This is a genomic window from Streptomyces sp. NPDC000075, assembly GCF_040301925.1.
GTDB classification, from domain to species: domain Bacteria; phylum Actinomycetota; class Actinomycetes; order Streptomycetales; family Streptomycetaceae; genus Streptomyces; species Streptomyces polychromogenes.
In genome coordinates this window covers 56733-170505 of the sequence record NZ_JBEPFL010000015.1, presented here as the reverse complement: position 1 = coordinate 170505, position 113773 = coordinate 56733, and the positions used below count along the sequence as shown (strand labels likewise).

Sequence of the window (113773 nt, the reverse complement as noted above, 5' to 3'; positions counted from 1 at the left end):
CGGAGGCCTCCGAGGGGCGATAGCCTCACGGGCACAGATCAACGAACGTGCATGTGAGTGAGGTCCACCCGTGCCCCTGCCCTTCCTGACGGCCGACGGCGTCTTCGACGCACACGAGGACGAAGCCCTCCCCCATGCGGATCCCGAGCGCTGGCGGCGCCCCTACCGGCCCGGCCCCTGGCGGGTGGCCGGTGCGGCGCTGCTGCTGCTGGTCTCGGCCTTCATGCTGCTGGCCACCGTGATCATCGCCTTCGCGGGCACCTGGGCCGGCGCCGCCGGTGCGGGGGCCGCCTCGCTGCTCGTGGTCGGGGCCGCGCTGCGGATCCTGCGCGCGGGTGTGTGGGTGAGCCCGAGCGGGCTGCGCCACGTGGGGTTCTTCTCGACCCGTTCGCTCCCCTGGAGCGAGGTCGAGGGGGTCCGCACGGTCCAGCAGCCCGTGCGCTGGCTGGGGCTGCCGAGGACCGTGCAGGGGCAGGCGCTGACGGTGGCCGGGCGCGGCGGTGCGGGGCTTCCCGTGCTGCTGACCGACCACAGCGCCGACTTCCTGTCGCGCGGTGAGGCCTTCGACCGGGCGGCCGGTCAGGTCGAGGCGTGGGCCGAGGAGTACCGTGCCGTGCCCGCCTGACGGATGGTGAGCACGACGAGGGCCCGTACGGGGATCATCCTGTACGGGCCCTTCTCGTCGTCCGCGCCGTACGGCGGCTACGCGTGCGCGCGGTGCAGGGCGATGGCCCGCTGCATGGCCTTGCGGGCCCGCGGGGTGTCGCGGGCGTCGTGGTAGGCGACGGCGAGGCGGAACCAGGTGCGCCAGTCCCCCGGCGCGTCCTCGGTCTCGGCCTTGCGGCGCGCGAAGACCTCGTCGGCGGAGTCCCGCAGGATCCGGCCGTACCCGTCCCGCTCCAGTTCGTCGACGGGCAGGCCGCCCTCGGCCTCCAGTTCGGCGGCGAGCTGGTTGGCGCGGGTGACGAACCGGGTGTTCATCCAGAGGAACCAGATGCCGATGACCGGCAGGATCAGTACGGCGACACCGAAGGTGACGGTGAGCCAGGTGCCCTGCCCGATCAGCATCAGGCCCCGGCTGCCGACCAGGACGAAGTAGACGACCAGGACGGCGGCCGTGAGGAAGTAGGTGATCTTCGCGCGCATGGTGCTACTGCCTCATCAGCCGAGGTCGAGGAAGTGTTCCAGGCCGAAGGTGAGGCCCGGGGTCTGCGTCACGCGGCGCACGCCGAGCAGGATGCCCGGCATGAAGCTGCTGTGGTGCAGGGAGTCGTGACGGATGGTCAGGGTCTCGCCCTCGCCGCCGAGCAGCACCTCCTGGTGGGCCAGCAGGCCGCGCAGGCGGACGGCGTGCACCGGGACTCCGCCGACGTCGGCGCCGCGGGCGCCTTCGAGGCCGGTGGCGGTGGCGTCGGGCTGGGCGCCCAGGCCCGCTTCGGCGCGGGCGGCCGCGATGAGCTGGGCCGTACGGGTCGCGGTGCCGGAGGGCGCGTCGACCTTGTGGGGGTGGTGCAGCTCGACGACCTCGACGGACTCGAAGTAGCGGGCGGCCTGGGCGGCGAACTTCATGGTGAGGACGGCGCCGATGGAGAAGTTCGGGGCGATGAGCACCCCGGTCTCCGGGGAGCCGGCCAGCCAGCCGTTCAGCCGGCCGAGGCGGTCCTCGTTCCAGCCGGTGGTGCCGACGACGGCGTGGATGCCGTGGCCCACGAGGTAGTCGAGGTTGTCCATCACCGAGTCGGGGGTGGTCAGCTCGACGGCGACCTGGGCGCCGGCCGCGGCCAGCGTCTCCAGCTTGTCGCCCCGGCCGAGGGCCGCCACCAGTTCCATGTCGGCGGCGGCCTCGACGGCCTTGACGGCCTCGGAGCCGATGCGGCCCTGGGCGCCGAGGACTGCCACGCGCAGCTTGCTCATGCTTGTTTCCTTCACTCCGTACGGGACTAGGCGACCGCTTCGTCCAGGCGGGCCGCCTGCTTCTCCTTGAGCGGGCCGACCACCGCGAGCGAGGGCCGCTGTGCCAGTACATCGCGGGCGACCGCGCGGACGTCGTCCGGGGTCACCTCGGAGATGTGGGCCAGCATGTCGTCGACGGACATCTGGTCGCCCCAGCACAGCTCGCTCTTGCCGATGCGGTTCATGATCGCTCCGGTGTCCTCCAGGCCGAGGACGGTCGAGCCGGAGAGCTGGCCGACGGCGCGCCGGATCTCCTCGTCGCCGAGCCCCTCGGAGGCGACCTTGTCGAGCTCGTCGCGGCAGATCCGCAGCACGTCGTGGACCTGGCTGGGCCGGCAGCCGGCGTAGACCCCGAAGAGGCCGGTGTCGGCGAAGCCGGAGGTGTACGAGTACACGCTGTAGGCCAGGCCGCGCTTCTCGCGGACCTCCTGGAAGAGCCGGGAGGACATGCCTCCGCCGAGGGCGGTGTTCAGTACGCCGAGGGCCCAGCGGCGGTCGTCGGTGCGGGCCAGGCCCGGCATGCCGAGGACCACGTGGGCCTGCTCGGTCTTGCGGTTCACCAGGTCGACGCGGCCGGCGGTGCGCACGCGCTTGCTGCCGGTGCGCGGTCCGAGGGGGATCGCGTCGGTGTCGCGCAGGGCGCCGGCCTTCTCGAAGGCGGCGCGGACCTGGCGTACGACCTTGGCGTGGTCGACGTTGCCGGCGGCGGCGACGACCAGGCGGGTGGGGTCGTAGTGCTTCTTCCAGAAGCGGCGGATCCGGTCGGCGCCGAGGGCGTTGATGGTGTCGACGGTGCCGAGGACGGGGCGGCCGAGCGGCGAGTCCCCGTACATGGTCTGGGCGAAGAGGTCGTGGACCATGTCGCCCGGGTCGTCCTCGGTCATCGCGATCTCTTCGAGGATGACGCCGCGCTCGGCGTCGACGTCCTCCTCGCGGATCAGCGAGCCGGTGAGCATGTCGCAGACCACGTCGATGGCCAGTGGCAGGTCGGTGTCGAGCACCCGCGCGTAGTAGCAGGTGTACTCCTTCGCCGTGAAGGCGTTCATCTCGCCGCCGACCGCGTCGATCGCGGAGGAGATGTCGAGGGCGGTGCGCTTGGCGGTGCCCTTGAAGAGGAGGTGCTCGAGGTAGTGGGTGGCGCCGTTCAGGGAGGGCGTCTCGTCGCGGGAGCCGACGTTGGCCCAGATGCCGAAGGTGGCGGAGCGCACGGACGGCAGCGTCTCGGTGACCACGCGCAGTCCGCCGGGGAGGACGGTGCGGCGGACGGTGCCGATGCCGTTCTCGCCCTTGAGGAGGGTTTGGGTACGGGCGACGGCCCGCCCCTCCGAAGAGGGGCGGGCCGTCACACGGGAACTACGCGACGTCACTTGTCGGAGTCGTCCTTGTCAGCCTCGGCGGCGTCCTCGCCCTCGATCACGGGGACCAGGGAGAGCTTGCCGCGCTGGTCGATCTCGGCGATCTCGACCTGCACCTTGGTGCCGACCGCGAGCACGTCCTCGACGTTCTCCACGCGCTTGCCACCGGCGAGCTTGCGGATCTGCGAGATGTGCAGCAGGCCGTCCTTGCCGGGCATGAGGGAGACGAAGGCACCGAAGGTGGTGGTCTTGACGACCGTACCCAGGTAGCGCTCGCCGACCTCCGGCATGGTCGGGTTGGCGATCGCGTTGATCGTGGAGCGGGCGGCCTCGGCGGCCGGGCCGTCGGCGGCACCGATGTAGATGGTGCCGTCGTCCTCGATCGTGATCTCGGCGCCGGTGTCCTCCTGGATCTGGTTGATCATCTTGCCCTTGGGGCCGATGACCTCACCGATCTTGTCCACCGGGATCTTGACGGTGATGATCCGCGGGGCGTTCGGGGACATCTCGTCCGGCGTGTCGATCGCTTCCATCATCACGTCGAGGATGTGGAGACGGGCGTCGCGGGCCTGGGTGAGGGCCGCGGCCAGGACGGAGGCCGGGATGCCGTCCAGCTTGGTGTCGAGCTGGAGGGCGGTGACGAACTCCTTGGTGCCGGCGACCTTGAAGTCCATGTCGCCGAAGGCGTCCTCCGCACCGAGGATGTCGGTGAGGGCGACGTAGTGGGTCTTGCCGTCGATCTCCTGGGAGATCAGGCCCATGGCGATACCGGCGACGGGGGCCTTGAGGGGCACACCGGCGTTCAGCAGCGACATGGTGGAGGCGCAGACCGAGCCCATGGACGTCGAACCGTTGGAGCCGAGGGCCTCGGACACCTGGCGGATCGCGTAGGGGAACTCCTCGCGGGTCGGCAGGACCGGCACGATCGCGCGCTCGGCGAGCGCGCCGTGGCCGATCTCGCGGCGCTTCGGGGAGCCGACGCGGCCGGTCTCGCCGACGGAGTACGGCGGGAAGTTGTAGTTGTGCATGTAGCGCTTGCGGGTCACCGGGGAGAGGGTGTCCAGCTGCTGCTCCATGCGGAGCATGTTGAGGGTGGTGACGCCCAGGATCTGGGTCTCGCCACGCTCGAACAGCGCCGAGCCGTGCACGCGCGGGATGGCCTCGACCTCGGCGGCCAGCGTGCGGATGTCGGTCAGGCCACGGCCGTCGATGCGGACCTTGTCCTTGATGACGCGCTCGCGCACCAGGGCCTTGGTCAGGCTGCGGTAGGCGGCGGAGATCTCCTTCTCGCGGCCCTCGAAGGCCGGGAGGAGCTTCTCGGCGGCGATGTCCTTGACGCGGTCCAGCTCGGCCTCGCGGTCCTGCTTGCCCGCGATGGTCAGCGCCTGGGAGAGCTCGCCCTTGACGGCGGCCGCGAGGGCCTCGTACACGTCGTCCTGGTAGTCCAGGAAGACCGGGAACTCGCCCTCGGGCTTGGCGGCCTTGGCGGCCAGGTCGGCCTGGGCCTTGCACAGGACCTTGATGAAGGGCTTCGAGGCCTCGAGGCCGGCGGCCACGATCTCCTCGGTGGGCGCCTCGGCGCCGCCCTTGACCAGGGCGATGGTCTGCTCGGTGGCCTCGGCCTCGACCATCATGATCGCGACGTCGCCGTCCTCCAGGACGCGGCCCGCGACGACCATGTCGAAGACGGCGTCCTCGAGCTCGGTGTGCGTCGGGAAGGCCACCCACTGGCCGCGGATCAGCGCGACGCGGACGCCGCCGATCGGGCCGGAGAAGGGCAGGCCGGCCAGCTGCGTGGACGCGGACGCGGCGTTGATCGCGATGACGTCGTACAGGTGGTCCGGGTTGAGCGCCATGACGGTGGCGACGACCTGGATCTCGTTGCGCAGGCCCTTCTTGAAGGAGGGGCGCAGCGGGCGGTCGATCAGGCGGCAGGTGAGGATCGCGTCCTCGGAGGGGCGGCCCTCGCGGCGGAAGAAGGAGCCGGGGATCTTGCCCGCGGCGTACTGCCGCTCCTCGACGTCGACCGTCAGGGGGAAGAAGTCGAGCTGGTCCTTGGGCTTCTTCGACGCGGTGGTCGCGGAGAGCACCATCGTGTCGTCGTCCAGGTAGGCGACGGCGGAACCGGCGGCCTGGCGGGCGAGGCGGCCCGTCTCGAAGCGGATGGTGCGGGTGCCGAAGGAACCGTTGTCGATCACGGCCTCGGCGTAGTGGGTCTCGTTCTCCACTAGCGTTTTCTCCATTTTCGTCGTCTCCGTCCGCCACCCGTGTGGTGGAGGACGTCCGTCCGGCCACCCGTGTGGTGGGGGACGGTTGCGGAGAAGCGCTCCTGGCGTGCGGGCCGGTCTTCGATCGAAGCACCCGGCTCTCAGCCCCTTCCGTGGGGGCTTTCCGGATGCCACTACCGAGGACCGGCGGCGTAGGGAGGGCGCTCCTCCTCTTCAGTTGTGCGCTGTGACTCAGCCTACAAAGGGTCGGCCGGGTCGCGCACGTACGGCAAAGGGAGCGGCCCCATCTCTGTGGGAACCGCTCCCTTCACAGTGTGCTTACTTGGCGCCGGCCGCACCGCGGCGGATGCCGAGGCGCTCGACCAGCGTACGGAAGCGCTGGATGTCCTTCTTGGCCAGGTACTGCAGCAGGCGGCGGCGCTGGCCGACCAGGATCAGCAGACCACGACGGGAGTGGTGGTCGTGCTTGTGGGTCTTGAGGTGCTCGGTCAGGTCCGAGATGCGGCGGGAGAGCATCGCGACCTGGACCTCGGGAGAGCCGGTGTCGCCCTCCTTGGCACCGAATTCGGCGATGATCTGCTTCTTCGTAGCGGCGTCGAGCGGCACGCTTACTCCTCTTGTGGGTCTTCGTGGCCACCGAGTGCCCCAGGTCGAATTCTCTGGGGAGCTTCCGTGACTCGGGAGGCGGGGTCCGCTGAGCGCAGCCTCCAGAGGTTTCCGGGGGCGCGTACACAAACGGCCGTCACACAGCGTACCAGGCTGCCGGGTCGCGACGTCTCAGCTGGTGAGAGAGCGGGCGCGGCCGTATACGTCGAGCACGGCCAGGGCCAGGGGGACCGGGCAGAGCAGGACCGCGGCCTCGGTGAGGTCGAGCAGCCTTCCCCAGAAGGGTGACAGGCCCCTGTGGGGGATGACAAGCGAGATTCCCGCGCAGAGGGCCGCGCCGGCGGCGACGGCGGCCGAGAGCCCCAGCGTGCGCAGGCCCGGGCCGGCGGGGCCGGCGGCGGGGGTGTGCAGCGCCAGGCCCAGGACGAGCAGGGTGAGGGCGGCGAGGCCGGCGGTGAGGGCGCAGACCACCTGTGCGGTGTGGCGGAAGAGGCGGGCGCGCAGCAGTACGGCCAGGCCGGTGGCCAGGGCCAGCAGGCGTGCCCAGGTGTTCCCGGAGGCGCCGAGGACGGCGGCGGCGCCCACGGTGACGGCGGCGCAGCCCCCGGCCAGGCCGAGGAGCAGTTCGTGGGCGCGGCGGGCGCGGGCGGCGACGGCCCCGGTGTCGACGGCGGCGCCGCCCGGGTCCGGGTGGCGCTCGCCCGGCCGGTCACCGTACGGGGCGGTGTCGTCGCGGTCCGGGGTCCCGTCGGCGGGGTCCGTCGCGTGCGGCGGGTCGTAGCCGATGGGGAGGCGGGCGAGGCGGGCGGCGAGGGCGGGCAGGAAGGAGACGAGGCCGAGGGCGGCGGGGGCGCAGACGGCGGCGACGGCGGTGGCGGAGGCTCCGGTGGTGAGGGCGGTGAAGGCGGCGAGGGTCCCGGTGGCGGAGAGGAGGGCGGCCGCGACGAAGGGGGCGTCCCCGTCGGGGGTGAGCGCGGTCAGGGCGGCGGAGGCGACGAGGACGCAGGCGCAGCCGAGCAGGAACTGGAGGCGGCCGGGTCCCTGGCCGGGGGCGGGAGCCACGAGGGCGGCGCCGGCGATCAGCAGGTGCGGCAGTCCCCCGAGGCCGAGGGTGACGGCGGAGCCCCGGTCGCGGTGGACGCGGGCGCGGACCGCGGCGGCGGCGGTGAGCAGGAGGCCGACGGTCGCGGCGATGGTGCCGGGCAGGCCGTGAACGTCGTGGCGGACGGGGTCGGCGTACCAGAGGACGAGGCCGAGCAGGACGAGGAGCACGGCGCAGCCGGCCAGGCCGGCGCCGCGGAGCATGTCCTCGCTCCAGCGGCGGCGGTCGCGGGCGACGGCGCGGGCGACGGCGTCGCAGACGTCGTCGAACACGGCGGGCGGGAGGGACTCGGCGAAGGGGCGCAGGGCGAGCACCTCGCCGTCGAGGACCTGCTGGGCGGCGAGGGTGCGGGCGCCGTCGAGGACGGTGCCGCAGCGGCGGACGAGGTGGAAGCCGGCGGGGGCTCCGGCGGGCTGTCCCTGGCCGGTGAGGCGCAGCAGTCCGGGGTAGACGTCGGCGAGGGCGATGTCCTCCGGGAGGGCGACGTCGACGCGGGCGTCAGGGGCCACGACGGTGACCCTGCAGAAGCCGGTCGACTCGGCCGTGTTCACCTGTGTGACCCCCTGTTCGGCGCCCGTCTGGCTTCCGGTTCGCGGCCGCGCACGGGCGGGTGCGCGGGGTGCGGGCGTGGTGCGGGCGCCACCGTACCCGGGCGGCGGTGGGGCCGGCGGCCAGTAGGATCGCCGTCGCCGCCGGGCCCGGGAGGGCGGAAATCCCCTTCCAGTCCGGGGACTTGGGGCGTCGGTCGCGGCGTTCCCTCCGCCGTCAGGGAGTCGATGGGGTTGGTGCTCCGGTGAGCTTGATCGTCGTCAAGCGTCCGCCCCGGTCGCTGCCGCCCGGGGTTCCCTCGAACGAGGTGCGGCTGGAGGCGCCTCCGGTGCTGCCCCGGGGGCAGCAGGAGGGTCTGCTGATGCAGCTGCTGCCCGTGCTGGGTGTCGGCTCCTCGGTCGTCTTCTACTTCTCGTCGGGCTCGAATCCGTTCATGCGGGTCATGGGCGTGGTGATGCTGGTGTCCACGGCGGGCATGGTGGCGGGCCAGCTGGTGCGCCACCGGCGCGGGGCGCAGGGGCACATGGCCGACGCGCGGCGGGACTACCTCCGGTACCTGGCGCGGACCCGCCGTCAGGTGCGCGCGACGGCGCGGGCGCAGCGTGACGCGCAGTGGTACCTGCACCCGGATCCGGAGCAGCTGTGGTCGGTGGTGGCGGACGGGTCGCGGCTGTGGGAGCGGCGGGCCGGGGACGCGGACTTCGGGCAGGCCCGCCTGGGGCTGGGCGTGCAGCGGCTGGCGACCCCGCTGGTGGCGCCGGACACGGCGCCCGTGGACGAGCTGGAGCCGCTGACGGCGGGGGCGATGCGGCGGTTCCTGCGGGTGCACTCCTCGCTGGAGGGGCTGCCGGTGGCGGTGTCGGTGCGGGCGTTCTACCACCTGACGGTGTCCGGGGAGGCGGAGTCGGCGCGCGGGGCGGCGCGGGCGCTGGTGGCGCAGCTGGTGACGCTGCACTCCCCCGATGACCTGGTGGTCGGTGTGGTGGCGGGGCCGGGGGCGGTGGCCTCGTGGGACTGGGTGAAGTGGCTGCCGCACGCGCAGGTGCCGGGGCAGGTGGACGGCGCGGGGACGAAGCGGCTGTTCGGCGACGACCTCGGGGAGCTGGAGGGGCTGCTGGGGTCGCGGCTGGAGGGGCGGCCGCGGTTCGGCCGGGACGCGGCGCCGCTGCTGGACCGGCCGCACCTGATCGTGGTCCTCGACGGGGGCGCGGTGGCGCCGGACTCGGTGCTGGCGGGGCCCGAGGGGCTCCAGGGGGTGACGGTCGTGGAGGTGGTCGCGGGGGAGCTGGACGAGCGGCGCGGCGGGCTGTCGGTGGTGGTGCGGCCGGGGCGGCTGCGGCTGGAGTCGGCGGCGGGGACCGTGTACGAGGGGGTGCCGGACGTCCTGCCGCTGCCGGCGGCCGAGGCCCTGGCCCGGCAGCTGGCGCCGCTGCGGACGGGTGGCGGGGACGAGGACGAGCCGCTGCTGGCGAACCTGGACTTCACCGATCTGCTGGGCCTGGGCGACGCGGCCTCGGTCGACGTGAACCGCACCTGGCGGCCGCGGTCGGCCGGTGAGCGGCTGCGGGTGCCGATCGGGGTGGGTGAGGACGGGGCGCCGGTGATGCTGGACCTGAAGGAGGCCGCGCAGGAGGGCATGGGCCCGCACGGGCTGTGCGTGGGCGCGACGGGTTCGGGCAAGTCGGAGCTGCTGCGGACGCTGGTGCTGGGGCTGGCCGTGACGCACACGTCGCGGACGCTGAACTTCGTCCTGGCGGACTTCAAGGGCGGCGCCACCTTCACGGGCATGGGACGGCTGCCGCACGTGGCGGCGGTGATCACCAACCTGGCGGACGACCTGACGCTGGTCGACCGGATGGGCGACTCGATCCGGGGCGAGCTCCGGCGGCGCCAGGAGCTGCTGCGCGCGGCGGGCAACCACGCGAACGTCCACGACTACGAGAGGGCGCGCGCGGCCGGTGCCCCGCTGGAGCCGCTGGCCTCGCTGGTGCTGGTGATCGACGAGTTCAGCGAGCTGCTGTCCGCGAAGCCCGACTTCATCGACATGTTCATCCAGATCGGCCGGATCGGCCGCTCGCTGGGCGTGCACCTGCTGCTGGCCTCGCAGCGGCTGGAGGAGGGGCGGCTGCGGGGGCTGGAGACGTATCTGTCGTACCGGGTCGGGCTGCGGACCTTCTCGGCGGCGGAGTCGAGGACGGCGATCGGGGTTCCGGACGCCTACCACCTGCCGTCGGTGCCCGGTTCGGGCTATCTGAAGTCCGGGACGGACGAGATGACGCGGTTCAAGGCGGCGTACGTCTCGGGCCCCTACCGCCCGGGCGGGCGGGAGCCGTCGGCGGGGCCGTTCCCGCTGGAGCGGCGGCCGGCGCTGTTCACGGCGGCCACGGTGCCGGCGGTGTACGCGGGGGCGGACCCGGTCCGTCCGGCGGCGGGGCCGGAGCCGGGCGAGGACGCGCTCGCTGACTCGGTGCTGGACGTGATCGTGGCGCGGCTGGAGGGGCAGGGGGTGCCGGCGCACCAGGTGTGGCTGCCGCCGCTGGACCGGTCGCCCTCGCTGGACCGGCTGCTGCCTGCGGCGGAGGGCGGGGCGTATCCCGGGGGCCGGGCGCGGCAGGGCGCGCTGGTGGTGCCGCTGGGGCTGGTTGACAAGCCGTTCGAGCAGCGGCGCGAGGTGCTCCTGCGGGACTTCTCGGGGGCGGCGGGCCACCTGCTGGTGGTCGGCGGGCCGCAGTCCGGCAAGTCGGTGCTGGTGCGGACGCTGATCTCGGCGTTCGCGCTGACGCACACCCCGGCGGAGGTGCAGTTCTACGGGCTGGACTTCGGTGGCGGCGGCATGTCGGCGGTGGCCGGGCTGCCGCACGTCGGCGGGATCGCCTCGCGGCTGGATCCAGAGCGGGTGCGGCGTACGGTCGCGGAGGTGGCGGGGATCCTGGACCGCCGCGAGGAGTTCTTCCGGGCGAACGGCGTCGACTCGATGGCCTCCTACCGGCGCGCGCGGGCGGCGGGCGGGCTGCCGGGCGAGGCGTGGGGGGACGTCTTCCTGGTGGTCGACGGCTGGGGCGGGTTCCGCGGCGAGTACGAGGGCCTGGAGCAGGTGGTCACGGACATCGCCTCGCGCGGCCTGGGCTACGGGATCCACCTGGTGGTGACGGCGGCCCGTTACATGGAGGTGCGGGCCGCGCTCAAGGACCAGATCCCGGGGCGCCTGGAGCTGCGGCTCGGCGACGTCATGGACTCCGAGTTCGACCGCCGGGTCGCGGCGAACGTCCCGGCGGGGATGCCGGGGCGCGGCCAGGTGCCGGAGGAGCTGCACTTCCTGGGCGCGCTGCCGCGCGTCGACGGCGGGCACGGCACGGAGGACCTGGCGCGGGGTACGGCGGAGCTGGTGGCGTCGGTGCGGGCGGGCTGGACCGGTCCCCCGGCCCCGGCCGTACGGCTGCTGCCGAAGGTGCTGCACGCCGACCGGCTGCCCGGCGGCGGGGAGTTCCCGGACCGGGGCATCGCGATCGGCATCGACGAGACGGCGCTGGAGCCGGTGTTCGTGGACTTCGAGTCGGACCCCTTCTTCCTGGTGTTCGGGGAGGGCGAGTCGGGCAAGACGAACCTGTTGCGGCTGATCGCCCGGCGGATCGCCGAGCGCTACCCCCCGGACCGGGCGAAGCTGGTGGTCGGGGACTACCGGCGCGGCCTGCTGGGCGCGCTGCCGGAGGAGCACCTGTTGGAGTACGCGCCGGTGGCGGGCTCCCTGGAGACGCACATGGAGGCGCTGGCCGGGGTGTTCGCGCGGCGCCGGCCGCCCGCCGACGTCACGCCGCGGCAGCTGCGGGAGCGCAGCTGGTGGACGGGGCCGGAGGTGTTCGTGGTGATCGACGACTACGACCTGGTGGCCGCGGGCCGGGGCAACCCGCTGGCGCCGCTGGTGGAGTTCCTGCCGTTCGCCCGGGACGCCGGTGTCCGCTTCGTCGTCGCGCGGAGTACGGCGGGGGCCTCGCGGGCCCTGTACGAGCCGTTCATGCAGCGGATCAGGGAGCTGGGCGCGCAGGGCGTGGTGCTGTCGGGCGACCCGTCCGAGGGTGACCTGCTCGGCGCGGTCCGCCCCCGCCCGATGCCGCCGGGCCGCTGCTTCCACGTCTCCCGCAGGCGGGGCACCTCGCTGGTGCAGCTGGGCCGGATGCCGGGCTAGCGGGACGGCGGCGGCCGGAGGCCGGGGGTTCGTTTCCGGCGGAAACGGCCCCGGGCGGCCCGCTTGCGCAGATAATCGGCTGCGAAGACCGAGCAGCACCGCACGACCGACGGGAAGGGCCGCATCATGGGCACCCAGCAGGAGAAGGACGAGCTGTACGCGCTCGACATCAGCGGCGTCGAGTGGCAGGGGCCGCCCGGGACCAGCCCGGACGAGGAGCGCGTCGAGATCGCCAAGCTGCCCGAGGGTGCGGTGGCGATGCGGTCCTCCCTGGACCGTGACACGGTGCTGCGCTACACGGCGGCCGAGTGGGAGGCCTTCGTCCTCGGGGCCCGGGACGGGGAGTTCGACCTCACCTGAGGCGGCCGGAAGCGGCGTGAGGGGGCGTGCCCGGCAGTCGGGCGCGCCCCCTCCGGCCTCCGCGCGCGGGGGCCGGGCCGGTACGGGTCAGAAGGACTCGGTGAACATCCGGGAGGCCTTCCGGTCGGTGGCGCGGTAGTCGCCCTTTCCGCGTTCGATGAGCCGGGCGACGGCCTCCAGCCTCTTCTGCATGTGGCCGGCGCGGGCGTGGTACTTCTTCTGGAGGGCGAGGTACTCGTGGTGTGCCAGGCCGTCCCAGGTGTCGGTGACGACCTTCACGGCACTCTCCATCTCCTCCAGGTCCTTGAGGATGTTCCTGGAGACGACGCGGATGCGGTCCGCCATCTGCTGGACGCTGTCGTACCGGACCCGGGTGTGACCGTCGTGGCCGGGCATGTGCTTCTCCTTCGTTCGGGGGCGTGGGTCAGAGGCTGTCGAGGCCCGAGCGGACGCGGGTGCCGGCTCCGTCGTCGACCGAGCCGAACGCGGCGCGCACCTCCTCGTCCTGGGCGTTGGTGAGGTTCTTGGTCTGCGTCACGGCCTCGTGGAGCACTCCGAGCAGCCGGCGGATCTCGTCGTGGTCGAGGTTGAGGTCGGTCTGGGCCCTGGTGAAGCCGTCGGCGCCGGCACCGGTCCAGCCCGCGCCGACGGTGGCCAGGATGTCGGCCAGCTCCCGGGACTGGCTGGACACGGCGTCGGCCGTCTCGGAGATCTTGCGGGCCGCCTTGACGACGGGGTCGTCGGCGAGTCCGAAGTCGTCGGTCATCCCAAGCTCCTCGCTTCTCGGTTGCTGGTTTCGTGGTCGCGGGATCGCGGCCCTGATCGCGGTCGGCGCCGGCGGCCGGCCTCGCGGGCGACGGCGGCGGTCACGGCGATGACCGCGACCAGCAGGCCCGTGACGCCCAGGGCGTACGCGGCGATGCGCTCGTCGCGCTCGCGGGCGGTCCCGGTGCGCCGGAGCGGCACGGCCTGCGGGGCGGGCGCCGGGGGCGGGCCGGCGTCGGGTACGGGGGCCGTGGGCGTCTCGTGGTCGCGGGTGAGCGCCCGTACGGGGTCCACGACGCCCCAGCCCACCTGGTCGTCCCGGCCGTTGACGGAGCGCTGGGCGGTGTTCTGGATCTGCCAGACCACCTCCCGCACCGTCCACCGCGGGTGTGCGGCGCGCAGCAGGGCGGCGACGCCGGCGACGTAGGGGGCGGAGAAGCTGGTGCCGTCGTCGACGCACTGGCCGGAGCCGGGGACGGTGGAGACGATGTCGACGCCGGGGGCGGCGACGCCGACGAAGTCGCCGGGCTGGGAGAAGGCCGCCCGTTCGTCGTTGCGGTCGGATGCGGCGACGGCGAGGACGCCGGGGAAGGCGGCCGGGTAGGTACGGCGTCTGACGCCGTCGCGGCCGCCGTTGCCGGCGGAGGCGACGACCACGGCCCGGGTCACCGCCCGGCCGACGGCCCGGGCGAGCTCGGAGTCGGGGCTCTGGGGGGCGGTCGTGTCCTGGGAGATGTTGATGACCCCGGCACCCTGCTCGACGGCGTGGTCGACGGCCCGGGCGAGGACGGCGGGGTCGGCGGGGGCCCGTCCGTCGTTCTGCCGGATGGGGATGACGGTGGCCTCGGGGGCCAGGCCGACGAAGCCGGTGCCGGGCCGGGGGCGGGCCGCGATCAGCCCGGCGACCTTGGTGCCGTGGCCCACGGTGTCGTGGGTGCCGTCGCCGCCGGGGTCGAGGAAGTCCCGGCCGGCGGCGGTGTCGAGGGCGCCGGCCAGCTGGGGGTTGGCGCGGTCGACTCCGCTGTCGATGACCGCCACCCGGACGCCCGCGCCCCTGGTCCGCGCCCACAGGGCGTCGAAGGTGAGCCGCTGGAGGGGCCAGGGGCGCTCCGCGATCTGCCGGCGCATGGGGAAGGCGCACTCCCCCGCGCCGGCCGGGTCCGGCGCGTACGCGGACCGGGCGTGGACGTGGGCGGGGGCGGCGGGTGAGGTGAGGAGGGTGAGCGCGAGGACGGCCGCCGGCAGGGCGGCGGCTCGCGGGGGCCGGGGCACGGCCGGGGTCCTCATTCAGGAGCCCTGGGGCTGGCGGGCCGAGTCGGTGTCCAGGCGGGGCCCCTTGGAGAGGAACTCCGACCAGGCCGCGGGCACCGGCACGGGGACGATCCCGCCGTAGCCGAGCCGGACCTGGGCCTGACCGGGCTCGTACCGGCCGTCGCCGGATCCGCCCGGGGCCTGCGGGCCCGGGACCCCGGCGCCGGGCCGCCCCGCGCCGCCGTCGGCCGGTACGGCGTACCGCAGACCGGTGTCGGTGACCAGGAAGAGGGCGCCGCCGGCGCCGTCCGGGCGGCCGCGGACCTGCGTGTAGAGCAGGCCCGTGCCGGGGGTGACGTACGCGCCGGTGCCGCCGGCCGTGATGTCGACGGGGAAGCCGGGGCCGGCCCAGGTGCTCAGCGTCGGTTCGCCCCGGTCGTCGACGGAGCGCAGGACGCTGCACACGGTGTCGCGCCGCTCCCCCGCCGGTGCGGAGCCGGGGCCGGTCCCGACGCTGTTGACCGGGGTGCCCTGGGTGCGGGGCCAGCGGACGTCGTCCTTGAAGGCGGGGACGCCGGGGCCGGTGCGCAGGGCCTGGACGTCGACCTCGCGGGCCCGGCCGCGCATGCCGAGCGGGCCGGTCGCGGGGGCGGCGATCAGCAGCCGGGCGACGAACTCCGAGACCCCGGCGACCCGGTCGGGCAGGACGACGTAGTGCTGGGTGCCCGAGCCGGTCCGGGCGCTGAGCACCATGCCGACCCTGTTCCCGTCGGCGCCCAGGCCCGGCGCGCCGGCGGTGGCGCCGACGGTCCCGGGGAGCTGCGGGAAGCCGAGGTCGTCGCCGGGTGCGAGGGTGGCCAGCCACTCCTCGGTCACGGGCTGGGGGGTGGCTCCCGTTCCGACCAGGGCCGTGGTCAGGGTCCCGGAGTCGGGGCGGCCGTCCGGTAACCGGTACTTCGTACCGGCCGGGTCGACCAGGTAGCGCTCCCCGGCGCCGCCGGTGCTGCGGACGTACAGCACCTGGCCGCCCGTGGTGCGGTGCGCGCCGTCCAGCAGGCCCGCCTCGCGGTCGGCGAGGACGAAGGCCGCGGTCCGCACGCCGCGGCCGTCGCCGCCGGACCGCTGGCAGACGGCCCAGCGCTTGGCCTTCGCGGCGTCCCGCTCGGCGGGGAGCCGGTCGGGGGCGTACGGGATGCCGATGACGGGCCCGCGCGGGGGCTTGCCCGCGTCCAGTAACCCGTCGTCGATCCGGGACACCTCCGTGGAGTGGCGCGGGTCGAGGAGGAGGCGGGCGGAGGCCAGGTTCAGCACGGGGTGCAGCCGGGTCCGGGCCGTGCCGTCGACGTCGGTGGAGAGCACCACGTACCGGGTCGTCGACCGCTTCCCGACGATGACCATCGCCCCGGGGGTGTCCCAGCCCTTGGGCGCCTGCGGGCTGAACAGGCCCCACACGCCGGCGCCGGAGACCAGGAGGGCGCCGGCGACCAGCCCGGGCAGGACGGTGCGCAGCGGGCGGGGGGCGTCCTCCTCGGTGCCGGTGGCGGAGGGCCGGAGGAAGGCCGCCACCGTGCGCCGCTTCGCAAAGGTGTACGCATTGAGCTCGTCGCGCCGGGATGCCATGACCGCCTGCTCCTCCCCCTACGGCCCGGTCGGCGGGGCCTGGTCGTCGGACCGGGGCCCTACTATGCCTCGTGACGGAGGGTCAGCGGACACGGCCGTGTGCGCCCGGACTCGCAGGTCCCGTCCATGAGTTCGGGGAGGTGCGCCCGTGGGCGCGAGCGGGGCGGCGGAGCGGGCGGCGGAGGTCGCGCCCGCGCGCGGCGGGGTCGTCCTCCGTCCGGGGCCGGGCCCCGGCCGGTGCGGGCCGCTGCGATTGCAACAGCTGGTGCTCCTCCAGCTGGCCGCCGCCGTCGTGCTCGTGGCCCGGGCGGTGGACCCGCTGCTGCTCGTCCCTGCCGGGCCGTGCGCCGCGGCCCTGGTCGCACTCGCCCTGGTCCGGCACCGCCGGCGCTCGCTGCCCGAGTGGATCGGCGGGGCGCTCGCGCTGCGCGCCCGGCGGCGCGGGGCCGCGTCCCGTACCGTGCCGGCGGGTACCGCGCCGGGGCTGGCGCCGCTGGTCGAGGCCGATCCGGCACTGCGGACGACGGCCTTCGGGGGGCGTGAGCGGCGGCCGGTCGGACTGGTCGGCGACGGGACCTTCCTGACGGCGGTGGTGCGGGTGGACCTGGAGGCCACGGCGCTGCGGCCGGAGCGCACGGTGCGGCCGCTGCCGCTGTCCGCGGTGCGGGAGGTCCTGGAGGTGGACGGGATCCGGCTGGAGTCGGCGCAGGTGGTGCAGCACACCCAGCCCGCCCCGGCCCCGCACCTGCCGGCGCGCTCGCCCGCGCGGCTCAACTACGCGCCGCTCCAGGCGCGGACGGGTACTCCGGCGGTGCGGCTGACGTGGATCGCCCTCAAGCTCGACCCGGAGCTGTGCCCGGAGGCGGTCGCCGCGCGCGGCGGCGGGCTCGTGGGGGCGCAGCGCTGTGTGGTGCGGGCGGCGGACCAGCTGGCGAGCCGGCTGACCGGGGCCGGGTTCCGGGCCACGGTGCTGACGGAGCGGGAGCTGACGGGCGCGCTGGCGGTCTCGTCGTGCGCGAACCCGAGGGCGGTCGCCCGGGCGGACCGGCCGGCGGGCGGCGCGCGGCGCACGGAGGAGACGGCGCGGAGCTGGCGCTGCGACGACCGGCGGCACACCACGTACTGGATCGCCCGCTGGCCCCGGCTGGGCGGCGCCGGGCCCGCGCTGCCGCAGTTCGTGGCGCTGCTGACCTCGCTGCCCGCGCTGGCGACGAACTTCAGCCTGACGATGGCCCCGGCCGGGCGGCGGGGTGTGACGCTGACGGGCCACGTACGGGTGACGGGGCGCAGTGACGGGGAACTGGCGGCGGCCCGGCGGGAGCTGGAGCGGACGGCCCGGGGGGTGCGGGCCGAACTGGTCCGGCTGGACCGGGAGCAGGTGCCGGGGCTGCTGGCGTCGCTGCCGCTGGGAGGGGCGCGATGAGGATGAGGACGAGGGGGACGGGAGGTGTGCGGGGCGGGTTCGGGCTGATCGGGCCGCGCCGGGAGCGGCACGTGGTCGCGGCGGCGGAGCTGGACGCGCTGGCGCTGCCCGTCGGGGACGACGGGGTCGTCATCGGTGAGGACGCCGAGGGGCGGCCCGCGGTGCTGGGCGTGAACCGGCCCGTCCCGTACGAGGTCACGCTGATCGGCGGGCTGTGGACGGCCCAGGTGCTGGCCCTGCGGACGGCCGCCACCGGGGCGCGGGTGGCGGTGGAGACGGGCCGCCCCCAGGTGTGGGCCGGCCCGGCCCGGGCGGCCGGCGGCGGGCAGGAGTGCGTCACCCTGCACGAGGTGGGCCGGGTGCCGCCGCAGGGCGCTTCGGCGGGCGCACCGGTGCTGGTGGTCCGGGACTGCGGGATGAGCCCGCCGCGCGGGCGGGTGGCGGCGGGGCCGTGGCAGTCGGTCCTGACGCTGCTGCCGTACCTGAGCCCGGCGGCGCCCCGGCTGCTGCGGAACTCCTCGCTGGTGGGGGTGCAGCGGGTGTCCCCGCAGGAGGCGGACCAGGCGGGCGCGCTGCTGCGGCTGCCGAGGGCGACGGCGGAGGCGCTGCCGACGCTGGGGGACGGGGTGACGCTGTGGTGCACGCGGGGGGACGGGACGTTCGTGCTGACCCGGGGGACGGAGACGGAGACGGGGCTGCTGGGGGCGGCGCGGCGGGTCGACTGAGCGTGCGAGGCACGGGAGTTGGCCCGTCCCGCCGGGTGCGGTGCACCGGGCCCGGAATTCAGCCGTGGGTGTGGTGGGCCGGGTTGACGACGGCTCGCCGGCCGGGGAATCCGGGGCGCTCACCGGGGGTTCGGCAACCGAGTGACGGATGTGTTCGTCTGGGGAAGGGGCGGGGGATGCGGCGCCGGGTCCGTGACGGGCCGCCGGACCCCCGCGACGGAAGCTACGGGTGCGGCCCCGACGAGGTGTCGGCGGGCGCGCGGAGGGGGTTGCCGCCGGGTCGGCGGTGATGGTTGCTCAGGGCCCGGGGGGCCTGTAGGCAGGACGTGTGGGGGCGCGACCTCCGGGGCTTTCGGGCACGGGGCGCGATTAGGCTGAGCGCGGGCGCGGCGTCTTAGGTGGGCGCCTGACCGGGTGTTCGACAGACCAGGAGGATCAGTGAGCGGCGATCGGAACGAGAGGCGCGGCGGGACGTGGGATGTCCCGACGGACGATCAGTCCGACGCGGAGCCCGATGTGACGGGCGAGTTCACCATCGACTACACCCCGCCGGCCTGGTACACGCAGAGCCCGCCGCCCGCACCCGCGGCCGGCGTGCCGGGGCTGCCCGAGGGCAGCGGCTTCGAACCCCACCGCCCGGCGGAGGCGGTCGCCCCGCCGACGATGCCGATGGCTCCGCAGGAACCGGTCGCCGCCACACCGGCGGCACCCGCCGAACCGGCCTCCGCCGCCGCCGCTCCGGATGCGGTTCCCGGCGCTCCGGGGTCGGGGGCGGAGCCGGTCTCCGGCGCTCCGGATGCGGGGGCGGTTTCGGGCGCTCCGGTTGTGGCGGTGGAGGCGGCCTCCGCGTCACCCGCCCCGGGGGCGGAACCCACACCTGCCGCTCCGGTTCCGGCGGACGAGCCCGCCTCCGCGTGGCCGGTCCCGGCCGCCGAGCCGGCCTCCGCCCCTCCGGTCGCGACGGCCTCCGCTTCGCCGACCCCGAAGGCGGAGCCGACCGCTGCTCCCGTTGCGGCAGCCTTCGCAGCATCCGCCCCGGGGGCGGAACCCACCCCCGGCGCTCCGGTTCCGGCAGCCGAGCCGGTCTCCGCCGTGGCCGGGGTGTCGTTCCCGGTGCCCGCGCAGCCGGATGCCGGCGCGTCGTTCGCCGTACCCGCCGTGCCGCCGGTCTCCGTTTCGGCCGACGCCCTGCCGGTGGCCGCCGCCGAAGCGGCCGCGCCCGTATCGGGGTTCGCGGTCCCGCAGCCGCCCGGGGCTGCCGTCCCGGGGGTCCCGCTGCCGCCGGGTGCGCCCGTCACGGTCGACGCTCGATCGGGTGCGGCGCCCGCCGCCGTGGCCCCGGCCTTCCCGCCCGCCCTTCCGGCGCAGCCGCCGTTCGGCGACGGAGCGCCGGGCGTTCCGGCGGCCCCTCGCGTACCGACGCAGCCGGGGCCGGCCGACATGTCCGTCCCGGCGGCGCCGGCTCCCCCCGCGTTCCCGGCCGCCCAGGCGCCGTTCAGCGGTGACGCGCCCGAGGTCCCGGCACCGCCCGCCGAGCCGACCGTGGCTCCTGCGGTGCCCGTGAGCGGTGGCGCGCCCGCCCTGCCCGGCGGGCCCGTTACCGATGGCCCGGTGGCGGTCGCGGCATCGGGTGCCGAGGGCCTGCCCTCCGCCGGCAACCCGTACGCCACGCCCGCCGAGGGGCACCCGCCCGCGGCTCCGGCCGACGCCCCCGCGCCTTTCGCTTCTCCCGCTGCCGCAGGCGTGTTCGGCAGTGCTCCGGCCGCCTTCCCGGCGACGGGCGACGCTCCGTGGCCCACCCCGTCGGCGACGCCCGCCGACGCTCCGCTGTCTGCCCCCGAGGTCACCACGGGCGCGGTCGCCCAGGAGAACCCGGCCGGGGGCGGCGCTGCCGCCGCCCAGGACGGTGTGGCTGCCGCCCCTGCCCAGGGTGCCGTTCCGGCCTCGGCCCAGGGCGGTGTTCCAGTACCGGCCTCGGCCCCTGCCCAGGACGGGGTTCCGGCACCCGCCCCGGCTCAGGGAGCGGTGGCCGGCGGTGTCCCCGGGACGCCGCCGCCGTACGCGGGTTCCGCCGACGCTCCGGGTCAGGGACTGCCGCAGGACGCCGCGCTCCCGGCCCACTCCGAGGAGGCGGACGGCCGGACGGCCACACCGCCGGAAGGCGTCGCCGCGCCCGCCGGCCAGCAGCCGGCCGCCCCGGCGGACGCCCCCGTCGGGGGGCCCGGCACCGGACTGCCGCCGCTGCCGCCCGCCTTCCCCGCCGACCCGTCCCAGGGCTACGGATTCCCCCCGGCGGCCGCTCAGCAGCCCCCGGCCCCCCAGGGTTACGGCTTCCCGCCCGCCGCCGCCGAGCACACCCCTGCCCCGGACGCCCCGCAGGGCGCGTTCCCGCCCGCCGGCGCCGAGCAGGCCCAAACCCCGGAGGCGCCGCAGGGCTACGGATTCCCGCCCGCGGCCGCTCCGCAGCCCCCCGCCCCCGAAGCCCCGCAGGGCTACGGCTTCCCGCCCCAGCCGCCGCAGCCGCAGCCGCAGCCGCAGCCGCCCCAGGGCTCCGGGTTCCCGCCCGGTGCCGACCCGCAGGGGCCGGCCACCGGGGCGCCGCAGGGGTACGAGCAGGCGCAGCCGTGGGCCGCCGGGGCTTCGCAGGGGCCGTACCAGCAGCAGGGCGCGGGGGCTCCGCTCGGGTACACCGCCGCCGTCGAGCTGTCCTCCGACCGCCTGATCCGGGCCAAGCAGAAGCCCAAGCCCGGCCGCTCCGGCTTCCGCTTCGGCGGCAAGGCCGCCGAGGCCGACCGCCGCCGCAAGCTGGAACTGATCCGCACGCCGGTGCTGTCCTGCTACCGGATCGCCGTGATCAGCCTCAAGGGCGGCGTCGGCAAGACCACGACGACCACCGCCCTCGGCGCCACCCTCGCCACCGAGCGCCAGGACAAGATCCTGGCGATCGACGCGAACCCCGACGCCGGCACCCTCGGCCGCCGGGTCCGCCGCGAGACCGGGGCGACGATCCGGGACCTGGTCCAGGCGATCCCGTACCTGCACTCGTACATGGACATCCGGCGGTTCACCTCGCAGGCCCCCTCCGGCCTGGAGATCATCGCCAACGACGTGGACCCGGCGGTCTCGACGACCTTCAACGACGAGGACTACCGCCGCGTCATAGAGACGCTCGGCCGCCAGTACCCGATCATCCTCACCGACTCGGGCACCGGACTCCTCTACTCCGCCATGCGCGGGGTCCTGGACCTGGCCGATCAGCTGATCATCATCTCCACCCCGTCCGTGGACGGCGCGAGCAGCGCGAGCACCACGCTCGACTGGCTCTCCGCCAACGGTTACGCGGAGCTCGTCTCGCGCTCGATCACCGTCATCTCCGGGGTCCGCGAGACCGCCAAGATGATCAAGGTCGAGGACATCGTGCAGCACTTCGAGACCCGCTGCCGGGGTGTCGTCGTGGTGCCGTTCGACGAGCACCTCGCGGCCGGTGCCGAGGTCGACCTCGACCTGATGCGGCCCAGGACCCGGGAGGCGTACTTCAACCTCTCCGCCCTGGTCGCGGAGGACTTCGCGCGGGCGCAGCAGCAGGCGACGCAGGGGCAGTGGAGCACCCCGCAGCAGCCCCAGCCGCCCGGCCGGCCCCAGCAGCCCCAGCCCCAGCCCCAGCAGCCCCAGGGGCCGTACCAGCAGCCCTACCCGCAGCCCGGCCAGGCCTGGCAGCAGCCCCCGGCCCCCGCACCGGCACCGGCACCGGCCCAGCAGCCGCCCGGCCAGCCCCCGCGCGACCCGCGCCTCGGCTGAGGTACGCCGGAGGGCCCCTACCGTCCCGGGACGGTAGGGGCCCTCCGGCGTACAAGGCGACTAGCGGCGCGCTGCGTCGAAGGCGTCCGTCAGGCCCCGCGCCCGCTTCACGTCGTCCGCGATGGCCTCCAGCAGCCCGTCGAGCGAGTCGAACCTGGCCATCCCGCGCACGTACGCCAGGAACTCCACCGACACCTGCTTCCCGTACAGGTCCAGCCCGACGCGGTCGATCGCGTACGCCTCCACGGTCCGCTCGGTCGCGTCGAACTGCACGTTCGTCCCGACCGAGATCGCCGCCGGCATCCGCTCGCCGTCCGCCGTCAGCCAGCCCGCGTACACCCCGTCGGCCGGGATCGCGGTGTGCGGCGCCGTCTCGACGTTGGCCGTGGGGTAGCCGAGCTCGCGCCCGCGCTGCGCGCCGCGCACCACGACGCCCTCGATCCGGTGCGGGCGGCCCAGGATCTCGGCGGCGCCCTCCATGTCACCCTCGGCGACCAGCCTGCGCGCCAGCGTGGAGGAGAACGGCACGCCGCCGCCCGCCTCGCCGCGCTCGACCAGGTCCACGACCTCGACCTCGTAGTCGTAGGTGGAGCCGAGCTCGCGCAGGAAGTCGACGTTCCCGGCGGCCCGGTGGCCGAAGCGGAAGTTCGGGCCCTCGATGACGGCGCGCGCGTGCAGCTTGTCCACCAGCACCTTGACGATGAAGTCGGCCGGGGACAGCTGGGAGAACTCCGCCGTAAACGGCAGGATCAGCAGCGCGTCGACGCCGAGACCGGCCATCAGTTCGGCACGGCGGTCGTACGGGGCCAGGATCGGCGGGTGGCTGCCGGGCCGCACGACCTCGCTCGGGTGCGGGCTGAAGGTGACGACCACCGAGGGCACGCCCAGCGCGCGGGCCTTCGCCACGGCGCGTCCGATGATCAGCTGGTGTCCCCGGTGCACACCGTCGTAGGAGCCGATGGTGACGACGCTGCGTCCCCAGTCCTGGGGGATGTCCTCCAAGCCACGCCAGCGCTGCACTGTGACCGCTCCTCGCCCGAACCCTTGTAGTCCCTGTACCGGATTGCCGATTGCAGGTCTAAGACTGCCATGCCGGTGCCCCGGTCCCCGCATCGGTGTCCGGGTGCGGGCGGCGGCCCGCCCCGGCTCAGGTGACGTCGGAGGCGGACCGGCTGAGGGTCTCCACCGTCCGGCGGGCGCCCGGCCCGAGCAGCGCGGCCGCCTCCGCCCCGGCCTCGGCGAGCCAGCGGGCCACCAGCGCCCCGAAGACCGGGTCGGCCCGGACCAGCTCCACCGTGCGCTGTTCGAACACGGCCGGCCCGCCGGGGGTCCGCAGGAGCTGCCGCCCGGTGCGCCGCAGCAGCTCACGGGTACGGGCCTCGGGACGGGCGCGGGTCGCGGCGGCGAGGGCCGTCAGGAAGGCGCCGAGCACCCGGGGGTCGGGCTCCTCGCGCAGCAGTGCCTCGGCCAGGTCGGCCCGCAGCGCTGCCCCGGGCTCCTCCCCCGGCGCGGCCAGCACGCCGGCCAGCGCGGCCCGTACCTCCGGCGGGGCGCTCCGCAGCAGGCCCAGGACCAGCGGACGCAGTACGGGTGCGGCGGCCGGGCCCTGCTCCAGGCGCCGGTCGACGAAGGCCGCGGCGTGCGGGGCGTCCTCGGGGTGCCGCGCGAGGTGCTCCCGTACGAGGTCCCCGGCGCGGCGGGCCAGCGCGGGGGTGGTCAGCGCGGCCAGGGCGCGCAGCACCTCCCCGTCGGCGCGGGCGCGCAGGGCGTCGAACACCGCGTCCGGGTCGGGCAGTACGGGCAGGGCCGCGACCAGCGCGGAGGCGGGCAGCCGGGCGCCGCGCTCGGGGTCGCGGAAGCAGTCGAGGGCGTCGGCCAGGTGACGGGCCCGCGCCTGCGGGTCGCGCAGCAGGATCCCGAGGGCGCTGCCGTGCAGGGGGAGGTCACCGGGGCGGGCGAGGAGCGCCTCCGCGGCGTGGCGCAGCAGCTCCCGGTCGGCGGGGGTGCGGACGTGGGGGGCGGTGGCGAGCCCGTACGCGGCGGCGGCCACGCGCCGGCCGGGCCGCTCGTCGTGGGCCCAGCGGTCGACGGCGCGGGACAGCGCGGAGGGTTCGTCCTCGGCGAGGACGGCGAGCAGCTGGTCGGCGCGGGGGTGCGCGGCCTCGACGAGGGCCTCGGTGAGGTCGTCGGGGGCGAGGTGGCGGTGGGTGTGCAGCAGGGCCTGGGCGGCGGTGGCGACGGTGGCTCCGGGACGGCCGCGCAGCCGGCGTTCGTCGGTGAACCAGGCGCAGAGCAGGGGCAGGACGATCCTCGGGGCGCGGGCGAGGCGGCGTCCGGCGGCTTCGAGGTAGCGGTGGTCGGAGGGCAGCAGGCGGCGCAGCAGGTCGAGCCGGTCGGACTCGGGCAGTCGGAGCCGGTTCCAGAACCAGCCGCCGAAGTCCTCCGGGCCGGACCGTGCCACGTGCTCGGCGAGGGCGTGCAGGACGGGCAGGTGGGGGGTGGCGTCGGGGGCGCGCAGCAGGGTCGCGCGCAGCAGCCGGGCGGCCCACCAGAGGCGGTCGGGGTGGACGTCTCCCGGCGGGGCCTCGGCGAAGGCGTGGAGGGCGCCGACCAGCCGGGCCAGCGTCTCCCGGGTCTCGGCGTCCGGGAGCCGGCCCAGGGCTTCGAGGACGGGCCCGATGCGGTGGCGGGGCACGGGCGGGCCGGGGGCGGCGGGGCCGGAGTGCACGAGGGAGTCGAGGGCGGCGGTGACGTCGAGGTGGCAGGCCTGGAGCCAGTCGGAGAGCTCCTCGTGCGCGAAGCGGTAGCCGGGGCCGGCGGGGACGAGCAGGCCCTCGGTGAGGACGGCGGAGGCCCAGCCGGTGCGCCAGGGGAACAGCTCCTCGAAGGCGGCCCGGTCGAGCTGTCCCTGGCCGGGCCCCAGGCACCGCCGGGCGGCCTCGTGCACCCGCCCGCTCACCCGGGCGGCCAGCCGCCGCACCCCGGGGGCGTACAGGCCGTCGGGGGCGGGGCGCTCGCGGCCGGTGCCGGGCGGGCCCGCGCCGGGACCGGCGGTCCAGGAGCCGGACGTCCATCCCCCGGCGGTCCAGGCTTCCCCGGGTGGCGTGGCGGGGGTGGTGCGGTGGGGTGCGGCGGCCGGGCCGGGAGGCCTGCCGGGTGTCTCCCGTCGGGCGTCCGGAGCCGGGCCGGGAGCTGTGCCGGGAGGGGGGCCGGGAGGTGTGCCGGGTGGGGGCCGGTGGGGTTCGGGGTGGGGGGCGGTGGTGATGCGCAGGGCCACGCGGAGGGACAGGAGGTCCAGGTGGGCCGCGAAGATCTCGTCGCGCCCCGGGCGGCCCTCCGTGACCCCGGCCGCGCGGATGCCCGCGAGCAGGCCCAGGGTGAGGGGGTGGCGGGCGTCGGCCCCGCCCACGGCGTCCGGGGGGATGCCCAGACGGGCCCGGGCGGTGTCCGCCTCCTCCGGGGTGAGGTCGCCGACGGGCAGCGCGGGCGGCAGCCGCCGGGCGGGGCGTTCGGGGGTGTGCAGCAGCTCCGGCGGGTAGAGGGCGCCGGCCCGCTCCCAGTACTCCGGCCGGGCGGCGATCACCAGCCGGGCGCCGGTGCCGCACAGCCAGGCGGCGGTGGACACGGTCCAGGGCGCGAGGCGGTGCGCGAGGGCGGGCGGCATCTCCTCGGGGGAGTCCAGCACCACCAGCAGCGCCCGCCCGGCCGCGCCCGCCAGCCGGGCCACCCGCTCGGCCGTCCCCCGCTCCGCCGCCCCCGGTACGGACGCGGACGGCGCACCCACCCGCGCACCCGCCGCGACGATGCGGACCGCCTCCGCCAGCGCCCGCGTCACGGCGTCGGCCAGCGAGGCGTCGTCGGACCGCAGGTCGGCGCCGCGCAGCCAGAGGGTCGGCGCCGGGCGGGGGCCGCGGGCGCGGTCGGCGGCCAGGGCGGCGAGGGCGGTGGTGCGGCCGGTGCCGGGGTCGCCGACGAGGCCGAGGACGAGGTCCTGCCCGGAGGTGAAGGCGGTCAGTCCGGCGGCCAGGGCGGGACGGGCCACGGGCTCCGGCCGGGCGAAGGCGGCCGCGGAGGCGGCCGGAGGAACGGCCGGGAAGACGGCCGGGGGAAGGAGCGGGGGGAACGCCGCGCCGAGGGTGGTCGCGGTCAGCTCCAGCGCGCCGGCCAGGTTGAGGTCGGGGCCGTAACCCGGGACGGTGGCGCCGTTGCGCTCCAGCAGCGCCGCGAGGGGGCCGCCGGGTGCGGTGGCGGCGGCCGCGCGCAGGGGGACGGCGAAGCTGCCGGAGCGCCGCTCCGCCGTGAGAGCGGTGCCCAGGACCGCGAGCACCGCTCCCGTCTCCGCGTCGAGGACCGGCCCGCCGCAGGCCACCCCGCCGAGCCTGAGGGCGTCCCGGCCGTCCGTGCCGATCGCCAGCTCCACGGTGGCGGGCAGCACCCGCCGCAGGCCGGCCGCGGTGTAGCCCACCTCCGCGCCCGCTCCGAGCACCCGCGCCTGGCGCCAGCCCCGCGCGGGGAGGCGTACGTACGTTCCCGGAGGAATGGTCCCGCGCGCCGCCACCGGCAGCGGCCGCATCCCGAGCCCGTCGCTGGGCACCAGCGCGAGCCCGAGCTCCGGCAGGGCCGTCACCTCGGCGGCCTCGGTCCGCCAGGTCCGCCCCCCGGTCCCGTGCAGCACGACCCGCTCCAGGCCCGCGACGGCCTCGTGGCTGGTCAGCACCGTCCCGCGGTCGTCGGCCACGAAGCCGCTGCCCCGCGCGCCCCCGGCCGGATCGCGGATCGTCACGAGTTCCGCGGGCTCCGTGGGCGCCGTGGGCTCCGCCGGCTCCGCGGCTCCCCAGGGCGCGGCCCCGCAGCCCCTCGCACCACTTGTGACCTCGTCCGTCAACGCCGCACCACTCTCCCGCCACGGGACCCGTGGTCACGACGGTAGGCAAGTGAAGATCGGGGCGAAAAGCGCGCGGACCGAAAGCGCCCCCTTACGCTCCCTCCGTTCACTCCGAGCGCCTGCTCGGACGAGTGAACAACGGGCTCCGGGTGGATAGAGACCTATCCGAGGGGGGTCGTGGAGCGGTGAGCGGCGGTCCGTGCGCGCTCACCGCTCCACGTCGAAAAGATCCTCGCCGAGGGGCTCAGAAGAGCCTCGCCGAGGGGCTCAGACGAAGACCGCCAGGGACTTCGCCTTGCCGCCCTTGCTCTCGACGAGCCCGAGCAGCTGCCCCTGGGGCCCGTAGACGGCCACGGTCCGGCCGTCCTGGTACTCGTCCGGCATGTCGATCCGCACGCCGTTGGCGAGCAGCGAGGCCCGCCGGGCGTCCAGGTCCCAGCGCGCGAAAGCGGCCGCGGCCGCCTCGCCGATCGGCATGACGGTCAGCTCCTCCTGGAGCTGGTCCAGCGTGCGCGCCCGGTCGAGCTTGTACGGGCCCACCCGCGTGCGCCGCAGCGCCGTGAGGTGGCCGCCGACGCCCAGGTCGGCGCCCAGGTCGCGGGCGAGGGCGCGGATGTAGGTACCGCTGGAGCAGACCACGGAGACGACGAGGTCGACGACCTTGGTGCCGTCCTCGGCCTCCGCCTCGCGCATGTCGTACACCTGGAACGACGAGATCGTCACCGGACGGGCCGGGATCTCGAAGTCCTCGCCGTCGCGGGCGCGCTTGTAGGAGCGCACGCCCTTGATCTTGATGGCGCTGACCTTGGACGGCACCTGCATGATGTCGCCGGTCAGCTTGGCGATCCCCGCGTCCACGGCCTCCCGGGTGACCCCGGAGGCGTCCGCGGACGCGGTGATCTCGCCCTCGGCGTCATCCGTGAGGGTGTACTGCCCGAGGCGGATCGTCCCGAGGTACTCCTTCTCGGTCAGCGCGAGGTGGCCGAGGAGCTTGGTGGCCTTCTCTACGCCGAGGACGAGGACACCCGTCGCCATGGGGTCGAGGGTGCCGGCGTGGCCGACGCGGCGGGTCTTGGCGATCCCGCGCATCTTGGCGACCACGTCGTGCGAAGTGAAGCCGGACGGCTTGTCGACGATGACAAGGCCGTCCGGAGTCTTCCCTGCGTCGGTGCTCATTCCGCGGCTGCGTCCTCGTCGTCTTCTTCGCCCGGCTTCTTGTACGGGTCGGCCTCACCGGCGTACTGGGCGCCGGAGGAGACCTCGCGCACCTGGGCGTCGGAGGCGCGCGCCTTGTCGAGGAGGTCCTCGATGGTCTTGGCGTTCTCCGGGAGGGCGTCCGCGACGAAGGTCAGGGTGGGCGTGAACTTGGTCCCCGCCGCCCGGCCGACCGCGGAGCGCAGTACGCCCTTGGCGCTCTCCAGGCCCGCTGCCGCGCTGGCCCGGTCCTCGTCGTCGCCGTAGACCGTGTAGAAGACCGTGGCCTCCCGCAGGTCGCCGGTGACCCGGGTGTCGGTGATGGTCACGTGCGTGCCGAGGCGGGGGTCCTTGACTCCACGCTGCAGCTTCTGCGCCACCACCTCCCGGATGAGGTCCGCCAGCTTCTTCGCCCGCGCATTGTCGGCCACTGGTCCGTCTCCTTCTTCCTTGCAGACAAGCAATCAGTCTTCATCACCGTGGAACCGCCGTCTGACGGACAGCAGCTCCACTTCCGGACGCGCCGCGACCAGCCGCTCACAGCGGTCGAGTACGTCCGACACGAACCCCGCGTCCCCGCTCACCAGGGCGACCCCTATACGGGCCCTGCGGTGCAGGTCCTGGTCTCCCACCTCGGCCGCGCTCACGGAGAACTTGCGCTGGAGCTCGGCGACGATGGGCCGGACGACGGAGCGTTTCTCCTTCAGCGAATGGACGTCGCCGAGGAGCAGATCGAAGGACAGAGTCCCCACGTACATGCAGTTCCGGATATCCCGCCGGTGCGGGTTCGGTGGCCTGCCGGCCGTCGCTCGGCAGGGTCACCAGAACCGTACACGCAACGGCCGGGGCCGATCGACGGATATTCCGCCGACCGGCCCCGGTGTGCAGTTACGACACGGTGCGAACCGCCTCGCGCTTACGCGCGGGGCTTCTCGCGCATCTCGTACGTCGCGATGACGTCGTCGATCTTGATGTCGTTGAAGGAGCCGAGGTTGATACCGCCCTCGAAGCCTTCGCGGATCTCGGTGACGTCGTCCTTGAAGCGGCGCAGACCCGAGATGGTGAGGTTCTCGGCGATGACCTTGCCATCGCGCAGGAGCCGCGCCTTGGTGTTGCGCTTGACCTCGCCCGAGCGGACCAGGACACCGGCGATGTTGCCCAGCTTGGACGAGCGGAAGATCTCGCGGATCTCCGCCGTACCGAGCTCGACCTCTTCGTACTCCGGCTTGAGCAGACCCTTGAGGGCCGCCTCGATCTCCTCGATGGCCTGGTAGATCACCGAGTAGTACCGGACGTCGACGCCCTCGCGGTCCGCCATCTGCGCGGCACGGCCGACAGCGCGGACGTTGTAGCCGATGACGATGGCGTCGGAGCCCATCGCCAGCGAGATGTCGGACTCGGTGACCGCACCCACACCGCGGTGCAGGACGCGGATGTCAACCTCTTCGCCGACGTCGAGCTGGAGCAGCGAGGACTCGAGGGCCTCGACCGCACCGGACGAGTCGCCCTTGATGATGAGGTTGAGTTCCTGGACCAGACCGGCCTTGAGCACGGAGTCGAGGTCCTCGAGGGACACGCGACGGACGCGCTTGGCGAAGTTGGCGTTGCGCTCACGCGCAGCACGCTTCTCGGCGATCTGACGGGCGGTGCGGTCCTCGTCGACGACGAGGAAGTTGTCGCCGGCGCCGGGGACGTTGGTGAGACCCAGGACCAGGACGGGGGTCGACGGACCCGCTTCCTCGATGTTGTTGCCCTTGTCGTCGAGCATGGCGCGCACGCGGCCGTAGGCGTCGCCCACGACCATCGTGTCGCCGACGCGGAGGGTACCGCGCTGGACGAGGACGGTGGCGACGGCACCGCGGCCACGGTCGAGGTGGGACTCGATCGCAATACCCTGAGCGTCCTGCTCCGGGTTGGCACGCAGGTCGAGCGAGGCGTCGGCGGTGAGGACGACGGCCTCCAGCAGGGAGTCGATGTGCAGACCCTGCTTGGCGGAGATGTCGACGAACATCGTGTCGCCGCCGTACTCCTCGGCGACCAGACCGAACTCGGTGAGCTGACCGCGCACCTTGACCGGGTCGGCACCCTCGACGTCGATCTTGTTGACCGCGACGACGATCGGGACGCCGGCGGCCTTGGCGTGGTTCAGCGCCTCGATCGTCTGCGGCATGACGCCGTCGTTGGCCGCGACCACGAGGATCGCGATGTCGGTCGACTTCGCACCACGGGCACGCATGGCGGTGAACGCCTCGTGACCCGGGGTGTCGATGAAGGTGATCTTGCGGTCTTCACCGTTGACCTCGGTGCCCACCTGGTAGGCGCCGATGCCCTGGGTGATGCCACCGGCCTCGCCCGCGACGACGTTCGTCTTGCGGATGGCGTCGAGCAGGCGGGTCTTACCGTGGTCGACGTGACCCATGACGGTCACGACCGGCGGACGCGGCAGCAGGAACTCCTCGCCGCCCTCGTCCTCGCCGAACTCGATGTCGAAGCCCTCGAGCAGCTCGCGGTCCTCCTCCTCCGGGCTGACGATCTGAACCGTGTAGTTCATCTCGTCGGCGAGGAGCTGGAGGGTCTCGTCGGAGACGGACTGCGTGGCAGTGACCATCTCGCCGAGGTTCATCATGACCGCGACCAGCGACGCCGGGTTGGCGTTGATCTTCTCCGCGAAGTCGGTGAGGGACGCACCGCGCGACAGGCGAACGGTCTCGCCGTTGCCGCGGGGCAGCATCACGCCGCCCACGGACGGGGCCTGCATGGCCTCGTACTCCTGGCGCCTCTGACGCTTCGACTTGCGACCGCGACGGGCGGGCCCGCCGGGACGGCCGAACGCACCCTGCGTGCCACCACGGGCACCCGGGCCGCCGGGACGGCCACCGAAGCCGGGACGACCGCCGCCACCGGCGCCGGCCGGGCCGCCGCCGAAGCCGCCGCCACCCGGACGCGGGCCGCCGAAGCCGCCACCGGCCGGACGCGAGCCCGGACCGGCCGGACGGCCGGCGAAGCCGCCGCCGGGACGACCCGGACCGCCGGGACGGCCGGCGCCGCCCGGACCGGGACGGGGACCGCCGCCGGGACGGGGGCCGGGACCGCCGGCAGCGGGACGCTGCGGCATCATGCCGGGGTTCGGACGGTTGCCGCCGGGACCGGCCGGACGCGGAGCGCCGCCCTGGGGACGGGGCATGCCGCCCGGGGTCGGACGGGCGCCGCCGGGACCCTGCGGACGCGGGGCGCCGCCGGGGCCGGCCTGCGGACGCGGGGCACCCTGGCCGCCGGCGCCGGGGGCACCGGGACGCGGGGCGCCGGCCGGACGGGGCGCCTGCGGGCGCGCCATGCCGGTGGAGCCGCCGGACGTGAACGGGTTGTTGCCCGGACGGGGACCGGCCGGACGGGCGCCCTGCGGACGCGGGGCCGGAGCGCCGGGACGCGGGGCCTGGCCACCGGGGGTGGCGCCGGCCGGACGCGGGGCGCCGGGACGGGCACCCTGACCCGGGGCGGCCGGACGCTGCTGCGCCGGACGCGGGCCGGGGGACGCGGCGGGGCGCGCCGGAGCGGCCGGGGGCGCGGAGAACTCGGTCGCCACGGGAGCCGCCGGAGCGGGCTTCGGGGCGGCCGGAGCCTTGGGGCCGGGACGCGGGCCGGGAGCGGCCGGAGTCACCGGGGCGGGGGCCGCCGGAGCCTCGGCGGCGGCCGGCTTGGGGGCCGGTGCGCCGGGCTTGGGGGCAGGACGTGCCGCGGTCGCCGGGGAGGGCGCCGCGGGCTTGGCGGGCGCGGCCTTGCGGGGCGCGCCGGGCTTCGCAGCGGACTTGCCGGCGTTGCCGCCGGGCCCCTGCAGTGCGTCAGTCAACTTGCGTACAACCGGCGCCTCGATCGTCGAGGACGCCGAACGGACGAATTCACCGAGTTCTTGGAGCTTGGCCATGACGACCTTGCTCTCAACCCCGAACTCCTTGGCGAGTTCGTATACCCGGACCTTAGCCACTTCGCTCCTTTTAGGTCCGGGTTACGCCGGACCGTCGCTACTTCATGGGCGTACTCATCGCGTACTCATCGAGTGCTCATCGCAATCTCGACCTACTTCCAACTCGCGAGGTACCTGACCGCACGGGGTATCCGTGCCGTACTTCTTCTTACGGTGTCGCCACGGCCTGGACGGCCAGGGCATTGCGCAGTCCCTCCGTGTCGAGCGGTCCTGCGGACCGGAGGGCCCGGGGGAACGCTCTGCGGCGGACCGCCTGGTCGAGGCAGACCACGGCGGGATGCACGTACGCACCCCGGCCGGGCAGCGTACCGCGAGGATCAGGGACGCATGCGTCCCCGACCGCCACGATGCGCAGCAGATCGCTCTTGGCCGCTCGCTCCCGGCACCCCACACAGGTGCGTTCGGGGCATGCGCGGGCTTGCGTCCGGCCAGACACGCCTAAGTCTACCTCCCCGCACCGACCTCACCCCTTCAGGTGAAAAATCGAACGGATGTCGTTGTGATCCAGAAGGGTCCCCACGCACGGGGACCCCCTGTCTACCGGCCTCAAACGGTCGTCCGGTAGTGATTTATTCCCGCCGGTCAGGCGTCCGCGTCGGGCGCGGGCTCGGTGTCCGGCCGGATGTCGATGCGCCAGCCGGTGAGCCGCGCGGCGAGGCGGGCGTTCTGGCCCTCCTTGCCGATGGCCAGCGACAGCTGGTAGTCGGGGACGGTCACCCGCGCGGAGCGCGAGTCCCAGTCGACGACCTCGACCTTGCTCACCCGGGCGGGTGACAGCGCGTTCGCGACCATCTCCGCCGGGTCGTCCGACCAGTCGACGATGTCGATCTTCTCGCCGTGCAGTTCGGCCATGACGTTGCGCACGCGGCTGCCCATCGGGCCGATGCAGGCGCCCTTCGGGTTCAGGCCCGAACGGGTGGACCGGACCGCGATCTTGGTGCGGTGGCCGGCCTCGCGGGCGATCGCGGAGATCTCGACGCTGCCGTCGGCGATCTCCGGGACCTCCAGGGCGAAGAGCTTCTTCACCAGGTTCGGGTGGGTGCGCGACAGGGTCACGGACGGACCGCGGACGCCCTTCGCCACGCGCACGACGTACGCCTTCAGGCGGAGCCCGTGCGGGTACTCCTCACCGGGGACCTGCTCCTGCACCGGCAGGATGGCCTCCAGCTTGCCGATGTCGACCAGGACGTTCTTGGGGTCCTTGCCCTGCTGGACGACGCCGGTGATGACGTCGCCCTCGCGGCCGGCGAACTCGCCGAAGGTCAGGTCGTCCTCGGCGTCGCGCAGACGCTGGAGGATCACCTGCTTGGCGGTCGTCGCGGCGATACGGCCGAAGTCCGACGGGGTGTCGTCGAACTCCTTGGGCTCCTGCCCCTCCTCGAGATCGCGCGGGTCCTCGGTCGCCCACACGACCACGTGGCCGTTGGTGCGGTCCAGCACCACACGGGCGCGGCGGAAGCTGCCCTCGGTGCGGTGGTACGCGATGAGGAGGGCCGACTCGATCGCCTCGACGAGCAGGTCGAAGGAGATCTCCTTCTCCCGGACCAGACCCCGCAGGGCACTCATGTCGATGTCCACGGCTACGCCTCCTCTTCCTTCTTGTCCTTGCGGTTGAACTCGATCTCGACACGCGCCTTGGCGATGTCGGTGAACGCGATGCGGCGGGCGGTCGCCTTGCGGCCCTTCACACCCGGGACTTCGAGGTCCAGGCCCTCGTCGTCGACGTCGAGGATGCGGGCGATGAGTTCCCCGCCCTCGGCCAGCTGGAACTTCACGAGGCGGCCCGTGGCCCGGACGTAGTGGCGGTGCTCGCTGAGCGGGCGGTCCGCGCCCGGGGAGCTGACTTCGAGGACGTACTCGTCCTCGCCCATCACGTCGGAAGCGTCGAGCGCGTCGGAGGCCTCACGGCTCAGCTCGGCGCACGCGTCCAGTTCCACGCCTTCGTCGGAATCCACGACGATCCTCAGCATCCGGCGCCTGCCCGCCTTGGAAAGCTCGATCTCCTCGAGGTCCAGGCCCTTGGCGGCGACGAGCGGCTCCAGCAGTCCGCGCAGCCTGTCGCTCTGGGTGGTGCTCATCCGGGTGACTCCTCGGCCGCGTGTGCTGTTGTGGTTTTCCGTCGCGTGTCAGGTCAAAGGGTATCCGGTCGCGGAGGGTGTTGCCGTCCGCGCCGCCGGGCGGACCCCCGGGTACCGTGATCACACCTTGCCCCGCCATCACCCCGAGGACGTCACCGTGCCCTGGTCCTTGCCTTCGAGGCCCTCGCCCTCACGCAGGAGCGTGCTCACCGGAGCCGCCGCGGCGGCCGCCGGGTCCGTGCTGGTCACCGGGTGTTCCGGCGGAGGCGGGACGGCCGGCGCGGACAGCGGGATTTCACTCGAACGGCGGATGCGGGAGGGCGCCGTCCGTGACAGCGAGCGGCTGCTGGAACGTTACGACGCCACCGTGGCCGTCCATCCCGATCTGTCCGGCCGGCTCGCGCCGCTGCGCGCGGCCGTCGCCGCCCACACCGGGGCCCTCGCCCTCACCACCCCCAAGGCGAGCCCGGCGCCCTCCCGGGCGGCGGCGTCCCCGTCCGGCTCCCCGTCCCCGTCGCCCAGCGCGCCGGCGGCCGGGCGGGCGGAGGTCCCGGCGAAGCCCGCCGAGGCCCTGAGCGCCCTCGCGGACGCCGAGCGGAGCCTGTCCGAGGCCCGGACCATCGCCCTGGCCGGCGCCCCCGGCGAGCTGGCCCGGCTGCTGGCCTCGGTGGCCGCCTGCGGGGCCGTCCACGCCTACCTGCTGACCTCGAACCCGGGAGCCTCCTCGTGAACACCGCCGTGAAGCCCTCCCCCTCCCCCGGTGGCCGCGCCCTGGAGGCCGCCCAGGCGGCGCTGGCCGCCGAGCACGCGGCGACGTACGGGTACGGGGTCATCGGCGCCCGGATCGACCCCGCCCGGGCGACCGAGGCCCGGGAGGCGTACGGCCAGCACCTCTCGCGCCGCGACCGGCTCACCCGCACCGTGCGGGAGCTGGGCGGCGCGCCCCGGCCGTCGGAGGCGGCGTACGCCCTGCCGTTCGAGGTGCGGTCCGGGGACGACGCCGAGCGGCTGGCCGCCGACATCGAGGACCGGGTGGCGGGCGCGTACTCGGACCTGGTCCGGGCGGCGGACGGCCAGTTGCGCCGCGACGCGGCTGACGCGCTGAGCGCCGCGGCCGTGCGCGCGGCACGCTGGCGCGGGGTCGGCGTAGCCTTCCCTGGGCTCACCGAACGCTCGGACGGGGCCCGTACCGGCTGAAAGGGACCACGCACGCATGGCTTTCGAACCGCCGCAGCGGCTCGTACGGGCGCTCGGCGAGCCGCCGCGCACAGCGCAGGACACGCAGTGGCTGGAGCGGCTGCCCGAACTCGCCAAGGAGGCGCTGGAGCGGCGGGACGTGGTGTTCCAGCGGGCCCTGGCGCCCGGCGGCCGCAGCAGCCTGGTGATGCTGGTCCGCTACGCCGACGGCACCCCGGCCGCCCTGAAGCTGGCGCCCCCGGGGGCCCGGCCCGACCGTGAGCTGGCCGCGCTCGCCCACTGGGGCGGCTTCGGCGCGGTACGGGTGCTGGACTCGCGCCACCACGAGGACGACGGCGCCCTCCTGCTGGAGCGGCTGCAGGCGGACGTCTCGCTGCGCTCGCTCCCGGAGGCCAAGGCCCTGCTGGAGGCCTGCGGCACGCTGCGCCGCCTCTGGGTGCGCCCGCCGGCCGGCCATCCCTTCGAGACGGTGGCCGAGCGCACGGCCGCGCAGTCCGAGGCCCTTCACGCGGCGCCCCCGGAGGCCCGGGCCCTCGCGGACGCCGCCCTGGACCTCCTCCCGCAGCTGACCGCCCATCCGCCGGAGGAACTCCTGCTGCACGGGAACTTCCGCCAGGGCAAGGTGCTGGCGGGCGAGCGGGCGCCGTGGCTGACGGTGGGTCCGGACCCGCTGGTCGGCGAACGGGCCTACGACCTGGCCCGGCTGGTGCGTGACCGGCTGGAGGACCAGGTCGCCTCGTCGGCGGGGGCCTCGGGGGCGCGGCGGCGGGTGAACAAGCTCGCCGACTCGCTGGAGGTGGACCGGGAGCGGCTGCGCGGCTGGACGGTGTTCCGGGCCGTGGAGTCCGGGGTGCGCGCGCTGGCCGCGGGGCGGCGGCGGGATGCCGAGCTGCTGCTGGAGTTCGCGGCCTGGCTGTAGGGCATACCTTAGTAAAAGGTGCATGTCCGGCAGGGGGCCGTCATGGTCGAGGAGCTGCTGACAGCGGGAATCGCCGCCGCCGCGGGCGTCGCGGTCTACCTGGGCGCCGCCGCGCGGGTGGTGAAGCAGTACGAGCGCGGGGTCGTCTTCCGGTTCGGCCGGCTCCGGGAAGGGATCCGCCCGCCCGGCTTCACGATGATCCTCCCGGTGGCGGACCGCCTGCACAAGGTGAACCTCCAGATCGTCACCCTGCCGATTCCCGCGCAGGAGGGCATCACCCGGGACAACGTCACGGTCCGGGTGGACGCGGTCGTCTACTTCAAGGTGGTCGACCCGGCGAGTGCGATCATCGCGGTGGAGGACTACCGCTTCGCCGTCTCGCAGATGGCGCAGACCTCCCTCCGCTCGATCATCGGCAAGAGCGACCTGGACGACCTCCTGTCGAACCGCGAGAAGCTGAACCAGGGTCTCGAACTCATGATCGACAGCCCGGCGATGGGCTGGGGCGTCCAGATCGACCGCGTGGAGATCAAGGACGTCTCCCTGCCGGAGACGATGAAGCGCTCCATGGCACGCCAGGCGGAGGCGGACCGCGAACGCCGCGCCCGCGTGATCAACGCGGACGCGGAGCTCCAGGCCTCGCACAAACTGGCCGAGGCGGCGGCCGTCATGTCGGACCAGCCGGCGGCCCTCCAGCTGCGCCTGCTCCAGACGGTGATCGCGGTCGCGGCGGAGAAGAACTCCACCCTGGTCCTCCCCTTCCCGGTGGAACTCCTCCGCTTCCTGGAACGGGCGACCCCCTCCGGGGACCCCCCGCCCCACCCGGAGCCGCCCGGCGCGTCCGGGCCCGCCGGGCCACCGGAGCCGCCCGGTCCGCCCGAGGCGGCGCTCCCACCGGCCGGCCCGGCGCCCGGCTGAGGACCGAGGACCGTTACGCGGGGCCCGCTCCCCGCTCCTCCCCGGCGGCCGCCTACCGCAGCCGCCCCAGCGCCTCCTCCAGCGGCAGCTCCTGCCGTACCCCGGTCCGGCGGTCCTGGAGTTCGACGACGCCCTCGCCCGCCCGGCGTCCCGCGACCAGGATCCACGGCACGCCGATCAGCTCCGCGTCGGTGAGCTTCACCCCCGGCGAGACCCCGGCCCGGTCGTCCAGCAGGACCCGCTTCCCGGCAGCCGCGAGGGCCTGCGCCGCCTGCTCGGCCAGCGCCAGCGGCCCGGCCTTGCCCGCCGCCACCACGTGCACGTCGGCCGGGGCCACCTCCGCCGGCCAGCACAGCCCGCGCTCGTCCGCCGTCTGCTCGGCCAGCGCGGCCACCGCCCGCGAGACGCCGATGCCGTACGAGCCCATCGTGACCCGTACCGGCTTGCCCTGCGGGCCGAGCACGTCCAGCCCGAAGGCGTCGGCGTACTTCCGTCCCAGCTGGAAGATGTGCCCGATCTCGATGGCCCGGTCCAGCCGCAGCCCCGCACCGCACCGCGGGCAGGGGTCGCCGGGCTCCACGACGACCACGTCCAGGTACCGGTCCACCTCGAAGTCACGCCCGCACACCACGTTCCGCGCGTGCGTGTCGGCCTTGTTGGCCCCGGTCACCCAGGACGTCCCCGGCGCGACCCGGGGGTCGGCCAGGTAGGGGAACTTCTCCAGCCCCTGCGGGCCCACGTAGCCCCGTACCAGATCGGGCCGCCCCGCGAAGTCCTCCGCCGTCACCAGCTCGACCACCGCCGGGGCCAGGTGCTCCCCGAGCTTGCCGAGGTCGACCTCCCGGTCACCCGGCACGCCCACCGCCGTGATCTCCCCGTCGACCTTCACCAGGAGGTTCTTCAGCGTGGCGGAGGCGGGAACGCCGAGGTGGGCCGCGAGGGTCTCGATCGTGGGTGTGTCCGGGGTCGGGATCTCCTCCATCGCCGCGTGCGCGACGCCGGGCACGGCGGCCGGGACGAAGACGACCGCCTCCGTGTTCGCCGCGTAGTCACACTCCGGGCAGTCCACGAACGTGTCCTCGCCCGCCCCGGCCGGCGCCAGGAACTCCTCGGACGCCGAGCCGCCCATCGCGCCCGACACGGCCGACACGATCCGGTGGTCGAGGCCGAGCCGCTCGAAGATCCGTACGTACGCCTCGCGGTGGAGCCGGTAGGACTCCGCGAGCCCTTCCTCCGTGATGTCGAAGGAGTACGAGTCCTTCATCTGGAACTCGCGCCCGCGCAGCACCCCGGACCGGGGCCGGGCCTCGTCGCGGTACTTGGTCTGGATCTGGTAGAGCATCACGGGCAGGTCCTTGTAGGACGTGCACTGGTCCTTCACCACGAGGGTGAAGATCTCCTCGTGGGTGGGGCCGAGCAGGTAGTCCGCGCCCTTGCGGTCCCTGAGCCGGAACAGCAGGTCCCCGTACTCCGACCAGCGGCCGCTGACCTCGTACGGCTCCCGGGGCAGCAGCGCCGGCAGCAGCACCTCCTGCGCTCCGATGGCGTCCATCTCCTCGCGGACGACGCGGGAGACGGCGTCGAGGACCTTCTTGCCGAGCGGCAGCCAGGTCCACACCCCGGCGGAACTGCGCCGCACGTAGCCGGCGCGGACGAGCAGCCGGTGGCTGAGGGTCTCGGCGTCGGCCGGGTCCTCGCGGAGGGTCTTGGCCATGAGGCGGGACATGCGCTGCACGTGTTGCGTTGACATGCGGCGAGGCTATCGGGACGGCAACGGCCCGGGTACCGGATTCAGCCCCGCAGCAGCGGCAGCGGGGCGCCCATGACCGCGTACGGGAGGCTCGCGCTCGGGAAGTGGACCTTGCGGGCCAGGTCCCGGTAGCCGAGGGCGCCGTAGAGGCCTCGGGCCGGGCTGTCGGTGTCGATGGCGGAGAGGATCGAGCGCGGTTCGGCGGCGGTGTCGGTGATCCGGGTGATCAGGGCGCGGCCGACGCCCCGGCCCTGGAAGCCGGGGTGGACGTGCAGCTCGGTGATCACGAAGGAGTGGTCGAGCCAGTGCGCGGAGCCGTTGGCCCGCAGGTAGGGCTCGACGATGGTGGACCACCAGTGGGCCCGGTCGTTGGGCATCCCGTAGACGAACCCGGCGAGGGCCCCGTCGTCGGTGAAGGCGCCGAGCGCGCGGGCGCCCCGGCAGGTCATGTGGCGCTGGACGATGTAGCGCCGGATGCCGACCTCCTCCTCGCTGAGCCCGAAGGCCACGGCCTGCACCCGCAGGGCCTCGTCCACGCGGGCGGCGAGGTCGAGGGGCCCGATGCGCAGTCCAGCGGGGCGTGCGGGGTCGTCGCCCCCGGGGGTAGGCAGCATGCGGCCGACCTTACTGCGGGGTACACCCGCTCCGGTACGGCTTCCCGGACGAAACCGGCCGCTCCCGGCGGTGCGTTGCCACAGCCGCCGCCCGCACCGGCCCGCTCACCCCGCCACAGCGCACACCAGCCCCGCCCGGCCGGAACGCCCACCGGCTCAGAACAGCACGCTCATGAACGCCCCCACCTCGCGGAAGCCCACCCTGCGGTAGGCGGCGCGTGCGGCGGTGTTGAAGTCGTTGACGTAGAGGCTGACCACGGGGGCCACGTCGCGCAGGGCGAACTCCACCACGGCCGCCATGCCGGTCTCGGAGTGCCCCCGGCCGCGGAACTCGGGGGCCACCCAGACGCCCTGGATCTGGCAGGCCTGTGCGGTGGCGGCGCCGATCTCGGCCTTGAAGACGACCTTGCCGTCCTCGACGCGGGCGAAGGAGCGGCCGCTGCCGACCAGTTCGGCGACGCGGGCCTGGTAGAGCAGGCCGCCGTCCCCGGCGAGCGGGGAGATGCCGACCTCCTCGGTGAACATGGCCACGCAGGCGGGCATGATCAGGTCCATCTCGTCCTTGCGGACCCGGCGCACCAGCGGGTCGGGCGTGACCTCGGCGGAGGGCCGTTCGGTGGCCATGAGCGGCTGGTGGGCACGGACGTCGCGGGCGGGGCCCCAGCTGGGTTCGAGGAGCTTCCACAGCAGCCGGGTGGCCTCGGCCGGGCCGACGATGGAGGAACAGCGGCGGCCGGTGCGGCGGGCCCGGTCGGCGAAGCCCCGGACGGCGTCGGGGCCGGCGCAGACGGGGACCAGGTTGGCGCCCGCGTAGCACAGGGAGCGGAGTTCGCCGCCGGAGTACCAGCCCCACATCTCGCCGCCCAGGCGCCAGGGGTCGAGCCCGGCGACCTGGACCCGGGAGGTGACGAAGGCGTTCTCGACCGGCTCGCGTCCGAGGATGGCGAGCGCGGCGTCCAGATCACTGGGTTCAAGGACCCGGGTGGTGGTCTGAGTCAACACTGGGGCCTCACCGTGCAGGTCTGCTGATCTCCGCACTGTACCCGCCGGGGCGCGGCGATGCCGTCTCCCGCGGGTCACGAAAGGGCCCCGGCCCCGGGCCCCCACAGGGGGCACGGGGCCGGGGCCGTTGCCGCTCGGGCGGCCGGGTCTCAGACGCCGATGGCGACGCTGGGCTCGCCGGAGGCGACGCCGTCCTTCTCCATCTGCTCGGCGATCTTCAGCGCCTCTTCGATGAGGGTCTCCACGATCTTGGACTCGGGGACGGTCTTGATGACCTCGCCCTTGACGAAGATCTGGCCCTTGCCGTTGCCCGAGGCGACGCCGAGGTCGGCCTCGCGGGCCTCGCCGGGGCCGTTGACGACGCAGCCCATGACGGCGACGCGCAGCGGCACGGTCATGCCGTCCAGGCCCGCCGTGACCTCTTCGGCCAGCTTGTAGACGTCGACCTGGGCGCGGCCGCAGGAGGGGCAGGAGACGATCTCCAGGCGGCGGGGCTTGAGGTTCAGCGACTCCAGGATCTGGTTGCCGACCTTGACCTCCTCGACCGGCGGCGCGGAGAGGGAGACGCGGATGGTGTCACCGATGCCCTCGGAGAGCAGCGCGCCGAAGGCGACGGCGGACTTGATGGTGCCCTGGAAGGCGGGGCCGGCCTCGGTGACGCCGAGGTGCAGCGGGTAGTCGCACTGGGCGGCGAGCTGGCGGTAGGCGTTGACCATGACGACCGGGTCGTTGTGCTTGACCGAGATCTTGATGTCGCCGAAGCCGTGCTCCTCGAAGAGGGAGGCCTCCCACAGCGCGGACTCGACGAGCGCCTCGGGGGTGGCCTTGCCGTACTTCTTCAGCAGGCGTGCGTCGAGGGAGCCGGCGTTGACGCCGATGCGGATCGGCGTGCCCGCCTCCTTGGCGGCGTACGCGATCTCCTTGACCTTGTCGTCGAACTGCTTGATGTTGCCCGGGTTGACGCGGACGGCGGCGCAGCCGGCGTCGATCGCGGCGAACACGTACTTGGGCTGGAAGTGGATGTCGGCGATGACCGGGATCTGCGACTTCTTGGCGATCACGGCGAGCGCGTCGGCGTCGTCCTGCGTGGGGCAGGCGACGCGGACGATCTGGCAGCCGGACGCGGTCAGCTCGGCGATCTGCTGGAGGGTGGCGCCGATGTCGGAGGTCCGGGTGGTGGTCATCGACTGCACCGAGACGGGTGCGTCGCCTCCGACGGCCACGGAACCGACCTGGATCTTGCGGCTGACCCGTCGGTCGGCAAGCTTCGTCGGCACGGACGGCATTCCGAGAGAGATGGCAGTCATCTGCTGTGCAACCCCAAGGTGTGGATCGAGGTCCCGAGATCGGCGGGCTCCGGCCTTTGAGGTTACGCCAATGCGCGCGTGCCCCTCGCATCCGAGGGGGCGGCGCCACCCGAACGTAGGGAGCCGGGCACGCTGCGTGCCCGGCTCCGTCGTCGAGGGGGGTGGGACCCCCACCCCTAGTTGATCTTGATCGGGTTGACCACGTCGGCGACGAGGACCAGCAGGGTGAAGCAGACGAAGACGCCCGCGACCACGTACGCGGCCGGCATCAGCTTCGCCACGTCGAAGGGGCCGGGGTCGGCGCGCCGGAAGACCTTCGCCACGGTGCGGCGGACGGACTCCCACAGGGCGCCGGCGATGTGGCCGCCGTCCAGCGGGAGCAGCGGGAGCATGTTGAACAGGAACAGCGAGAGGTTGAACCCGGCCAGCAGGTTGAGGAAGAAGACCAGCTGGTACTGGGCGGGGATGTCCAGGTTGAAGATCTGGCTGCTCACCCGGGCCGCGCCGACGACGCCCATGGGGCTGTCCTGCTTGCGCTCGGCGCCGTTGAAGGCGGCGTTCCACAGGTCCGGGACCTTGCCGGGGAGGTCGACGAGGGACTGGACGCCAGCCTCCATCATCTCGCCCATGCGGCTGACGGACTGGCCAAAGGTCTGCGGGACGTAGCCGACGGCGGGGGCGAAGCCTAGGAAGCCGGCGGTGACGTACTGGTCCTTGACGTAGCGGCCGTCGGCGTCGGTCTTGGCGACCTTGTTCTCGATCAGGTTGGCGTGCAGGTCGAGGCGGTGCCCGGCCCGCTCGACGGTGATGGTCGCGGGGCCGGTGGTGGCGCGGATGTCCTTCTGGAGGACGGACCAGTCGCTGACCGGGCGGCCGTTGAAGGCGACGATCTTGTCCTCGGCCCGCAGGCCGGCGGCCTTGGCCGGGGCGGCCGGGTCGCCCGGGGCGCACTTGTCGCGCTTCTCGCTCTGCTGGATGACGCAGTCGGAGACCGAGCTGACGACGGTGGTCTGGGTGTTGAGCCCGAAGGTCATCAGGGTGGTGAGGAAGATCGCCACGGCCAGGACCAGGTTCATGAACGGTCCGGCGAACATCACGATGACGCGCTTCCACGGCCTGCGCGTGTAGAAGAGGCGGCTCTCGTCCCCGGGCTGGAGCTCCTCGTACGCGGCCGAGCGGGCGTCCTCGATCATCGACCGGAACGGCGAGGTCGAGCGCGCGGTGACCTTGCCGTCGTCCCCGGGCGGGAACATCCCGATCATGCGGATGTAGCCGCCCATCGGGATGGCCTTGATGCCGTACTCGGTCTCGCCCTTCCGGCGCGACCAGACGGTCGGCCCGAAGCCGACCATGTACTGGGGCACCCGGATGCCGAAGAGCTTGGCCGTGGAGAGGTGGCCGAGCTCGTGCCACGCGATGGAGACCAGCAGGCCGAACGCGAAGAGCACGACCCCGAGCACCGTCATCAAAGCCGTCATGCGCCCTCCTCCACGGCGGCCCCTGCCGCCAGCTCCCGGGCCCGGGCCCTGGCCCAGGTCTCCGCTTCGAGGACGTCCTGGACGGTGAGGGAAGTTCCCGACCGCGGCGTCCCGTGCTCATCGACCACTGCGGAGACCGTATCCATGATTGCTGTGAACGGCAGCCTGCCCGCGAGGAAGGCCTCGACGCACTCCTCGTTCGCGGCATTGAAGACGGCGGGGGCGGTTCCGCCCAGGGTGCCCACGTGCCGCGCGAGGCCGACGGAGGGGAAGGCCTCGGTGTCCAGCGGGAAGAACTCCCAGGTGGAGGCCTTGGTCCAGTCGAAGGCGGGGGCGGCGTCGGGGACCCGCTGCGGCCAGCCGAGGCCGATCGCGATCGGACCGCGCATGTCCGGCGGGGTGGCCTGGGCGAGGGTGGAACCGTCCGAGAACTCGACCATCGAGTGGACGTACGACTGGGGGTGGACGACGACCTCGATGCGGTCGAAGGGGATGTCGTAGAGCAGGTGCGCCTCGATGACCTCCAGCCCCTTGTTGACCAGGGTGGCGGAGTTGATCGTGATGACCGGGCCCATGGCCCAGGTGGGGTGCGCGAGGGCGTCCTGGACGGTGACCTTCGCCAGCTCCGCGCGGGTGCGGCCGCGGAAGGGGCCGCCGGAGGCGGTGACGACCAGCTTGCGGACGTCGGCGCGGGTGCCGGCGGCCAGCGCCTGGAAGAGGGCCGCGTGCTCGGAGTCCACGGGGATGATCTGGCCGGGGGCGGCGAGCGCCTTGACCAGCGGGCCGCCGACGATCAGCGACTCCTTGTTGGCCAGCGCGAGGGTCCGGCCGGCGCGGAGCGCGGCGAGGGTGGGCGCGAGACCGATGGAGCCGGTGATGCCGTTGAGGACGGTGTGGCAGGGCGAGGCGGCGAGGTCGGTCGCGGCGTCGGGCCCGGCGAGGATCTCGGGCAGCGCCTCGGAGGGCCCGTACGCGCTGCTCAGCGCCTCCTTCAGAGCCGGGACGGCGTCCTCGCGGGCGACGGCCACGGCCCGCACCCGCAGCTTGCGGGCCTGCTCGGCCAGCAGGGCGACGCGGCCGCCCGCGGCGGACAGCGCGGTGACCCGGAAGCGGTCCGGGTTGCGCAGGGCGAGGTCGATGGCCTGGGTGCCGATGGACCCGGTCGACCCGAGGATGACGATGTCCCGGCGGCCGGCCGCGGCGTCGAAGAGGAGGTGCGGGTCGGCGAGGGGGGCTGGACTGTCGCTCATGCCCCCCATTGTTGCCGCTCCTCAGGGCCGCTTGGACACGGAGTCCCCGTCCGTGACCCGGGCGAGGAGTTCGGGGAGGGTGCCGGCGAAGTCGGGCAGGGCGCGGGCGGCGCGCCACCAGGCCTCCACGTCGTCCCCGAGGGCCGCGTCGAAGAGCCGGTCGGCCTCCGCGCGGGCGGCGAGCACGGCGGCCGGGCGGTCGTGGCGGTCGGGGTGGCCGATGTCGCCGAGCCACTGGTCCTCGTCGAGCGCCCAGCAGGCCGGGACCTTGTGCCGGACGACGTCGGCGCCGGTGAGCAGCGAGCGGTCGAGGCAGTCGCGGACCCAGCGGACGTCCTCGGCGGCGGTGTCCATCGGCACGGCGAGGCTGACCAGGGCCAGTTCGCGCTCCCAGGCCCCGGCGGGCTCCAGCGGGGCCGTCTCCGGGGCGAGGTGGCGTACGGCGCGGGCCAGCGCCGGGTCGTGCCGGACGGCGCCGGGCGCGGCCGGGACTCCGGCGGCCAGCGCGGCCGCGAGCTCGGGCAGGGTGCCGGGGAAGCCGGCGGCGCGGCGGGGCAGTTCGGCCCAGAGCCGGGGGTCCTCGCCGAGCGGGCGGCGCAGGGCGCGGTGCACGGCCGACTGCATCTCGGCCTGCTCGGGCAGGTTCCAGCGCAGGCCGCGGGTGACGGGGAGGTGGCCGAGGAGCAGGGTGTGGGCGGCGGGGGCCACGTGGGCGACGAGCTCGTCGCAGGTCAGCAGGCCCATGCGGACGGCGCGGACGGCGGGCCGGTACCAGTGGCGCCCGTACGTCCGCCCGCCGCGCGCGTCGAGCAGTGCGAGGCAGGCCCGCCGGGGCAGGCCGCCCGCCAGCAGCAGTGCCTCGACGGCGCCGGGCGGCAGCGGGGCGCGGGCGTGCTCGCGCAGCAGCTCCCCGGGGTCGAGGTCGTGCGGCATGCGCAGCAGGATCAGCGCGGTGCGGGGGCGGCGGGCGTGGCGGCGCAGCAGGGTGGTCAGCTCGCCGGTGGTGAAGGGGCCGGGGCCCACCGCGTGGAGCAGTTCGGGCGAGGGCCGGCGGGCGGCGTAGAGCGCGGGGCCGGGGAGGCCGGGCAGGGGACGGCCGACGACGTGCGGGTTGCGGGCGATGTAGTGCCGGTCGGCGTCGGTGCCGTGGCGCAGCAGCAGGGTGACGGCGGCGGCGGGCAGCCACTGGTCGCGGCACAGGTACTTGGGGACGGGGGCGTCGAGCCGGTCGATGAGGGCGGCGACGACGTGGTGCGGTGCGTGGCGCAGCAGGTGCGCCACGCACCGGGCCAGCTCCCGGCTGGCCCGGTCCTCCTCGGCCGTCGGCATCGTCCTCGTCCGCCTCGTGCTCGTGCCCGTGCTCGTACGTCCGTCCGAACAATGCCGATGATGGCAGGTCAGCGCAGCGGACGGTGAACGTTTTTCCGCGTGGAGGGTCCCGGTTCGGCGTCGGCGATCCAGGGGCCGTCGCCGGAGGGGTCGAGGACCCCCTCCTCCAGCCAGGTGTAGGTGCCGGAGAGGACGCCCTTGACGACCTTGGCGTCGAGGTCGTCGGTGTTGGCCCACAGCCGGCCGAAGAGCTCCTCGACGCGCAGCCTGGACTGCCGGCAGAAGGCGTCGGCCAGCTGGTAGGCCTCACGGCCGTGGTCGCCGGTGGCGCGCAGGTGCTCGGCGCGCACGCAGGCCGCGCTCATCGCGAAGAGTTCGGCACCGATGTCGACGATCCGCCCGAGGAAGCCCTGTTTGGTCTCCATGCGGCCCTGCCAGCGGGACATGGCGTAGAAGGTCGAGCGGGCGAGTTTGCGGGCGCCGCGCTCGACGTAGCGCAGGTGGGTGGCGAGGTCGGGGTGGCCGGCCGGGTGGAACTCGCGGTAGGTGCCGGGGAGCTGGCCGGGGCCGGCGGCGAGTTTGGGCAGCCAGCGGGCGTAGAAGCCGGCGGCGCGGGCGCCCGCCTTCGCCTTGTCGCCGAGGGCCTTGTCGGGGTCGATGAGGTCGCCGGCGACGGAGAGGTGGGCGTCGACGGCCTCGCGGGCGATCAGCAGGTGCATGATCTCGGTGGAGCCCTCGAAGATCCGGTTGATGCGCAGATCGCGCAGGAGCTGCTCGGCGGGGACGGCCCGTTCGCCGCGCGCTGCGAGGGAGTCGGCGGTCTCGAATCCGCGTCCGCCGCGGATCTGGACCAGCTCGTCGGCCATCAGGCAGGCCATCTCGGAGCCGTAGAGCTTGGCGAGGGCGGCCTCGATGCGGATGTCGTTGCGGTCCTCGTCGGCCATCTGGGAGGCGAGGTCGACGACGGCCTCCAGGGCGAAGGTGGTGGCCGCGATGAAGGAGATCTTGGCGCCGACGGCCTCGTGCCGGGCGACCGGGCGGCCCCACTGCTCGCGGACGCCGGACCACTCGCGGGCGATCTTCAGGCACCACTTGCCGGCGCCGACGCACATGGCGGGCAGGGAGAGCCGTCCGGTGTTCAGGGTGGTCAGCGCGATCTTGAGGCCGGCGCCCTCGGGGCCGATCCGCTGGGAGGCGGGCACCCGGACGCGGTGGAAGCGGGTGACGCCGTTCTCCAGGCCGCGCAGGCCCATGAAGGCGTTGCGGTGCTCGACGGTGATGCCGGGCGAGTCGGCCTCGACGACGAAGGCGGTGATCCCGCCCCGGTGGCCCTCGGACTTCGGCACCCGGGCCATGACGACGAGCAGGTCGGCGACCACCCCGTTGGTGGTCCACAGCTTCACCCCGTCGAGGAGGTAGGAGCCGGGGTCCTCGGGGTCCGGGACGGCGGTGGTGGCCAGGCGCGCCGGGTCGGAGCCCACGTCGGGCTCGGTCAGCAGGAAGGCGCTGATCGCGGTGGTGGCGCAGCGGGGCAGGTAGGCGTCCTTCTGCTCCTTGGTGCCGAACATCTTCAGCGGCTGGGGCACGCCGATGGACTGGTGGGCGGAGAGCAGGGCGCCGATGGCCGGGCTGACGGAGCCGATGAGGGCGAGCGCCTTGTTGTAGTACACCTGGGTGAGGCCCAGGCCCCCGTACTCGGGGCTGATCTTCATCCCGAGGGCGCCGAGCTCCTTGAGCCCGCGCACGGTCTCGTCGGGGATCCGCGCCTCGCGCTCGATGCGCTGCCCGTCGATCTCGTTCTCGCAGAACTCCCGCAGCCGGGCCAGGAAGGCCTCGCCGCGCCGGACGTCCTCGGCGGCGGGGAGCGGATGGGGGTGGATCAGGTCGAGCCGGAAGCGGCCGAGGAAGAGCTCCTTGGCGAAGCTGGGTTTGCGCCAGTCCTGTTCCCGGGCCGCTTCCGCGACCTGCCGGGCCTCGCGCTCGGTCACCTTGGGCTGTACGGGCTGTGTTGCCGACATCCGGGTCCTCACCTCGCCGCATCGGGGGCTGCCGATCGGTTGCGTGGGAGTCGTACCCGTTTCGGGCGCCGGGGATTCGGGGCGCGCGGCAAAAGGGGGACGGCCGGAGCCCCCGCACAGTAGGCTCCGGCCGTCGGTCTGTGACCGTACGAGTCGGTCAGATGTCGAGGCCCGTGAGGACCAGGACGCGCTCGTACGTGTAGTCGTCCATCGCGTAGCGGACGCCCTCGCGGCCCACACCGGACTGCTTGACACCGCCGTACGGCATCTGGTCGGCGCGGTACGAGGGGGCGTCGCCGATGATCACGCCGCCGACCTCGAGCTCGCGGTGGGCGCGGAAGGCCACCTGGACGTCGCGGGTGAAGACACCGGTCTGGAGACCGAACTTCGAGTCGTTGACGGCGGCGAACGCCTCGTCGGTGTTCTCGACCCGGGTGATGGTCAGGACCGGGCCGAAGACCTCCTCGGTGGCGAGCTTGACGCCGGCCGGGACCTCGGCCAGGACGGTCGGCTCGACCGTGGCACCGTCGCGCTTGCCGCCGGTGAGCAGCTTGGCGCCGGCGGAGACGGCCTCGTCCACCCAGGACTCGACGCGCTTGGCGGCGTCCTCGGAGACCAGCGGGCCGACGTCGGTGGCGTCGTCGGCGGGGTCGCCGGTGACCTGGGCCTGGACCTTCGCGACGACCTTCTCGACGAGGCGGTCGTAGACGGAGGCGTCGGCGATGACGCGCTGCACCGAGATGCAGGACTGGCCGGCCTGGTAGTTCGAGAAGGTCGCGATACGGGTCGCGGCCCAGTCGAGGTCGGCCTCGGAGGACCAGTCGGCGAGGACCACGGCCGCGGCGTTGCCGCCGAGCTCCAGGGTGCAGTGCTTGTGGGGCACCGACTGCTGGATGGCGTAGCCGACGGTGTCGGAGCCGGTGAAGGAGATGACCGGGAGGCGGTCGTCCTTGACCAGGGCCGGCATCTTTTCGTTGGCGACCGGCAGGACCGACCAGGAACCGGCCGGGAGGTCGGTCTCGGCGAGGAGCTCGCCCAGGATCAGACCGGAGAGCGGGGTGGCCGGGGCCGGCTTCAGGATGATCGGCGCGCCGACGGCGATGGCCGGGGCCACCTTGTGGGCGCACAGGTTCAGCGGGAAGTTGAACGGCGCGATGCCGAGGACCGGGCCCTTGACGAAGCGGCGGGTCAGGGCCAGGCGGCCGACGCCGCCGGCGTCGGTGTCCAGGCGCTGGGCCTCTCCGCCGTTGAAGCGGCGGGCCTCTTCGGCGGCGAAGCGGAACACGGACACCGCACGGCCGACCTCACCGCGCGCCCACTTGACCGGCTTGCCGTTCTCGGCGGAGATCAGCTGGGCGATCTCCTCGGTGCGCTCGGCGAGCCGCTTGGACACGTGGTCCAGGGCGGCGGCACGTACGTGGGCGGGGGTCGCGGAGAACTCCGCCGTCACGGCGTACGCCGCGGCCACGGCCTCTTCCACCTGGGCGTCGGTGGGCACGCTGACGGTGCCGACGAGCCGGCCGTCCCACGGGTTGTGGACGTCGAAGCTGTCCTCGCCGGTGGCCTGGCGGCCGGCGAGCCAGAAGGCGTGGGTGGAAGTCATGCGAATCCCGGCCCTTCGGTGTGTGCGGTGTCTTGTCTCCACCAAGGTAGGGCGCCGGGGGTGCTTCGCGGTTTATCCGCGTTGGAGAACCTCCCGGCGAGGCTGCGCCGGTTTGTCACTGTCGTTCTGTCGTTCTCCGGGGCTCCGCCCCGGACCGGTCAGTGCTGGGGCGGGCTGGCCTTCAGGGCGAGCCACAGCTCCATGCGGACGTCCGGGTCGTCCAGGGAGCGGCCGAGGATCTCCTCGACCCGCTTCATCCGGTAGCGCAGGGTGTGCCGGTGCACCCCCAGGTCGGCGGCGGCGGCGTCCCACTGCCCGTGCCGGGTCAGCCAGGCCTGGAGGGAGGCCACCAGGTCCCCCCGGCCGGTCGCGTCGTGTTCCCGCAGGGCCCGCAGCGTGCCCTCGGCGAAGGCCCGCACGGCCTCGTCGGCCAGCAGCGGCAGCACCGATCCCGCCGCGAGGTCCTCGTGCTCGACCAGCGGACGCCCCCGCCGCCGGGCCACGGCCAGGGCCTGGTCGGCCTGCTTGAAGGCGGCGGCCACGCCCTCCGGTCCGGCCGGGGCCGAGAGGCCCACGACCAGCTCGTCCGGTTCCGGTCCGGCCGTCTCCCGCCCGCGCCGGGACTCCAGCGCCTCGGCGTGGTCCGCGCACGCCTGCACCGCCGCTCCCCCGTCGGCCGCCAGCACCACCAGCCGCCCGGGTTCGGGCACCACCAGCAGCGCCTCCCCGGTCCGCGACGCGGCCGACTCCACGGCGTCGGCCAGCAGCGCCAGCCCCTCCGGCTGGGCCGTCCCCGCCAGCGCCGGCTCCGCGACGACGATCCGGAACGGCGCCTCCAGCAGGGCCCCGTACAGGTCCCCGGCGACCGCCCGGGCGTGCTCGGCCTCCCCCTCCAGCAGCATCCGCAGCACGGCCGCTCCCAGCCGGGACTCGGCGTCGTGCAGGGAGCGCGAGCGCTCGGTGGTCAGGGTCAGCAGGGCGACGGCGGAGTGCACCGCGTACCGCTCGGCGGTGCCCAGCGGGGCCGCCGTACCCACGGCGAGCGCGCCGCGCGCCCGCCGGCCGGTGCCCAGTGACTGGAGCTCGACGCGGTCCTCGGCGCCGCCCACCACGGCGCTCGCGGGCGCCGGCCGCTCGCGCAGCCGCTCCACGTCCGGGGTGAGCCGGGCGGCCCGCCGCGCGGCCCAGTCGGGGGCGGCGGCGACGACCGCGCCGGAGGTGTCGTACAGCGCGGCCCAGCCGTGCACGTGGGCCGCCAGCTTCGCCAGCAGGTCGGCCGGGCCGTCGGCGGACAGCGCGGCCCGGGTCAGCTCCCGCTGCGCCTCGAAGCCCGCCGTCACGGCCCGGTACTGGTCGGCCGCGAGGGCCGCCGAGACGGCCTTGCTGATCGCGAGGAACGGCGTGCGCCGGGGCACCTCCAGCAGCGGCAGGTCCTCCTCCCGGGCGGCCTGGACCAGCGCGTCGGGGACCGCCTCGTAGTTGACCCCGACGGCGAAGCCGATGCCGACGACCCCGGCGGCCGCGAGGCGCCGTACGTAGCGCCGCATCTCCTCGGGGTCCTCGGCGTCCAGCTTCATCGCGGTGACGAGCAGCAGCTCGCCGCCCTCCATGTAGGGGACGGGGTCGGCGAGCTCGCTGACGTGGGCCCAGCGCACGGGGGTGTCGAGGCGGCTCTCCCCCGCCCGGACGCTGAGCTTGAGCGCCGAGTGCTGGACGAGCGAGGCGAGGGTGAGCGGCATGGGTACCAGGGGCCTTCGGGGAGGGCGGGGAGCAGCGGGCGGGGCGTCCTCGATCCTGGGCTCCCCCGGTCCGGGGACTTCTCCACGTCGTATGAACGACCCCTTCCGATTCTGCCACCCCGTACGGGTCGGCTCAGCCCGTTCCGGCCAGCCGGAGCAGGAGCGGGGCCGCGCGCTCCCCACGTACGGAGGTCAGCGAGAGCACCGCGCACCCTGGCGGTACGGCGTGCGCCAGATCGGAGGCGGACCAGCGCTCACGCTCCACCTGGCGCACGGTGACGGCGTCGGTGGTGACCGCCTTGCCGGTGACCAGCTTGCGGAAGGCGTGGATGGCCCGGGTCAGCGGCTGGTCGGCGAAGACGGTCCGGTGGGTGACGTCGCGGGTCTCCACCCACTCGGTGCCCCAGGCCTCGGCGAAGCGCTGCCCGTCCCAGGTGGTCACCCCGGAGAAGGCCATCCGGCAGCCGACCGCCCCGAGCAGCGGCGTCCGCAGGGCCTCCGGTACGTCGTCCAGCGAGCGCAGCGCGAGTAGGACCCCGGCGTTCACCGAGCGCAGCCGCTGGAGCCCGCGGACGGTCTCCGGGGTCAGGGTGTGCGAGGCGTCGTCGAGGGCGAGGAAGGCGAACAGCGAGCGGTCGGCGCGGGCGGCGGCGGAGGCGTTGAACTGGGCGAGCAGCAGCCGGGCCAGCATCCGGGAGGCGTCGGCGTGCCCGCGTTCGGGGAGGTCCACCCGGACCCGGACGGGGTGTTCGAGGGCGCGCAGCGAGAAGGGCCGCCCGCGTCCGGTGGTGTCGAAGAAGCCGGCGAAGGCGGGCCGGTCGAGCAGGGCGATCCGGTCGGCGAGGGCCGGGCCGGGGTCGCCGTGGGCCCCGTACTGGCGCTCGCGCGCGTCGAGCTCGCGGAGCATCGCCTGCTGGCCGGCGCCCTCCAGGGCCTGGCGCAGGGAGGTGACGGCGGAGGGCACGCCGTCGAGCAGCTCGCGCAGCTCGGGCACGGCGGGGAAGCGGCCGTGCGCGGCGCGGAAGGGGCCGAGCAGCTGGGCGAGGGCGGTGGCGGCGCGGCGCACGTCGGTGCCGGGGACGTCGGCGACGAGGGCCTCGGCGAGGAGGGCGGCGGCCTCGTCGCAGTCGCCGGTGCCGCCGTAGAGGTCGAGGTCGTGGACGGAGTCGGGGTCGCCGACGCGGACGACGATGTCGTAGGCCTCGTCGGGGCCGAGCCGGGAGCCGGCGGCGCCGACGGCGATGACGGCGGCCTGCCCGGCCAGCGCCTGGAGCGCGAGGGACTCCACGACGGGCCGCACGAGACGGGCGGTCTTGCCGCTGCCGGAGGGGCCGACGGCGAGCAGGGAGGTCCCGAGCACGTCGGGGCCGAGGGCGAGGCCGGTGCCGCGACGGGCGTAGGGGTTGCGTTCGCCGTCCTCGACGGTGCCGAGGAGCACCTGGCGGGCGAGGAGGTCGTGCCGGGCGGCGCGGACCGGGAGGTCGCGGTCGCCGGAGGGGTGGACGCAGGCGGCGGCGCCCTTGGCTCGGACGGCGTCGGCGAAGGCCGACCGCCGGGCGGGCTCGGCCCGCACGGACTCCCAGGCCCGGCGGATCCGCGCGTAGTCCACGTCGTTCATCCGCCCACCCCGAACCTCCCCCCCAAGCCTCTCGGCCACCTCCCCCAGCCCGGCATCCCACAACTCGGGCCAGCCGGCGGGGTCGGCCTGCGGGGTCTCCGCCGGTGCCGGGGCGGTCCGGGGACCGGCGCCGGGGGCGGGTCTGCGGGCGAGCCGGGCGAAGAAGAGGACGACCGGCGCGAAGACGACCACGTACACGAGGAGGGTGACCAGATTGATCAGGCCGGGACTCATGTCCTCGTACGGCAGGTGGCTGCCGACCAGCCCCAGCACGGTCAGCGTGTTCGTCCAGATCAGCATCGCCACGAAGAGCGCCCCGACGGCCGCACCGGTGACGCGGGCCCCGGGGCCGCGCGCGGCGACGAGCCGCTCGAAGGCCAGGCTCCAGGAGCCGAGGCGGCTGAACCAGACCGCCAGCACCACGGTCACCAGCAGCATGTACGCCTGGAGCGCGGCCTCTCCACGGCCGTCCACCGGGCCGCCGTCCAACGGCTTCCACCAGTCGCGCGGAGTGAAGAGCTTCACCGGCACGTCGATGTAAGGGATGTAGCGATTGGTGATCAGGGACCACACCAGCACACACGCCAGGAAGGAGATGACCGCCCCGCTCAGTAGCGACCGGTCGGAGACGGGATCCGTCGCGCCGCCCTTGCGCGGCACGTATCCGAACCGCCACACCCCCGGTTCGGCCTGCGGGCGCGGTGTGCGGAGCCAGTCCTCCAGCGGGGCGCCGACCGCCGGCGCGTGCCGTGGTTTCGGCGGGGGCGCGGCGGGTGCGGCCGGGCGGGGGACGTGCCCCGCACGGGTCGCCTGTCCGTCGTAGGTGCCCTCGCTGTCCATGAACCCCTGCCCCCTGCCGTTCCCTGTGCCGCCGCGGCGCGCAATCCCGCTCAATCTAGTGCCCGGCCCGCCACTTGGGCCCGCACCCCGGCGCGATCCACGGACGCCGCGCCGCGTCCTTCCTATGGCCGCCGAGGACAAGGACACGCGGGCACCACTCCCTAACGGAGCATGCCTTACCCCCTCCCCCGGGCCTAGCCTGCGGACAAAGACACAAGTGCGTCCGAAAACACCCCCCAGGGAGCCCTCTATGACCGCTGTCCCGCAGGAGCGCCGCATCGTCACCGCGATCCCCGGCCCCAAGTCGCAGGAGCTTCAGGCCCGCCGCCTCTCGACGGTGGCCGGCGGCGTGGGCTCCGTGCTCCCCGTCTTCACGGCGCGCGCGGGCGGCGGCATCATCGAGGACGTCGACGGCAACCGCCTGATCGACTTCGGCTCCGGCATCGCCGTGACCTCCGTGGGCGCCTCCGCCGAGGCCGTCGTGCGCCGCGCCTCCGCGCAGCTCGCCGACTTCACCCACACCTGTTTCATGGTCACCCCGTACGAGGGCTACGTCGAGGTCTGCGAGGCCCTCGCCGAGCTGACCCCCGGCACCCACGCCAAGAAGTCGGCCCTGTTCAACTCGGGTGCCGAGGCCGTCGAGAACGCCGTCAAGATCGCCCGCGCGTACACCAAGCGCCAGGCCGTCGTCGTCTTCGACCACGGCTACCACGGCCGTACCAACCTGACGATGGCGCTGACGGCGAAGAACATGCCGTACAAGCACGGCTTCGGTCCGTTCGCCCCCGAGGTCTACCGCGTCCCGGTCGCCTACGGCTACCGCTGGCCCACCGGTGCCGAGAACTGCGGCCCCGAGGCCGCCGCCCAGGCGATCGACCAGATCACCAAGCAGATCGGCGCCGAGAACGTCGCCGCGATCATCATCGAGCCGGTCCTCGGCGAGGGCGGCTTCATCGAGCCGGCCAAGGGCTTCCTGCCGGCGATCGTGAAGTTCGCCAACGAGAACGGCATCGTCTTCGTCGCCGACGAGATCCAGTCCGGCTTCTGCCGCACCGGCCAGTGGTTCGCGTGTGAGGACGAGGGCATCGTCCCGGACCTGATCACCACCGCCAAGGGCATCGCGGGCGGTCTGCCGCTCGCCGCCGTGACGGGCCGCGCCGAGATCATGGACGCCGCGCACGCGGGCGGCCTGGGCGGCACCTACGGCGGCAACCCGGTGGCCTGCGCCGGCGCGCTCGGCTCCATCGAGACCATGAAGGAGCTCGACCTCAACGCCAAGGCGAAGAACATCGAGTCCATCATGAAGTCCCGCCTCTCCGCGATGCAGGAGAAGTACGACATCATCGGCGACATCCGCGGCCGCGGCGCCATGATCGCGATCGAGCTCGTCAAGGACCCGGCGTCCAAGACCCCGTTCCCGGAGGCGGCCGGCGCGCTCGCCAAGGCCTGCCACGCCGAGGGCCTCCTCGTCCTCACCTGCGGCACCTACGGCAACGTGCTCCGCTTCCTGCCGCCGCTGGTCATCAGCGACGAGCTGCTCAACGAGGGCCTGGACCTCATCGAGGCCGCCTTCGCGGCCATCGGCACGGACGTCTGAGCGACCCGCCGAACACAGGAGCCCGCCGGTACCGCCGGTAACGGTCGGGCGCTGTGAAGAAGCTGTGGGGGGCCGATGGCAAGAGGCCGTTCCTGCTGTCGGACCCCCCTCGGCTGCCGTACGGTTTCTGCAGATGAGTGAGACAGACCGCTCCCGGGTCACCGGGGGCGCCACCGGTACCGGGCTTCCCCAGCGCCGTACTGGGCATGCGTTCGCGCACACTCTTCTCCGATCGGACGGCCGCCCGCCCCAAACCCCCCGGGGCGTGCGGCAACCCGATCCGGCCGGCCGTCCCGGAACCATCCCCCCTGTTCCGGGACGGCCGGCCTCTTTTCTCCCCCTCGTGACGTCCGCCCTGTGCGCCGTCCTCTTCTCCCTGATCACCTGGCAGGTCCTGGCCGACGGCCCGTTGCTGGCCCCGGACCGGGCACTGAGCCGCGCGCTGGTGCGGGCCGTCCCCGACTCCGTCACCGAGCGCCTCGCCGACCTCGGGAACGTCCAGGTCGCCGTCCCCGTCCTCGCCCTGGCCATGGCGTACGCCCTCCGGCGCGGCCGGCGCCTCGCCGCCCTCGCGGCCGGTGCGGCGATGGCCCTGGTCCCGGCGCTGATCGTGCCGCTCAAGGAGTGGACCGCCCGCCCGGGCCCCCTGGAGCCCTGGGCCGCCGGTTACTTCCCCTCGGGCCACACGGCCACGGCCCTGACGGCCTACACGGCCGCGGCCCTCCTCCTCGCCCCGCACACCCGCCGCCGCTGGCCCCTGCCCGCCGCGGCCGCCCTGACGGCCCTGACCGCGGCGGGGCTGGTCCTGCGCGGGTTCCACTGGCCCCTGGACGTCCTGGCCAGCCTCCTGCTGTGCACGCCCCTGCTGCTCGGCGTGCGGTGGGCCGCCGGCCGGAGTACGCGTCGAAGTTCCGGCTGAACCCCCGGCCGTCAGAGGGGCCCGAGGGCCCTGGCCGCCGCCTCGTGCAGGGCGAGCTCCAGCAGCGCCGGGTCGGTGAGGGTGCCCCGGCCGTCCGGGAGTTCGAGCCAGCGCGGACCGCCCGCGGCCCGGCCGGGGTAGGGCACCGCGACCCAGCTCCCGCGCCCCGCGCCCCGTACTCCCGTGCCGATCCAGCGGGAGGCGGTGCCCGCCGGGACGAAGAAGCCCAGGCGGGCCGCGCCCGGGGCGGCGAGCACCGGGCCGGGCGGGGCCGGCAGCCGGCGCAGCACGCCGAGGGCGGCCCCGCCCAGCTCCCCCGGGGTGATCAGCAGGTCCCAGTGCACGCCGGCCGGCAGGAGGGCGACCCCGAGGGGGCTCCGCTCCCATTCCCACCGGCAGGCCTCGGGGTCCGGCGCCGCCGCCGCCAGCCACTCCACTGCCGTCCTGGTCCCCGGGAACGCCATCGCCCGGCCTCCGTTCGTCTCGTGAGGTGAGGGTGTCTCACCGGGAGAGAGCGGGGCCGGGCGGAGCTATGACGCGGGTCGGGTCACCCCGTGGAGGTGAAGCGGGTCACGGCCCCGGCGCGGGAGTGCGCCGGGGTGCGCCCGTCGGCGGCCTCAGCTGTCGAAGCCGAGGCCGAGGCGGTCGAGCGTCTTCAGCCACAGGTTGCGGTGGCCGCCCCGGGCGTCGGCGCGGGCCAGGGACCACTTGGTGAGGGCGATCCCGGTCCAGGCCAGGGGCTCGGGCGGGAAGGGCATCGGCTTGGACTTCACCATCTCCAGCCGGGTGCGTTCGGTGGAGAGCCCGTCCAGCAGGTCCAGCATCACGTCCGCGCCGAAGCGGGTGGCGCCCACTCCGAGCCCGGTGTAGCCGGCGGCGTAGGCGACCCGGCCGGAGTGGGCGGTGCCGAAGAACGCCGAGAAGCGGGAGCAGGTGTCGATGGCCCCGCCCCAGGCGTGGCTGAAGCGCACCCCCTCCAGCTGCGGGAACGCGGTGAAGAAGTGCTCCGCCAGCTTCAGGTAGGTCTCCGGGCGGTGGTCGTACTCCGAGTCGAGCTTGCCCCGGTAGGGGTAGATCGCGTCGTAGCCGCCCCACAGGATCCGGTTGTCCCTGGTGATGCGGAAGTAGTGGAACTGGTTGGCGCTGTCGCCGAGCCCGGGCCGGTTCTTCCAGCCGACCGACGCCAGCTGCTCCTCCGTCAGCGGCTCGGTCATCAGCGCGTAGTCGTAGACCGGGACGGTGAACGGGCGCACGCGCTTGACCAGCGACGGGAAGATGTTGGTGCCCAGGGCGACCCGGCGGGCCAGGATCGTCCCGTACGGGGTCTCCACCGTCATCCCGGCGCCGGCCCGGGCCATCTTCAGGCCGCGGGTGTTCTCGTAGATCCGCACGCCCTGCTCCAGGCAGGCCCGCTTCAGGCCCCAGGCCAGCTTGGCGGGGTTGAGCATGGCGACGCCGGTGCGGTCCCACACGCCCGCGAGGAAGGTCGGCGAGTCGACCTCCGCGCGCAGGGCTTCGCCCTCCAGCCATTCGGAGCCGTCCGCGAGGCCGAGCTTGACGGCCTCCTCGTGGAGTTCGCGCAGCTCCTCGACCTGGTGCGGTTCGGTGGCCACGTCGATCTCGCCGGTGCGCTCGAAGTCGCAGTCGATGCCGTAGCGGGCGACCGCCTCCTCGATGGCGTCGAGGTTGCGGGCGCCGAGCTCCTCCAGCTTGGCCAGCTCGCCGGGCCAGCGGGCCAGGCCGTTGGCGAAGCCGTGGGTGAGGGAGGCCGCGCAGAAGCCGCCGTTGCGGCCGGAGGCGGCCCAGCCCGCCTCCTTGCTCTCGATCAGTACGACGTCCCGGCCGGGGTCGCGCTCCTTGGCCAGCAGCGCGGTCCACAGCCCGCTGTAACCGGCACCGATGACGAGCAGGTCGCACTTCTCGTCGGAGGTGAGGGCCGGCTGCGGGTCGGGGCGGCCGGGGTCGTCCAGCCAGTACGAGACCGGCTTCGCTTCGGAAAGGGATTTCGCGACACTACGCATGGCGACTGGGGCCATGGCTTCCAACTCCCTACAGGGGTCTACTTCGGTTGCGCCTTCTTGCGGCGGTTGCCGGCCCACTGGCCGGCGAGGACCACCAGCACCGCGATGACGAACATCGCCGTGCCGATGACGTTGATCTGGACGGGCGTACCGCGCTGGGCCGATCCCCACACGAACATGGGGAAGGTGACGGTGTTGCCCGAGTTGAAGTTGGTGATGATGAAGTCGTCGAACGAGAGCGCGAAGGACAACAGCGCGCCCGCCGCGATACCGGGGGCCGCGATCGGCAGGGTGACGCGCAGGAAGGTCTGCACGGGCCCCGCGTAGAGGTCGCGCGCGGCCTCCTCCAGCCTCGGGTCCATCGACAGGACGCGCGCCTTGACGGCGGCGACGACGAAGCTGAGGCAGAACATCACGTGGGCGATCAGGATGGTCCAGAAGCCCAGCTGGATGCCCATGTTGAGGAAGAGGGCGAGCAGCGAGGCGGCCATCACGATCTCGGGCATGGCCATGGGCAGGAAGATCAGCGAGTTGACCGCCCCGCGCGCCCGGAACCGGTAGCGCACCAGCGCGAAGGCTATGGCGGTGCCGAGGACCGTGGCGCCGATGGTGGCCCACAGCGCGATCTGGAGGGACAGCGAGAGGGAGCCGCACAGGTCGGCGACCCCGCAGGGGTCCTTCCAGGCGTCGAGGGAGAACTCCTGCCAGGCGTAGTTGAAGCGCCCGGTGGGGTTGTTGAAGGAGAACACCGTCACGACGACGTTCGGCAGGATCATGTACGCGAGCGTGCCGAGGCCCGCGATGACGACGAGATTGCGGCGGAGCCAACGCATCAGACCAGGTCCTCCGTTCCCGCTCGGCGGATGTAGACGGTGACCATGATCAGCACGATGGCCATGAGGATGAAGGACAGCGCGGCCGCCGTCGGGTAATCGAGGATCCGCAGGTACTGCGACTGGATGACGTTGCCGATCATCCGGGTGTCCGTGGAGCCGAGCAGCTCCGCGTTGACGTAGTCGCCGCTGGCGGGGATGAAGGTCAGCAGGGTCCCGGAGACCACGCCCGGCATCGAGAGCGGGAAGGTCACCTTGCGGAACACCGTGGCCGGGGTCGCGTAGAGGTCGCCGGCGGCCTCGTGGAGGCGGGTGTCGATGCGCTCCAGCGAGGTGTAGAGCGGGAGGATCATGAAGGGCAGGAAGTTGTACGTCAGGCCGCAGACGACCGCGAGCGGGGTGGCCAGCACCCGGCTGCCGTCGGTGATGCCGAGCCAGACGGTGACGTCCAGGAAGCCGATCTTGTCGAGGACGGCGACGACGGGGCCGCCGTCGGCCAGGATCGTCTTCCAGGCCAGGGTGCGGATCAGGAAGCTGGTGAAGAACGGGGCGATGACGAGGACCAGCAAAAGGTTTCGCCAGCGGCCCGCCTTGAAGGCGATCAGGTAGGCCAGCGGGTAGCCCAGCAGCAGGCACAGGACAGTCGCGGTGCCGGCGTAGGCCAGGGAGCGCAGGAACTGCGGGAGGTACTCGGTGAAGGCGTCCCAGTAGGTCTGGAAGTGCCAGGTGACCTTGAAGCCCTCTTCGAGGGAGCCGGTCTGCACCGAGGTGGAGGCCTGGTAGATCATCGGCAGCACGAAGAAGACGAGCAGCCAGACGACGCCGGGGAGCAGCAGCCAGTACGGGATCAGGCGCTTCTTCAGCGAGGCCCGGTGGACCGGGGGCTCGGCGGGGGCTTCGGCCCTCGGGGGCGCGGCGGTGGCGGTCACGCGCTCTCCTCGACGGTCTCGATGCCCGCGTCGATGTCCTGGGCGGCGTCGAGGCCGAAGGTGTGTTCGGGGTTCCAGTGCAGGACGACGTCGGCACCGGGGACCAGGCGGGCCTCGCGCTCGATGTTCTGGACGTAGACCTCCAGCTCCGGGCAGACCGGGCTGTCGATCACGTACTGGGTGGAGACGCCGATGAAGGAGGAGTCGGCGATCTTTCCGGCGATCTTGTTGCGGCCGGCCGCGATGGTGTGCTCCTCCTCGGCCGGGACCAGGGAGATCTTCTCGGGACGCACGCCGACCAGCAGTTTTCCGCCGGTGCGGGGCGTGGTCGAACATCGGGCGGCGGGCAGCCGGAGCGTGGCGCCGGAGGCGGAGACGGCGACGTCCGGTCCTGCGGACTCCACGGAGGCCTCGATCAGGTTGGAGGTGCCGAGGAAGTTCGCGACGAAGGTGGTGCGCGGGTTCTCGTAGAGCTCGGCGGGGGCGCCCAGCTGCTCGACGCGGCCGCCGTTCATCACCGCGACCGTGTCGGCCATGGTCATGGCCTCCTCCTGGTCGTGGGTGACGTGCACGAACGTGATGCCGACCTCGGTCTGGATCCGCTTGAGCTCCAGCTGCATCTGGCGGCGCAGCTTGAGGTCGAGGGCGCCGAGGGGCTCGTCGAGCAGGAGGACCTGGGGGTGGTTGATGAGGGCGCGGGCGACGGCCACGCGCTGCTGCTGTCCGCCGGAGAGCTGGTGGGGCTTCTTGCGGGCGTGCTCGCCGAGCTGGACGAGGTCGATCATGTCGTCGACCTGCTTCTTGACCGACTTGATGCCGCGGCGGCGCAGGCCGAAGGCGATGTTCTCGAAGATGTCCATGTGCGGGAAGAGCGCGTAGCTCTGGAAGACGGTGTTCACCGGGCGCTTGTACGGCGGCAGGTGGGTGACCTCGCGCTCGCCCAGGCTGATGGTGCCGGTGGAGGGCTCCTCCAGGCCGGCGATCATGCGCAGGGTGGTGGTCTTCCCGCAGCCCGAGGCGCCGAGCAGGGCGAAGAAGGAGCCCTGGGGGATGGTGAGGTCCAGCGGGTGCACGGCGGTGAAGGAGCCGTAGTGCTTGCTGATCCCGGCGAGGCGGACGTCGCCGCTCGCGGTGGTGTCGGTCATGGGCCTGGGCCTTCGGTGGTGTGTCGTGGCGGGGGGACGGGGGCGCGCGGAGGGCCGGCGGGGGCCGGTCAGGCGCCGATGAGCTTGGCGAACTTCTCCTCGTACGCCGTCTCTTCCTCGCTGCTGAGGGAGCGGAAGGCGTGGGCCCTGGCGGCCATCTCCTTGTCCGGGACGATCAGCGGGTTGTCCGCGAGTTCCGGCTTGATCCTGGCCAGCTCGTCCTTGACCCCGTCGACCGGGCAGACGTAGCTGATGAAGGCGGCCAGCTGCGCGGCCACGGCGGGCTCGTAGTAGTAGTCGATGAGCTTCTCGGCATTGGCCTTGTGCCGGGCCTTGGCGGGGACCAGCAGGTTGTCGCTGGAGGTGATGTATCCGGCGGCCGGGATCGCGTACTTGATGTCGGGGTTGCCGGCCTGGAGCTGGATGACGTCGCCGGCCCAGGCCAGGCAGGCCGCGATGTCGCCCTTGTCGAGGTCCGCGGTGTAGTCGTTGCCGGTGAAGCGGCGGATCTGCTGGGAGTCGACGCCCTTCTGGAGGCGGCCTATCGCGGCGTCGTAGTCCGCGCCGGTGAACTTCGCCGGGTCCTTGCCCTGGTCGAGGAGGGTCATGCCGACGGTGTCGCGCATCTCGGTGAGGAAGCCGACGCGGCCCTTGAGGGTGGGGTCGTCGAGCAGCTGGGTGACGGAGTCGACCTTCCTGCCGCCGGTCGCCTTGGCGTTGTAGGCGATGACGGTGTCGATGCCGGTCCAGGGGTAGCTGTGGGCGCGGCCCGGGTCCCAGTCGGGGTTGCGGAACTGGGGGATCAGGTTGGCGTAGGCGTGGGGGAGGTGGGAGGGGTCCAGCTTCTGCGCCCAGCCGAGGCGGATGATGCGGGCGGCGAGCCAGTCGGTGACGACGATCAGGTCGCGGCCGGTGTCCTGGCCGGCCGCGAGCTGGGGGCGGATCTTGCCGAAGAACTCGACGTTGTCGTTGATGTCCTCGGTGTACTTGACGTCGATGCCGGTGCGCTTGGTGAACGCCTCCAGCGTCGGACGGGACTTCTCGTCGTCGCTCGTGTCCATGTACTCGGTCCAGTTGGAGAAGTTGATCTCCTTCTCCTGCTCCGAGTGGTCGTCCGACGCCGCGGCCTCGCCTCCCTCGCGCTTGGCGGGCGGGATTCCGCAGGCGGTGAGGGCGGCGAGGCCGCCCAGGGTGAGCGCCCCGGCTCCGGAGGCGCGCAGCAGCGAGCGGCGGGTGAGGGCGCCGCGGCCACTGGTGAGGCTGCGCCGCATCGCGGCGAGTTGCGCCGCCGAGAGGCGGTCGGGCTCGAACTGCTCCATGCGCGTTGCCCTTTCGGGAGGGAGGGCCGCTGGTCAGGCGGCGCTTCGACTATCGGTCCCCGAAGATCGTGCGGTGCCAGTCCTTGGCGGCCACCGCGGTGTTGTCGTACATCACGTGCTTGACCTGCGTGTATTCCTCGAAAGAGTAAGAGCTCATGTCCTTTCCGAAGCCACTGGCCTTGTAGCCCCCGTGCGGCATCTCGCTGATGATCGGGATGTGGTCGTTGACCCAGACGCAGCCGGCCTTGAGCTCGCGGGTGGCCCGGCCGGCCCTGTAGAGGTCCCGGGTCCAGGCGGAGGCGGCGAGCCCGTACGGGGTGTCGTTGGCCAGGGCCAGGCCCTCGTCGTCGGTGTCGAAGGGCAGGGCGACGAGGACCGGGCCGAAGATCTCGGACTGGACGACCTCGCTGTCCTGGGCGGCGCCGGTGATCAGGGTGGGCCGGTAGTAGGCGCCCTCGGCGAGGTCCCCGCCCGGGGTCTCGCCGCCGGTGACGACGGTGGCGTAGGCGCGGGCGCGCTCGACGAAGGCGGCGACCCGGTCGCGCTGGGCGTGCGAGACCAGGGGGCCGAGGTCGGTGGCGGGGGCGAAGGGGTCGCCCAGGCGGACGGTCTCCATCAGCTCGGCGACGCGGGCGGTGAAGGCCTCGTACAGGGGGCGCTGGACGTAGGCGCGGGTGGCGGCGGTGCAGTCCTGGCCGGTGTTGATCAGGGAGGCGGCGACGGCGCCGTGGGCGGCGGCCTCCACGTCGGCGTCGTCGAAGACGACGAAGGGGGCCTTGCCGCCGAGCTCCAGGTGGAGCCGCTTGACGGTGGCGGTCGCGATCTCGGCGACCCGCTTGCCGACGGCGGTGGAGCCGGTGAAGGAGGTCATGACCACGTTGGGGTGGCCGACCAGGTGCTCGCCCGCGTCGCGGCCGGCGCCGGTGACGATGTTGATCACGCCGTCGGGGATCCCGGCCTCCTTGGCCGCCTGGGCGAACATCAGGGAGGTCAGCGGGGTCAGCTCGGCGGGCTTGAGGACGATGGTGTTGCCCGCGGCGACGGCCGGGAGGATCTTCCAGGCGGCCATCTGGAGGGGGTAGTTCCAGGGCGCGATGGAGCCGACGACGCCGATGGCCTCGCGGCGTACGTAGGAGGTGTGGTCGCCGGAGTACTCGCCGGCCGCCTGGCCCTGGAGGTGGCGGGCGGCGCCCGCGAAGAAGGCGGTGTTGTCGATGGTCCCCGGGACGTCGAACCCGGTGGTCAGCTTGAGCGGCTTGCCGCACTGGAGGGACTCGGCGTACGCGAAGTCCTCCGCCTGCTCGGCCAGGACGGCGGCCAGCCGGTGCAGGGCGTCCGACCGCTCGCCCGGGGTGGCGGCCGACCAGGCCGGGAAGGCGCGCTTGGCGGCGGCGACGGCCGCGTCCACGTCGGCCGGGCCGGCCAGCTCGTAGGTGAGGACCTCCTCGCCGGTGGCGGGGTCGACGACGGTGTGCGACCGTCCCGAGGTGCCGGCCAGGAGCCGGCCGTCGATGTACTGCGCGCCGTCTGCGAAGCGGTCCTTGACCTGGAAGCGGTTACCCATCACGCTCTCACGCTCTCCGTAGCTACAGCTCGAATTGAGTGCCGATCCTGACAGAGGGCTCTTCCCCCGCCAAGTGATTCCGTTGTTGCCTTTTGATTACGCGACGGAATCGGTCGACCATGTGTCGAGGCGCGCCGCAAATCCCGTACGAAGTGTCAGTGGTGGCTGGCAGACTCGCGTGCATGGAGAAGATCGACGCCCTGATCGGGCAGGTCAGCCGTGGTGAGCGGGTGAAGTTCCTGCCCTTCTGGGGACACCGGCCGCGCCCGGACGGGAGCCTGGGCCCGGGCTGCCTGAGCCAGTGGTGGCCTTCCCCCTTCACTGTGGGTGACGTGCGGTACGAGACGGCCGAGCACTGGATGATGGCCGGGAAGGCCCGCCTGTTCGAGGACCCGGAGGCGGAGCGGTCCGCTCTGGAGGCACGGACTCCGGCCGAGGCGAAGAAGGCCGGGCGGCTGGTGCGCGGCTTCGACGACGCGGTGTGGGAGCGGGAGCGGTTCGCGCTGGTCGTGGAGGGCAGCGTGCACAAGTTCGGCTCCGACCCGGCGCTGCGCGCGTACCTGCTGGGTACGGGGTCGCGGGTGCTGGTGGAGGCGAGCCCGGTGGACCGGATCTGGGGCGTCGGGCTGGCCCCCGACGACGACCGCGTCCTGGACCCGGCGCGCTGGCGCGGCCTGAACCTCCTGGGCTTCGCCCTGATGGAGGCGCGCGACCGGCTGCGCGGGGAGACCTTCTGAGGGCTCCGTACACCTGGGGGCTCCGTAAATGCGTGGCGGGGCGAGCGGGACGGGCCCTAACGTGAAGGTCGTCCAGGTGCGAAGGCGAGACCTACTTCGACTACTCATCGGGCGGTCGCGGGTTCGAGTCCCGCCACCGGTACTCACGCCGGTGTAGCTCAGCTGGCAGAGCACCTTGTGGTTTCGCCGGCCTTGTTCTCTGGACACCTACTTCGTCACGCACCTCCCGGTGCGCCCGGCGGCGGCTACTTCTCGCAGAAATCACGCCGCCGCCCCATCTGATCTCGGGAGGCCCGCGTGGGGGATGCCCGGTGCGCAGGCGACGGTTACTTCCGGGACCCGGAGGCCGTGGGTTCGAATCCCACCCGGCCCGACACCCGCGAGGGCGTGGGCCGGTGGAGCAGCTTGGAAGCTCGCCGGGCATATGTACCGTCTCCGACTCCGATCTCGGGCATCCCCCATCCGGCACGCCTCCCCCTCACTTCGTCCTGAATTCGGGGGGATTCACATGGCCCGCTTCAACCAGCGCGCGTCCAGGGCCGCGACCGCGCCCGCCTCGCCCGTGCGCTCCACGGGCCGGCGCGCCGCCAACCACCACGGCAGCCCCGGCTTCGTCCGCGACGCCCGCTCCGAGCTGTTCCTGCTGGCGGTCGCCAACTTCGTCACGCAGGACACCGCCTACGAGTCCGGCGGGGACCGAGACGACCGCTTCGCCACGCTGGTGCGCCGGCTCGCCGTCGAGGACCCGGAGTGGACCGCCGGCCTGCTGCGCTGGCTGCGCCGCGACGGCGGCATGCGGACCGCCTCCCTCGTCGGCGCCGCCGAGTACGTCAAGGCGCGCCTCGACGCCGGCGCCTCGGACGGGCCGTCCAACCGTCAGGTCGTCGACTCCGTACTTCTGCGCGCCGACGAGCCCGGCGAACTGCTGGCCTACTGGACGGCGGCGTACGGGCGCAATGTGCCCAAGCCCGTGAAGCGCGGCATCGCCGACGCCGTACGCCGGCTCTACTCCGGTACCTCGCTGCTGAAGTACGACACCGCGTCCAAGGGCTACCGCTTCGGCGACGTCCTGAACCTGGTGCACGCCTCGCCCGACCCGGCCAAGCCCTGGCAGGGCGAGCTGTTCCGGTACGCCCTCGACCGGCGCCACCACCCGGAGACAGCCGAGGTTCCGGCCGGCGACCGCACCCTGACCGCCCACCGGGAGCTGACGGAACTCCCGGTCGAGCGGCGCCGGGCCGTGGTCACCGCCAAGGACGGCGCCGAGCGGCTCGCCGGGGCGGGCATGACCTGGGAGGCGCTGGCCGGCTGGCTCCAGGGGCCGATGGACGCCGCGGCCTGGGAGGCGGTCATCCCGTCCATGGGCGCGATGGCCCTGCTGCGCAACCTGCGCAACTTCGACGAGGCCGGGGTGTCGGACGCGGTCGCGGAGCAGGTCGCGGCGAAGGTCTGCGACCCCGAGTCGGTCGCCCGGTCCCGGCAGTTCCCCTTCCGCTACCTGGCCGCGTACCAGCACGCGCCCTCGCTGCGCTGGTCGTACGCGCTGGAGAAGGCGCTGGGGCACTCGCTGGCCAACGTGCCGCAGCTGGCCGGGCGGACGCTGGTCCTGGTCGACCGTTCCGGGTCGATGTGGTCGCCGCTGTCGGCACGCTCCCGGCTCAACCGGGCCGACGCGGCGGCCGTCTTCGGAGCGGCGCTCGCGCTGCGGGCCGAGCGGGCGGACCTGGTGCAGTTCGGCACCGGCAGCAAGGAGGTCGCGTTCCGGCGGGGCGAGTCGGTCCTCAAGGTGCTGGAGCGGTTCGAGAGCCTCGGCGGGACGAACACCTCCGAGGCCGTGCGCCGGCACTACCGGGGCCACGACCGGGTCCTGATCGTCACGGACGAGCAGGCCACGTACCACTACGGCGGTGACCCGACGGCCCTGGTGCCCGAGTCGGTCCCCGTCTACACCTGGAACCTGGCCGGGTACCAGGTGGGCCACGCGCCCTCCGGCTCGGCGAACCGGCACACCTTCGGCGGGCTCACGGACGCGGCGTTCCGGATGGTCTCCCTGATCGAGGGCGGCCGGAACGCCGACTGGCCCTGGGACCGTTAGGGCGGCGGACGGCGGAGGGCCGGCCCCGGGCGTCTTCCGCCCGGGGCCGGCCCTCCGCCGCGTCCACGCCGGCGCGGGGTCAGACCCGCTCGCGTACCTGCGTGTTCGAGTGCGAGCCGCCGTCCGGGGTCTCGTCGAAGGTGTCCGCCATGAACCCGGCGAACATGATCGCCACCATCAGGGCGCCCAGTACGATGCCGACCGCTCCCAGGATGATGCCGGCCAGGGCCACGCCCCCGTTGGTGGCCTCGCCCCGGTTGGCCTTGCCCCGGCCGAGCACGCCGAAGACCACTGCGGCTATGCCCAGCGCTATCGCGAAGAAGCTCATGAGGCAGCCGACGGCCGCGAGGATGCCGAGGACCAGGGCGGTGACGCCGAAGCCGTTGCTGGGGCCGGGCCCGTACGCCTGGTACCCGGTGTAGCCCGGGTAGCCGGGTGCGGGCGGGTAGCCGGGCGTGCCCGGGTAGCCGGCGGGGGCCTGGTAACCCGCCGGGGCCTGGTAGTCCGCCGGGCTCGGGTAACCCGCCGGGGCCTGGTAGCCCGGGTAGCCGTACCCGGGCTGGCCGGGCGGCTGGGCCGGGGCCGGGCCGGGCTGCCCGTACCCGCCCTGGGCGGGGTATCCGTACGCGGAGCCGGGTATGGGCGGTGCGGGCGCGGGGCCCGGTGCGGGCGCGGTCACGGGCGGCGTACCGTCAGGCCCCGGCATGCCCACGACGGTCGGCTGGTCGTGCACGGACGGCCCGCCCGGATTCCCGGCTGCCGGCTGAGGGCCGCCGCCGGGGGCGGCCTGCCTCTCGGGCGGCGCCCACGGGTCCCTCGGCTCAGGGCTCTGGTCGGTCATTCGGCGCCCCCCTCTCGTACAGCCATGCTAAGCGCTGCCACCGACAGGGCCGGGCCTGCCTACGATGAAGCAGACCTGCCCGCACCAGCGCCCCACCGGAGGCACCATGTCCGACCTGCACCCCTTCATCGCGGGGCTGCCCAAGGCCGAACTCCACGTCCACCACGTCGGATCGGCGTCCCCGCGCATCGTCGCCGAGCTCGCCTCCCGCCACCCCGACTCCAAGGTCCCCACCGACCCCGAGGCGCTGGCCGACTACTTCACCTTCACGGACTTCGCCCACTTCATCGAGGTCTACCTGTCGGTCGTCGACCTGGTCCGCACCCCCGACGACGTCCGGACGCTGACCTTCGAGGTCGCCCGTGACATGGCCCGGCAGAACATCCGCTACGCCGAACTGACCATCACCCCCTACTCCTCCACCCGCCGTGGCATCGACGAGCACGCCTTCATGGAGGCCATCGAGGAGGCCCGCAAGGCCGCCGAGTCCGAGCTCGGCGTCATCCTGCGCTGGTGCTTCGACATCCCGGGCGAGGCCGGCCTGGAGGCCGCCGAGGAGACGGCCCGCCTCGCCGTCGAGCTGCGCCCCGAGGGCCTGGTCTCCTTCGGCCTGGGCGGCCCCGAGATCGGCGTGCCGCGCCCGCAGTTCAAGCCGTACTTCGACCGGGCCCGGGCGGCCGGACTGCACAGCGTGCCGCACGCCGGCGAGACCACGGGCCCGGAGACCGTGTGGGACGCCCTCCGTGAACTGGGCGCCGAGCGCATCGGCCACGGCACCAGCTCCACCCGGGACCCGGAGCTGCTGGCCCACCTCGCCGAGCACCGCATCGCCCTGGAGGTCTGCCCGACCTCCAACATCGCCACCCGGGCCGTGGCCGACCTCGACGAGCACCCGGTCAAGGAGATGGTGCGGGCCGGGGTGCTCGTCACCATCAACAGCGACGACCCGCCGATGTTCGGCACCGACCTCAACAACGAGTACGCGGTCGCCGCCCGGCTCCTCGACCTCGACGAGCGCGGGCTCGCGCAGCTCGCGAAGAACGCCGTCGAGGCCTCCTTCCTGGACCCGGCCGGCAAGGCCAGGCTGACGGAGGAGATCGACGCCTACACCGCCGAATGGCTCGCCCGCTGACTCCCGTTGATCGCTCGGGCCCCTGAGAATGGGGGGCATGAGCACCCTGACTGCCGTCGGCCACCGCGGCGATCCCTACCGAGTCCGTGAGAACACCCTCCCCTCGATCGGCTCCGCGTTCGCGCGCGGGGCCGACGCGGTGGAGGTCGACGTGCGGCTGACGCGCGACGGAGTGCCGGTCCTGCTGCACGACGAGACGCTCCAGCGGCTGTGGGGGCACGACGTGCGGCTCGACGCCGTCACGTCCCCGCAGCTGAAGGAGCTGACCGGGGGCGGGGTCCCGACCCTGCGCGAGGCGCTGATGGAGGCCGGGGCGGGCCGGCTGATGATCGACCTGCCGGGGGCCACGTTCGAGGCCGTACGGACCGTCGTCGACCTGGTGCGCGAGTGCGGGGCCCGCGACCGCACGTACTACTGCGCGGGCCCGAACACCATGCTGGCGGTCCGGGCCGCCGACCCGGACGCGGAGATCGCCCTGACCTGGACCACCCTGTCGCCGCCGCGCCGGGTGCTGATCGACGCGGTGTCCCCGCGCTGGCTCAACTACCGCTTCGGGCTGGTCAGCCGGGAGCTGACGGACGCGCTGCACCGGGACGGGCTGCTGGTGTCGGCGTGGACGGCGGACACCCGGCGGTCGATGCGGGCCCTGGTCCGCGCCGGGGTGGACTCCGTCACCACCAACAGGCTGGACGCGCTGGCCGCCGTACGGGCCGAGCTCGGACGGTGACGCGCGGGCTCGGCGAGCGCCTGCGCGAGCGCGTCCTGCGGGCGGATCCGCGCTGGCGGGACGTGGGGCTGACGCTGCTGGTGCAGGTGGCGACGACCATCCCCTTCGTGGTGCCCCGCGACCCCGCGGCCCCGCCGGCCACCTGGGCGGCGTACCTGGTGACGACACTGGGCAACCTGCCGCTGGTGTGGCGGCGGCGGGCACCGGTGGCGGCGGTCCTCGGGGTGATCGTGGCCGGTACGGTCTACCGGCTGGCGCTGGACGGTCCCGGGCAGCCGCTGCCGTACGCGGGGCTGATCTGCGTGTACTCGATCGCGCTGCTGCGGCCGGCGCGGGAGCGGCTGGCCGTCGCGGCGGCCCTGGTCGTGGTGATCGCGGTGTCCGTCGGGCTCAACACCGGCACGGCGCGCGAGCTGCTGTTCTCGCTGTTCGTGTTCGCCGCGGCGTTCGCGCTCGGCCGGCTCCAGGAGACGCGGCTGGCGTACACGGCCGCGGTGGAGGACCGGGCGGCGCAGCTGGAGCGGGCGAACCGGATCGAGGCGGAGCAGGCGGCGGCGCGCGAACGGGCCCGCATCGCGCGGGAGATGCACGACATCCTGTCGCACGCCGTCAGCATCATGATCGTGCAGGCGGAGGCCGGTCCGGTGGCGGTGCGCCGGGCCCCGGAGCGGGCGGAGGCGGCCTTCGAGGCCATCGCCGAGACCGGCCGGGACGCGATGGCGCAGCTGCGGACGATCCTGGGGGTGCTGCGGACGGAGGAGGAGGCTCCGCGCGCTCCGCAGCCGGGGATCGGGGGGCTCGCGGCGCTGGTGGACCGGGTGCGGGCGAGCGGGCTGGCGGTATCGTACGAGCGGACGGGCGAGGTACGGGAGTTGCCGGCCGCGCTGGAGGCGACGGTGCACCGGGTGGTGCAGGAGGCGCTGACGAACGTGGTGAAGCACGCCGGGGCCACGTCGGTGGACGTACGTCTGGAGTACGGGGTGCGGGAGCTGGCGGTACGGGTCACGGACGACGGCCGGGGGCCTGCCGGCGGCGGCTCGGGCGGCGGGCCGGGCGGGCACGGTCTGATCGGGATCCGCGAGCGGGCGGCGGCGCACGGCGGAACGGCGTGGACCGGGCCGGGGGCGGACGGGCGGGGCTTCACGGTGCTTGTAACCTCGCCGCTGGAGGTGGGGGTATGACGATCCGTGTGGTGGTGGCGGACGACCAGGAGCTGGTGCGCAGCGGGTTCGCGATGATCCTGGACGTGCAGGAGGACATCGAGGTCGTGGCGGAGGTCGGGGACGGGGCGGCGGCGGTCGCGGCGGTGGAGCGGCTCTCCCCGGACGTGGCGCTGCTGGACGTCAGGATGCCGGTGCTGGACGGGATCGAGGCCTGCCGGGCGATCTCGGCGCACGGCGCGTGCCGGACGGTGATGCTGACGACCTTCGACTCGGACGAGTACGTGTACGAGGCCCTGCACGCGGGGGCGAGCGGGTTCCTGCTGAAGGACGTGCGGCGGGACGATCTGGTGCACGCGGTACGGGTGGTGGCGGCGGGCGAGTCGCTGCTGGCGCCCTCGGTGGCGCGGCGGCTGATCGAGGAGTACACGGCGGCGACGGCCCGTCCGGCGGTGCTCCCGCAGGCCGCCGGGCGGCTGGAGGTGCTGACGGCCCGGGAGCGGGAGACGCTGGTGCACCTGGGGCGTGGGCTGTCGAACGCGGAGATCGCGGCGGCGCTGGTGGTGAGCGAGCACACGGTGAAGTCGCACGTGGGGAACGTGCTGGCGAAGCTGGGGCTGCGGGACCGGATCCAGGCGGTGATCTGCGCGTACGAGACGGGCCTGATCGCGGCGGGCTCGGCGGGTCCCGCTGCGGTATCTCCCTCTGGAGAGTGAGGGGCGGCCTGCTCTCTCCCCCGCGCCGGTGAGTTGTCGTACCGCTGAAGACCACTCTTGGTGGTGATCCGCGAGGACCCCTGTGACCTGCAGCATTGAGGTCATCGGGGGGCAGCGGGCCCCGCGGTTCGCACACAGGGGGAACGTCATGAAGGCACGTACGCGCACGCTGGTCGCCGCCGCTCTGGTCCTGGGCGTCGCCGCCGGTCCGGTGGCGGCCGCGCAGGCCGCTCCGGCTCCGGTACCGGTGGCGGCGTCGGTGCCGGTGTCGGCGGGGGTCCCGTCCCCGGTCTTCTCCACCCCGCCGGACGCGGCCGCGCTGCGCAAGGCGATCGCCGGGGTCGGGGCGCGGAGCAAGGACGCGACGGCCGCGCTGGTCCGGGTGGGCGGGACGAGCGGCGCCTGGCGGGGCGTCGCGGGCGTCGCGGACGTCCGCAGCGGGCGCGCGGCGGTCGAGGACGCCCGCTTCCGGGCCGGGTCGGTGACCAAGACCTTCACGGCGGCGGTGGTGCTCCAGCTGGCCGCCGAGGGCAGGGTGGACCTGGACCGGCCGGTACAGGACTACCTTCCGGGGCTGCTGCCGGGGTTCGAGCCGGTGAAGGTGCGCCAGCTGCTGAACTACACGAGCGGCCTGCGGTCGGCCGACGGTCCGGGGGACAGCTTCGAGGACGAGTACGCCCACCGCTTCGACCTGGTCGACCCGCACGCGCTGATCGCCGGCGCGGTGGCGAAGGGGCCGGAGTTCAGGCCCGGGGAGAAGCAGCGGTACAGCAACATCCACTACACGGTGCTGGGCGTGCTGATCGAGAAGCTGACGGGGACCTCGTACGGGAAGGCCGTGGAGGACCGGATCATCAAGCCGCTGGGCCTGCGGCACACCTCGTTCCCGGCCCGTACCCAGAACCGCATACCGGGGCCGTACAACCACGGCTACCAGGCGGTGGCGGGGGCCGGCGGCAGCAGCACCCTGGTCGACGTGTCGGACTGGAACTCCTCGTCCAACTGGGCGGCGGGGGACCTGATATCGACGACGGCGGATCTGGAGCGGTTCACGGTGGCCCTGTTCGGCGGCCGGGTGGTGCCGAAGGCCCAGCTGGAGGAGATGTTCACCGTCCCGGACGTGCCGGATGCCGAGACCGGCAAGCACGCGGTGCAGACGGCCGGCATGAAGGAGTTCGTCCTCCCTGACGGCACGAAGCTCTACGGCAAGACGGGCTCCCGCTACGGCTACAGCACGGTCATCGGCGGCACCCGCGACCTGTCGCGCACGCTGGTGTACTCGGTGAACGCCACCGACGCCAAGGGCCGGGACATGAACGCGGTGGCCTACGGCATCATCGGGGCGGCCTTCGCCAAGTAGCGGGCGTCCCCGTCCTCCCGGAGGGCCTCCAGGACGGCCAGCCGCTTGATCAGGCGGCGCAGGACCAGCAGGGGGAGGATCCCGAAGACGCCGAACGACATGTCGATCAGCGACCACCCGAAGGGCAGGCCCCGGACCGGCCCGCAGATCAGGGCGAGCGGGATGACGCCGGCGCAGGCGATCATCCCGGCCTCGACGATCCAGACGTTGCGGACCGGGTCGCGGTGGACCCCGTAGAAGAACACCGCGATCACCAGGTGGGCGAAGGCCAGCCAGTCGGTTCCGTAGAGGAGGAAGGGGTAGTCGGCGTCGGCCCGGTCCAGGCCGGCCTCCACCCGGCGCAGCCAGTCGTGGGAGATCAGCGCGTTGAGCCAGTGGAGTTCGGTGACCAGGGGGAAGGCGGTGAGTCCGCTGAGGACCAGGCAGACCAGGAACAGCGCAAGCCAGGCACGGATCCGCCGCCGGAGGGCGTTTCTCTCGCTCATGGAGGGGAGCCTACCGAACAGAACTGAACACGTTCAGCCAAAATCCTGAACATGTTCAATCCTGCGGCGAGACCATGATCACAGTCCGACGATGGAGTTCCAGCGCGGGGCGAAGGTGCGGCGCTCGGCCGAGGAGATGTCGCGGGCCACGACCAGGCGCCGCCGCATGTCGTCGTCCGGGAAGATCAGCGGGTTCTCGGCCAGTTCGGCGGTGGCCTTCTCCGGTGAGGCGGCCAGGACCTCGCGGGCGGCGGGGACCGGGCAGACGTAGTTGACCGCGGCGGCCAGCTCCGCCGCCACCGCCGGGTCGTAGTAGTGGTCGACCAGCGCCTCCGCATTGGCCTTGTGGCGGGCGAGGTTGGGGATGAGCAGGCTCTCCGCCCAGAGTTCGGCCCCCTCCTCGGGGACGACGAACTCGATGTCGGGGTTGTCGGCCTTCAGCTGGATGGCGTCACCGGAGTAGGCCTGGCAGGCGAGGACGTCGCCCTTGCCGAGGTCGGAGGTGTAGTCGTTGCCGGTGAAGCGGCGGATGTGCTTCTTCTTCACCATGCTCTCGACCTGGTCGCACATCCGGTGGAAGTCGGATTCGGTCCAGCGGGTGGTGTCGGTGCCGTTGCCCTGCATCAGCAGGGCGAAGGACTCGTCGAGACCGGAGAAGAGGGTCACCTTGCCCGCGAGGTCCGGGTGCCACAGGTCCTGGACGGACTTGATCTCCCGGCCCAGCGCCTTGCGGTTGTAGGCGATGCCGGTGATGCCCGACTGCCAGGGCACGGTGTGCAGCCGGCCCGGGTCGAAGGCGGGGGACCGCAGCTGCGGGTCGAGGTGGGCGGCCACGTTGGCCTGGGCGGGGCGGTCCATCTTCTGGGCCCAGCCCAGGTGGACGAAGCGGGCGGCCATCCAGTCGCTGACCACCACCAGGTCGTGGCCGGTCGGCTGGTGGTTCATCAGGGACGGGCTGATCTTGCCGAAGAACTCGTCGTTGTCGTTGATCTCCTCGGTGTACCGGACCTCGATGCCGGTCTTCTTCGAGAAGGCCTCCAGCGTCGGACGGCGCTCCTCGTCCCCGTCGTCGGTGTCGATGTAGAGCGGCCAGTTGGAGAAGGCCAGGCTCCGCTCCCGTTCCGAGAGGTCCTGGCCCTGCCTGCGGCCCTCCGGGACGTAGGCGGCGGGGACACCGCAGCCGGCGAGGGCGGCCAGCAGGCCCGCGGCACCGAGGCCGCGCAGCGCGGCGCGGCGGGAGAAGGGGAGTTCAGGCATGGACTCAGCCTCCGGCAACGCCGAAGGGGCGGGCAATAGACAACGTGTCTACCACCCGCCCCTTCAGTGGCCTGCGGTGATCAGTGCGCCGGGAGTCCCCGCGCTCAGCTCACGGCCGCCGGGCCGGTTCAGCCGTCGAGCGAGGTCATCACGTGCTTGATGCGGGTGTAGTCCTCGAAGCCGTAGGCGGAGAGGTCCTTGCCGTAGCCGGACTTCTTGAAGCCGCCGTGGGGCATCTCGGCGACGAGCGGGATGTGGGTGTTGATCCACACACAGCCGAAGTCGAGGTTCTTGGACATGCGCATCGCACGGCCGTGGTCCTTGGTCCAGACGGAGGAGGCGAGGGCGAACTCGACGCCGTTCGCGTACTCCAGGGCCTGGGACTCGTCCGAGAAGGACTGGACGGTGATGACGGGGCCGAAGACCTCGTTCTGGATGATCTCGTCGTCCTGCTTCAGGCCCGAGACGACGGTCGGGGCGTAGAAGAAGCCCTTGTCGCCGACCCGGTGGCCGCCCGCCTCGACCTTGGCGTGGGCGGGGAGGCGCTCGATGAAGCCCGCGACCTGCTTCAGCTGGTTCGGGTTGTTCAGCGGGCCGTACAGCACGTCCTCGTCGTCCGGCTGACCGGTCTTGGTCTCCGTGGCGGCCTTGGCGAGCGCGGCCACGAACTCGTCGTGGATCGACTCGTGCACGAGCACGCGGGTGGCGGCGGTGCAGTCCTGGCCGGCGTTGAAGTAGCCGGCGACGGCGATGTCCTCGACGGCCTTGGCCAGATCGGCGTCCTCGAAGACCACGACCGGGGCCTTGCCGCCGAGCTCCAGGTGGACGCGCTTGACGTCCTTCGAGGCGCTCTCGGCGACCTGCATGCCCGCGCGCACCGAACCGGTGATGGAGGCCATCGCCGGGGTGGAGTGCTCGACCATGGCCTTGCCGGTCTCGCGGTCGCCGCAGACGACGTTGAAGACGCCCTTGGGCAGGATCGAGTCGATGATCTCCGCCATCAGGACCGTGGAGGCCGGGGTGGTGTCGGAGGGCTTGAGGACGACGGTGTTGCCCGCGGCGATCGCCGGGGCGAACTTCCACACGGCCATCATCATCGGGTAGTTCCACGGCGCGACCTGGGCGCAGACGCCGACCGGCTCACGGCGGATGATGGAGGTCATCCCGTCCATGTACTCGCCGGCCGAGCGGCCCTCCAGCAGACGCGCGGCGCCCGCGAAGAAGCGGATCTGGTCCACCATCGGGGGCAGTTCCTCGCTGGCCGTCAGGCCCAGCGGCTTGCCCGTGTTCTCCGACTCGGCGGCGACCAGCTCCTCCGCGCGCGCCTCGAAGGCGTCCGCGATCTTGAGGAGGGCCTTCTGCCGCTCGGAGGGGGTGGTGTCGCGCCAGCCCGGGAAGGCGGCGGCAGCGGCGGCCATGGCGGCGTCCACATCGGCCTGGCCGGACAGCGGGGCGGTCGCGTACACCTCGCCGGTGGCCGGGTTGACCACCTCAGTGGTCCGCCCGTCGGCGGCGTCCTTGAACTCCCCGCCGATGTAGTTGCGCAGACGACGCAGTTCGGTGGTCACTACAGCCACTCTCCTGATCACATGTCCAACGATTGAGACAGGTCCCAAGCCTAGCTCCTCAGGCGACGCTTTCGACAGAGCCAGACCCGGCCAACTACGAAATCCGTGCAATCGGAGACCATCCGCAACGGATTTCATCGATTACGGGTTGCGGAACGGACGACTCCTCGTGCACAGTGGCGTCGTGGTCAGTCGAAGCGCAGATTCCAGGAACAGACAACCGTCCCCTTCGGTCGATGCTGTGTCCCTGGCGATCATCGAGCAACTACAGGAGGACGGCCGGCGCCCCTACGCGTCGATCGGCAAGGCCGTGGGCCTCTCCGAAGCGGCCGTGCGCCAGCGCGTGCAGAAGCTGCTCGACCAGGGCGTCATGCAGATCGTCGCCGTCACGGACCCGCTCACCGTGGGTCTGCGACGCCAGGCCATGGTCGGCATCAACGTCGAGGGCGACCTCGACCCGGTGGCCGACGCCCTGACCGCCATGGCCGAGTGCGAATACGTCGTCATGACGGCCGGGTCGTTCGACCTGATGGTGGAGATCGTCTGCGAGGACGACGACCACCTGCTCGAAACGATCAACAAGAAGATCCGCACGCTCCCCGGCGTGCGATCAACCGAGAGCTTCGTTTACCTGAAGCTCAAGAAGCAGACCTACATGTGGGGAACTCGATAGCCCGTGAGCCAGGACCTCTCCAAAACCGCGTACGACCACCTGTGGATGCACTTCACCCGCATGTCGTCGTACGAGAACGCGCCCGTCCCCACCATCGTGCGGGGTGAGGGCACCTACATCTTCGACGACAAGGGCAAGCGCTACCTCGACGGTCTCGCCGGACTGTTCGTGGTCAACGCCGGTCACGGCCGCAAGGAACTGGCCGAGGTCGCCTACAAGCAGGCCCAGGAGCTCGCGTTCTTCCCCGTGTGGTCGTACGCGCACCCCAAGGCCGTGGAACTGGCCGAGCGCCTCGCCGGCTACGCCCCCGGCGACCTGAACAAGGTCTTCTTCACCACCGGTGGCGGCGAGGCCGTCGAGACCGCGTGGAAGCTCGCCAAGCAGTACTTCAAGCTCCAGGGCAAGCACACCAAGTACAAGGTCATCTCGCGTGCGGTCGCCTACCACGGCACCCCGCAGGGCGCCCTGTCCATCACCGGCCTGCCGGCCCTGAAGGCCCCCTTCGAGCCGCTGGTCCCCGGCGCGCACAAGGTGCCGAACACCAACATCTACCGCGCCCCGATCCACGGCGACGACCCCGAGGCCTTCGGCCGCTGGTGCGCCGACCAGATCGAGCAGCAGATCCTCTTCGAGGGCCCGGACACCGTCGCGGCCGTCTTCCTGGAGCCCGTGCAGAACGCCGGCGGCTGCTTCCCGCCCCCGCCCGGGTACTTCCAGCGGGTCCGCGAGATCTGCGACACCTATGACGTGCTGCTCGTCTCCGACGAGACGATCTGCGCCTTCGGCCGCCTCGGCACGATGTTCGCCTGTGACAAGTTCGGCTACGTGCCGGACATGATCACCTGCGCCAAGGGCATGACCTCGGGCTACTCCCCGATCGGCGCCTGCATCGTCTCGGACCGCATCGCGGAGCCGTTCTACAAGGGCGACAACACCTTCCTGCACGGCTACACCTTCGGCGGACACCCCGTGTCCTCCGCCGTGGCCCTGGCCAACCTCGACATCTTCGACAAGGAGGGCCTGAACCAGCACGTGCTGGACCAGGAGGGCAACTTCTTCAGCACCCTGCAGAAGCTGCACGACCTCCCGATCGTCGGCGACGTCCGCGGCAACGGCTTCTTCTACGGCATCGAGCTCGTCAAGGACAAGGTCACCAAGGAGTCCTTCACGGACGAGGAGACCGAGCGCGTGCTCTACGGCTTCCTCTCCAAGGCGCTCTACGAGAACGGCCTGTACTGCCGCGCCGACGACCGGGGTGACCCGGTCATCCAGCTGGCCCCGCCGCTGATCGCGGACCAGGGCACCTTCGACGAGATCGAGGGCATCCTGCGCAACGTGCTCACCGAGGCCTGGACCAAGCTGTAAATAGTCCGATCACATGGCCCGGATCCCCTGTTCGAGTGAGAACGGGGTGGTCCGGGCCGTGTGCTGTCACCATCCAAGCGGTTCATCTCTTTACATCTCTGTGCGGGCCAGTGACCGAAAGCGGCTCCGCTTCGTTCCCCCGGACGGAGGTGTACGCCATGGTGGCTCCACCCGACAGTGCCCCGCCAGACGACGATGTCCTCTGGGCGCGGTCCCTTCACTACTCGCACAGCGGTTCCCCCGGCCTGATCGGGGTGGGCGCCGGAGTCCGGCAGGGCGAGATCCTCGCCGTGACCGGCCCGCGCGGCAGCGGCAAGACCACGCTGCTGCGCTGCCTGGCCGGACGGCTGGTGCCCGACCAGGGCGAGGTCCGGTTCGACGGGATCCCCGTCCACACCCTCGGCGCCGCGCCCCGCGAGCGGCTGTTCCGCGACCGGTTCGCCTGGATCGGTCCCGATCCGCAGCTGGTGCCCGAGCTCAAGGTGTGGGAGAACGCGGCCCTGCCCCTGCTGATCACCGGCGCCGCGCACCGCGCCGCCAGGGCCGCCGCCCACGAGTGGCTCGACCGCCTCGACATCGGCGGCTTCGCCGGCAAGCGCCCCGGCGTGCTGAACCGCGCCGAGTCCCAGCGGGTCGCCCTCGCCCGCGCGCTGGTCGGGGGGCCCGCCGTGCTCTTCGCCGACGAGCCGACCGCCCCGCTGCACCTGGCCGAACGCGCGCTGCTGCTCCGTACGCTCACCACGGCCGCCCGCTCGCACGCGATCACGGTGGTGCTCGCCACCCACGACGAGGAGGGCGCGGCCGCCGCCGACCGGAGCCTGGCCCTGATCGACGGCCGCCCGGCCACGGCCGCGGCCGGCGCCTCCCCCGGAACCACGGAGGAACAGGCCGCGTGCTCCCTCTCCGCCTAGCGCGCGGCTCCCGCCCCCTGGTGCAGCTGCGCAGACTGCTGGTCGCCGCCGCCTGCGCCGGCAGCGGCTTGCTCCTGCTGTACGTGCTCGCGGACGCCGGGGCCCGGTCCGCCGGATCGTTCCCCCGGTTGCTGTGGGCGCTGGTGCCGCTCGCCGCCACCGTCCAGTTCGCCGTCGCCGTGGCCCGGACCGACCCGGCGACCCGGCCCCGCGAGGGGCTCGACGCCGTCGGGCTGGGACCCGTACGGCTGGCCCTGGCCGCCGCGGTCTCCACAGCCGTCGCCTGCACCCTCGGCGCCGTCCTCGCCCTGGCCGCGTTCCTGCACCTGCGCGGCGACCTGTCCGGCCTGCCCTTCGACGGGGCCGGAGCCGCCCTGCTCCACGCCGGCCGGCCCCTGCCGCTCGCCGCCGCCCTCACCCTGCTGGCCCTGCTCCCCCTGACGGCCTCCCTCGCCACGGCCCTCGCCCTGCGCCCCCGGCCCCCGCACGCGGGGATCGCCCCGCAGACGGGCGTGCCCTGGGGGGTGGCGCTCGGTGCCTGCGGGCTCGCCCTGCTGGCGTACGCCCGCCCGGACGGCCCGGCCACCCCGGCGGCCGGCGTGCTGATCACGGCCGGCCTCGCCCTCGCCGGGCCCGGCCTGGCCTACGCCTGCGGCACCCTGGTCCAGGCCGTCCGCCCGGGTGCGCTGCGGCTGCTCGCCGGACGGACCCTCCAGGAGGAGGCCTCCCGGCTGGGCCGGCCCCTCGGAGTGCTGTGCGCCGTCGGCGCGGCCGCCCTCACCGCCCTGGCCGGGGGCGGGGCGCCGGACCCACTGGGGCCCCTGACCGTACCGGCCGCCGTGCTGGTGGCGCTGTGCGCCGCGGCCTCCCTGCTCACCGCCGCGGTCGAGTCCCGCCAGGTGCGCGGCCCCGTCCGGGCGGCGCTGCTGGACCTGGGCACCCCGGGCACCGTGCTGCGTACGGCCGCCGGCCTGCGCGCCGTCGCGCTGCTCGCCGGCTGCGTACCGCTCGTCTGGGGTGTGGCGCAGCTGACGTCGCTGGCCCTGACCCGCTGAGCGGACCGGCCGATGCGGCGGCCGGGCAAAGAAAAGGTCAACGAACCCTCTTGCGGAAGCAACTTCGCGGCCCGTTCCGACGTCTGGCAGAGGTACCGCCTTACCTGCCAGACGTTGAACGGAGCCCTCTGTGCTCATAGGCCTGCTGACCGCTGTCGCGGCGTCCATCTGCTATGGGACGGGATCGGTCCTGCAAGCCGTCGGATCGCGCCGCGCCGCCCGGATGTCGCCGGCCGCCGCCGGGGTGACCGCCCACGGCGGCCCGAACCTGACCTCCACCGCCAAGGCCGCGATGACCTGGGAGTTCATCGTCGGCACGATCCTGGACTTCGTCGGTTTCGGGCTGGGCGCCCTGGCCGCCCGCCTGCTGCCGCTCTTCCTCTCCCAGACCGTGATCAGCGCCAACCTGGTGATCACGGCCGTGCTGAGCGTGAAGATGCTGGGCATCCGCCTGACCCGCAAGGAATGGACCTCCATCGGGGTGGTCTGCGCGGCACTGGTGCTGCTCGCCACCGCCGCCGGCCACGAGGGCGGCCACCACGCCCCGATGGCCACCCACTGGTGGCTGCTGGCCGTGACCCTGCTGATCATCGTCGGCGGCACGGCGGCCGTCCGGTTCCTCGGCGCCCGGGCCGCGATCCTGGCCGGCCTGCTGTCGGGCCTGGCCTTCGGCGCGCTCGGCGTGGGCGTGCGCATCCTCGACGGGATCGACCCCTTCGACCTGGGCACGCTGCTCACCGACCCCGCCCTGTACGCGATCCTCGTGGCCGGCACCGGCGGGATGTACCTGCACACGGTGGCCCTCCAGATCGGCTCGGTGAACGGCGCCACCGCCGCGCTGGTCGTCGGCGAGACGGTGCTCCCCGGCGCGATCGGCGTCCTGTGGCTCGGCGACGCCTCCCGGCCCGGGCTGGCCTGGCTGGCGGCCGTCGGCTTCGTGCTGGCGGTGACCGGCGCCGTCGCGGTCGCCTGGTACGGCAACCACGACGGGGCCGAGGCACCGGCCGAGGAGCCGGTCCGGGAGCCGGTGGGCTGAGCAGGCGGCCGTCCCGGGGGCCGTCGGTGTTCACCCCGACGGCTCCCCGGGGTGGCGGCGGCGCGGCGGCCGGGGCCTGCTGAGGGCATGGACTCCCCCACCACCACACGGCTGCGCACCCCCCGCGCCGCCGGGACGGCCGGTGTCGTCTTCGCCCTGCTGCTCGCGGCGGCGATCGTGCTCATGCGGACCGCCCTTCCCTCCGGGAGCCCGGCCGATGCCGCCGTCGACGCGGACAAGCGCTGGGCGGTGCGGCTGGCGCTGGAGATCGTCCCGTTCGCCGGGATCTTCTTCCTGTGGTTCATGGGGGCGCTGCGGGAGCACTCGGGCGAGGCGGAGGACCGTTTCTTCGCCACGGTGTTCCTGGGCAGCGGGTTCATCTTCGTCGCCACGCTCTTCGTGGCCGCCGCGGCGGCCGGGACCGTGCTGAGCGAGGCCGTGCCGCCCTCCGGGTTCGGCCGGCCCTTCGCGTACACCGTGCTGGCCTCGTACGCCATGCGCATGGCGGCCGTGTTCGCCTTCTCGACCTCTGCCATCGGCCGCCGGCTCCGCGTCTTCCCCCGCCCGCTGGCCCTGCTCGGCTTCGCGACCGGGCTGGCCCTGCTGGTGCTGGGGTCGGGGGTGCCGTGGGTGGAGATCATCTTCCCGTTCTGGGTCCTGGTCGTGAGCCTCCACCTCCTCCGCGCCGGCCTGCGCCGCACCACCTGACCTGCGGCTTCACCGTCCCGTACGTCCGGCAGGCGATGCGCGGCCCGCGCGCGCATGCTGGAGGGGTGGCGGGGGCCTCGGGGGCAGTGGGGGTCATCAGGGCACGGAAAGGCTGATGCCTCATGAGGCTCGTCGTCGACCTGAACCGCTGTCAGGGGTACGCGCAGTGCGCGTTCCTCGCACCCGACGTCTTCGCCATGCACGGCGACGAGTCGCTGCTGTACAACCCGCAGGCCCCGGACGACCAGCACGACAACGTCGTGCGCGCCGCACACGCCTGCCCGGTCCGGGCCATCCTCCTGGACGCGATGAACGGCTCCCTCCAGACCCAGGAGGCCGGCGGTGAACGGTGACGGAGCCCTGGAGCGGCTGAAGCGCGAGGGCCGCATCGTCGTCGTGGGCGCTTCCCTGGCCGGCCTGCGGGCCGCCGAGACCATGCGCGAGAAGGGCTTCGCCGGTGAGCTGACGATGATCGGCGACGAGCCCTACGAACCGTACGACCGCCCTCCCCTGTCCAAGCAGGTCCTGCTGGGGATGGCCACCGCCGAGGGGACGGCCCTGCCGCGCCGCCGGGACATCGACGCGAAGTGGCGCCTCGGGGTGCCCGCCGCCGGTCTGGACATGGCGGCCCGCCGGGTCCGGCTGGCCGACGGGGACGAGGTGGAGTACGACCGCCTGCTGATCGCCACCGGTGTCCGGGCCCGGCCCTGGCCCAACCCCGACGAGGCGGGCCTGGACGGGGTCTTCGTCCTGCGCACCCGGGGCGACGCCGCCGCGCTGGAACGCGCGCTCGCGGCGGGGCCCGGCAGGGTGCTCGTGATCGGGGCCGGGTTCACGGGCTCCGAGATCGCCTCCGCCTGCCGTGAGCGCGGCCTGTCCGTCACCGTGGCGGAACGCGGCGACGCCCCCCTGGTGGGCGCGCTCGGCGGGGTGGTCGGAGCGGTCGCGGCCGAGATGCACCGCGAGAACGGGGTGGACCTGCGCACCGGGATCATGGTGACGGGTCTTGAGGGCGACTCCTCCGGCCGGGTCCGCGCCGCGCACCTCTCCGACGGCACCACGCTGGAGGCCGAGGTGGTGGTCGTCTCGCTCGGCGCCCAGCGCAACACCGAGTGGCTCGCCGGTTCCGGGCTGGGCGCGGGTCCGCGCGGCATCGCCTGCGACGCGGGCTGCCGGGCCTTCGACATCTGGGGCATCGTCACCGACGACATCTACGTGGCCGGCGACGTCGCCCGCTCCCCGCACGCCCTGTTCGGCTACCAGTTCCTGTCCCTGGAGCACTGGGGCAACGCCGTGGCCCAGGCCGAGACGGCCGCGCACAACATGCTCAGCAGGAGCTCCGAGCGCCGGCCGCACCTGTGGGTCCCGGCGTTCTGGTCCTCTCAGTTCGGCGTGAACATCAAGTCGGTCGGGGTCCCCTCGATGGGCACGGAGATCGTGATCACCCAGGGCTCGCGGGCCGAACGCCGCTTCGTCGGCGTGTACGGCTACCAGGGCCGCGTCATCGGGGCCGTCACCTTCGACCAGTGCCGCTGGCTGGACTTCTACGAGCAGCAGATCGAGCAGACCGCGCCGTTCCCGCCGCCCTACCCGACGGTGGACCGCAGGCCCGAGGGCGAACGTCCGATCCCCGCGGACTTCCCCGACCCGTCGGTGCCCACGCACGGCCCGACCATCACCCTGAGCGGCTACTCGCCGGCGGACCGGCGGATGACCTTCACTCCGGCGCACAACTGAGCACGAGGACCTCTCATGACCCAAGGCATCCTGCGGCAGATCCTCGACTACTCCAGCCGTGCCAACCCGTACCCGCTGTACGAGGAGCTCCGCGCGACCCCGGTGTTCCACGACGGCGACGGCCCGTACGTCATCAGCACCTACCACGAGATCAAGGGCCTGCTGCACGACCCGCGCATCAGCTCCGACTCCCGCAATCTGACGGCGACGGCCGGCGACCCGCTCAACCAGGCCGAAGAGGGCGGGAGCGAGGTCCTGCCCCCCTCCTTCCTGAAGCTGGACCCGCCCGACCACGACCGGCTGCGCCGGATGACCAACCGGCCCTTCGGGCCGCCGCACTCCCCGCGCCGGGTCGAGCGGATGCGCGGCGAGCTCGACGGCATCGTCACCGGGCTGATCGACACGGTCGCCGCGAAGGGCGACCCCAACCGGATCGACCTGGTCGAGGAGTTCTCCTACCCCTTCCCGGTCACCGTGATCTGCCGGCTGCTGGGCGTGCCGCCCGAGGACGAGGCCCGTTTCCACGTCTGGGCCGACACCCTGGCCGCGAGCCTGGACCCCGACCCGGACGCCGACCCCGCGGAACGCGCCAAGAAGACCGAGGGCGCCCGGATGGAGCTCGGCATGTACCTGGCCGGGCTGATCGAGGAGCGGCGCAAGAACCCGACCGGGGACATGCTCTCGGAGCTGGCGACCGGGCAGGGCCCGGACGGCACCATGAGCACCATGGAGGTCCTCAGCACGGCGGCCCTGCTGCTGATCGCCGGGCACGAGACCACCGTCAACCTGATCACGAACGGCATGCTCACCCTGCTGCGCCACCCGGAGCACCTGGACCGGCTGCGCTCCGACCCGAACCTCGCGGTGCCGATGGTCGAGGAGCTGCTGCGCTACGAGCCCCCGGTGCAGCTGCTCCCGCAGCGCAGCACCCTGGCCGACATCGAGGTGGCGGGGGTGACCATCCCCAAAGGCTCTTCGCTCTGGCTGATCCTGGCCTCCGGAAACCGCGACCCGAAGCGGTTCGAGGACCCGGACCGCTTCGACCCCGACCGCCCGGACGTCCAGCACCTGGGCCTCGGCAGCGGGATCCACAGCTGCTTCGGCGCGCCGCTGGCCCGGCTGGAGGCCGCGCTGGCCCTGAGCGAGCTGGCCCGCAGGCTGGAGAACCCCCGGCTGCTGGAGGATCCCCCGCCCTACCGGCAGAACGCCGTCCTGCGCGGCCCGCGCCACCTGCCGATCGCCGTCGACGGCATCCGGGCGGCCTGATCCGGCTCAGGCCGCGGGAAGGACGACCACCTCGGAAGGCGTGAAGGCCACCGCGACCCGGTCCCCCGGGGCCGGCGCGGCGGCCAGGGCGCACTCCGCCTCCAGGACGGGCCCCGCCTCCGGCCGCAGCGACAGCGTCACATGGGTGCCCCGGAACGTACGGGACTCCACCACGCAGTCCAGTCCGGCCCCGCACAGCACCACCCCGGCCGGGCGGACCAGCAGCCGCCGCTCCCCCTCCGGGGAGCCGGCCGGTACGGGGACCTTCCCCCACGGGGTGGCGGCCGCGCCACCGGAAACGGTCGCCGGGACCACGTTCTCGAAGCCGAGGAACCGTGCCACGAACTCCGACGCCGGCCGCTGCCACACCTCCAGCGGGGTCCCCGCCTGCGCGATCCGCCCGTCCCGCATCACCACCACCCGGTCGGCCAGCGCGAAGGCCTCGCCCTGGTCGTGGGTGACGGCCAGCACGGTGGTGCCCAGCCGGGAGAACAGCCCCTGGAGCTCGACCACCAGCCGCTCGCGCAGCCCCCGGTCCAGCTGGCCGAGCGGCTCGTCCAGCATCAGCAGCCTCGGCGACGGCGCCAGCGCCCGGGCCAGGGCGACCCGCTGCTGCTCACCGCCCGAGAGCGAGGCCACGGCACGGCCCTGGGCGCCGGGGAGCCCGACCAGGTCCAGGAGCCGGGCGACCCGCTCCTCGTACTCCGGCTTCGCCGAGCCGCGGACGCGCAGGCCGAAGGCGACGTTCCCGCCGACGTCGCGGTGCGGGAACAGCTGGTGGTCCTGGAACATCAGCCCCACCCCCCGCCGGTGCACGGGCACCCCGGCCTGGTCGGCGCCGCCCAGCAGCACCCGTCCGGCGGAAGGCGGCTGGAGCCCGGCCACCACCCGCAGCAGGGTGGACTTGCCGCTGCCGCTCGGGCCCAGCACGCAGACGGTCTCGTGCTCGGCGACCTCCAGGTCCACCGCGTCCACGACCGCCCGGTCGCCGAAGCGGACCGTCACCCCTTCGAGCCGGAGCAGGGTCATCAGAACTCTCCCGAGGTCTTGTCGGGTCGCAGCCGCTCCAGCACCAGCAGGGACACCGCGCACACCAGCATCAGAATCGTGCTCAGGGCCATCGCCTGCCCGTAGTTCATCTCCCCGGCCCGCCCCAGCAGCCGGGCCACCGCCACCGGCAGCGTCGGACGGTCCGGCCGGGCGATGAACACCGTCGCCCCGAACTCGCCCAGCGAGACCGCGAAGGCGAAGCCCGCCGCGATCAGCACCGCCCGCCGCACCAGCGGCAGGTCCACCTCCCGCCAGACCCGCAGCGGGGAGGCCCCCAGCACGGAAGCCGCCTCCCGCAGCCGCCCGTCCACCGCCCGCAGCACCGGCAGCATGGTGCGTACGACGAACGGCACCCCGACCAGTGCCTGGGCGAGCGGCACCAGGATCCAGGAGGTGCGCAGGTCCAGCGGGGGCTCGTCCAGGGTGATCAGGAACCCGAAGCCCACCGTCACGGCGGACACCCCGAGCGGCAGCATCAGCAGCGCGTCGAAGCCGCGCACGAAGCGGCCGGCCCGCCGGGCCAGCGCCGCCGCCGCGAGGCCTCCGACGGCCAGGGCGATGGCGGTGGCGGCGAGCGCGTACTGGAGGGAGTTCCAGATGGCCTCCAGCGGCGGTACCAGAAACGTTCCGCCTCCGGCCCCGGCCTCCTGGAGCGCCCGGTAGAAGCCGAACCCGTACCCGCCGGGGGCGTCCAGGGACCGCTCCACCAGCACGGCGAGGGGGGCCACGATCAGCAGGGCCACGGTCAGCAGCACCCCGCCCAGCAGCCCGCGCTGCGCCCAGCCGCGCGGCGGGTGCGCGGTGCGCGAGGGGTCGACGAGCCGCAGCGCCGTCTCCCGCCGGCGCACGGTCCGGGCGTGCACCGCGAGGATCAGCCCGACGGCAGCGAACTGGACCAGGGTCAGCACCGCCGCGGTCGGCAGGTCCAGCAGCTGCGCCGTCTGCCGGTAGACCTCGACCTCCAGCGTGGCGTACGAGGGCCCGCCGAGGATCTGCACGACGCCGAAGGAGCTGAAGGTGAACAGGAACACCATCAGCGCGGCGGCCGCCACCGCCGGGGCGAGCGCGGGCAGGGTCACCCGCCGCCAGGCCGCGAACCGCCCGGCGCCCAGCACCCGGGCGGCCTCCTCCTGGCGCGGGTCCAGCTGGGCCCACAGGCCGCCGACCGTCCGGACGACGACGGCGTAGTTGAAGAAGACGTGGGCGAGCAGGATCGCCCACACGGTGGTGTCCAGCCGGACCCCCCACACCTCGTCCAGCAGCCCGCCCCGGCCCACCAGCGCCAGGAAGGCCGTGCCGACGACCACCGTCGGCAGCACGAAGGGGACGGTGACCAGGGCGCGCAGCAGCTGCTTGCCGGGGAAGGAGAAACGCGCGAACACGTACGCGCCCGGGAGCGCGACGAGCAGGGTGAGCGCGGTCGAGGCGAGCGCCTGCCAGGTGGTGAACCACAGCACGCCGGCGATGTCGGGCTGGGAGAGGACCTCGCCGATCCGGCCGAACCGCCAGCCGTCCTCCGCCCTGAACCCGCGGCCGACGATGGCGGCGACGGGCCAGGCGAAGAAGAGCCCGAAGAAGGCGAGCGGCACGGCCATCAGAGCGAGTCTGACGGCGGTGGCCCGCCCGCCCTCCTCCGGAGAGCCGTCGCGGACTACTTCACGACGATCGAGGACCATGCCTTGACCCACTGGTCACGGTTCTTCGCGATGGTCTCGGGGGCCACGTTCTCCGGCTTGTCGACCACCACGCCGTGCTTGGTGAACACCTCCGGCAGCTTCGCGTCCTTGACCACCGGGTTCACGAACATCTGGAGCGGCATGTCCTCCTGGAACTTCTTGCCGATCAGGAAGTCGATGAGGGCCTTGCCGCCCTCCTCGTTCTTCGCGCCCTTCAGCAGGCCCGCGAACTCGACCTGGCGGAAGCAGGTGCCGGTGGCCACGCCCGTGGGGGCCTCGGCCGGCTGGGGCTCGCCGTAGAGGACCTCGACCGGCGGGCTGGAGGCGTAGGAGACCACCAGCGGGCGGTCGCCCTTGGCCTTCTTGCCGCCGGCGGAGCCGGAGAAGCGCTCGTTGTAGGCCTGCTCCCAGCCGTCGACGACCTCGACGCCGTTGGCCTTGAGCTTGGTCCAGTAGTCCTTCCAGCCGTCCTCTCCGTACTTGCCGACGGAGGCGAGGAGGAAGCCGAGGCCGGGCGAGGAGGTCGCGGCGTTCTCGGTGACCAGCAGGTTCTTGTACTCGGGCTTGAGCAGGTCGTCCAGCGTCTGCGGCGGGGCGATCTTCTTGTCGGCGAAGTAGGCCTTGTCGTAGTTGACGCAGATGTCGCCGGAGTCGACCGGGGTGACCCGGTGCTGCGTGTCGAGCACGTACTCGGGCTTGACCGCGTCCAGGCCCTTGGCCTCGTACGGGGTGAAGAGGCCGTTGTCGAGGGCGCGCGAGAGGAGCGTGTTGTCGACACCGAAGAAGACGTCGCCGCGCGGTGAGCCCTTGGTGAGGATCTCCTGGTTCAGGGCGGCTCCCGCGTCCCCGGACTTCAGGACCTTGACGGTGTAGCCGCTCTGCTGCTCGAACTCTTTGAGGACCGAATCGGTCACGTTGAAGGAGTCGTGGGAGACGAGGGTGACGGTCCTGGACTTCGGGGAACCGCTCTCGGCGGCCCCGTCGTCCTTCTTGGTGCCGCCGCCGCACGCGGTCAGCGTGCCGACGCCGAGGGCGGCGGCCAGCGCCACGCCCGCGATCTTCTTGGTGGTGCTCACGGTTCATTCCTCCTGGGTTGACCAGGAGAAGACGCGGCCCCGCCCGGGCGCTCGGGTGGAGCGGGGCGCCCGGGCAGGGCGCAACAGCTTGAGGTGGTGACCGAACTTCCTACCCAGAATGACCTGGGCGAGGTTCAGAGGGTCTGCGGCCACGGTGCTTGATCTAAAAACGTGTTGCCGCACTCTCAGCGCTGTGGCGCTCCCCTGTCGGAATATGCAGATGTACGCGGGCCAGCCTACCGCTCGCTCGCCGCGAGCTGTCCGCACGCTCCGTCGATCTCCTGGCCGCGGGTGTCCCGTACGGTCACGGGCACGCCGTGGCGGGCGATGGCCTCGACGAAGGCCTTCTCGTCCTCGGGGCGCGAGGCGGTCCACTTCGAGCCCGGCGTCGGGTTCAGCGGGATCAGGTTGACGTGTACGCGCTTGCCCTTGAGCAGGCGGCCGAGGAGGTCGCCGCGCCAGGCCTGGTCGTTGATGTCACGGATCAGGGCGTACTCGATGGAGATCCGGCGGCCGGACTTCTCGGCGTACTCCCAGGCCGCGTCGAGGACCTCGCGGACCTTCCAGCGGGTGTTCACGGGGACGAGGGTGTCGCGCAGCTCGTCGTCCGGGGCGTGCAGGGAGACGGCGAGGCGGCACTTGAAGCCCTCGTCGGCGAACCGCAGCATGGCCGGGACCAGGCCGACGGTGGAGACCGTGATGCCGCGCTGCGACAGGCCCAGGCCGTCGGGCTCCGGGTCGGTGAGGCGGCGGATGGCGCCGACGACGCGGTTGTAGTTCGCGAGCGGCTCGCCCATGCCCATGAAGACGATGTTGGACAGGCGGGCCGGGCCGCCGGGGACCTCACCGTCGCGCAGGGCGCGCATGCCGTCGACGATCTGGTGCACGATCTCGGCGGTGGAGAGGTTGCGGTCGAGGCCGGCCTGGCCGGTGGCGCAGAACGGGCAGTTCATACCGCAGCCGGCCTGCGAGGAGATGCACATGGTCACCCGGTCGGGGTAGCGCATCAGCACGGACTCGACGAGCGTGCCGTCGTGCAGCTTCCACAGGGTCTTGCGGGTGGTGTCGTTGTCGCAGCTGATGTGCCGCACGACGTTCATCAGCTCGGGCAGCAGCTCCTGCTGGAGCTTCTCGCGCGAGCCGGCGGGGATGTCGGTCCACTCGGCCGGGTCGTGGGCGTAGCGGGCGAAGTAGTGCTGGGAGAGCTGCTTGGCCCGGAACGGCTTCTCGCCGATCGCGGCCACCGCCTCGCGGCGCTCGGCCGGGGTGAGGTCGGCAAGGTGCCGGGGCGGCTTCTTGGCCCCTCGCGGGGCAACGAAAGTAAGCTCGCCCGGGACGGGACGGGGGGCCATGAGTGGTACTCCTCAAGTCTGACGAACCCTTGGCGGGCGATCTCCGCACACGCGGAGTCAACGTGATGGCACGCCCGGTGCCCGGAGAGCTCACGGGTCCATCCCCGCCGGAACGGGGAAAGCGCGCCACTCATCAGTGACGCGCTTTCCAGGATAACCCGGACGGCTCAGCCGGTGCCGACGAAGGCCGCCAGCAGCAGCCAGACGACCGGGGCCGTCGGCAGCAGCGAGTCCAGGCGGTCCATGATGCCCCCGTGGCCCGGGAGCAGCGTGCCCATGTCCTTGATGCCCAGGTCACGCTTGATCATCGACTCGCCGAGGTCGCCCAGGGTCGCGCTGACGGCGACGGCCAGGCCCAGCAGCAGGCCCTGCCACCACGAGCCCCCGTCGATCAGGAACTCCATGCACAGGGCGCCCGCCGCCATGGCGAAGGCCACCGCGCCGAAGAGCCCCTCGCGGGTCTTGCCGGGGCTGATGCGCGGCGCGAGCTTGGTCTTGCCGAAGCGCCAGCCGACGGCGTACGCCCCGGTGTCGCTGACGACGGTCAGCAGCAGGAAGGTCACCACCCGCTGCGGTCCGTCCTCGGCCGTGAGCAGCATCGCGACGAAGGTGGCCAGGAAGGGCACGTAGAACGCCGCGAAGACGCCCGCGGTGACGTCCTTGAGGTAGTCCTCCGGCGGTTCCGTCATCCGCCAGACGAGGACCGCCAGCGCGGTCAGCGCCATGGCGACCCAGGCGCCCTCGGCCCCCCGGACGTAGCCGGCGATGACCATCGCCGCGCCGCCGACCGCGAGCGGGACCAGCGGGGCCTTGATGCCCTTCTTCTCCTGGAGCCGGGAGGTGAGCTCCCACAGGCCGACGACGACCGCGACGACGATCACGCCGACGAAGACGGCCTTGACGATGAACAGCGAAGCGAAGATCACCGCGCCGAGGCCGACGCCGACCCCTATGGCGGCACGCAGATCCCGCCCGGCGCGCTTCTTCTGCGGCGGGGGCGAGGCGTCCTGCGGTGCCTGCGAAGGCGGGGGCGGGGGGCTGGGCATGGGCTCCTGCAACGGCATCTCGGTTCGGAGCGGGGGGCCGCCCGCGAAGGCGGCCCCCCGATCGCGTGCTTCCCGGTCGTCGAACGCACGGCCGGCGGCATCGGGCACGATGGGCATGGGCGCAGTCTGCGGGCCCACCAGCGCATCGTATGCGGGACCCGCCGGTACCGGCTCAGCGGCCCAGGGAGAGTCGTTCATCAGACCTCGAGGAGCTCGGCTTCCTTGTGCTTGAGCAGCTCGTCCACCTGCGCGACGTACTTCGCGGTGGTGTCGTCGAGCTCCTTCTCGGCGCGGCGCACCTCGTCCTCGCCGGCCTCCTTGTCCTTGACCAGCTTGTCGAGGGCGTCCTTGGCCTTGCGGCGCACGGAGCGGATGGAGACGCGGGAGTCCTCGGCCTTGTTCTTGGCGACCTTGATGAACTCCTTGCGGCGGTCCTGCGTCAGCTCGGGGAAGGTCACCCGGATGATATTGCCGTCGTTGCTGGGGTTGACGCCCAGGTCGGAGTCACGGATCGCCTGCTCGATGTTGCGCAGGGCGCTCTTGTCGAACGGGGTCACGACCGCCATGCGCGGCTCGGGCACCGCGAAGGAGGCGAGCTGGTTGATGGGCGTGATGGCGCCGTAGTAGTCCGCCACGATCTTGTTGAACATCGCCGGGTGCGCACGGCCGGTGCGAATCGCGGCGAAGTCTTCCTTGGCGACGACGACGGCCTTCTCCATCTTCTCCTCGGCCTCGAGGAGGATTTCTTCGATCACCACGTGCTCCTGCATGTCAGATATGGATGGTTCAGGCGGGCGGGGCGGTACGGGCCGCCCGGACCGGGCCCCTGAGGGCCCGGTGCGACGGGCTCAGGCCCGGGTGCCCTGGTCGCTCACGAGCGTGCCGATCTTCTCACCCTTGACGGCGCGGGCGATATTGCCTTCGGCGAGCAGTTCGAAGACCAGGATCGGGAGGCGGTTGTCGCGGCACAGCGTGATGGCCGTGGCGTCGGCGACCTTGAGGTCCCGGGACAGCACCTCGTTGTACTCCAGCGCGTCGAACTTCACCGCGTCCGGGTTGGTCTTCGGGTCGGAGTCGTAGACCCCGTCGACGCCGTTCTTGCCCATGAGGAGGGCCTCGGCGTCGATCTCCAGGGCGCGCTGGGCGGCCGTGGTGTCGGTGGAGAAGTACGGCATGCCCATACCGGCGCCGAAGATGACGACGCGGCCCTTCTCCAGGTGGCGGACGGCGCGCAGCGGGATGTACGGCTCCGCGACCTGGCCCATGGTGATGGCGGTCTGGACGCGGCTGTCGATGCCCTCCTTCTCCAGGAAGTCCTGGAGGGCGAGGCAGTTCATGACGGTGCCGAGCATGCCCATGTAGTCGGACCGGGCCCGGTCCATGCCGCGCTGCTGGAGTTCCGCGCCGCGGAAGAAGTTGCCGCCGCCGATGACGACCGCGATCTCGGCGCCGTCTCGGACCACGGCCGCGATCTCGCGGGCGATGGCGTGCACGACGTCAGGGTCGACACCCAGCCCGCCGCCGCCGGAGAAGGCTTCGCCGGAGAGCTTCAGCATGAAGCGGCGACCCTTCTTCTCGTGGTCGCTCTTGTCGTGGGATGCGGTGTGGGGGTCCACGCCCTGATTCATGGAGATCTCCTCGTGCACATACGAAGAAGGCCATTGCCGGTGGGTCCTCGCGGTTCCCTCTGCGGCAATGGCCTCCTCGTCAGATCTGCGGTCGTCCGGCGCAAGCGCGGACGACTGCCTCAGACCCTATCGGGGTCCGGTGTCCGTCGCGTACGGACGGACTCAGATGCCGACCTTGATGCGGGCGAAGCGCTTCAGGGTGACACCGGCCTCGTCCAGAACCTTCTGGACGGACTTCTTGTTGTCCAGCGCGTACGGCTGGCCGAGCAGCGTGGCGTCCTTGAAGAAGCCGTTGACGCGACCCTCGACGATCTTGGCGATCGCGGCCTCGGGCTTGCCCTCGGCGCGGGTGGTCTCCTCGGCGACGCGGCGCTCGGACTCGACGATCTCGGCCGGGACGTCCTCGGCGGTGAGGTACTTCGGCGCGAAGGCGGCGATGTGCTGGGCGATGCCCTTGGCCAGGTCGGCGTCGGCCTTGTCCAGCTCGACCAGGACACCGATCTGCGGGGGCAGGTCGGGCATGGTGCGGTGCATGTAGGAGGCCACGAAGGCACCCTCGTACGCCGCGAAGCGGTCCAGGACGATCTTCTCGCCGAGGTTGGCGTTGGCCTCGTCCACGAACGCCTGGACGGTCTTGCCGGCCTCGATCTCGGACGCGAGCAGCGCCTCGATGTCGGCGGGCTTGGTGGCGGCCACGTGGGCGGCGAGCTGGTCGGCGACGGCCAGGAACTTCGGGCTCTTGGCCACGAAGTCCGTCTCGCACTTGAGCTCGACGAGCACACCGGAGGTGGCGTCGTCGGAGATCAGGGAGGTGACGGCACCGTTCTCGGCGGAACGGCCCTCGCGCTTGGCGACGCCCTTCAGGCCCTTGACGCGCAGGATCTCGTTGGCCTTGGTGACGTCACCGTCGGCCTCGACGAGCGCGTTCTTGCAGTCCAGCATGCCGGCGCCGGTGAGCTCGCGGAGCTTCTTGACGTCAGCGGCGGTGTAGTTCGCCATGAGTCTGTGATTCTCTCTCGAAGTCGTAGATCTACGGGTGAACGGCGGAGGAGCGCGCTCGTGGCGCGGCTCCCCCGCCGTCATCGTCCGTGCTGCGAGTGCCCGGCGGATGAACGCCGGGCGCTCTCAGTGGGTCAGGCCTGCTCGGCGTCCGCGGCCGGAGCCTCGGCAGCCGGGGCCTCGGCCGCGGGGGCCTCGGCGTCAGCCTTCTTCTCGCCCTCGAGGAGGTCGCGCTCCCACTCGGCGAGCGGCTCGGCGGCGGCCTTCTCGCCCGGCTTCGAGTCACCGGTCGCAGCGCCGGAGCGGGCGATGAGGCCCTCGGCGACGGCGTCGGCGATCACGCGGGTGAGCAGGGTGACGGAGCGGATGGCGTCGTCGTTGCCCGGGATCTTGTAGTCGACCTCGTCGGGGTCGCAGTTGGTGTCGAGGATCGCGACGACCGGGATGTGCAGCTTGCGCGCCTCACCGACGGCGATGTGCTCCTTCTTGGTGTCGACGATCCAGACGGCGCTGGGGACCTTCGACATCTCGCGGATACCACCGAGGGTCTTCTCCAGCTTGGCCTTCTCGCGGGAGAGGACCAGGAGCTCCTTCTTGGTGAGACCCGAGGCCGCGACGTCCTCGAAGTCGATCGCCTCAAGCTCCTTCAGACGCTGGAGGCGCTTGTAGACGGTGGAGAAGTTGGTGAGCATGCCACCCAGCCAGCGCTGGTTGACGTACGGCATGCCGACGCGGGTCGCCTGCTCGGCGATGGCCTCCTGCGCCTGCTTCTTCGTACCGACGAACATGATGGAACCGCCGTGGGCGACGGTCTCCTTCACGAACTCGTAGGCGCGGTCGATGTACGACAGCGACTGGAGCAGGTCGATGATGTAGATGCCGTTGCGCTCGGTGAAGATGAAGCGCTTCATCTTCGGGTTCCAGCGACGGGTCTGGTGACCGAAGTGGACGCCGCTCTCCAGCAGCTCCCGCATCGTTACGACGGCCATGGCCATCTCCTTGGTTTCTCGGTTTTGGTTCCTGACGCCCCGCCGCGCCCTGCCCCTGGAAGGGACCGAGAGACGCTGTCAGCCGACCGGAACCGGTCGGCGCTGGGGCGTGCGAAGTCGACCCGGTGACCCGGATCGCCACAAGAAGTGTACGGGACCCGGCGGTATGCCGGGTGACGCCCTTGTCCACACCCTTTCGCCCGTCCACAGGCACGGGCGGCCCGGGGCGCCCGCGCGGGACCCTGGGCTCATGACGACGACACTGCTGCTCACCCTGCTGTTCGCCCTGTCCGGGGCGCTGCCGCCGGCCCCCGCCGGAACCCCGGCCGAGGGGGCATTCCGGGCCGTCCGGCCCCTTCCGGCGCCGCTCTCGGTGGCCCGGTGGTGGGACCCGCCCCCGACCCCGTACGCGGCGGGGCACCGCGGGGTGGACCTGTCGGCCCCGCCGGGGACGCGGGTGCGGGCCGTGGGGCCGGGGCGGGTGCACTTCGCGGGGCCGGTGGCGGGGCGGGGCGTGCTCTCGCTCACCCTTCCGGGCGGGTTGCGGACCACGTACGAGCCGGTGCGGCCGCTGGTGGCGGAGGGGGAGGCGGTCGCGGCGGGCCAGGTGGTGGCGGTGCTCACGGAGGGCTCCCACTGCCTGGCGTCCTGCCTGCACTGGGGACTGCTGGCGGGCGAGGACGCCTACCGCAACCCGCTGGGCCTGCTGCCGGGCCCCACACCCCGGCTGCTGCCACCGGACCCGGCCCTGGAACCGGCCCTGGACCCGGACCCGGACTCGCCGGACTAGCCCGGCTCGCCTAGCCCGGCTCGCCTAGCCCGGCTCGCCGGAGATGCCGTGCAGGGCCATGGCGACGGCGGTCGCGGTGATCACGGCGGGCTCCTCGGCCGCGCCCAGCTCGATCCGGCGGGCGGCGGCGTCCACGACCCCCTGGAGCAGCATCGCGGCCAGTCGCGGCTCCGGCCGGCCGAGGGCCTCCAATGCCTCGACGATCATCGCGACCAGGCCGCCGTGCGCCGCGCGGATCTTCTCCCGCGCACCCGCGTCCAGCTCGCCGGCGGAGATCGCCACCACGGCCCGGTGCCGGCGGTCGCCCACCAGCTCCAGCTGGCTGCGCACGTACGCCTCGATCTTCTCCGCGGGCGTCGGCGCGGCCTCCATGGCCGCCTCGATCTCGGCGGCCCAGACGGGGAAGTCCACCGCGCACAGCTCTTCGACGACGGCGGCGCGCGACTTGAAGTACTCGTACACGGAGGACCGGGCGAGGCCCGTCCGCTCCGCGAGGGCGGGGAAGGTCAGGGCCTCGGTCCCGCCTTCCGACAGCAGGGAGCGCGCCGCGTCCAACAGGGCGCCGCGCTGCATCGACCGGTGCTCGGCCACGGAGGCCGCTCGAATCCTGGGCACGTCACCACTGTACGGAGGCGGCGCAAGCTCCACCGGGCGTCCGGCTCGCGTCCGGCACGGGCGGTGGCTCAGCGGCCGACGTCCGCGAGCTTGGCGCGCAGCTGGAGCACGGATTTGGTGTGGATCTGGCTGACCCGGCTCTCGGTGACGCCCAGGACGTTGCCGATCTCGGCCAGGGTCAGGCCCTCGTAGTAGTAGAGGGTGACGACCGTCTTCTCCCGCTCGGGGAGGGTGTTGATGGCCCGGGCGAGGAGCCGGCGCAGCTCCCGGTCCTCGGCCACCTCCACCGGGTCGTCGGCGGCGGTGTCCTCCAGGGTGTCCATCAGGGAGAGGCGGTCACCGCCCTCGCCGCCGACGTGCAGCAGCTCCTCCAGGGCGACGACGTTGGCCAGGGACAACTGGCTGAAGACGGTGTGGAGTTCCTCCACGCCGATCCCCATCTCCCCCGCGACCTCGCCCTCCGTCGGGGTGCGCCGCAGCTGGGCCTCCAGCGTGGCGTAGGCGCGCTCCACGGCGCGGGCCTTCTGGCGGACGGAGCGCGGGATCCAGTCCAGCGCCCGCAGCTCGTCGATCATCGCGCCGCGGATCCGGGTGATCGCGTACGTCTCGAACTTGATGGACCGTTCGATGTCGAACTTCTCGATCGCGTCGATCAGTCCGAAGACCCCCGAGGAGACGAAGTCGGCCTGTTCCACATTGGGCGGGAGCCCGACGCTGACCCGGCCCGCCACGTATTTGACCAGCGGCGAGTAGTGCAGGATCAGCTGCTCCCGCAGCCGCTCGTCACCCGAGTCCTTGTATGAGCGCCAGAGCAGCTCCAGGGACGTGGGCTCGGTGGACCGCACGCCGCCACGGGCAGCGGGTGGCACCGAAACGCGGTCGGACCCTGAGGTGTGCTGGGGCATGCTTCGCCTTTGCCGGAGCGGGATTCCTTGGGAGCGTAGCGTGACGGAAGAGTCGCGGTGCGCGAAGAGTACGGGATGCCGCAGGGCCGCAGGGGCGTCCGGACCCGCACGGGCGGCCCGGGACCGGCGCCTCGCGCACGGCCCGGGCGGCCGCCTCGGGGAAGACCGCGTCTCTCATCGCCTTCACTCTTTCACCGGAACGCCCCAGGTCAACGAGCGCCTCGCCGGACGGCTCAGGATTACGCCTCCCCTTCCGCTCCGCGCCGGGTCAACCGCCAGGCGTCGCCCTGCCGTTCGACGAACCCCAGAGAGTGAAGTTCGTACAGTCTGCCGATGACTTCATCGGTGCCGGCGCCCGCGGCGAGGGAGATCTCCTCCACCCCGGCGGGCCCCGCCCCCGGCAGGGCTTCGAGGACCCGCGCGGCCGCGGGGTCCAGCAGGTCGCGGGCGAGGACGGGGCCCCGCCGGACGGGGGCCAGCTCGCCCATGTCGCCGACGAGTTCGACCACCTCGGCCGCGTCGGTGACCAGGAAGGCCTCGCCCCGCAGCAGCTCGTGCACCCCGGCGGAGAGGCCGCTGGTGGCGGGGCCGGGGACGCCCATGGTGAGCCGGCCCAGCCGCTGGGCCCGGCGGGCCGTGACGAGCGAGCCACTGCGCAGGGCGGCCTCGACGACGACGGTCCCCCGGGTGAGGGCGGCGATGACCCGGTTGCGCAGGACGAACCTGCTGGGCGTGGGATGGCTGCCCGGCGGCAGTTCGCCCAGCACCAGCCCCTGTCGGGTGATCCGGCCGAGCAGTCCGGCGTGGCCGCGCGGGTAGGCCGTGTCCACCCCGCAGGCCAGTACCGCCGCCGTGGCCCCGCCGGAGGCGAGGGCCCCTCGGTGGGCGGCGCCGTCGATCCCGTACGCCGCCCCGGAGACCACGACCCAGCCGCGCTCGGCGAGCCCGGCGGCCAGGGTCTGCGCCATGTGGGCCCCGTACGGGGTGCAGGCGCGGGCCCCGACCACGGCGACCGAGCGCAGGGCCCAGGTCCGCAGGTTCGGCCGGCCCCGCGCCCAGAGCCCGACGGGCCGGGCGTCCCCGAGGTCGTCCAGCTGGGTCGGCCACTCCGCCGAGCCCGGGCAGACGAACCGGACGCCCTCGGCGGCGGCCCGCTCCAGATCCCGCCCGGGCTCCGCGAGCGCGGCCCGTCTGCGGTATCCGGCGAGCCGCTCGGGGCCCACGCCGGTCAGCGGTCCCGGTTCGGCGCCGGCGGCGGCCCCGGCCAGCAGCCCCATCAGGGCGACGGGCCCGAGCTCCCGCAGCCAGCGCCCGCCGTGCTCGTCCCCGGGCTCCAGGACCCGGGTCAGCGCGGCCCGGGCCGCGAGTTCGGGGTCCGGTGCTCCGGCGGCGGTCATGACCCGGCCCCGATCGCGGAGGCGGCCCCGCGGGCGATCCCGGTGCGCAGTTCCAGCGCGACGGCCGCGTCCAGCGCGTCGGGGCGGTCCCGGCCGCGCAGGTCGGCGACGGTCCAGGCCACCCGCAGCACCCGGTCCATCCCCCGGGCGGTGAGCAGTCCGCGCTCCAGGTCCCGCTCGGCCTGTGCCAGGGCGCCGGGGCCGGCCGGCCAGCGGGTGCGCAGTTCGTGCCCGGGGACCTCCGCGTTGAGCCGCCAGGGGGTGCCGGCGTAGCGGGCGGCGGCCCGCTCCCGGGCCTCGCGCACCCGGTCGGCGACGGCCCGCGTGCCCTCGCCCCGGCCACCCCGGCCCAGCAGGTCGGACCGGGTGACCGGCTCGACCTCCACCCTCAGGTCGACCCGGTCGAGCAGCGGGCCCGACAGCCGGGCCTGGTAGCGCCGGATGACCGAGGAGGGGCATTCGCAGCCGGACCCGTGCAGGCTGTGGCGTCCGCAGGGGCAGGGGTTGGCGGCGAGGACCATCAGGAAGCGGGCGGGCAGCCGTACCACCCCGGCGGCCCGGGCGATGACCACGTGCCCGGATTCGAGGGGCTGGCGCAGGGCGTCGAGCACCTTGGCGCTGAACTCGGCGGCCTCGTCCAGGAAGAGCACGCCCCGGTGGGCCAGGGAGACCGCCCCGGGCCTGGGGATGCCGGCCCCGCCGCCGACGAGGGACTGCATGGTCGCCGAGTGGTGCGGGGCGCAGTACGGGGGCCGGGCGACGAGCGGTTCGCCGGGCGGGAGGATTCCCGCGACCGAGTGGACGGCCGTCACCTCCAGGGAGTCCTGGCGGGTGAGGGGCGGCAGGATCCAGGGCAGGCGCTCGGCGAGCATCGTCTTGCCGGCGCCCGGCGGTCCGCTGAGGAAGAGGTGGTGGCCCCCGGACGCGGCCACCTCCAGGGCCCGGCGTGCGCCGTGCTGCCCGGCGACGTCGGCGAGGTCGGGGAAGTCCGGGGCGTCCTCGGCGCCCCGGGCCAGGCCCGTACCGAGTCCCGCGCCGGGCAGGAGCAGCCCGGCCAGCATCGGGTCGGGGCGTCCCTCCCCGTCCGGCGGGTCCTCCTCGGGCACCGGGGCGTCGGTGAGCACGGCGATCAGCTGGCGCAGGCTGCCCACGCCGAGCACCGCCACCTCCGGGACCAGGGAGGCCTCGGCGGCGCACTGCCGGGGCACCACCACCTGCCGGTACCCCGCCTCGGCGGCGGCGACCACGGCCGGCAGGATCCCCCGGACCGGCCGCACCCGCCCGTCCAGGCCCAGCTCGCCGATGAGCACCAGGTCGGCGATCGCCTCCGGGTCGACCACCTCGGCCGCCCCCAGGACGGCCGCGGCCACGGCCAGGTCGAAATGGGCTCCGGCCTTGGGCACGGAGGCCGGGCTGAGCCCGACCGTGAGCTTCTTCTGCGGCCAGGCGGCGCCCGAGTTCACCACGGCCGCCCGTACCCGGTCCCGGCTCTCGACCAGCGTCTTGTCGGGCAGCCCCACCAGGGTGAAGGCCGCGACCCCCGGCTCCAGGTCCGCCTGGACCTCCACCACGACGCCGTCGACGCCCACCAGGGCCACCGAGCAGGCCCGCGCGAACCCCATCAGGCCACCCCCCTGACGTGCTCCACCACGGGCGCGCCGCGCCCCGGCAGCAGGACCCCGACCAGGTCGATCCGCACCCCGCCCGGCGGCGGCCCCCCGTGGTCGGCGAGCCAGCGCCCGGCGAGGCGGCGCAGCCGCTCGGCCTTGCCGGCCCGGACCGCCGCCATCGGGTGCTCGAAGCCCCCCGCGCGCCGCGTCTTGACCTCGCACACGACGAGGGCGTCCCCGTCCCGCGCGACGATGTCGATCTCCCCGCCCCGGCACCGCCAGTTCCGGGCGATCACCGTCATCCCCGACTCGGTGAGCCGCCGCACGGCGAGCTCCTCGCCGTACCGCCCCAATGCCTGTCGTGCCACGCCCTTCGCGTTCATCCGGCACCACCTCCGGCACCGACGATCCCGCGTCCGGGCCCACCGAGTGGATCTTGGTGGACAACTCCGGCGGTGTGGACGGACCGCTCACCCCCGCGGGTGAAAACGGCCCCCCTCGGATCAGCCGCCCGGCAGTTCGAGGTCGCTCTTGTTGAGCTCCTCGATGTTCACGTCCTTGAAGGTCAGCACCCGCACCTGCTTGACGAACCGGGCGGGCCGGTACATGTCCCAGACCCAGGCGTCGGCCATCGTGACCTCGAAGAACACCTCCCCCTGGACCGAGTGCACCTGCATCTCGTAGTCGTTGGTGAGGTAGAAACGACGTTCCGTCTCGATCACGTACTTGAACAGCCCGACGACGTCGCGGTACTCCCGATAGAGCTTCAGCTCCATCTCGGTCTCGTACTTCTCGAGGTCCTCGGCGCTCATGGCATGTTCCCCTTCAGCCGTGCGTCCCCCTATTGTGCGCCAGCGCCGTGCGCCCCTAAACGATTTCCGGGGGCAGGACCACCGGAGCGTCCGGGGGACCGTCGTCGAGCAGCGTCCTCAGCAGCCCGGCGAGCTTGGTCGGGTACACCGTCTCACGGGCCGCGAGGAGTTCCTCGGAGGTCCACCATCTCGCCCCCGTGACGCTGCGCCGCTCCAGTGCGGTGAGGCCGCCCATCGCGGTCTCCGTCCGGGTGGTGCGGGCCAGGAAGTACCACTCGTCCTGCTCCCAGCGCCTGCCGTCGAAGGGGAAGGAGCAGTAGCGGTGCCACAGCACCGGCCCCAGCTCCACCTCGGTGATCCCCGTCTCCTCCGCGAGCTCGCGGAGCGCGGCCTGCTCGCGCGTCTCGCCGCCCTCCAGGCCGCCGCCCGGGGTGAACCACCAGTCGTCGGCGGGATCGGCCGGCTCGAAGCCGTGCAGCAGCAGGATCCGGTCCTCGGGGTCCAGGAGGATCACCCGGGACACCTTCCTCGGCTGCCCGGCGGGCCCCTCAGCGCCCACCGGAGCGCCCCCGCGACCGCCCGCGCCCCAGGACCCGGGCGACCGGCCCGTAGGCGGCCCCCAGCACCACGAGGGCGGCTCCGGCCACCACCGCGGCCACCTGGAGCCGCAGCGGCCCGGGCCGCGAGGTGCCGCCGGGAAGCGCGGCGAAGGACTGCGGCCGCTCCAGCATCCTCGTGTCCGGCCACGCCAGGGCGTCGACGCGGGCCACCACCGCCGACCGGGGAACCGTCCCCTGGCCGGCGTCCTGGAGGTGGGCCCGCGAGTCCAGGGAGCCGGAGCGCCGGTCGCCCATCAGGAAGAGGTTGCCCTCGGGCACGGTCACCTCGAAGGAGGTCGTCCCCGCGGCCAGCGCGTCGCGCCCGGCCCGGTCCACGTACGGCTCCTCCAGCGGCTTCCCGTTCACGGTCAGCCTGCCGCCCTGGCCGCAGCAGCTCACGGTGTCGCCGCCGACGGCCACGACCCGCTTGACCATGGGCGAGTCGCTCCACTGGGAGTCCTTGAAGACGACCACGTCACCGCGGCGCACCTCGGCGCCGCCGATCCGCTCCGCCAGCACCCGGTCGCCGGGCTGGACGGTGGGGACCATGGAGTTCGTCGGCACCGTGTAGGGCTGGTACACCAGCGCCCCCCAGACGAAGCCGCCCAGGAAGAGCGCGAAGCCGATGGCCACGGCGATGCCCGACAACACGTTGCCGAGCCCGCCGCGGCCGTCTCTGCCGCTCGCGCGTATTGCCTGTGTTCCGCCCATTGGTGCGCCCCCATACCCGGAGATGGCCGCCACCCGGCGATGGCCGGCCTGGGCGGCACCCTACCCGGCGGTAGACGTCTTGGTCAGCCTCCGGCGGCGCCACAGGACGAGGGGCACCGCGCCGACGAGCCCCAGCGCCGCCGGGTTGACCACGCCCGCACCGGCGCCGGCGGCCTGCGGCGAGTGGAGGGGGGCCGGGAGCTGCTTGTCGATGCCCTTCTGGTCGAAGGTGTCCGGGACCGGCAGCGTGGCCCAGCGGGTGACCGGCCAGGCGACGACCACGGCGCGGCCGACGACGTCCGAGACGGGCACGAAGCCCTGGGTGGAGTCCTGCATGTGATAGCGGGAGTCCTGGGAGTTCTGCCGGTGGTCGCCCATCACCCAGATCTTGCCCTTGGGCACGGTGACCGGCCCGAACGGGGCGTCGTCGCAGGGGGTGTTGCCGGGGAAGATGTACGGCTCGTCCAGCGGCTTGCCGTTGACGACGACCGGTCCGCCCCGCTTGCACTCCACGGTGTCCCCGCCGATGGCGATGGTCCGCTTGATCAGGTCCTTCTCCTCGGCGGACGGCATCAGGCCGATCCAGCTGAGGACCTTCTGGACGACGTTCGGCTCGGGGGTGGGCTCGCCCTCCAGCCAGTGCGCGGGGTCGTGGAAGACGACGACCTCGCCGCGCTCGGGCTCCGAGCCGAACCACGGGGTCAGCTTGTCCACGAGGACCCGGTCACCGCGCTGAAGGGTGTTCTGCATCGAGTCGGACGGGATCGAGAACGCCTGGACCAGGAAGGTCTTGATCAGCAGGGCCAGGACCAGGGCGATGCCGATGAGGAGCGGGAGCTCCTTCCAGAAGGAGCGGTGCCGCTCGGCCTCCGCGCCCGCCTCGTCGGTCTCGTCGTGCGTGACGGCATCGTCCGGCCGCTCCTCGCCCTCATCGCGTCCGGATCGAGCGCCTACCGCCACATCCCCCACATCCACTCCTCACTCGGAAACGACCGCCCGCGCCGGAACAGGAGCGGGCCCTCCCCTCCCTTAACGAGCGGGAGTTCCCTAAGGCGCGGGAGACCGGGAACACACTATGCGAACGCGGTGCCCCGACGGCGCCCGCCGGGCCGCCGCCGGCGACCGGAGCGGGCCGGGTCCGGAACGTCGAGGAAGGTCGCGGGCTGCTCCAGCCGGCGCCAGTGGTCGAACGGCCAGGCGATCACCACGGCCTGTCCCACCACGCCCTTTTCGTCGATGGTGCCCTCGAACGCCTCGTCGAGGTGGTAGCGGGAATCGGCCGAGTTGGCGCGGTGGTCGCCCATCACGAAGAGCCGTCCGGCCGGTACGTGCACCTCGAAGGGGATGTCGGACGGCGAGTTCCCGGGTGACACGTAAGGCTCATCGAGCGGACGGCCGTTGACGGTCACCCGCCCCCGGTTGTCGCAGCAGGCCACGGTGTCGCCGCCGATGCCGATGACCCGCTTGATCAGGTCCTGCTCGTCGGCCGAGGGGAGCAGGCCGATGAACGTCAGGGTCTGCTTGATCTGCTTGACGCCCGCCGGGTCCTGGGCGGGCCTGGCCGCCTCACCCTTGAGCCAGCCTCCGGGGTCTTTGAAGACGACGACCTCGCCCCGCTCGACCTTGGCGCCGAACCAGGGGGTCAGCTTGTCCACGAGCACCCGGTCGCCGATCCGGATCGTCTGCTCCATCGAGCCGGACGGGATGAAGAACGCCTGGACCAGGAAGGTCTTGAGGACCAGGGCTATGCACAGGGCCACCGCCACCAGCAGCGGCAGCTCCCCGGCGCGGCGGGTGCGCCGGCGCCGGCGCACCTTGCGCGCCATCCGGCGCCGCTGGGCCCGCCCGCCGGCCTCCGCCGGATCCGCCGGTTCCACCGGCCCGGCCCCGGGCCCGCGCTCAGGCTCCGGCCTCGGCTCCGGATCCCGGCCGCCGCGCGGACGGCCCCGGCTACCCATGCGGGCCCCCGGTGGCGGCGGTCCCGGAGAGCGAGGTCCAGCGGGACGGCGGCCAGCCGGTCCAGTCGGCCCGCCCGATCACCTTCTCCACCGGCACCATCCCGCCGCCCGGCTCCCCCAGGTGGTCCCGGGAGTCCCGGGACTGGGAGCGGTGATCACCCATGACCCACAGCGTGCCCAGCGGGACGACGATCCGGAAGGGCACCTTCGAGGGCGTGTCGCCGGGGTACAGGTACGGCTCCTCCACGGGGACGCCGTTGACCCGGATCCGGCCGCCCGCGTCGCAGCACACCACGTCGTCCCCGCCGACGCCCACGACCCGCTTCACGAAGTCGGTGTCGGAGGGCGCCGCGAGCCCGAGCGCCGAGGCGGCCCCGTGCAGGGCGTCGCCGACCGGGTTGCCGCGGGCGGGTTCCCGCACGAAGGAGCCGGTGCCGTCGAAGACCACCACGTCTCCCCGCTCCGGCGTCGAGCCGAAACGGTACGCCAGCTTGTTCACCAGGATCCGGTCGCCGACCTCCAGGGTCGGCTCCATGGAGCGGCTCGGGATCAGGAAGGGCTGGACCACGAAATTGCTGACCAGCAGCAGGAAGACGGTGCAGACCACGCCCAGCACCCCGGCGCGCCTCCAGGGACCGGAGGCGCCGCCGCTCCCGAAGAGCGAACGGAGGCCACGGAGGGCACGGATCCGGGGAAAAGCAGAGCGCGGCCGCCCCTCCCCCTGCTCGGGGGAGGAGTGGCCGCGCTGTGTGAGCTCTGCTTCGGTGTCCATCGGGGGCGAGCCTATCCGGCCGTCCCCGGGACCCGGAGAGGAGATCAGCGGTCGCGCTTCTCCTTGATCTTCGCGGCCTTGCCGCGGAGCTCACGGAGGAAGTACAGCTTGGCGCGACGCACGTCACCGCGGGTGACGAGCTCGATCTTCTCGAAGATCGGGGAGTGGACCGGGAAGGTACGCTCCACGCCGACGCTGAAGGAGACCTTGCGGACCGTGAAGGTCTCCGAGACGCCGGAGCCCTGGCGGCGGATGACAACACCCTTGAACTGCTGGATACGGGAGCGGTTGCCCTCGATCACGCGGACGTGCACGTTGATCGTGTCACCCGGGCGGAAGGCCGGGACGTCCGTACGCAGGGAGGCGGCGTTGACGCCATCGAGCAGGTGAGACATGAGTTCGTCTGCTTTCTTCGCACGACGCCACAGGTCGCCGGTGCGGGTTTCCGTAGAGAATTCGAGAGCCGTGTCACCCGTCGGACGACGATCCCCCTGTGGCAGGGGCGCACGCGAGCACACAGCAGCCGCCTATTCTTCCACGACCTCCGGCCTGCGCCAAAATCGGCCGTCTCCGGACGGTTTCCAGCCCAGGATGCTCAGGATCTCCCGGTCCTTCTTGTCGAAGGCGGAGGCCTCGCAGCGCTCGATCAGGTCGGGGCGGTTCCGCGCGGTGCGGCGGAACGCCTCGTCCCGGCGCCAGCGGGCGATCTTCCCGTGGTGCCCGCTGAGCAGCACCTCGGGGATCTCCCGCCCGCGCCACCGCGGGGGCTTGGTGTAGACGGGGCCCTCCAGCAGGTTGGCCATCTCGCCGGGGGCGAAGGAGTCGTCGCGGTGCGATTCGGCGTTGCCGAGCACCCCGGGCAGCAGCCGGGCCACGGCCTCGGTGACGACCAGGACGGCCGCCTCGCCGCCCGCCAGCACGTAGTCGCCGATGGAGACCTCGTAGACCGGCATGCGGGTCGCGTACTCGTCCATGACGCGACGGTCGATGCCCTCGTACCGGGCCGGCGTGAAGATCAGCCACGGCCGCTCGGAGAGCTCGACGGCCAGTTCCTGGGTGAAGGGCCGGCCGCTGGGGGTGGGGACGACCATGACGGGGCCGTGCGCCCCGGACTCGTAGCCGTCGGCCAGGGCCGCGTCCAGGGCCTCGCCCCAGGGCTCGGTCTTCATGACCATGCCGGGGCCGCCGCCGTACGGGGTGTCGTCGACCGTGTTGTGCCGGTCGTAGGTCCAGTCGCGCAGGTCGTGCACGTGGACGTCGAGCTGCCCGCGGGCCCGCGCCTTGCCGACGAGGGAGACGTTCAGGGGCTCCAGGTACTCCGGGAAGATCGTGACGACGTCGAGCCGCATCAGGCGTCGTCCCCGGACTTCTCGGCCTCCGGGGAAGCCCCGGCGTCACGCGCGGAGGCGATCTCGGCGCGGTCGTCGATCAGCCCCGGCGGCGGGGTGATGACGCAGCGCTGCTCCTCCAGGTCGATCTCGGCGACGATCTCCTCCACGAAGGGGATCATCACCTCGGAGCCGTCCGGGCGCTCGACGATGAAGAGGTCCTGCGAGGGCAGGTGGGAGATCTCGGTGATCCGGCCGATCTCGGTGCCGTCCTCCAGCACCACGTCCAGGTCCATCAGCTGGTGGTCGTAGTACTCGTCCTCCTCCTCCGGCAGCTCCGCGGGGTCCACGTCCGCGATGAGGAGGGTGTTGCGCAGCCCCTCGGCGGCGGTGCGGTCCTTGACCCCCTCGAAGCGCAGCAGGAGCCGGCCGCTGTGCACCCGGCCCGTCTCGATGGTCAGCGGGCCCGCCGACGCCGGGTCGGTGCGGAGGACCGCGCCGGGCGAGAGTCGCAGCTCCGGCTCGTCGGTCCGCACCTCGACGGTGACCTCACCCTTGATCCCGTGGGCGCGGCCGACCCGCGCGACTACCAGCTCCACAACTCTCTCCTGTTCAGACGACGACGGGCCGGGGCGGGCACGAATGCCCTCCCCGGCCCGTGCCGGTGATTCAACTGCTCAGCGGACCTGGTCCACGTCGACGAGGTCGACGCGGATCCCCCGGCCGCCGATGGCGCCCACGACGGTCCGCAGCGCACGTGCGGTGCGGCCGTTGCGGCCGATCACCTTCCCGAGGTCTTCGGGGTGCACCCGGACCTCGAGCACCTGCCCGCGGCGCAGGTTGCGCGAGGCGACCTGCACGTCGTCGGGGTTGTCCACAATGCCCTTTACGAGGTGCTCAAGAGCCTCCTCGAGCATGATCAGGCCTCGGTCGACTCGGCGGCGGCGTCAGCCTCGTCCGCCTTCTTGTCGGCCTTCTTCTTCTGCGTGATGGCCTCGCCCTTGGCCTCGCCGACACCCTCGAGGGCCTTGGCGAACTCGTCGAAGGAGCGACGCTTGTCTTCCTTCGTGGCCGGCTGCAGCAGCGGCGCGGGGGCCGGGAGGCCCTTGTGCGCCTGCCAGTCACCGGTGAGCTTCAGGATGGCGAGAACGGCGTCGGTGGGCTGGGCGCCCACGGACAGCCAGTACTGCGCGCGCTCGGCGTTGACCTCGATGCGCGAGGGGTTGTACGTCGGCTGGTAGATGCCGATCTCCTCGATCGCGCGGCCGTCCCGGCGGGTGCGGGCGTCGGCGACGACGATGCGGTAGTGAGGGGAGCGGATCTTACCGAGGCGCTTGAGCTTGATCTTGACTGCCACTGGAGTGGTGTCTCCTGAACTTGACGTGGTTGGGCACTTGAGATGCCACGTGGGGTTGCGGTACTCGGGTGCCCGATGGACGCGTCAGCCGGAGGAGAGAGGGGTCCTATGCGGCTGTCGAGTACAGCTGCCCATTGTGCCACACGCCCACGGCGCCTCCGAGCGGGGCGGATCACCACACCGCCCGCCGGGGGCGCCGGGTCAGGACGCCGCGGCGGTGGCCACCTCGGGGATGCGGAACGGCTTCATGCAGCCGCCGCACACGATCGGCGCCTGGGCCAGGACGGAGGGGACGACGCGGACGTTGCGCCCGCAGTCGCAGACCGCCTTGACGCGCACGCCGCCGCCCGAGGAGCCGTGCCGTGCGGCCGGACCCCGGAAGCTGCGCTTGGTGTCGGCGGCCGTGGCGACCGTGTGCGCCTTGAGGGCGCGCTGGAGCCGCTCGATCGTGGGCCGGTAGCGCTTCTTGGCCTCGGGATTGAGGAAGACCAGGGAGAACCCGCTGCTGGCGTGCGGCTCCTCGGAGTGGTCCAGCCCCATCTCCTCGGCGATCGCGAGGAATCTGCGGTTGTGGTAGCGGCCGGCTCGCGAGGTGTCACGGACCCCGCGGGCGGCCGCGATGCCGTGGACTGCCTCGTGGAGCAGTCGCTCGAAGGAGAGCTCGGCGCCACAGGCGGACGAGGACTCTCCGATCAGGGACTCGGGCGCGGCAAGGTCAGGCAGCTCGGGGTGGTACCGCTGAATGTCGGCCCACGCCTGCGCCAGCTCTGCGGCGAGAACAGGTGGTGTCGTGCTCACGTCGTGACAACGAGCCGGGGTGCCCCGGTGTTCCGATTCCGGGCCATTCCAAATTTTTTGCACGTACCAGTCAGTTCAGTCTCATGCGTCCCGACGAGGACGGGTGCGCCGATCCCAGGAGGAGTCGGTACGTAACGGAGACCGAAAAAACCAGCCCCCGGCGCGCGGCCGAAACCGTGCGCCGGGGGCGTGGGAGTGCTACTCCGGCTCAGTACGAGCGCGCGACGATCGCGAGGGTACCGGGGGCGTCGTCGGACTCCGGAACCGACCCGTCCTCGGCGATGAGGCAGCGGACGGTCACGGCCTGCTCGCCGAGCTTGGCCTCGCCCTCCGGGCCCAGGACGCTCCACGGGATCCGCGCCCAGCCGCCGGCGAGGGCGGCCTCGGCGGCCTCCTCGATGGTGGCGACGTCGCTCGTACGGGAGATCCGGCGCTCGCGGGACTCGCGCAGCAGCTGGGCCTGGTCCTCGTCGAGCACCTTGGGCAGCAGGTCGGCCAGCGTCTCGATGCGCACCGGCTCCTTCCCGCCCGGGATGCGGCGGGCCAGCATCGCGGTGCCGTTCTCCAGGTCGCGGGGGCCGATCTCGATGCGGACCGGTACGCCCTTGAGCTCCCAGTCCACGGCGCGGCGGCCGAAGGGGGTGTCGACGCGGTCGTCCACGTGGACGCGCAGGCCGGCGGCCTTCAGCTGGGCACCGAGCTCGCGGACCTTGGCCACGGCCTCGTCGCCCTTGATCGCCATGACGACGACCTGGACGTGCGCCAGGCGCGGCGGGACGCGCAGGCCGTTGTCATCGCCGTGGGACATGATCAGGCCGCCGACCATGCGGGTGGAGACGCCCCACGAGGTCTGCCAGACCAGCTCCTGCTGCCCCTCCTTGGAGAGGTAGGAGGTGTTGAAGGCCTTGGCGAAGTTGGTGCCGAGCTCGTGGCTCGTGCCCATCTGGAGGGCCTTGCCGTCGCCCATCATGCCCTCGAGGGTGAGGGTGTTGATGGCGCCGGCGAAGCGCTCCTTGGGGGTCTTGCGGCCGAGCACGACGTCGATGCCGAGCACGTTGGTCATGAAGTCGCCGTACACGTTCCGGTGGATGTGCGCGGCGTAGTCGCGGGCGTCCTCGTAGGTGGCGTGGGCGGTGTGGCCCTCCTGCCAGAGGAACTCGCTCGTGCGGAGGAACACGCGGGGGCGCATCTCCCAGCGGACGACGTTGGCCCACTGGTTGATCAGCAGGGGCAGGTCGCGGTAGCTCTGGACCCACTTGGAGAAGTAGTCGTTGATGATCGTCTCGGAGGTGGGCCGGACGACGACCGGCTCCTCGAGCTCCTTGCCGCCGCCGTGGGTGACGACCGCGAGCTCGGGGGCGAAGCCCTCGACGTGCTCCGCCTCCTTCGTCAGGTACGACTGGGGGATGAACAGCGGGAAGTAGGCGTTCTGGGCACCGGCTTCCTTGATGCGGGCGTCCATCTCCTGCTGCATCCGCTCCCACAGGCCGTAGCCGTACGGTCGGATGACCATGGTGCCGCGGACCGGACCGTTGTCGGCCAGCTCGGCCTTGTTGATCAGATCCTGGTACCAGCGGGGGAAATCCTCCGCCTGCGGGGTGAGAACGGGTGCCTTTGCCATGGCGCGAATGGTACGGCGCCCGGCACCGGATGCGTGAATCGGGTGGCGCACTCCTCTGGACGCGGGGGCCGATGGGGAGTTCTCTGGCAACGGGGGCAAGGGGGCGAGACGGAATCAGGAGCGCTCTTTCGATGACACCGACGCCGACGGCGACGCTCGTCGCCCGGGACTGGGCGGAGATCCAGGAACGGATGCTGGTACCGCTGTACGAGGCGGTCTACGACCGGCTGGAGGTCGGGCCGGGCACCCGGTTGCTGGGCCTCGACTGCGGGGCCGGGCTGGCCCTGCTGCTGGCCGCCGGACGGGGCGCCGCCGCCACGGGCGTGGAGGCGGACCCGGCCCGCCGGGCGCTGGCCCGGGAGCGGCTGCTGGAGGTGGTGGCGGTCCCACCGGTGCCCCCGGCCCGCCCCTACGACGTGCTGCTGGCCTTCTCGCCCGGCCCGGGCGACCTGGCGGCGGCCCTGCCCGTGGTCCGGCGGGGCGGTGCCGTGGTGCTGGCCGGCTGGGGGCCGGCCGAGCGGTGCACGGTGCCGTCGGTGCTGGGCGGCGGGCCGGTGGTCCGGGACCTGGACGCGGTGGCGGAGGCGGCGGGGCTGGTGCCGGACGGGTCCGGGCGGGTGTTCTGCCCCTTCGGCTACGCGGACGTGGACAGCGCGGTGCGCGGGCTGCTGTCGACCGGGCTGTACCCCGTCGCGGGGACCGGGCCCGGGGCCGGGACCGGTGCGGCGGCGGACCCGGCGCTGGCGGAGAAGGAGCTGGCGGAGGCGCTTCACCCGTACGAGCGGGCCGACGGGGCCGTGTGGCTTCCGAACATCCTGCGCTACGTCATCGCCCGGGTGGCGTAGCGGTCAGCGGGTGCCGTGGTCCTTGGCGAGGCGGGGGATGCCGGCCGCCTCGTACGCCGCGTGCTCGTCCAGGGTCTCGGCGGCCAGCAGGGCCTCGGCGAGGGCGTCGAGCTTCGGGCGGTGCTCGGTCAGCAGGCGGCAGGCCTCCTCGTAGCACTCGTCCACGATCCGTCGCATCTCGTGGTCCACGGCGTCGAGGGTGGCGGGGGCGGCGGTCAGGCCGTACGGGCCCTGGCCGTCGGAGGGGATGGCGGTGAGGCGGCCGACGCGCTCGCTCATGCCCCAGCGGCCGACCATGCCGCGGGCGATGTTGGTGACCTGTTCGAGGTCGCTCTCGGCGCCCGTGGTGATCACGTCGTACACGACGTGCTCGGCGGCCATGCCGCCGAGCGCGCCGATGATGCGGCCGCGCAGGTAGGGCTCGGTGTAGGCGTAGCGGTCCGCGTCGGGGGTGGAGAGGGTGACGCCGAGCGCGCGGCCGCGCGGCACGATGGTGATCTTGCGTACGGGGTCGGCGCCCGGCTGGAGCATGCCCAGCAGGGCGTGGCCGCTCTCGTGGTAGGCCGTGCGGCGGCGTTCCTCCTGAGGCATCACGAGCGGGCGCTCGGCGCCCAGCTGGACCTTCTCCAGGGCGTCGGAGAGGTCGGCCTGGGTGACCGCGTCCTGGCGGCGTTTGACGGCGAGCAGGGCGGCCTCGTTGGCGAGGTTGGCGAGCTCGGCGCCGGTCATGCCGGGGGTGGTGCGGGCCACCTGGGCCAGGTCGACGCCGGACGCGAGGGGGATGTCGCGGGTGTGGATGCGCAGGATCGCCTCGCGGCCCGCCTTGTCGGGCGGGGAGACGACGACCGTGCGGTCGAAGCGGCCGGGCCGGGTCAGGGCGGGGTCGAGCACGTCGGCGCGGTTGGTGGCGGCCAGGACGACGACGCCCTCGGAGCCGGAGAAGCCGTCCATCTCGGTGAGGATCTGGTTGAGGGTCTGCTCGCGCTCGTCGTGGCCGCCCATGGCGGCGGAGCCGCCGCGGGCCCGGCCGATGGTGTCGATCTCGTCGATGAAGATGATCGCCGGGGCGACCTTGCGGGCCTCGGTGAAGAGCTCGCGGACCCGGGAGGCGCCGACGCCGACGATCATCTCGATGAACTCGGAGGCGGAGGCCGAGAAGAACGGCACCCCGGCCTCGCCCGCGACGGCGCGGGCGAGCAGGGTCTTGCCGGTTCCGGGCGGCCCGGCGAGCAGGACGCCTCCGGGCATGCGGGCGCCCAGCCTGCGGTACTGCTCGGGGTTCTTCAGGAAGTCCACGACCTCACTGAGCTCGCCCTCGACCTCGTCGATGCCGGCCACGTCGTCGAAGGTGGTGCGCTTGGCGCCCTCCAGCTCGACGGGTTTGGGCGGGGCCTTGCGGCCGAACCCGCCGGCCCCGCCCAGGGCGGAGCCCATCCGGCGGGCGATGAGCAGCCACAGGGCCACGATCAGCAGCATCGGGGCGAGGGAGAGCAGCAGGTTGGCCAGGAAGCTGCGCTGTTCGACGACCGGGGAGGCGGTGACGGTGACGCCCTTGGAGGTGAGTCCGGACCACAGCTGGTCGTCGGCGAAGGCGGGGCGCTGGGTGACGAACTTCCGGTAGTCGCCGTGGCCGCCGGGGACGGGACGCTTGGTCTTGAGCTCGCCCTGGATGGCGTCGCCCTTGGAGTAGATCTTCTCGACGTTGCCGTCGGCGACCTGCTTGCTGAACTCGGTGTAGGAGACCGTCGGTCCGTCGCCCTCGTTGAAGAACGACAGCACGACGTTGGTGATCAGGTAGACGATCAGGGCGGCGAGGATGAGCCCGCGCCAGCCGCCGGGCGGTTTCCGGCGGGGCGGCGGGCTGGGCGGGGCGCCCTCGGAGCGCCAGGGGGTGTCGGCCCGGTCGCGCGGCGGTACGGGGGTGGGGCTGGGCACGGGGGCGCCTCCTTATGCCGTCCTCCCGGCCGACCATAAGCGACGGAACGCACCTGCGCCCGCGCAGCGGAAGAGCCCCGCCGTGCGTGCGCGACGGGGCTCTTCCGGTACGAGCGCTACTTCATGAACTTCTTGAACTCGTCCGGCAGGTCGAAGTCCTGGCCGGGCTGGCCGCCGCCCGCCGGGAGGCCGAACGGGTTGCCGCCGGCGGCGGGGAGCCCGGGCTGCGCGCCCTGCTCGCGCCGCGCCGCCGCCGCGGCCTCCTCTTCCTTGCGCTTCATCGGGTTGCCGCTCTTGCGCTTGCCCTTGGCCTGCTTGACCTGCTTCTTCTGCCGGCCGGGGCCGCCGCCCATCCCGGGGATGCCGGGCATGCCCGGCATGCCGCCGCCCTGGGCCATGCGGGACATCATCTTGCGGGCGTCGAAGAAGCGCTCGACGAGGTTCTTGACCGCGCTGACCTCGACGCCGGAGCCCTTGGCGATACGGGCGCGGCGCGAGCCGTTGATGATCGTCGGGTCCTGGCGCTCGGCCGGGGTCATCGACTTGATGATCGCGGCGGTGCGGTCCACGTCGCGCTCGTCGATGTTGTTGATCTGGTCCTTGATCTGGCCCATGCCCGGCAGCATGCCAAGGAGCTTGGAGATGGAGCCCATCTTGCGGACCTGCTCCATCTGGGCCAGGAAGTCGTCGAGCGTGAACTCCTTGGGGCCCTTGGCGAGCTTGGCCGCCATCTTCTCGGCCTCGGCCTGCGAGAAGGTCTTCTCGGCCTGCTCGATGAGGGTGAGCATGTCACCCATGTCGAGGATCCGGCCCGCCATGCGGTCCGGGTGGAAGGCGTCGAAGTCGTCGAGCTTCTCGCCGTTCGAGGCGAACATGATCTGCTTGCCGGTGACGTGCGCGATGGAGAGCGCGGCACCGCCACGGGCGTCGCCGTCGAGCTTGGAGAGCACGACGCCGTCGAAGCCGACGCCGTCGCGGAAGGCCTCGGCGGTGTTGACCGCGTCCTGGCCGATCATGGCGTCGACGACGAAGAGGATCTCGTCGGGGCTGACGGCGTCGCGGATGTCCGCGGCCTGCTGCATCAGCTCGGCGTCGATGCCGAGGCGGCC

General features: G+C 73.2%; 101 protein-coding genes (2 of these 101 only partly in view). 31 read left to right on the top strand and 70 right to left on the bottom strand.

Features of this window, described 5'->3' with window-relative positions; translation table 11 throughout:
• Window positions 1–23, top strand: the 3' end of a protein-coding gene (locus ABT403_RS19595; protein WP_042814171.1) for a hypothetical protein. The gene continues 220 nt to the left of window position 1, outside the view; the window shows 23 of its 243 coding nt (coding positions 221–243); its start codon lies beyond the left edge, outside the window; the stop codon is at window positions 21–23.
• Window positions 24–70: 47 nt separating this feature from the next.
• The gene (locus ABT403_RS19590) at window positions 71–625 is read left to right on the top strand and encodes an SCO5741 family PH domain-containing membrane protein (RefSeq protein ID WP_344170749.1); all 555 of its coding nucleotides are present in this window, start codon (window positions 71–73) and stop codon (window positions 623–625) included.
• Between the two features lie 77 nt (window positions 626–702).
• Here the strand turns inward: ABT403_RS19590 and ABT403_RS19585 are convergent, their stop codons facing one another.
• The 6 genes from ABT403_RS19585 to eccD all read right to left on the bottom strand — a co-directional run bounded on the left by ABT403_RS19585 (window position 703) and on the right by eccD (window position 7795).
• A complete protein-coding gene (locus tag ABT403_RS19585) occupies window positions 703–1146 on the bottom strand; it encodes a hypothetical protein (protein WP_344170746.1) in 444 nt (147 codons plus the stop codon).
• A 15-nt stretch (window positions 1147–1161) separates the two neighbouring features.
• Window positions 1162–1914: a 4-hydroxy-tetrahydrodipicolinate reductase gene (gene dapB, locus ABT403_RS19580; protein WP_344170743.1), complete on the bottom strand. Its 753-nt coding sequence runs from the start codon at window positions 1912–1914 to the stop codon at window positions 1162–1164.
• A gap of 26 nt (window positions 1915–1940) precedes the next feature.
• Window positions 1941–3320: a M16 family metallopeptidase gene (locus ABT403_RS19575; RefSeq protein ID WP_344170740.1), complete on the bottom strand. Its 1380-nt coding sequence runs from the start codon at window positions 3318–3320 to the stop codon at window positions 1941–1943.
• On the bottom strand, window positions 3317–5536 hold the full coding sequence (locus tag ABT403_RS19570; RefSeq protein WP_344170789.1) for a polyribonucleotide nucleotidyltransferase: 2220 nt from the start codon (window positions 5534–5536) through the stop codon (window positions 3317–3319). Before ABT403_RS19570 ends, ABT403_RS19575 begins: the two co-directional genes overlap by 4 nt.
• A 318-nt stretch (window positions 5537–5854) precedes the next feature.
• Window positions 5855–6142 (bottom strand): 30S ribosomal protein S15, encoded by a 288-nt coding sequence (gene rpsO, locus ABT403_RS19565; RefSeq protein ID WP_007266917.1) that lies wholly within the window; start codon window positions 6140–6142, stop codon window positions 5855–5857.
• 171 nt (window positions 6143–6313) lie between these two features.
• A complete protein-coding gene (eccD, locus tag ABT403_RS19560) occupies window positions 6314–7795 on the bottom strand; it encodes a type VII secretion integral membrane protein EccD (RefSeq protein WP_344170737.1) in 1482 nt (493 codons plus the stop codon).
• Between the two features lie 242 nt (window positions 7796–8037).
• Here eccD and eccCa point away from each other — a divergent pair, with 242 nt between their 5' ends.
• Window positions 8038–11976: a type VII secretion protein EccCa gene (gene eccCa / locus ABT403_RS19555; RefSeq protein WP_344170734.1), complete on the top strand. Its 3939-nt coding sequence runs from the start codon at window positions 8038–8040 to the stop codon at window positions 11974–11976.
• A 126-nt stretch (window positions 11977–12102) separates the two neighbouring features.
• A complete protein-coding gene (locus ABT403_RS19550) occupies window positions 12103–12336 on the top strand; it encodes a DUF397 domain-containing protein (protein WP_030227593.1) in 234 nt (77 codons plus the stop codon).
• Between the two features lie 87 nt (window positions 12337–12423).
• On the opposite strand, the gene ABT403_RS19545 is transcribed toward ABT403_RS19550, so the two are convergent.
• The 4 genes from ABT403_RS19545 to eccB are packed head-to-tail and all read right to left on the bottom strand — an operon-like array spanning window position 12424 to window position 15972.
• Window positions 12424–12732, bottom strand: coding sequence for a WXG100 family type VII secretion target (locus ABT403_RS19545; RefSeq protein ID WP_344170730.1), 309 nt, complete (start codon window positions 12730–12732; stop codon window positions 12424–12426).
• Window positions 12733–12760: 28 nt separating this feature from the next.
• Window positions 12761–13102 carry a WXG100 family type VII secretion target gene (locus tag ABT403_RS19540; protein WP_344170727.1) on the bottom strand — a complete coding sequence of 114 codons (342 nt, stop codon included), beginning with the start codon at window positions 13100–13102 and terminating at the stop codon, window positions 12761–12763.
• Window positions 13099–14388 carry a type VII secretion-associated serine protease mycosin gene (mycP, locus tag ABT403_RS19535; protein WP_425580359.1) on the bottom strand — a complete coding sequence of 430 codons (1290 nt, stop codon included), beginning with the start codon at window positions 14386–14388 and terminating at the stop codon, window positions 13099–13101. Before mycP ends, ABT403_RS19540 begins: the two co-directional genes overlap by 4 nt.
• Window positions 14389–15972: a type VII secretion protein EccB gene (gene eccB / locus ABT403_RS19530; protein WP_344170724.1), complete on the bottom strand. Its 1584-nt coding sequence runs from the start codon at window positions 15970–15972 to the stop codon at window positions 14389–14391.
• Between the two features lie 148 nt (window positions 15973–16120).
• Here eccB and eccE point away from each other — a divergent pair, with 148 nt between their 5' ends.
• The 3 genes from eccE (at window position 16121) to ABT403_RS19515 (ending at window position 21918) form a co-directional block, all read left to right on the top strand.
• Window positions 16121–17395, top strand: a complete 1275-nt coding sequence (eccE, locus tag ABT403_RS19525) for a type VII secretion protein EccE (RefSeq protein WP_344170721.1) — start codon at window positions 16121–16123, stop codon at window positions 17393–17395.
• The gene (locus ABT403_RS19520; protein WP_344170718.1) at window positions 17392–18120 is read left to right on the top strand and encodes a hypothetical protein; all 729 of its coding nucleotides are present in this window, start codon (window positions 17392–17394) and stop codon (window positions 18118–18120) included. The genes eccE and ABT403_RS19520 overlap by 4 nt, the downstream gene beginning before the upstream one ends.
• 438 nt (window positions 18121–18558) lie before the next feature.
• Window positions 18559–21918 carry an SCO5717 family growth-regulating ATPase gene (locus tag ABT403_RS19515; protein ID WP_425580358.1) on the top strand — a complete coding sequence of 1120 codons (3360 nt, stop codon included), beginning with the start codon at window positions 18559–18561 and terminating at the stop codon, window positions 21916–21918.
• Window positions 21919–21978: 60 nt separating this feature from the next.
• On the opposite strand, the gene ABT403_RS19510 is transcribed toward ABT403_RS19515, so the two are convergent.
• The 9 genes from ABT403_RS19510 to rimP all read right to left on the bottom strand — a co-directional run bounded on the left by ABT403_RS19510 (window position 21979) and on the right by rimP (window position 34057).
• Window positions 21979–22938, bottom strand: coding sequence for a bifunctional riboflavin kinase/FAD synthetase (locus ABT403_RS19510; RefSeq protein ID WP_344170712.1), 960 nt, complete (start codon window positions 22936–22938; stop codon window positions 21979–21981).
• 127 nt (window positions 22939–23065) lie between these two features.
• Complete coding sequence (locus tag ABT403_RS19505) at window positions 23066–26701, bottom strand: trypsin-like peptidase domain-containing protein (protein ID WP_344170709.1); 3636 nt, start codon at window positions 26699–26701, stop codon at window positions 23066–23068.
• Between the two features lie 369 nt (window positions 26702–27070).
• Entirely contained in the window at window positions 27071–27979 is a 909-nt protein-coding gene (gene truB, locus ABT403_RS19500; protein WP_344170706.1) for a tRNA pseudouridine(55) synthase TruB, read from the bottom strand.
• Window positions 27976–28428 (bottom strand): 30S ribosome-binding factor RbfA, encoded by a 453-nt coding sequence (gene rbfA / locus ABT403_RS19495; RefSeq protein ID WP_344170703.1) that lies wholly within the window; start codon window positions 28426–28428, stop codon window positions 27976–27978. The genes truB and rbfA overlap by 4 nt, the downstream gene beginning before the upstream one ends.
• Window positions 28429–28461: 33 nt before the next feature.
• Window positions 28462–28755: a DUF503 domain-containing protein gene (locus ABT403_RS19490; RefSeq protein WP_030227569.1), complete on the bottom strand. Its 294-nt coding sequence runs from the start codon at window positions 28753–28755 to the stop codon at window positions 28462–28464.
• Between the two features lie 158 nt (window positions 28756–28913).
• A complete protein-coding gene (gene infB, locus ABT403_RS19485) occupies window positions 28914–31979 on the bottom strand; it encodes a translation initiation factor IF-2 (RefSeq protein WP_344170698.1) in 3066 nt (1021 codons plus the stop codon).
• 148 nt (window positions 31980–32127) lie between these two features.
• On the bottom strand, window positions 32128–32415 hold the full coding sequence (locus ABT403_RS19480) for a YlxR family protein (RefSeq protein ID WP_344170695.1): 288 nt from the start codon (window positions 32413–32415) through the stop codon (window positions 32128–32130).
• Between the two features lie 146 nt (window positions 32416–32561).
• The gene (gene nusA, locus ABT403_RS19475) at window positions 32562–33557 is read right to left on the bottom strand and encodes a transcription termination factor NusA (protein WP_344170692.1); all 996 of its coding nucleotides are present in this window, start codon (window positions 33555–33557) and stop codon (window positions 32562–32564) included.
• A 2-nt stretch (window positions 33558–33559) separates the two neighbouring features.
• Window positions 33560–34057: a ribosome maturation factor RimP gene (rimP, locus tag ABT403_RS19470; RefSeq protein WP_344170689.1), complete on the bottom strand. Its 498-nt coding sequence runs from the start codon at window positions 34055–34057 to the stop codon at window positions 33560–33562.
• A gap of 310 nt (window positions 34058–34367) precedes the next feature.
• Here rimP and ABT403_RS19465 point away from each other — a divergent pair, with 310 nt between their 5' ends.
• From ABT403_RS19465 to ABT403_RS19450, 4 genes are read left to right on the top strand one after another with little or no spacing between them, the layout of a single operon-like run.
• Complete coding sequence (locus tag ABT403_RS19465; protein WP_344170686.1) at window positions 34368–34787, top strand: hypothetical protein; 420 nt, start codon at window positions 34368–34370, stop codon at window positions 34785–34787.
• Complete coding sequence (locus tag ABT403_RS19460) at window positions 34784–35254, top strand: ferritin-like domain-containing protein (protein WP_344170683.1); 471 nt, start codon at window positions 34784–34786, stop codon at window positions 35252–35254. Before ABT403_RS19465 ends, ABT403_RS19460 begins: the two co-directional genes overlap by 4 nt.
• A gap of 16 nt (window positions 35255–35270) precedes the next feature.
• A complete protein-coding gene (locus ABT403_RS19455; RefSeq protein ID WP_344170680.1) occupies window positions 35271–36173 on the top strand; it encodes an aminoglycoside phosphotransferase family protein in 903 nt (300 codons plus the stop codon).
• Between the two features lie 42 nt (window positions 36174–36215).
• Entirely contained in the window at window positions 36216–37091 is an 876-nt protein-coding gene (locus ABT403_RS19450) for a slipin family protein (RefSeq protein WP_344170783.1), read from the top strand.
• Between the two features lie 52 nt (window positions 37092–37143).
• Here ABT403_RS19450 and ABT403_RS19445 read toward each other — a convergent pair whose 3' ends face one another.
• The 11 genes from ABT403_RS19445 to ABT403_RS19395 all read right to left on the bottom strand — a co-directional run bounded on the left by ABT403_RS19445 (window position 37144) and on the right by ABT403_RS19395 (window position 53639).
• Window positions 37144–38841 (bottom strand): proline--tRNA ligase, encoded by a 1698-nt coding sequence (locus ABT403_RS19445; protein WP_344170677.1) that lies wholly within the window; start codon window positions 38839–38841, stop codon window positions 37144–37146.
• A 41-nt stretch (window positions 38842–38882) separates the two neighbouring features.
• Window positions 38883–39455, bottom strand: coding sequence for a GNAT family N-acetyltransferase (locus ABT403_RS19440; protein WP_344170674.1), 573 nt, complete (start codon window positions 39453–39455; stop codon window positions 38883–38885).
• 156 nt (window positions 39456–39611) lie between these two features.
• The gene (locus tag ABT403_RS19435; RefSeq protein WP_344170671.1) at window positions 39612–40454 is read right to left on the bottom strand and encodes a GNAT family N-acetyltransferase; all 843 of its coding nucleotides are present in this window, start codon (window positions 40452–40454) and stop codon (window positions 39612–39614) included.
• Between the two features lie 152 nt (window positions 40455–40606).
• On the bottom strand, window positions 40607–41764 hold the full coding sequence (ispG, locus tag ABT403_RS19430) for a flavodoxin-dependent (E)-4-hydroxy-3-methylbut-2-enyl-diphosphate synthase (protein ID WP_344170668.1): 1158 nt from the start codon (window positions 41762–41764) through the stop codon (window positions 40607–40609).
• 176 nt (window positions 41765–41940) lie between these two features.
• Window positions 41941–43242: a M50 family metallopeptidase gene (locus ABT403_RS19425; RefSeq protein WP_344170665.1), complete on the bottom strand. Its 1302-nt coding sequence runs from the start codon at window positions 43240–43242 to the stop codon at window positions 41941–41943.
• Entirely contained in the window at window positions 43239–44501 is a 1263-nt protein-coding gene (gene dxr / locus ABT403_RS19420) for a 1-deoxy-D-xylulose-5-phosphate reductoisomerase (protein WP_344170662.1), read from the bottom strand. Before dxr ends, ABT403_RS19425 begins: the two co-directional genes overlap by 4 nt.
• Window positions 44502–44513: 12 nt before the next feature.
• A complete protein-coding gene (locus ABT403_RS19415; RefSeq protein ID WP_344170659.1) occupies window positions 44514–45821 on the bottom strand; it encodes a hypothetical protein in 1308 nt (435 codons plus the stop codon).
• Window positions 45822–45889: 68 nt separating this feature from the next.
• On the bottom strand, window positions 45890–47839 hold the full coding sequence (locus tag ABT403_RS19410) for an acyl-CoA dehydrogenase family protein (RefSeq protein ID WP_344170657.1): 1950 nt from the start codon (window positions 47837–47839) through the stop codon (window positions 45890–45892).
• Between the two features lie 157 nt (window positions 47840–47996).
• Window positions 47997–49442, bottom strand: a complete 1446-nt coding sequence (locus ABT403_RS19405) for an aldehyde dehydrogenase family protein (protein ID WP_344170654.1) — start codon at window positions 49440–49442, stop codon at window positions 47997–47999.
• A 158-nt stretch (window positions 49443–49600) separates the two neighbouring features.
• A complete protein-coding gene (locus ABT403_RS19400; RefSeq protein ID WP_344170651.1) occupies window positions 49601–51181 on the bottom strand; it encodes a PucR family transcriptional regulator in 1581 nt (526 codons plus the stop codon).
• A 133-nt stretch (window positions 51182–51314) separates the two neighbouring features.
• Window positions 51315–53639, bottom strand: a complete 2325-nt coding sequence (locus tag ABT403_RS19395) for an ATP/GTP-binding protein (RefSeq protein WP_344170648.1) — start codon at window positions 53637–53639, stop codon at window positions 51315–51317.
• Window positions 53640–53889: 250 nt separating this feature from the next.
• Here ABT403_RS19395 and gabT point away from each other — a divergent pair, with 250 nt between their 5' ends.
• Both gabT and ABT403_RS19385 read left to right on the top strand, forming a co-directional pair.
• Window positions 53890–55236: a 4-aminobutyrate--2-oxoglutarate transaminase gene (gene gabT, locus ABT403_RS19390; protein ID WP_344170645.1), complete on the top strand. Its 1347-nt coding sequence runs from the start codon at window positions 53890–53892 to the stop codon at window positions 55234–55236.
• A 343-nt stretch (window positions 55237–55579) separates the two neighbouring features.
• A complete protein-coding gene (locus tag ABT403_RS19385; protein WP_344170642.1) occupies window positions 55580–56155 on the top strand; it encodes a phosphatase PAP2 family protein in 576 nt (191 codons plus the stop codon).
• A gap of 11 nt (window positions 56156–56166) precedes the next feature.
• Here the strand turns inward: ABT403_RS19385 and ABT403_RS19380 are convergent, their stop codons facing one another.
• The 7 genes from ABT403_RS19380 to ABT403_RS19350 form a co-directional block, all read right to left on the bottom strand.
• Window positions 56167–56619, bottom strand: coding sequence for a hypothetical protein (locus tag ABT403_RS19380; RefSeq protein WP_344170639.1), 453 nt, complete (start codon window positions 56617–56619; stop codon window positions 56167–56169).
• A 153-nt stretch (window positions 56620–56772) separates the two neighbouring features.
• The gene (locus ABT403_RS19375; protein ID WP_344170636.1) at window positions 56773–58191 is read right to left on the bottom strand and encodes an NAD(P)/FAD-dependent oxidoreductase; all 1419 of its coding nucleotides are present in this window, start codon (window positions 58189–58191) and stop codon (window positions 56773–56775) included.
• A gap of 23 nt (window positions 58192–58214) precedes the next feature.
• A complete protein-coding gene (locus ABT403_RS19370; protein WP_344170633.1) occupies window positions 58215–59009 on the bottom strand; it encodes an ABC transporter permease in 795 nt (264 codons plus the stop codon).
• Window positions 59009–59938 (bottom strand): ABC transporter permease, encoded by a 930-nt coding sequence (locus tag ABT403_RS19365; RefSeq protein ID WP_344170630.1) that lies wholly within the window; start codon window positions 59936–59938, stop codon window positions 59009–59011. Before ABT403_RS19365 ends, ABT403_RS19370 begins: the two co-directional genes overlap by 1 nt.
• On the bottom strand, window positions 59935–61083 hold the full coding sequence (locus ABT403_RS19360) for an ABC transporter ATP-binding protein (RefSeq protein ID WP_344170627.1): 1149 nt from the start codon (window positions 61081–61083) through the stop codon (window positions 59935–59937). Before ABT403_RS19360 ends, ABT403_RS19365 begins: the two co-directional genes overlap by 4 nt.
• 68 nt (window positions 61084–61151) lie before the next feature.
• Window positions 61152–62402: an ABC transporter substrate-binding protein gene (locus ABT403_RS19355; protein WP_344170624.1), complete on the bottom strand. Its 1251-nt coding sequence runs from the start codon at window positions 62400–62402 to the stop codon at window positions 61152–61154.
• Between the two features lie 49 nt (window positions 62403–62451).
• Complete coding sequence (locus tag ABT403_RS19350) at window positions 62452–63966, bottom strand: gamma-aminobutyraldehyde dehydrogenase (protein WP_344170780.1); 1515 nt, start codon at window positions 63964–63966, stop codon at window positions 62452–62454.
• A gap of 182 nt (window positions 63967–64148) precedes the next feature.
• Between ABT403_RS19350 and ybiA the strand changes: the two genes are divergently transcribed.
• Together ybiA and ABT403_RS19340 are read left to right on the top strand one after the other, a co-directional pair.
• Window positions 64149–64703, top strand: a complete 555-nt coding sequence (gene ybiA / locus ABT403_RS19345) for a riboflavin biosynthesis intermediates N-glycosidase (protein WP_344170621.1) — start codon at window positions 64149–64151, stop codon at window positions 64701–64703.
• Between the two features lie 508 nt (window positions 64704–65211).
• Window positions 65212–66798, top strand: a complete 1587-nt coding sequence (locus ABT403_RS19340) for a TROVE domain-containing protein (RefSeq protein WP_344170618.1) — start codon at window positions 65212–65214, stop codon at window positions 66796–66798.
• A 79-nt stretch (window positions 66799–66877) separates the two neighbouring features.
• On the opposite strand, the gene ABT403_RS19335 is transcribed toward ABT403_RS19340, so the two are convergent.
• Complete coding sequence (locus ABT403_RS19335) at window positions 66878–67504, bottom strand: DUF4190 domain-containing protein (RefSeq protein WP_351649385.1); 627 nt, start codon at window positions 67502–67504, stop codon at window positions 66878–66880.
• A gap of 241 nt (window positions 67505–67745) precedes the next feature.
• Between ABT403_RS19335 and ABT403_RS19330 the strand changes: the two genes are divergently transcribed.
• From ABT403_RS19330 to ABT403_RS19310, 5 genes are all read left to right on the top strand, one after another.
• Entirely contained in the window at window positions 67746–68771 is a 1026-nt protein-coding gene (locus tag ABT403_RS19330; RefSeq protein WP_344170777.1) for an adenosine deaminase, read from the top strand.
• 28 nt (window positions 68772–68799) lie between these two features.
• Entirely contained in the window at window positions 68800–69498 is a 699-nt protein-coding gene (locus tag ABT403_RS19325; RefSeq protein ID WP_344170612.1) for a glycerophosphodiester phosphodiesterase, read from the top strand.
• Window positions 69495–70679 carry a sensor histidine kinase gene (locus ABT403_RS19320; RefSeq protein WP_344170609.1) on the top strand — a complete coding sequence of 395 codons (1185 nt, stop codon included), beginning with the start codon at window positions 69495–69497 and terminating at the stop codon, window positions 70677–70679. The genes ABT403_RS19325 and ABT403_RS19320 overlap by 4 nt, the downstream gene beginning before the upstream one ends.
• Entirely contained in the window at window positions 70676–71374 is a 699-nt protein-coding gene (locus tag ABT403_RS19315; protein WP_344170606.1) for a response regulator, read from the top strand. The genes ABT403_RS19320 and ABT403_RS19315 overlap by 4 nt, the downstream gene beginning before the upstream one ends.
• Before the next feature lie 148 nt (window positions 71375–71522).
• Window positions 71523–72734: a serine hydrolase domain-containing protein gene (locus tag ABT403_RS19310; protein WP_344170604.1), complete on the top strand. Its 1212-nt coding sequence runs from the start codon at window positions 71523–71525 to the stop codon at window positions 72732–72734.
• On the opposite strand, the gene ABT403_RS19305 is transcribed toward ABT403_RS19310, so the two are convergent.
• From ABT403_RS19305 to ABT403_RS19295, 3 genes are all read right to left on the bottom strand, one after another.
• Entirely contained in the window at window positions 72701–73219 is a 519-nt protein-coding gene (locus tag ABT403_RS19305; protein ID WP_344170601.1) for a hypothetical protein, read from the bottom strand. The genes ABT403_RS19310 and ABT403_RS19305 overlap by 34 nt on opposite strands.
• 78 nt (window positions 73220–73297) lie before the next feature.
• Window positions 73298–74476, bottom strand: a complete 1179-nt coding sequence (locus ABT403_RS19300) for a polyamine ABC transporter substrate-binding protein (protein ID WP_344170598.1) — start codon at window positions 74474–74476, stop codon at window positions 73298–73300.
• Between the two features lie 128 nt (window positions 74477–74604).
• Entirely contained in the window at window positions 74605–76044 is a 1440-nt protein-coding gene (locus ABT403_RS19295) for a gamma-aminobutyraldehyde dehydrogenase (RefSeq protein WP_344170595.1), read from the bottom strand.
• A gap of 169 nt (window positions 76045–76213) precedes the next feature.
• Between ABT403_RS19295 and ABT403_RS19290 the strand changes: the two genes are divergently transcribed.
• The 9 genes from ABT403_RS19290 (at window position 76214) to ABT403_RS19250 (ending at window position 84795) form a co-directional block, all read left to right on the top strand.
• On the top strand, window positions 76214–76717 hold the full coding sequence (locus tag ABT403_RS19290) for an Lrp/AsnC family transcriptional regulator (protein WP_042814156.1): 504 nt from the start codon (window positions 76214–76216) through the stop codon (window positions 76715–76717).
• Window positions 76718–76720: 3 nt separating this feature from the next.
• Window positions 76721–78082, top strand: a complete 1362-nt coding sequence (locus tag ABT403_RS19285; protein ID WP_344170589.1) for an aspartate aminotransferase family protein — start codon at window positions 76721–76723, stop codon at window positions 78080–78082.
• Between the two features lie 158 nt (window positions 78083–78240).
• Entirely contained in the window at window positions 78241–78993 is a 753-nt protein-coding gene (locus ABT403_RS19280; protein ID WP_344170586.1) for an ABC transporter ATP-binding protein, read from the top strand.
• Window positions 78975–80048: a hypothetical protein gene (locus ABT403_RS19275; RefSeq protein ID WP_344170583.1), complete on the top strand. Its 1074-nt coding sequence runs from the start codon at window positions 78975–78977 to the stop codon at window positions 80046–80048. Before ABT403_RS19280 ends, ABT403_RS19275 begins: the two co-directional genes overlap by 19 nt.
• Before the next feature lie 130 nt (window positions 80049–80178).
• The gene (locus ABT403_RS19270) at window positions 80179–81084 is read left to right on the top strand and encodes a DMT family protein (protein WP_344170580.1); all 906 of its coding nucleotides are present in this window, start codon (window positions 80179–80181) and stop codon (window positions 81082–81084) included.
• Between the two features lie 87 nt (window positions 81085–81171).
• Window positions 81172–81792 carry a hypothetical protein gene (locus ABT403_RS19265; RefSeq protein WP_344170577.1) on the top strand — a complete coding sequence of 207 codons (621 nt, stop codon included), beginning with the start codon at window positions 81172–81174 and terminating at the stop codon, window positions 81790–81792.
• A gap of 122 nt (window positions 81793–81914) precedes the next feature.
• Window positions 81915–82145 carry a ferredoxin gene (locus ABT403_RS19260; RefSeq protein ID WP_344170574.1) on the top strand — a complete coding sequence of 77 codons (231 nt, stop codon included), beginning with the start codon at window positions 81915–81917 and terminating at the stop codon, window positions 82143–82145.
• Complete coding sequence (locus tag ABT403_RS19255; protein ID WP_344170571.1) at window positions 82135–83529, top strand: NAD(P)/FAD-dependent oxidoreductase; 1395 nt, start codon at window positions 82135–82137, stop codon at window positions 83527–83529. The genes ABT403_RS19260 and ABT403_RS19255 overlap by 11 nt, the downstream gene beginning before the upstream one ends.
• 15 nt (window positions 83530–83544) lie before the next feature.
• Window positions 83545–84795, top strand: coding sequence for a cytochrome P450 (locus ABT403_RS19250; protein ID WP_344170568.1), 1251 nt, complete (start codon window positions 83545–83547; stop codon window positions 84793–84795).
• A 6-nt stretch (window positions 84796–84801) separates the two neighbouring features.
• On the opposite strand, the gene ABT403_RS19245 is transcribed toward ABT403_RS19250, so the two are convergent.
• From ABT403_RS19245 to rpsB, 9 genes are all read right to left on the bottom strand, one after another.
• Complete coding sequence (locus ABT403_RS19245; RefSeq protein ID WP_344170565.1) at window positions 84802–85824, bottom strand: ABC transporter ATP-binding protein; 1023 nt, start codon at window positions 85822–85824, stop codon at window positions 84802–84804.
• Window positions 85824–87440, bottom strand: coding sequence for an ABC transporter permease (locus ABT403_RS19240; RefSeq protein ID WP_344170562.1), 1617 nt, complete (start codon window positions 87438–87440; stop codon window positions 85824–85826). The genes ABT403_RS19245 and ABT403_RS19240 overlap by 1 nt, the downstream gene beginning before the upstream one ends.
• 56 nt (window positions 87441–87496) lie before the next feature.
• A complete protein-coding gene (locus ABT403_RS19235; RefSeq protein ID WP_344170559.1) occupies window positions 87497–88597 on the bottom strand; it encodes a thiamine ABC transporter substrate-binding protein in 1101 nt (366 codons plus the stop codon).
• 236 nt (window positions 88598–88833) lie between these two features.
• On the bottom strand, window positions 88834–89949 hold the full coding sequence (rlmN, locus tag ABT403_RS19230; RefSeq protein ID WP_344170556.1) for a dual-specificity RNA methyltransferase RlmN: 1116 nt from the start codon (window positions 89947–89949) through the stop codon (window positions 88834–88836).
• 167 nt (window positions 89950–90116) lie between these two features.
• The gene (locus ABT403_RS19225) at window positions 90117–91193 is read right to left on the bottom strand and encodes a phosphatidate cytidylyltransferase (RefSeq protein WP_344170553.1); all 1077 of its coding nucleotides are present in this window, start codon (window positions 91191–91193) and stop codon (window positions 90117–90119) included.
• Window positions 91193–91750, bottom strand: coding sequence for a ribosome recycling factor (frr, locus tag ABT403_RS19220; protein WP_344170550.1), 558 nt, complete (start codon window positions 91748–91750; stop codon window positions 91193–91195). The genes ABT403_RS19225 and frr overlap by 1 nt, the downstream gene beginning before the upstream one ends.
• Window positions 91751–91843: 93 nt before the next feature.
• Window positions 91844–92623, bottom strand: coding sequence for a UMP kinase (pyrH, locus tag ABT403_RS19215; RefSeq protein ID WP_344170547.1), 780 nt, complete (start codon window positions 92621–92623; stop codon window positions 91844–91846).
• A gap of 162 nt (window positions 92624–92785) precedes the next feature.
• Window positions 92786–93622: a translation elongation factor Ts gene (gene tsf, locus ABT403_RS19210; protein WP_042813432.1), complete on the bottom strand. Its 837-nt coding sequence runs from the start codon at window positions 93620–93622 to the stop codon at window positions 92786–92788.
• Between the two features lie 134 nt (window positions 93623–93756).
• The gene (gene rpsB, locus ABT403_RS19205) at window positions 93757–94611 is read right to left on the bottom strand and encodes a 30S ribosomal protein S2 (RefSeq protein ID WP_045945958.1); all 855 of its coding nucleotides are present in this window, start codon (window positions 94609–94611) and stop codon (window positions 93757–93759) included.
• 250 nt (window positions 94612–94861) lie between these two features.
• Between rpsB and ABT403_RS19200 the strand changes: the two genes are divergently transcribed.
• Window positions 94862–95401 carry a M23 family metallopeptidase gene (locus ABT403_RS19200; RefSeq protein ID WP_344170538.1) on the top strand — a complete coding sequence of 180 codons (540 nt, stop codon included), beginning with the start codon at window positions 94862–94864 and terminating at the stop codon, window positions 95399–95401.
• Between the two features lie 24 nt (window positions 95402–95425).
• On the opposite strand, the gene ABT403_RS19195 is transcribed toward ABT403_RS19200, so the two are convergent.
• The 18 genes from ABT403_RS19195 to proS form a co-directional block, all read right to left on the bottom strand.
• Window positions 95426–95992 (bottom strand): TetR/AcrR family transcriptional regulator, encoded by a 567-nt coding sequence (locus tag ABT403_RS19195; RefSeq protein WP_344170774.1) that lies wholly within the window; start codon window positions 95990–95992, stop codon window positions 95426–95428.
• Between the two features lie 92 nt (window positions 95993–96084).
• On the bottom strand, window positions 96085–96921 hold the full coding sequence (gene whiG / locus ABT403_RS19190) for an RNA polymerase sigma factor WhiG (protein ID WP_344170535.1): 837 nt from the start codon (window positions 96919–96921) through the stop codon (window positions 96085–96087).
• Window positions 96922–97160: 239 nt separating this feature from the next.
• Window positions 97161–98318 (bottom strand): DNA-processing protein DprA, encoded by a 1158-nt coding sequence (gene dprA / locus ABT403_RS19185; protein ID WP_344170532.1) that lies wholly within the window; start codon window positions 98316–98318, stop codon window positions 97161–97163.
• Window positions 98315–99940 carry a YifB family Mg chelatase-like AAA ATPase gene (locus ABT403_RS19180; protein WP_344170529.1) on the bottom strand — a complete coding sequence of 542 codons (1626 nt, stop codon included), beginning with the start codon at window positions 99938–99940 and terminating at the stop codon, window positions 98315–98317. Before ABT403_RS19180 ends, dprA begins: the two co-directional genes overlap by 4 nt.
• A complete protein-coding gene (locus tag ABT403_RS19175) occupies window positions 99940–100311 on the bottom strand; it encodes a YraN family protein (RefSeq protein WP_344170526.1) in 372 nt (123 codons plus the stop codon). Before ABT403_RS19175 ends, ABT403_RS19180 begins: the two co-directional genes overlap by 1 nt.
• A 120-nt stretch (window positions 100312–100431) precedes the next feature.
• On the bottom strand, window positions 100432–100740 hold the full coding sequence (locus tag ABT403_RS19170; RefSeq protein ID WP_014675276.1) for a DUF2469 domain-containing protein: 309 nt from the start codon (window positions 100738–100740) through the stop codon (window positions 100432–100434).
• Window positions 100741–100795: 55 nt separating this feature from the next.
• Window positions 100796–101299 carry an NUDIX hydrolase gene (locus ABT403_RS19165; protein WP_344170518.1) on the bottom strand — a complete coding sequence of 168 codons (504 nt, stop codon included), beginning with the start codon at window positions 101297–101299 and terminating at the stop codon, window positions 100796–100798.
• Window positions 101289–102050: a signal peptidase I gene (gene lepB, locus ABT403_RS19160; protein WP_344170515.1), complete on the bottom strand. Its 762-nt coding sequence runs from the start codon at window positions 102048–102050 to the stop codon at window positions 101289–101291. The genes ABT403_RS19165 and lepB (ABT403_RS19160) overlap by 11 nt, the downstream gene beginning before the upstream one ends.
• Window positions 102051–102110: 60 nt before the next feature.
• A complete protein-coding gene (gene lepB, locus ABT403_RS19155; RefSeq protein ID WP_344170771.1) occupies window positions 102111–103010 on the bottom strand; it encodes a signal peptidase I in 900 nt (299 codons plus the stop codon).
• A gap of 113 nt (window positions 103011–103123) precedes the next feature.
• A complete protein-coding gene (lepB, locus tag ABT403_RS19150; RefSeq protein ID WP_502966011.1) occupies window positions 103124–103876 on the bottom strand; it encodes a signal peptidase I in 753 nt (250 codons plus the stop codon).
• A gap of 124 nt (window positions 103877–104000) precedes the next feature.
• Window positions 104001–104780, bottom strand: coding sequence for a signal peptidase I (gene lepB / locus ABT403_RS19145; protein WP_344170512.1), 780 nt, complete (start codon window positions 104778–104780; stop codon window positions 104001–104003).
• Window positions 104781–104824: 44 nt separating this feature from the next.
• Entirely contained in the window at window positions 104825–105175 is a 351-nt protein-coding gene (gene rplS, locus ABT403_RS19140; RefSeq protein ID WP_030227407.1) for a 50S ribosomal protein L19, read from the bottom strand.
• Between the two features lie 132 nt (window positions 105176–105307).
• On the bottom strand, window positions 105308–106129 hold the full coding sequence (gene trmD / locus ABT403_RS19135; RefSeq protein ID WP_344170508.1) for a tRNA (guanosine(37)-N1)-methyltransferase TrmD: 822 nt from the start codon (window positions 106127–106129) through the stop codon (window positions 105308–105310).
• Window positions 106129–106707 carry a ribosome maturation factor RimM gene (gene rimM, locus ABT403_RS19130; protein WP_344170505.1) on the bottom strand — a complete coding sequence of 193 codons (579 nt, stop codon included), beginning with the start codon at window positions 106705–106707 and terminating at the stop codon, window positions 106129–106131. The genes trmD and rimM overlap by 1 nt, the downstream gene beginning before the upstream one ends.
• Window positions 106708–106785: 78 nt before the next feature.
• Window positions 106786–107025: an RNA-binding protein gene (locus ABT403_RS19125; RefSeq protein WP_042810017.1), complete on the bottom strand. Its 240-nt coding sequence runs from the start codon at window positions 107023–107025 to the stop codon at window positions 106786–106788.
• A gap of 2 nt (window positions 107026–107027) precedes the next feature.
• Complete coding sequence (gene rpsP / locus ABT403_RS19120; protein ID WP_344170500.1) at window positions 107028–107465, bottom strand: 30S ribosomal protein S16; 438 nt, start codon at window positions 107463–107465, stop codon at window positions 107028–107030.
• A 201-nt stretch (window positions 107466–107666) separates the two neighbouring features.
• Entirely contained in the window at window positions 107667–108263 is a 597-nt protein-coding gene (locus ABT403_RS19115) for a hypothetical protein (protein WP_344170497.1), read from the bottom strand.
• Window positions 108264–108471: 208 nt separating this feature from the next.
• On the bottom strand, window positions 108472–109884 hold the full coding sequence (proS, locus tag ABT403_RS19110; protein ID WP_344170494.1) for a proline--tRNA ligase: 1413 nt from the start codon (window positions 109882–109884) through the stop codon (window positions 108472–108474).
• Between the two features lie 131 nt (window positions 109885–110015).
• On the opposite strand from proS, the gene ABT403_RS19105 reads away from it, so the two are divergent.
• Window positions 110016–110729 carry a methyltransferase type 11 gene (locus tag ABT403_RS19105; RefSeq protein ID WP_344170491.1) on the top strand — a complete coding sequence of 238 codons (714 nt, stop codon included), beginning with the start codon at window positions 110016–110018 and terminating at the stop codon, window positions 110727–110729.
• A 3-nt stretch (window positions 110730–110732) separates the two neighbouring features.
• On the opposite strand, the gene ftsH is transcribed toward ABT403_RS19105, so the two are convergent.
• Together ftsH and ffh are read right to left on the bottom strand one after the other, a co-directional pair.
• Window positions 110733–112664: an ATP-dependent zinc metalloprotease FtsH gene (gene ftsH, locus ABT403_RS19100; RefSeq protein ID WP_344170488.1), complete on the bottom strand. Its 1932-nt coding sequence runs from the start codon at window positions 112662–112664 to the stop codon at window positions 110733–110735.
• A gap of 116 nt (window positions 112665–112780) precedes the next feature.
• On the bottom strand, window positions 112781–113773 hold the 3' portion of the coding sequence (ffh, locus tag ABT403_RS19095) for a signal recognition particle protein (RefSeq protein WP_344170485.1). It continues 582 nt past the right edge of the window; the window shows 993 of its 1575 coding nt (coding positions 583–1575); its start codon lies beyond the right edge, outside the window; its stop codon occupies window positions 112781–112783.

What these genes read in the sequence shown, in the direction of transcription:
- rplS (WP_030227407.1), bottom strand. Translation starts at nt 105,175, where the DNA reads ATGTCTCACCTGCTCGATGGCGTCAACGCCGCCTCCCTGCGTACGGAC.
- ABT403_RS19170 (WP_014675276.1), bottom strand. Translation starts at nt 100,740, where the DNA reads ATGAGCGCCGAGGACCTCGAGAAGTACGAGACCGAGATGGAGCTGAAG.
- dxr (WP_344170662.1), bottom strand. Translation starts at nt 44,501, where the DNA reads ATGGGGGGCATGAGCGACAGTCCAGCCCCCCTCGCCGACCCGCACCTC.
- ABT403_RS19305 (WP_344170601.1), bottom strand. Translation starts at nt 73,219, where the DNA reads ATGAGCGAGAGAAACGCCCTCCGGCGGCGGATCCGTGCCTGGCTTGCG.
- trmD (WP_344170508.1), bottom strand. Translation starts at nt 106,129, where the DNA reads ATGCGGCTCGACGTCGTCACGATCTTCCCGGAGTACCTGGAGCCCCTG.
- ybiA (WP_344170621.1), top strand. Translation starts at nt 64,149, where the DNA reads ATGGAGAAGATCGACGCCCTGATCGGGCAGGTCAGCCGTGGTGAGCGG.
- dprA (WP_344170532.1), bottom strand. Translation starts at nt 98,318, where the DNA reads ATGACCGCCGCCGGAGCACCGGACCCCGAACTCGCGGCCCGGGCCGCG.
- ABT403_RS19415 (WP_344170659.1), bottom strand. Translation starts at nt 45,821, where the DNA reads ATGCCGACGGCCGAGGAGGACCGGGCCAGCCGGGAGCTGGCCCGGTGC.
- eccB (WP_344170724.1), bottom strand. Translation starts at nt 15,972, where the DNA reads ATGGCATCCCGGCGCGACGAGCTCAATGCGTACACCTTTGCGAAGCGG.
- ABT403_RS19400 (WP_344170651.1), bottom strand. Translation starts at nt 51,181, where the DNA reads ATGCCGCTCACCCTCGCCTCGCTCGTCCAGCACTCGGCGCTCAAGCTC.
- ABT403_RS19125 (WP_042810017.1), bottom strand. Translation starts at nt 107,025, where the DNA reads ATGCTCGAGGAGGCTCTTGAGCACCTCGTAAAGGGCATTGTGGACAAC.
- ABT403_RS19105 (WP_344170491.1), top strand. Translation starts at nt 110,016, where the DNA reads ATGACACCGACGCCGACGGCGACGCTCGTCGCCCGGGACTGGGCGGAG.
- ABT403_RS19200 (WP_344170538.1), top strand. Translation starts at nt 94,862, where the DNA reads ATGACGACGACACTGCTGCTCACCCTGCTGTTCGCCCTGTCCGGGGCG.
- ABT403_RS19180 (WP_344170529.1), bottom strand. Translation starts at nt 99,940, where the DNA reads ATGGGGTTCGCGCGGGCCTGCTCGGTGGCCCTGGTGGGCGTCGACGGC.
- ABT403_RS19445 (WP_344170677.1), bottom strand. Translation starts at nt 38,841, where the DNA reads ATGTCAACGCAACACGTGCAGCGCATGTCCCGCCTCATGGCCAAGACC.
- proS (WP_344170494.1), bottom strand. Translation starts at nt 109,884, where the DNA reads ATGGCAAAGGCACCCGTTCTCACCCCGCAGGCGGAGGATTTCCCCCGC.
- ABT403_RS19175 (WP_344170526.1), bottom strand. Translation starts at nt 100,311, where the DNA reads ATGAACGCGAAGGGCGTGGCACGACAGGCATTGGGGCGGTACGGCGAG.
- ABT403_RS19240 (WP_344170562.1), bottom strand. Translation starts at nt 87,440, where the DNA reads ATGGCCGTGCCGCTCGCCTTCTTCGGGCTCTTCTTCGCCTGGCCCGTC.
- rlmN (WP_344170556.1), bottom strand. Translation starts at nt 89,949, where the DNA reads ATGGCCCCCCGTCCCGTCCCGGGCGAGCTTACTTTCGTTGCCCCGCGA.
- ABT403_RS19330 (WP_344170777.1), top strand. Translation starts at nt 67,746, where the DNA reads ATGTCCGACCTGCACCCCTTCATCGCGGGGCTGCCCAAGGCCGAACTC.
- lepB (WP_344170515.1), bottom strand. Translation starts at nt 102,050, where the DNA reads ATGGGCGGAACACAGGCAATACGCGCGAGCGGCAGAGACGGCCGCGGC.
- ABT403_RS19520 (WP_344170718.1), top strand. Translation starts at nt 17,392, where the DNA reads ATGAGGATGAGGACGAGGGGGACGGGAGGTGTGCGGGGCGGGTTCGGG.
- ABT403_RS19425 (WP_344170665.1), bottom strand. Translation starts at nt 43,242, where the DNA reads ATGACGGCTTTGATGACGGTGCTCGGGGTCGTGCTCTTCGCGTTCGGC.
- rimP (WP_344170689.1), bottom strand. Translation starts at nt 34,057, where the DNA reads ATGAGCACCACCCAGAGCGACAGGCTGCGCGGACTGCTGGAGCCGCTC.
- ABT403_RS19250 (WP_344170568.1), top strand. Translation starts at nt 83,545, where the DNA reads ATGACCCAAGGCATCCTGCGGCAGATCCTCGACTACTCCAGCCGTGCC.
- mycP (WP_425580359.1), bottom strand. Translation starts at nt 14,388, where the DNA reads ATGAGGACCCCGGCCGTGCCCCGGCCCCCGCGAGCCGCCGCCCTGCCG.
- whiG (WP_344170535.1), bottom strand. Translation starts at nt 96,921, where the DNA reads ATGCCCCAGCACACCTCAGGGTCCGACCGCGTTTCGGTGCCACCCGCT.
- ABT403_RS19300 (WP_344170598.1), bottom strand. Translation starts at nt 74,476, where the DNA reads ATGCCTGAACTCCCCTTCTCCCGCCGCGCCGCGCTGCGCGGCCTCGGT.
- ABT403_RS19540 (WP_344170727.1), bottom strand. Translation starts at nt 13,102, where the DNA reads ATGACCGACGACTTCGGACTCGCCGACGACCCCGTCGTCAAGGCGGCC.
- ABT403_RS19260 (WP_344170574.1), top strand. Translation starts at nt 81,915, where the DNA reads ATGAGGCTCGTCGTCGACCTGAACCGCTGTCAGGGGTACGCGCAGTGC.
- dapB (WP_344170743.1), bottom strand. Translation starts at nt 1,914, where the DNA reads ATGAGCAAGCTGCGCGTGGCAGTCCTCGGCGCCCAGGGCCGCATCGGC.
- ABT403_RS19380 (WP_344170639.1), bottom strand. Translation starts at nt 56,619, where the DNA reads ATGGCGTTCCCGGGGACCAGGACGGCAGTGGAGTGGCTGGCGGCGGCG.
- ABT403_RS19375 (WP_344170636.1), bottom strand. Translation starts at nt 58,191, where the DNA reads ATGGCCCCAGTCGCCATGCGTAGTGTCGCGAAATCCCTTTCCGAAGCG.
- ABT403_RS19545 (WP_344170730.1), bottom strand. Translation starts at nt 12,732, where the DNA reads ATGCCCGGCCACGACGGTCACACCCGGGTCCGGTACGACAGCGTCCAG.
- ABT403_RS19450 (WP_344170783.1), top strand. Translation starts at nt 36,216, where the DNA reads ATGGTCGAGGAGCTGCTGACAGCGGGAATCGCCGCCGCCGCGGGCGTC.
- ABT403_RS19280 (WP_344170586.1), top strand. Translation starts at nt 78,241, where the DNA reads ATGGTGGCTCCACCCGACAGTGCCCCGCCAGACGACGATGTCCTCTGG.
- ABT403_RS19310 (WP_344170604.1), top strand. Translation starts at nt 71,523, where the DNA reads ATGAAGGCACGTACGCGCACGCTGGTCGCCGCCGCTCTGGTCCTGGGC.
- tsf (WP_042813432.1), bottom strand. Translation starts at nt 93,622, where the DNA reads ATGGCGAACTACACCGCCGCTGACGTCAAGAAGCTCCGCGAGCTCACC.
- ABT403_RS19550 (WP_030227593.1), top strand. Translation starts at nt 12,103, where the DNA reads ATGGGCACCCAGCAGGAGAAGGACGAGCTGTACGCGCTCGACATCAGC.
- ABT403_RS19465 (WP_344170686.1), top strand. Translation starts at nt 34,368, where the DNA reads ATGCGGGAGGGCGCCGTCCGTGACAGCGAGCGGCTGCTGGAACGTTAC.
- rpsB (WP_045945958.1), bottom strand. Translation starts at nt 94,611, where the DNA reads ATGGCCGTCGTAACGATGCGGGAGCTGCTGGAGAGCGGCGTCCACTTC.
- gabT (WP_344170645.1), top strand. Translation starts at nt 53,890, where the DNA reads ATGACCGCTGTCCCGCAGGAGCGCCGCATCGTCACCGCGATCCCCGGC.
- ABT403_RS19265 (WP_344170577.1), top strand. Translation starts at nt 81,172, where the DNA reads ATGGACTCCCCCACCACCACACGGCTGCGCACCCCCCGCGCCGCCGGG.
- ABT403_RS19585 (WP_344170746.1), bottom strand. Translation starts at nt 1,146, where the DNA reads ATGCGCGCGAAGATCACCTACTTCCTCACGGCCGCCGTCCTGGTCGTC.
- ABT403_RS19350 (WP_344170780.1), bottom strand. Translation starts at nt 63,966, where the DNA reads ATGGGTAACCGCTTCCAGGTCAAGGACCGCTTCGCAGACGGCGCGCAG.
- lepB (WP_502966011.1), bottom strand. Translation starts at nt 103,876, where the DNA reads ATGGCGCGCAAGGTGCGCCGGCGCCGGCGCACCCGCCGCGCCGGGGAG.
- ABT403_RS19355 (WP_344170624.1), bottom strand. Translation starts at nt 62,402, where the DNA reads ATGGAGCAGTTCGAGCCCGACCGCCTCTCGGCGGCGCAACTCGCCGCG.
- ABT403_RS19455 (WP_344170680.1), top strand. Translation starts at nt 35,271, where the DNA reads ATGGCTTTCGAACCGCCGCAGCGGCTCGTACGGGCGCTCGGCGAGCCG.
- ispG (WP_344170668.1), bottom strand. Translation starts at nt 41,764, where the DNA reads ATGACTGCCATCTCTCTCGGAATGCCGTCCGTGCCGACGAAGCTTGCC.
- lepB (WP_344170512.1), bottom strand. Translation starts at nt 104,780, where the DNA reads ATGGACACCGAAGCAGAGCTCACACAGCGCGGCCACTCCTCCCCCGAG.
- ABT403_RS19325 (WP_344170612.1), top strand. Translation starts at nt 68,800, where the DNA reads ATGGGGGGCATGAGCACCCTGACTGCCGTCGGCCACCGCGGCGATCCC.
- ABT403_RS19335 (WP_351649385.1), bottom strand. Translation starts at nt 67,504, where the DNA reads ATGCCGGGGCCTGACGGTACGCCGCCCGTGACCGCGCCCGCACCGGGC.
- ABT403_RS19340 (WP_344170618.1), top strand. Translation starts at nt 65,212, where the DNA reads ATGGCCCGCTTCAACCAGCGCGCGTCCAGGGCCGCGACCGCGCCCGCC.
- ABT403_RS19440 (WP_344170674.1), bottom strand. Translation starts at nt 39,455, where the DNA reads ATGCTGCCTACCCCCGGGGGCGACGACCCCGCACGCCCCGCTGGACTG.
- ABT403_RS19370 (WP_344170633.1), bottom strand. Translation starts at nt 59,009, where the DNA reads ATGCGTTGGCTCCGCCGCAATCTCGTCGTCATCGCGGGCCTCGGCACG.
- ABT403_RS19360 (WP_344170627.1), bottom strand. Translation starts at nt 61,083, where the DNA reads ATGACCGACACCACCGCGAGCGGCGACGTCCGCCTCGCCGGGATCAGC.
- ABT403_RS19405 (WP_344170654.1), bottom strand. Translation starts at nt 49,442, where the DNA reads ATGACTTCCACCCACGCCTTCTGGCTCGCCGGCCGCCAGGCCACCGGC.
- ABT403_RS19395 (WP_344170648.1), bottom strand. Translation starts at nt 53,639, where the DNA reads ATGGACAGCGAGGGCACCTACGACGGACAGGCGACCCGTGCGGGGCAC.
- ABT403_RS19225 (WP_344170553.1), bottom strand. Translation starts at nt 91,193, where the DNA reads ATGAACGACTCTCCCTGGGCCGCTGAGCCGGTACCGGCGGGTCCCGCA.
- ABT403_RS19410 (WP_344170657.1), bottom strand. Translation starts at nt 47,839, where the DNA reads ATGTCGGCAACACAGCCCGTACAGCCCAAGGTGACCGAGCGCGAGGCC.
- truB (WP_344170706.1), bottom strand. Translation starts at nt 27,979, where the DNA reads ATGAGCACCGACGCAGGGAAGACTCCGGACGGCCTTGTCATCGTCGAC.
- ABT403_RS19245 (WP_344170565.1), bottom strand. Translation starts at nt 85,824, where the DNA reads ATGACCCTGCTCCGGCTCGAAGGGGTGACGGTCCGCTTCGGCGACCGG.
- pyrH (WP_344170547.1), bottom strand. Translation starts at nt 92,623, where the DNA reads ATGAATCAGGGCGTGGACCCCCACACCGCATCCCACGACAAGAGCGAC.
- ABT403_RS19490 (WP_030227569.1), bottom strand. Translation starts at nt 28,755, where the DNA reads ATGTACGTGGGGACTCTGTCCTTCGATCTGCTCCTCGGCGACGTCCAT.
- ABT403_RS19315 (WP_344170606.1), top strand. Translation starts at nt 70,676, where the DNA reads ATGACGATCCGTGTGGTGGTGGCGGACGACCAGGAGCTGGTGCGCAGC.